Raw genomic sequence first — 115,343 nt, forward strand, 5'->3', positions numbered from 1 at the left:
ACGATGCCGCCGCCGGCACGCGCAATTTCTTCGTACGTCGCGCCCTCTAGACGCATTTCAAATTCCCGAGCGCGATTGCCGCCATAGACGATGTGGGTATGGCAATCGACGAGGCCAGGCGTCACCCAGCGCCCTTCGAGATCGGTAATTTGGGCTCGCTCGATAGCGGACACAGGCAGATCAGCCTCCGGGCCGACGAAACTTACGCGGCCGCCCTCCGTGACGATTGCGCCTTTCTCGATGACACCGAGACTGGGCTTTTGCGGATCGAGCGTCGCCAATCGCGCATTCCGCCACAGATGCGGGCGCAGGTCGCCGGATGCCTCATCGCTTGAAAATTTGTTCCCATTCATCAGCTTTGCGCCTTCCTTTATGTGGAAACATGTATATACATATTAAACAGGTGACAAGTGAAATTTTGTGCATCTCCATGGAAAAGAAATATGCAGCGGCGCCAAAGAGGAGAAAAAGCGTTATGGCTCAGACGGTAGCGACCAGACTTCATTCAAACGCAGCACTTCTTCCGTCCGGATGGGAGAAGGACGTGCGCCTGACGATCGCTGATGGCCGTATTGCTCGTGTTGAAACGGGCGTTGCAACCGAGCCGGGCGACGAGCATCACGACACGCTCGTTCCTGCGATGGGCAACCTCCACAGCCATGCTTTCCAGCGCGCAATGGCTGGCCTTGCGGAGGTGCGCGGACCACTAAACGACAGCTTCTGGAGTTGGCGCACCGTCATGTACAGGTTCGCTCTCTCGATGACGCCTGAGCATGTCGAGGCCGTAGCAGCCCAACTCTATATGGAAATGCTGGAAGCCGGTTTTTCCCGTGTCGGTGAATTCCACTACTTGCATCACGACAAGGACGGCACGCCCTATGCCAACATTGCCGAGCTCGCCGAGCGCATCGGGGCCGCAGCAGCCACCAGCGGAATAGGCTTGACGCTGCTTCCCGTATTCTATGCCCATTCGGGCTTCGGTGGTGCGGCACCGATTGACGGTCAGCGCCGCTTCATCAATTCACTCGATAGCTTTGCTGCATTGATGGACGGCTGCCGTAGGGTGATCGGTAGGCTTACGGGGGCCGAGCTCGGTCTAGCCCCGCACAGCCTGCGCGCTGCAACACCTGAGGAACTCAGAAGTGTGGTGCCGCTGGCTGGTAACGGACCGATCCATATTCACATCGCCGAGCAGGTCAAGGAAGTCGAAGATTGCATCGCCTGGTCGGGCGCGCGGCCAGTCGAGTGGCTACTTGCCAACGCACCGGTGGATGGACGCTGGTGCCTGATCCACGCCACACACATGACAGACGAGGAAACCCGCGGCATGGCGCGAAGCGCAGCCATTGCCGGCCTTTGCCCGATTACCGAAGCCAATCTCGGCGACGGTACGTTCCAGGCGCCACTCTTCATCGAAGAAGGCGGCCGTCTCGGCATCGGCTCCGATTCCAACGTGCTGATCTCGCTTCCTGGCGAGCTGCGCCAGCTCGAATATTCGGAGCGTCTGGCACTGAGGGCTCGCAATGTCATCGCTGCACCGGGTGGGTCGACCGCTCGCAGCCTGTTTGATCACGCAATTACCGGAGGCGGCGCGGCACTGAAGGCGCCCGGAGGTATAACGGTTGGTCACCATGCCGACCTCATTTCGCTCGACAAAACAGCCGTACCCTACCTTTCCGGCGATGCATTGCTCGATCACTGGGTCTTTGCCGGTGGCGTGGCCGTCGATTGCGTCTGGTCGCTCGGCCGCAAGCAGGTCGCGGCCGGTCGCCACGTCGCCCGCGACGCAATTAACCAAAGATTCCTGAAGGCGATGGGCGAGCTTCTTGCAGCATAGGGCTTTCCAGGTCGCGACATAAAGATTAGAGCGGGAGGCATTGACCGGAGCGTGACGATGAACAAAAGCAAGGAGACAACCTTGCACCAGCGGATCGTAAGCGACATCGAAGGCCACATCGTTTCTGGCGAGTGGCCGCCGGGTCATCGCATCCCGTTTGAAGTGGATCTAACCAAGGAATACAATTGTTCGCGCATGACCGTGAACAAGGCGCTAACCCAACTTGCTAAGGCCGGTCTTATCGAACGTCGCAAGAAATCGGGCAGCTTCGTCACGCAGCCGCAGGCCCAATCGGCTGTTCTCGAGATCCACGACATAAGTGCTGAAGTACAGTCGCTAAATCTTCAGTATTCCTTCGCCGTGTCGAAGCACGAGCAGCGCAGAGCGAAGGCCGACGATGTTCGCCGCCTCGACGTCACCCCGGGATCTTTCATTGTTGACGTGGCCTGCGTTCATCAGGCAGGCGGGCGACCGTTCTGTCTGGAGGAACGACTGATCAGCCTGTCGACCGTACCCGAGGCGGCCGACGCAAATTTTTCAGAGATGGCGCCTGGCGCCTGGCTGATCAATCAGATTCCCTGGAGTAGCGCCGAGCACCGCATTCACGCCGTTTCTGCCGGTTCAGACGAGGCCGCCGCCCTCGGTATCCCGCGCAACACAGCCTGCCTGGTCGTCGAGCGTCGCACCTGGAGCAATAACGGGCCGGTCACTCATGTGCGCTTCACTTATCCGGGCGACCGACACGCGCTGGTAGCACGTTTCACCCCCGCGTCGCAGTAGCAGATGACTTCGCTCGGGCAGCTTATTTCGTGGAGATCACGATGTCGTCGCGGATCAAGTCCGTAAGCTCATGCTCATCCGTGATACCAAGTTCGATCCATTGAAGTAGGCTCTTTGCCTTCTGCCTTGCTTCAACGCTACCCCTATGAAGCCCATTCTCATCGCACCAAGCCCTCAGGATACGATCGATCAGGTCTGTGATCTTGAATGCTAACACTGGTCGCTGCCACAAAATCCATTGCATCGGCCTGTCTCCCTTCGCATCCGGAGCCTATGTGGCGCCACGTCAGGGAGGCAACCTACAGCACATGAGAATGTGCTCATCTACACATATTAAAAGGCTAAGCGTTGCAGATTGGCCATAGCCACCGGATGAGAACGATTGGGCAGCAAAGCAAAAAGCTATTAATTCTATCGGCCAGCTACCCATTGTTCAGTCGACATCCCGACTGGAGTTCGATTGTGCTAAGGCGGTGAACCAGTTCAGGACCCGGCATCTTTTTGCCACGTGCCTTTCGTCCTCCAATCGGTTGTCGGTCCTTTTCCATATGGCGCAGTCCCGACACCTTGACGTCTTCCGAAACCCTTCTGGATGACCCCGGATCCCAGGCGCCGCGCCCGGACCTAATTCACCACCTCGATGATCTTGGCCCCGGCAAACCGCTTCTTCTCGATACTGGTGTATTCGAGCCTGACCAGCTTTCCCGCGAGAGCCTTTAATGGCATCGCTTTTCCGTCGGGCCCGACAGCGTCGGACAATATCAGGTGGTGGCCACGCAACACGACGTCGCTCGCATCGACGATCTTTATCCTGTTGCGATCGTCGCCCTCGAGCCGACCGATGACACAGCCGGCAACAGAGGGGCGACAACTTAACGGCGCGCCGCCCTTCTCGGTTTCCTTCGCTACCTCCGTTCGATTTGATGAAGCCGCCGGTTTGCTTCGCAGATCTGCCGTTGCCTTCGGTCCATCGCATGGCCCGGTCGCATCGAGTGTCTTGCTGATCGAACTGGTGCTGACGACCCTGTTGTTCTGAGAAATATTCTCACAGATCTTTCCCTGCGGCGCCCTTTGCGCCCGGATCAGCCCGACACCAACATTGCGAAACGTATTGCCGTAGACGTCGTTGTTGACGCCATCGCTCTCTTCGTCGCCACCAAGGCGCACGCCAGCGCCAACGACGTCATAGACAAGATTGTAGCGGAAGACATTGCTGTTGCCGCGCGAGTCAAAACCACCTGAATTGGGGTCTTTCTGCCCTGTGCAACTATTCTTCTCGACAATGTTACCGCTCGAGCCCTCCTTGATGTCGACGCATTCATTGCCACCAGTGGCGATGTCATTATCGTGGATACGGTTCCGATCGGAGCGATCGATCGCACCGTCTGGCGCGCCGCGTCCACCCAATTGCTCTGGCGCGGTTCCGATGTAGATGCCCTCGCCATTCTTCCCGCCATCGTCAAACAGGAAGTCGAAACGGCCGCATGAACTTATCCTGGAATAGGCGATTTCGTTCTGCCTCGCCTGGTAACGCAGGCGGACGCACTCGCCACCTGCGTTACGAATATCCATCCCGAGCACGCGCAGCCCGGTCAATTCCTTTCCAGGCGTGTTTCCGATCACGTAGAGCAGCTTGTCACGGTAGCTCTTCTTCGTGTTCGCTCTCTCAAACCGGCCGTCAACGGTGAAATTCCGCAGCTCGATATAGCTATGGTTGATCTCGATCACCCGCGGCTGGCCGCCACCTTTGACGACAGATGCAAGTGATCCCTCAATCGTGATCGGCTTGCCGAGTTGGCCATCGCGAACCGAGCGGAAATCCTGCATGTAGGTTCCTGGCGAAAGGACGATCGTATCGCCCGGTTGGGCGATCGCAAGCGCATCCTGGATCGTCGATCCTTCATCGCGGCCCGAGCTTTTTGGCGCGACGTTGATTGTCGCGCTCTCTGCAGGCCCGATGAAGCTGAAGGCCCCGGCAAGACCCAGCATGACCACAATCAGGCGAGGAGCCGCGCAAGCCTTCCACATATCTTTGGCCATGGATACCTCCGGTCGTGGACGCGATCTTGAATAAGAGCATACGCTAATAGTAACTCAATTGCTCCTTTGGAGTTCGCCAACGCGATTCTCATTTCAGGAGCCCAGTTTGAACGACCAACGTTGCAGCGCGCCTCGTCAGCCCTCATGATGTCTAAATCGGATATCGACACATATACGGCGACCAATGCGCATCTTTCTCGTCCGACACGGCGAATCCCTCGGCAACATCAATGAAAACGCCTACAGGCAGTTTGGCGATCACAATGTGCCGCTGACACAATGGGGCTATCAACAGGTTCTCCTAGCCGGAAGGGCGCTAGCGTCCTATCTGGCCGAGTTGCCAGAGCGCCCTAATCAAAGCTTGGATATTTGGTATTCGCCGTTTCTTCGAACGCGACAGAGTAAGGACGCCCTATTGGAAGTCCTGCCGCCGGGATGGGTGGGGGACGTTCGCGAGGACTATCTGTTGCGCGAGCAAGACTTTGGTCTTTTTACAGAAATCTACGACCATGCGGAGCGACGACAGAAGTTTCCAGATGAGTTCGAGAAATGGGCCCGGATGCGAAACAACAGCGGAAAATTCTATGCAAGACCACCCGATGGCGAGAGCAGGGCGGATGTGGCCCAGCGGCTTCGTCTGTTTCTGCAGACCGTAAATGACGATACGACCGATGAAGGCAACGACATCATCATCGTCGGCCATGGCGTCACGAACCGGGCGTTCGAGATGAATTTTCTCCATCATGCGGTCGACTGGTTCGAGCGTTCTGACAATCCGGGAAATTCCGACGTGACATTGATCGAAGGAACGCGTCGTCAGGGCTATCGATCAATCCTGTTGCACAAGGCAAGCGAGCGTAAGACTGGCAATGACGAGTTTCGGCATGCGCACGGATCAGAGCTGACGATCACGCCGAAAACGACGCCATAGCTTTTAGCCGTCGCCAATAAAGGCACATCAATCTACGGCGCGGGTCCTATTGCTGGGGTGGCGCCAGGCCGCATTGGGTGACCTCGGGCTCGTCCTTGATGCTTGCCTTGATGCGAAGCTCCCAGGCCGGCCCAAGTTGAAAACCGTGAGCCCGTAACATGTCGACGACCTTCGAACAGTCGGCGGGGCTGTCGTATTGCCCCGCCAGCGAAACCTCGATGAGCGTCTCCTTGGCATCGACGGCACAATTGCCATTCAAGCCGGTGTTTTCGAGAAACGAGCACACGGCCTCAGCGCGCTCGAGGCCCTTGCCGTCATCCGATGCAACAGGGGATCCGGCAGCGACAACGACCGCCTCGATCAGGGATATGAAAGATCTCATTGTACTCTCCATGGAGGGAGGTCTCGACACCGGTTGCCACGATGTTTTGGAGCCTCCCTCGTCCTTCCAAGAGATGAAGGATCAGAGGGACATAGGTCTTGAATCGGAGTGGGGAAGGGGCCAGAAGTCTGAGACAGAAGAATAAGCGCCAGCTGCAACGGCGGATAGTATTGTAACAAATTCAAGCGCCTAGAAAGTGCAGCCAGTCGGAGCTATTAAAAAACCGCAGGGTGTTGTCGATTTGCGTACTCCCCAAACGTTTCTTGTCTGAAGGGCGGACCACGTCAGGAAGGCTGGCGCATTGTCCTGTCCAAAACCGGAGGAGGTTCATGTGATGGATGCGAATAACCTTGCTTCCGCAAGCGAGCTGGCAAGAAGAAACGGACTGAGTTTTCCGAATGAAAGTCCCGAGTACCGGCAGGCTCGCGATGAACTGCTTGCTGAAGAAATCGAGTTGCGTCGACATATCGAAAGAGTGGCCAAGCAGCGTCGTGCGCTACCGCCAGGCGGTGAGGTGACTAAAGAGTACCGCTTCCAGGGCCCCGACGGCGAGGTTCCGTTGCTCGACCTCTTCACAGGCAAGTCCACGCTGGTCATATACAATTACATGTACGGTCCGCAACGCGAACGACCATGCCCGATGTGCACATCCATGCTATCGGCTCTTGACGGAGAGGTTCCCGACATTTGCCAGCAGATTGCCCTTGCCGTTGTCGCGCGCTCGCCAATAGAGCGGTTGCTGGCCTTCAAGAAGGAGCGCGGTTGGCATCACATGCCGCTCTACTCCGATATGAGTGACGAGTTCAGCCGCGACTATCACGCCATTGGTCCTGACGGCAGTGATGACGCCGCCTATAACGTCTTCACAATCAAGGATGGCGTGATCCGTCATTTCTGGAACCCGGAAATGGGCCCCGCAACCGCCGATCCCGGCCAGGACCCCCGTGGCGCGCCGGACCTCATGCCGCTTTGGACCGTGCTCGACACCACGCCTGAAGGGCGCCCGCCGACCTGGTATCCGAAACTCAATTACGACACTCCACGATAATGCCGACGTAAGGGCGCAGCCATCAGCCCTGCCTGCCGACGCTCGCATACATACCCGTCGTACGGAACTCCGTCGGATTGGTCCCATAGACACGCCTGAAGACCTTGGAGAAATAATTGGCGTCCTCGAAACCGGAGCGGATCGCCACCTCCTTGACGGGCATGTTCGCGGTCTTGGTAAGAAGTGTCACGGCCCGCTTCAATCGCTTCTCCAAGACGAATTCGGCCGGCGGCAGGCCCTCGTTGGCCGCAAACATTCGGGAGAAATGCGCCCGGCTTAGGCCTGCGACCCGGGCCAGATCCTCAACGGGCAGGGGACGTTCAAGATTGGCCATGATGTAGTCGATGACATGCTGCATCGTCCGGTACTCCTCGCTGAATACAGGGTGAGAACCGAAAACGTCGTCATATAGCGCCATGGCTGCTTCGTAGGCGATGGCGGACGCAAAGCCCGGGGTTTCTGCGCCAGTAATCAGTCGCAGGCTGCAATCCGCCAGATGCTCGATCGTCTGTGGTTGCAGCTTCAGAATCGGACCGGTCACGGCAAGGATCGAGCGGTGGATGCGCAGGGCCTCCTCTCCATTCATCGAGATCCAGAAGAACTCCCAGCGATCGCCATCCTCCAGCCAGTAGCGGTGATTGTGCGGCACGAGCACAAGCAGCGTCTCCCCCTCCTTCACACGAAGCTGGCGATTCTCGTAGCGCAGGTTTCCCGCGCCGCCGATCGTATGCTGCAAGACCGTAAAGGGCGTTTGCCCACGCTTGCGGCCATCCCAGTCGTAGGTCGCATTCTCGCGAATCTCGTAGCCCGTACTGGTCGGCATAGTGTGTAGACTCTGGCGGCCGCGTGGCAACGAGACCGTCCGCATCACGGGACCGTTGTCAATCAATTTCTGCAGCACAGAATTACCCATGAAAGCATAATCCTTCTCTGGCGGCCTCACCGAATATGCGCATAATCGGCTCCCAAGAGAGAGAGCACCGCCAGCATCGAGGAGCGGCGGGGAGGAGAATAAGCCGAGTTTCTGGCCCTTTTTGGCGTCGACTGCAAGCCCGCGTCCTATTCTTCTTCTCATTGTTCAGCGCCGGCAATTTGATCGCATTGAGGCAAGGATCATGAGTTTCAAAATCGCTATCATCGGCGCGGGCAGCGTCGGCTTCACAAAAAAGCTGTTTACCGACATCCTCTGCGTGACGGAATTCCAGGACGTTGAGTTCGCGCTTACCGACATGAGCGAGCACAATCTGCAGATGATCAAGCAGATCCTCGACAGGATCGTCGAGTCCAACAAACTGCCGACCAAGGTCACCGCGACCACCAACCGGCGTGAAGCTCTGAGTGGCGCGCGTTACATCATCAGCTGCGTGCGCGTCGGCGGCCTAGAGGCCTATGCCGACGACATCCGCATTCCGCTGAAATACGGCATCGACCAATGCGTGGGAGATACGATCTGCGCTGGCGGCATCCTCTATGGCCAACGCAATATTCCCGTCATCCTCGATTTTTGCAAAGACATCCGCGAGGTCGCCGAACCCGGTGCGAAGTTCCTGAACTACGCAAACCCGATGGCGATGAACACTTGGGCTGCGATCGAATACGGTAAGGTCGACACTGTCGGTCTTTGCCATGGCGTCCAGCATGGCGCCGAACAGATCGCCGAAGTGCTCGGCGCAAAATCGCTTTCCGAGCTCGACTATATCTGCTCGGGAATTAACCACCAAACCTGGTTTGTCGATCTCAAGCTCAATGGTCGCAAGATCGGCAGGGATGAGTTGATCGCAGCCTTCGAGGCGCATCCAGTCTTCTCGCAGCAGGAAAAGCTGCGCATCGATGTCCTGAAGCGCTTCGGCGTATACTCCACGGAAAGCAACGGGCATCTGTCGGAATATCTCCCGTGGTATCGCAAGCGCCCGGAAGAAATCATGAAGTGGATCGACATGTCCGACTGGATCCACGGCGAAACCGGGGGCTACCTCCGGTACTCCACCGAAACCCGCAACTGGTTCGAGACGGAATTCCCGCAATTCCTGCAGTCGGCTTCCAAACCCATCGATCCGGCCAAACGTTCGAACGAGCATGCAAGCCATATTCTCGAGGCTCTGGAAACGGGCCGCGTCTACCGCGGTCATTTCAACGTCAAGAACAATGGCGTCATCACCAACCTGCCGTCGGATGCGATCATCGAATCGCCCGGCTTTGTTGATCGATTTGGCATCAACATGGTCTCCGGCATCACGATTCCGGAGGCCTGCGCGGCTACCTGCATCGCGTCGATCAACGTTCAGCGGATGTCGGTGCATGCGGCGATCAGCGGTGATATCGACCTTCTGAAGCTTGCAGTGCTGCATGACCCCCTTGTCGGGGCTGTCGCTACCCCGGACGAGGTCTGGCAGATGGTGGACGAGATGATCGTCGCCCAGTCCCGCTGGCTACCGCAATATGCTCATGCCGTTCCAGCCGCCAAGGAGAGGCTGGCGAAATCTACGGTCAAGACCCGTGAATGGGACGGCGCGGCCCGCCGCAACGTCCGCTCGATCGAGGAGCTGCGTGCCGAAAAGGCGGCACTCAGGCAGGCCGTATAGAACTTCGGACAACGGTGGCGGTTGGCTCCGGGAGGGAACCCATCGCTGCATGGCCGTTGCCGGATCGTTGAGGAGAACAGGGCTCGCCTGAGGCGACGCCCTGGAACAAGAGGGAGAAACGATGAGTAATTTCCGCAACATTGGCATTATGGCCAGCCTGGCGCTTAGCGTCTCGGTTTCGGCCATGAGTGCCTACGCTTCCGAGCCGACTGTACCGCCCGTTCCGCCGCCGTTCCCGGCGGAAGGCAAGATCAAATACGTCTCGAGAGATACGATCGAAGAGTTCAAGGCTCTGCCTGAATACCATGAGCCGGATTGGGTAACGAAGAACTTCGTCGCTACCGGCAAGCTGCCACCGGTCAAGGATCGCCTTCCGAAGGAACCCCTCGTCTTCAAGACAGAGAACATGGTCGATGGTACCGGTGTCTACGGCGACACAATGCGCCATGTCATCGGCGGCCGGCCAGAAGGTTGGAATTACGGTGCCGGCCAGACTCAGGGCTGGGGCGGTATTGATATCGGCCTGTCGGAATGCCTGACGCGCACCGCACCTCTCTTCCAGGTCCAGGCGAAGGACACAGAGCCGCTTCCGAACCTTGCCAAGAGCTGGGAATGGTCAAAGGACGGCCATAAGTTGACCATGCACCTGGTCGAAGGAGCGAAGTGGTCCGATGGCGTGCCCTTCAATGCTGACGACATCATGTTCTACTGGGATGACGAAGTCATTGACCCGAACGTCTCGCCACTTGGCGGCGGCGCTTCACCGGAGGCGTTCGGCGAAGGAACGACACTGAAGAAGATCGATGATTACACGGTCGAGTGGACGTTCAAGGACGCTTTCCCGAAGCAGTATCTATATACGATGGCCTACCCGAGCTTCTGCCCTGGCCCCTCGCATATCCTGAAACCACAGCATCCGAAATACTCCAAGAATACCTATGACCAGTTCAAGAATGCCTTCCCTCCGGAATATATGAACATCCCGGTCATGGGGGCCTGGGTGCCGGTCGAATATCGTCCCGATGACATCATTGTGATGCGCCGCAACCCATATTACTGGAAGGTCGATGAGAAGGGCAATCAGCTCCCCTATCTGAACGAACTGCACTACAAGCTGTCGACCTGGGCCGACCGTGACGTGCAGGCCGTTGCCGGTTCCGGCGATTTTTCAAACCTGGAGCAGCCGGAAAACTTCGTGGCCTCACTGAAGCGTGCTGCGGAAAAGACGGCGCCAGCGCGCCTGGCCTTTGGCCCACGCCTGATCGGCTATAACCTGCGCATGAACCTTTCTGCCAACGGCTGGGGTGATCCGGATGGCCGTGGCCAGGCCATACGCGAGCTGAACCGCAATGAAGACTTCCGCAAGGCCATCACGATGGGCCTCGACCGGAAGGCGATCGGCGACTCACTGGTCAAGGGTCCTTTCACAGCGATCTACCCCGGTGGCATTTCATCGGGCACGAGCTTTTATGATCGCAACTCGGTCGTTTACTACCCGTTCGACCTGAAAGGGGCCAAGGCGCTGCTCGCCAAGGCGGGCCTCAAGGACACCGACGGTGACGGCTTCGTCAACTTCCCCGCTGGAACTGCTGACGGCAAGAATGTTGAGATCGTCCTTCTCGTCAACAACCAGTACGCGACCGACAAGAGCCTTGCCGAAGGCGTCATTGGACAGATGGAAAAGCTTGGTCTCAAAGTCGTCCTCAATGCTTTGGACGGTACAAAGCGTGACGATGCCCATTATGCAGGACGTTTCGATTGGCTGATCCAGCGCAGTTCACCGGAACTTGCAGCCGTCGTGCAGAACACCGAACAGCTTGCGCCAGTCGGTCCCCGCACGAGCTGGCAGCATCGCGCCGGCAAGGACGGCAAAGTTGACCTGCTGCCTTACGAGGAAAAGCTGGTGGACATCGTCACGAAGTTCCAGGCCAGCCAGGATAACGACCAGCGCGTCGAACTCATGAAGCAGTACCAGAAGGTAGCGACAGAGAATGTCGATACGGTCGGGCTTACGGAATATCCGGGCGCACTGATCATCAACAAGCGCTTCTCGAACGTCCCCGAAGGCACGCCGATCTTCATGTTCAACTGGGCCGAGGACTCCGTCATCCGCGAACGTCTGTGGGTGGCCGCCGACAAGCAGGGCAAATATGAGCTGTTCCCAGAACAGTTGCCCGGCAAGCCCGGTGAAAAGGGCCCGGTCAACTAAGAACTCCCTCCCAATCAAGAACTCCGGTCGCGCGTGAAGCGCGGCCGGGCAATATCAACAAGCCGGCCACACCGACAGGGGGACTGGCGGCAAGGAGAAGCGAAACGTCCGATGTTACGATTCCTGCTCGTGCGTATAGCTTCCGCGATACCCGTGCTCATTATCCTGAGCATCGTGACGTTCGCAATTATCCAGGCGCCGCCCGGTGATTATGCCGACTACATCCGTTCGCAGTTGATCAATCAGAGTGGAGCGTCCTTCGCACAGGCCGACGCGCAGGCTCAGGCTTACCGCATCGCCCATGGCCTCGACCAACCGATCGTCATCCAGTACTTTAACTGGATCAAGGGCATCGTGACCCGGGGCGATTTCGGCTACAGTATGTTCTATAACAAGCCGGTCGCCGATGTCGTCGCCGAGCGCCTGCCGCGCACGTTGGCATTGGCGCTGGTTTGCCACATCTTCGCATCCGTCCTTGGCATCGGCTTCGGGATCTGGGCAGCGACCCGCCAGTATACCTGGATCGACAGCCTTCTCTCTGGCATCTCCTTTCTTGGCATGACTGTGCCGCGCTTTTTGATGGCACTGATCATCGTCTACCTCCTCGTCTTCCAATTCAACGTCTCCGAGATTGGTAGCTTCTTCTCGCCGCAATTTGGCGGCGCGCCATGGTCCTGGGCGAAGTTCGTCGACCTTGTCAGCCATGTGTGGCCGGTTGTCGCCATCGCCACCTTCGGCGGTCTCGCCTACAACATGCGCGTCATGCGCGGCAATCTGCTCGATACGCTGAACGCGCAGTATGTCGAAACGGCTCGCGCCAAAGGACTATCGGGCCGGGCCGTCGTCATGCGCCATGCCGTACCGAACGCGCTGCACCCGCTCGTTATGTACCAGGGCGTTGTGCTTCCCTACATGCTGACGGGAGAAATCGAGACGGCAATCATCTTCGCGCTGCCCACCGTCGGGCCGGCGATCGTCGGTTCCATGGCGATCGGCGACGTCTACGTCACGGCAACCTTCATGATGGTGCTCTCGGCGACGCTGATCATCGGTAACATTGTCGCCGATATGCTGCTTGCCATGCTGGACCCGCGTGTCCGCCAGTACGGAGGAGCCTGATATGCTCGCCTTCGATTCCGCGCCACCTCCGCCCCACGAAGAATCTGTCAAGAATGCTCCATATGGCAATGAAAGCTATCTTTCGCTCGTCTGGCGAAGGTTAAGGCGTTCCTGGACCGGCATGATGGGCCTCATTCTCGTTGGCCTGCTGCTCCTCATGGCAGTCTTTGCGGATTTTTTCGCGCCGATGGACCCCAAAGCAACCGATGTCGGCTTTGCGCCGCCGCAAGTTGTGAGCTTTCGCGACAAAGACGGCAACTTCGCTTTTCCGCCGCGCGTCTATGCACTCGGCGAATCCGAAGAACTCGATCCCGTGACCTTCCAGCCGATCGTCGGCCCGGACTACAACCATCCGCGAATGCTCGGCTTCTTCGTGAGGGGGGCGCAATACAATCTGCTTGGCCTCTTTCCTGCCGACCGTCACTTCTTCGGTTCGGTCGATGGTCAGCCGGTCCATTTTCTCGGAACCGACAAGTTCGGTCGTGACATCCTTTCGCGTGCCATTGTCGGTTCTCGCATCTCGCTGATGATCGCACTGACTGTCGTCTTCATCGTCACCATCGTCGGAACAACTGTGGGCATGGTCTCCGGCTATTTCGGCGGAACGTTCGACGTCTGGGTGCAACGCTTCGTGGAGATCGTTCTGGCCTTCCCGCAATTGCCACTCTACCTGGCTCTGACATCGCTGATCCCGGTCACCGCGCCGACCAACGTGTTCCTGGCGTTCGTCATTGTCGTCATGTCCGCACTCGGTTGGGCGCAGATGTCGCGCGAGGTCCGTGGAAAGACATTGGCGCTCGCACGCATCGACTATGTCCGGGCTGCTACGGCAGTTGGCGCGACTGACCGGCGCATCATCTTTCAGCACATCTTTCCAAACGTGATGAGCCACGTGATCGTTGCGGTCACGCTCCAAATCCCGAACGTGGTGCTGCTGGAATCGTTCCTCGGCTTTCTGGGCTTTGCCGTAAAGCCGCCCCTGATATCCTGGGGCCTGATGCTCCAGGACACTGCAAATTATTCCGTTATCGGGACCTATCCCTGGATCCTGTCCCCCGTCGGTTTCGTTCTGGTCACCGTCTTCGCGTTCAATGCGCTTGGCGATGGTCTGCGTGACGCCGTCGATCCGTATTGAGGAGATGAAGATGGCTCTCTCCCTCGTCAATTCTTTCGCGCCGCCAGTCCGTCACGACCATGAGGCGCATTCCGAAAAGCCTGTCATTGATGCCCGCAATATCGGCGTCAAATTCAAGGTCGAGCACGGTGTCGTTGATGCGGTCAAGGATATCTCCTTTCAGCTTTACCGCGGTGAAACGATAGCCATCGTCGGCGAGTCCGGTTCGGGCAAATCCGTGACCGCCCGAACCGTCATGGGGCTCCTGTCGAAGCGTGCCACAATCTCTGACAAGTCGAGCGTCCAATATGACGGCACCAACATCCTGAGATTCTCGGAGCGTCAGCGTCGCAGACTGCGGGGAGATCGGATCTCGATGATCTTCCAGGAGCCGATGAGCTCGCTGAACCCTATCTATACGATCGGCAGCCAGATCGTCGAGGCGATCCGCGTCCACCGCAAGGTCAGCCGCAAGCAAGCCGAGGCCCGTGCCTTAGAGCTCTTGAAGCATGTTCAGATTCCCGATCCGGAAGCGCGCCTTAAGCAGTATCCGCATCAGCTGTCGGGCGGACAACGCCAGCGCGTGATGATTGCGATGGCGCTCTCCAACGATCCCGATGTGCTGATCGCCGATGAACCGACGACGGCGCTCGATGTCACCGTGCAGGCCCAGATCCTCAATCTCATTCGTAACCTACAGAAGGAACGGCGGATGGCGGTGATCCTGATCACCCACGACCTCACGGTGGTCCGCAAGTTCTCCGATTATGTCTACGTCATGCAGCATGGCGAAATGCGCGAGCACAACACGACGGAACGGCTCTTTGCCAGCCCGCAGCATGCCTACACCAAGCATTTGCTCGGCTCCGAGCCGCGCGGCCAGGCCAATCCGCTGCCAGAAGGTTCCGATGTCATCCTCAGCGCCCGCGACGTGCGCGTTTCGTTCATGATGCGTCATGGCAGCTTCTTTAAACCACAACTGAAGGAACTGGTCGCCGTCGACAGCCTGAACCTGACCCTTCGTCGACATGAGACGCTCGGCCTAGTTGGCGAGTCCGGCTCCGGCAAGACCACCTTCGGACAGTCTCTGCTTCGACTGAACGATCCTGACGGCGGCGAGATGTTCTTCGACAATCTGCCGATCCACGGGAAATCCAGAGCCCAGATGCGGCCGCTTCGTTCACGCATGCAGATCGTGTTTCAAGACCCGTTCTCCTCCCTCAATCCGCGCATGACGATCGGCCAGATCATCGAGGAGGGCTTGATCGTCAATCGACTGGGCGCGACCAGGGCGGAACGGCTCGACCGTGTCCGCGAGGCGCTGATTGCCGCAGGCATGCCTGGCAATATCCTGTCACGCTTTCCGCACGAGTTTTCCGGTGGCCAGCGCCAGCGCATCGCGATCGCACGCGCCATAGCACTTGAGCCGGAATTCATCCTGCTGGATGAGCCGACCTCGGCACTAGACCTGTCGATCCAGGCGCAGATCATCGAATTGTTGCGCAAGCTCCAAAACGAACGGGGCCTCAGTTACCTCTTCATCTCGCACGATCTCAAGGTCGTGCGCGCCCTCTGCCACCGCGTGATCGTCATGCAGCACGGCAAGATAATGGAGGAGGGACCCGTCAACGAAGTTCTCACCAATCCCAAGACCGCCTACACGGAACGGCTCGTGAAAGCCGCTTTCGAGGTAGCCTGATTGCGTATGCCGGAGGTTATAATGGCAAGAAATCCCAAGATCACGTTTATCGGAGCGGGCTCCACCGTCTTCATGAAGAATATCGTCGGCGACGTTCTGCAGCGCCCAGCGCTGTCGGGCGCGACCATCGCATTGATGGATATCAATTCGCAGCGGCTCGAAGAAAGCGCAATCGTCGTAAACAAGCTGATCTCGACGCTTGGGGTCAAGGCCAAGGCAGAGACCTATTCCGACCAGCGCAAGGCGTTGACAGGTGCTGATTTCGTCGTCGTCGCCTTCCAGATCGGTGGCTATGAGCCGTGCACGGTCACCGACTTCGAGATACCGAAAAAATACGGGCTGCGCCAGACGATCGCCGATACGCTGGGCGTCGGAGGCATCATGCGGGGTCTTCGCACCGTGCCGCATCTCTGGAAGATCTGCGAGGACATGCTCGCCGTCTGCCCCGAAGCAATCATGCTGCAATACGTCAACCCGATGGCGATCAACACCTGGGCGATCGCGGAAAAATACCCAATGATCAAACAGGTCGGCCTCTGCCATTCCGTGCAGGGTACAGCGATGGAGCTGGCGCACGATCTCGACATCCCGTACGAGGAGATCCGCTACCGCTCGGCCGGTATCAACCACATGGCCTTCTACCTAAAATTTGAGCATCGTCAGCCCGACGGTTCCTACAAGAACCTCTATCCGGATCTGGTGCGCGCTTACCGGGAAGGTCGTGCGCCGAAACCCGGCTGGAACCCACGCTGCCCGAACAAGGTTCGTTACGAGATGCTGACGCGGCTTGGCTACTTCGTCACCGAGAGCTCCGAGCATTTTGCCGAATACACACCATACTTCATCAAGGAGGGCCGCGAGGATCTGGTCGAGAAGTTCGGCATCCCGCTCGACGAATACCCGAAGCGCTGTATCGAGCAGATCGAGCGATGGAAGGGGCAGGCGGAAGCCTATCGCTCGGCCGACAAGATTGAGGTCAAGCAGTCGAAGGAATATGCGTCCTCGATCATCAACTCCGTGTGGACCGGTGAACCCTCGGTGATCTACGGCAACGTCCGCAACAATGGCTGCATCACCTCGCTGCCCGCCAACTGCGCCGCCGAAGTGCCATGTCTCGTTGACGCTTCGGGCATCCAGCCGACCTTCATCGGGGACCTGCCGCCGCAGTTGACGGCGCTGATCCGTACCAACATCAACGTGCAGGAACTGACGGTCCAGGCGCTCATGACGGAAAATCGGGAGCACATCTATCACGCCGCGATGATGGACCCGCACACGGCTGCAGAACTCGATCTGGACCAGATCTGGTCCATGGTGGACGACCTGCTCGCCGCCCACGGCGACTGGCTTCCTGCATGGGCGCGCGCCGGTCGCAAGGTTCAGGCTGCCTGACCATCTCTCTCCCGGTCACGGCCACAAGAGGTCCCGCGGTTAGCCGCGGGACTTTTTTGTGTCGTTCCAGCAGACACAGCGTTTTCCTGTCTGGGCTTTCGCTGACAGCATAGTGGCCTGGCGCCGGTCGACTGTCATCGTAGCGTTATATATTTCTGCGATCGCGCCCCTAGGAAGAGGGGCGTCTAGCCCCCAGCACCATAGAGAGGCGCCATCTCTTGATTTCGCCGCCCAAATCTGTTCCACCAAATCCGCATGCGCTGCAGCGATGAAAGGCCTTCATGGCTAGCTCGAGGCGGTTCAGCAGTTCTGTAACCCGCGTCGTAAAGGAGATGATGAGAAGACAGGGCGTCGATCCTAGTCGATGGATCACTTCCAAATTATCATCCGAACAAATGCATACGGCAGCTCGAGGCTTTGGCAAGCGCCGTTGTTGCTATTTAGGCCCTGGCAAGTTCAGGACATAACGCGTGTGCCGCATCTTGTCGTCCAGTTCATAGAACGAGACGGCGCTGACGAGAGTTGTCTTGGCCTTGTCCTCGATCAGCGATCGCGCCGTCAAGGAAAGCCGGTCGCTGCCGATCGTCCAGCAGTAAACCGCGTGACCATCGAGAAGCAGCTTCATGCCTTGCGCTTGGGACTGGCGGCCCACCCTGCCAGACGCCGACGTCCTCGTTCCAGTCGCCAGCGTCGATTGCTGCCTGTTCGGCATCGCTTTCGTCGAACAGGTCATCCGATCGGCCCCGCTGGCGCAACAGCCCGAACGGGCGTTTGCCCCCGTCAGCCGGCCCAATGCGAGCGTAGATCTCGTTCCCGCCCATGATGACGATTTCCTCGCCCTGATTGGCGCGTTCGAGCACTTCGGCAAGATTTTTCCGTGCCTCCCTGATCTTGGCTTCCGGAACAAGGGAGGGGAGTGGGGGCCACCAGGGTTCGTGTCGACCGTTACACCACAGTGGGAGAGATCGATTTTTGCGGTTCCGAGTCCGTCGCTGAGCCGCTCACGCCGGTGTCTCCCAGGGATTGATCACAGATGCGCCCGTGTCTTCAAAATCCTTGACGTTGCGCGTAACGAGGATCAGGTCATGGACGATTGCGGTCGCGGCGATCAATCCGTCAATATCGCCACGCGGCCGGATGGCGGCGATGCGGCCCCATTCGACGGCGATCTGGTCGGTCACCGGCAGGATGCGATCGCCATGGTCGTGGCGCAGCTTGCGCAGCCATTCGGTGAGGTGACCGGCGGCCTTCGGATCCGACTTCTGTTTCAGCGCAATGCCGCGCATGATTTCGCCGAGGGTCAGCGCGCTCAGATTGATGCTGAGTGGATCGACCGAGCGCAGCCAGGCAACCGCCTGCGGCGTGCCGCGTCGCGCCTCCGATACGATGTTGGTGTCAACCAGATACATCAGAAGGCCACATCGCGGCTTGGCGTCTTGGCGCGCGCCTCGACCGCATCGGCGAGCTCAGCGTCCCAATCGGGACCACCGAGCAGATCGTCGACCAGCGTCGGTCGGCCGGCGCGAAGAGCGTCATAGTCGTGGGCGGACAGCACCACTGCCGTGCGCTCGCCACGAAGCGTGACGATCTGCGGCCCCTCGTGTCGCGCCTTCTGCACGACTTTCGAGAAGTGGTTCTTGGCGTCCTGCAGCTGCCATTCCATTTTTTGCTCCATACTAGCTAGACTGTCTAGCCATATACACCTGCTTTCCGGCGGGTGAAAGCGCAAATTGCCACCGATCGAGGTGTATTTCGGCTTGATCCGGTTGACCGGGGCGTAACCATTCAGCGCGCCGCTCGAACCCCGTGGGCGCGGAACTTAATCCGACGCATTTCCGACGTGTTGCATGACATGCCGAAAGTCTCTACATCGCGACATCGCATCATTCGTGTTGAGCTTCGCCGGCCTGTGGATCGCCGGGTTTCCGGCCGTGGCCTCGGCACATCCCCATATATTCGTGGATGCGAAATTCGAAGCAGTCGCGGCTGCCGACGGAAGTCTCAGCGAGCTACGTAACACCTGGCGATTCGATGAGGTGTTTTCGTCGTCCGTGCTTCTCGATTTCGACAAGAACAACAATTCGACCCTTGACCCACCAGAGCTCGCCGCGGTCGCCAAGTACAACTACTATACGAGCGCGACGATCTACGGAAAGGCGGTGCCGCTTACGAAGCCGGATGTCATTCACACGACCTACGAGGGCGGATCTCTTATCCTGTCTTTCTCGCAAAGGCCAACCGAGAAGACCCCGCTCAGAGGGCTCATTGTGTTCGGCGTCTACGACCCGACCCTCTACACCGCGCTTGATTTTGCAAACGACACCGATCTAAAAACGTCGGGAGACGGATTCCGCCGCTGCAAAAGCATGGTCATAAGGCCGGAATCGAAAGAGATCCGCGCCGAAAATCAGGCGACACTCACCTCTCTGTTCTTCAACGACCCCATGGGCACGGGCTATTCCCAGCTGGTCGCGACTAGATTGGAAGTCCAATGTTAAGGCTTTTCTAACGCTATTGTCTGAGCGTGCAACTGCCCCCCTTTGGTCGCTGCATTCCATGCGGTGAGGCGGGATGCATGAGCGTCAAATGGGACGAGGAGAACTTTCCGTGTGTACCGCATTCAAGCGTTCCAAATTCGTCGGCCTCTTCATCGTCCTTGTCCTGGCATCGATGTCTGCGCGGGCATTCGCTTCGGAACAGCCGGCACGCATTCCTGACTGGCTGAAGGCCCATGTCGGCGAGGGTAACGGTCAGATTGCCGCAGCCGTCCTTCTAAGAGCCCGTGCGCTCTACCTGGAGAAAGTGGCCGAGGGCAACGTGACGAACCCCTGCTACTTTGCGATGGATGCCACCCGTCCGAACAAACTTAGCAATGGAAATACCGGAGCACGGTTCTACATGATCTGCGAGGCGGAGCAGTCGTTCCACGCGATCTCTGCCGGGCATGGCAGCGGCCGCAATCTCGGGGGTGCCGCAAATTTTTCTAATGGTCAGCAGTGCGCGAAGAATTTCGGCAATGCGCTTGACTCCAATCTGACGGCCGGCGGGGCGTATCTGACCAGCGAGATCAAGACATCCTTCAAGGGCTACTATCGCGCCTCCCCGAGCCAGCAGGCTATTTTGACGCGATCCTTCGTCCAGTTCGACGGTTTCGGAGAGACGGCGAACGCCAGGCAGCGCAAAATCGGAGGGCATGCAGCAGCGAAGGTCTCGGACATATGTCTCCAAAAGAAGCCAGAAAGCCCCTACGCCGACAATGATGGCTATGTGCCTTTCGGAAAACTCGTGACCTATGCCGGCGGCCGCAGCGACGGCTGCACCAGTTGGTCGCCGTCCGATGCCCCGCTGGTCCTTTCGATGGTGAAGGTCAATCCGACAACACTTTATATCTATCCCGAGTCACGCGACATCAACGCTGTCTCACAAGCGGTCGCCTCCGGTCGGTCGCTGGCGCGCAGCGGACTGTATTGGAACGCGTCTTGCCTAAAGGAGATCGGCGCTCCCAAATTCTGGCCGAAGGAAAAACTGGAGCCGATCATCGCTCAGTTCAAGAAGGATCATCCCGCACCGCCGCCTCGACCATTGCCAATCTGCAGCAATCAGTCCAACTGAACCGGGGCGTGAACCGGCGTGAAGGCTATCTCAGCCTTTTCCCGTCAGCCAGATGGACGCGCGATACCGACCTCTGCCGGCCCTTGCAGCCCGTCGAAGTCAGCGCCACTGTCCGAGGCCAAGCGGCTGAAGACACTGGAGGACGAGAATACGAAGCTAAAACGGCTCCTAGCGGATGCCATTCTCGATAATGCCGCTTCGAAGGACCTTTTAGGAAAAGAAGTTGTGATGCCGCTTTTGCTTCAGATGTATTGCTCAGGCGACCGCACTGCGCGCCGCGGCAAGGGTTTCGATCTCCAGGTTGACGTGGGCGCCAAGGTCGGCGCGGGCAAGTGCCATGTGGAGATTGGCACTCACGAAGCCTGCGGGCGCGCCGCAGTCAAACGTGCGGCCGCGGAACTCGAACGGTCTGATCATCTGCTTGCTCATCAGCGCGATCATCGCGTCTGTAAGCTGAATCTCTCCGCCGGCACCGGGAGACTGGTTTTCCAGCAGATCGAATATCTCAGGCTGAAGGATGTAACGCCCGGAGATGAAAAGGTTGCTCGGCGCCTCGCCCGGCGCCGGTTTTTTCCACGAGACCTTCCACAAGCGGATCGCCACCCGTCGACTGCAGAGACACGATGCCGAATTTGTGGGTCTCCTCCGGCGCGCACCTTTCCACGGCGACAACATTCCCCCCGTGGCGGGCATGGAGATCCATCATCGACTTGAGGCACGGTTCGTCTGCGACCATCAACATGTCGGGAAGTAGGACGGCAAATGGCTCGTCACCGACAATCTGTCGCGCCGTCCATACCGCATGCCCGAGGCCACGCGCTTGCTGCTGGCGAACGAAGGAAATGCTTCCAGCGGCAGGCGTGTACTGGGCCATCCGATCGGCCAGGCCATGTTTGCCAGCGTTGCGCAAGCTCACGTCGACTTCGAACGCGTGGTCAAAATAGTCTTCGATCGCTCCCTTCATACGTCCGGTGACGATGGCCACATGCTCTATCCCGGACGCAAACGCCTCCGCGACGATGTAGTCGAGGATTGGCCGATCGACAATGGGGAGCAGCTCCTTGGGAACGCTCTTGGTTGCCGGCAGCATCCTTGTTCCGAAACCGGCGGCAGGGATGATGGCCTTGCGGACTTTCTGGTGCATGGAGGGGCTCCGATTCGTATGGCCTTGAGAACTTTTCTCAAGCGGTTGGTTGATTGTTCATTCTTCGTTGAAGACGTTACGTTTTGTTCGTGACGTGCGTGTCAAAGGGAATGCGAGAGGAGCGCCGGGCTCGAGGCCATCGCTGCATCGAGTTTCCGCCGCAGCAGCGCGTGATAGAGTTTGACGTGTTCGCGCGCGCAGGCGATGTGGTCTGCGGGTTGTCGCATGGAAAGGCGCAGCCGATCCCAGATTTGGGTATCGCCCAACACCTCGACGATACGGTCCGCGAGATCCTGGCTGCTGCCTGTACGGAAGTGCAGGCCGTCCTTACAGTCCCGCACCTTCTCCGCCATCCCCCCGATGTCGGAGCAGATCATCGGCCTGCGATGGAGCAAGGCCTCCTGGATCACGACCGGCGAGTTTTCCCACCAGACGGACGGAAGAACCACCCAGTCGATCGAACGCATCAGGCGCGGCACGTCCGCGTTCTGATAGGCACCGTAGAAGCGGACGCGGTAGCCGGCATCTGCGATGAGCTTTTTCATCCGTTCCTGGAATTCGATCGGCTGTCGCTCGAGGTTGCCGCCGAAGATCATCAGGCACGAGTCTTCGCCCCATATCTCCTTCGGGATCCGCAAAACAGCCTCGATCAGCACGTCGACCCCCTTGAACGGCGTCATCTGTCCAAAATAGGCAAAGCGGTTGCGGCGCGGATTGGAACCTTGCAACTCTCGCGCGGGCGCAGGTGCTTCCACGACGATTCCGTTTTCGATCACGCAGAGCTTGTCCTTATCGATGCCCCATGTGACGTAGCGCTCCGCCAGAAACCGGCTGGGGGAGACAAACGCGTCGGCAAGGCCAACCATCCCGCGCACAAACAATTCCCGCTTCAAGAAGCGTGAGACGGGGATCTCGGGATAGCAGCCGTGACAGGCGATGGGGGATGCTGCTTCGCAGAGCTGACCTGAAGGCCGCTTTACCATCTGCCCGTGATTATGGCAGATCGACAGGTACTCGTGAAACGTGACGAGTATGGCCGCATGCGGAAATGCTTCTCTAAGGGCGTAAAGCGCTTCAAGGCCAAGGCCGAGAACATGATGGAAATGCACGACATGGGGTCTGAGATCGCGCGCGAAACGCAGAAGGTCCCGGCTAAGCGCCTGCGTATCGCCGTTGGACAAAAAGAAGTGGTCGTAGTCGTCAGTGTGAAACAGTAACTCGTCGTCGGCAAGGCGAAGGCTCATCAGTGCTGAAGCGGCATGTCGCGGCACTGGATGGCCGACCCGGGCCAGGTAAGCGGATTCCACGTTGGGCAATGCCTTCAGGCCGCAATGCAGATTGTGAGACGCAATTTCCGCCCCACCGAGCGACACGGCAGGGTGCGCATGCGATACGACGAGGACACGAAGCTGCTCGTTCATGCCGGCCTCCTTTCCAGGTGCTTTTCAACAGCGAGGACAGGTGCCCATTGGCTCTTGAATATTTTCCGATCGATCTCTTCCACCAGCGCCGCCAGTGCCGGGCTATCCCCGTTTCGTGCGTCGTCGCAACCCCACATCTGGACCGATGGAAGCAGATAGGAGTCCATACCGGAACGGCTGAGACGCAGGCCGAGATCCAGACCTTTTTCCTGGGCGCCAAGATAGCCACCTGAAAAGCCGCCTGCGCGTGACAGGGCATCGCGGGGCATGATGCAGCATTCGAGCGAGCCCGCTGCAATCTGGGTCAGCTTCATGTCGCTAACCGCTTTGAGCGGATAGCCGGCATACCGGCCCACGACGGGTTGGTGGGAGTCGTCGTCATCGATCCAGCTTCCTGCCCAGCGAACGGAATCGTCCTCGTAAACCAGGACGGGCGAGACGATGCTTCCTCTCAGGGTTGCAGTTGTCCCCACGAGTTTGCCGTACCAACCTGCCCCCCGCGGGATCAGGGAAGCCGAGAGCGAGACGACCGTTTCACAAGAGAGCGCTTGCGTGCCCGCTTCAAGCATGTCGTAGAAGTCGCCTGTTCCCTTCACCGATACCAGCCGCGCTGAAAGCCGATAGAACCGCGCGAGTTCGCGAAGCCGAGCGGTCTGCCGGCGAAAGCGGTCCGCAGGCATGGCGATCGCGATCGGCACGCTCCGGGTCTGCGGGTCCAGCGCGAGCAAGGCCAGCAGCGGGGCAATGTCTTCCTCGCTCTGCCCGACAGCGATGACAATAGGCGGGCTGTTTTCCTGATCGAAGGAACCGACATCCAGGATTGTGTCAATGGCCGGCGCTGATCTTCCGGATTCTCTAAGGAACGGGACAATTTGTCTATCGACGATCGCTGGCAGCGCACAATTCGAGGGATCGATGGAGCCGATCTGCCGCAATGCCGCCAAGCGCCCCGAGGCCCGCGTCGGTTTCACCGGCAAAAAAGCTCGGCGCGAATCGCGAAGCGTCAGCTCGAAGTAGAGGGGCGCACCAGGATCTTCATTCGGCAATTGAGCTTGGGCGATGAAACCATAGGAGAGATCTTCGCCTTGAAGGCTCGCAGCGAATTGCTGCTGGTCATCGAAACTGTCGGTGACATCGGGACGATCGAGGCGCGTCCAGTGTTCATCGAGGCGAACCGCGGCATCACCTCGACGCAGTCGTACCATTGCGACATGGCTGTCAGGGTCATAAAGCCAGCCGGATACAAGGAAATTTCCTCGATCCGCCTCAAACGTGTTGTCTATTCCCATCCTCACGGGATACGGCAGGCCGGAGACGGTTTCCTTGCCCTCAAAGCTGTTTGCAGCCGCTCGCAAGGACAAGAGTACGTCCGGCGCCCCATGTGTGCGCAACAGGATCGACCGGATGTGTTCGGGCGTTTCCAACGGGCCGGCAATACGCTTTCGGGGGTGGATCCCAACATACCTCCAACCGGCGCGCCCCTGAACAACGAGACCCTCGATCGCGCGTGCGCGGGGCGCGGCTTTGAGAAGGCCAACAAAACCAGAGGCGCCATCGGGAGCGTCCGGGCGGGGAAAGACGGCGATGCCACACTCCTCGAGCACCGGGATGGCGTTGCCGACAACGCTCACCCGGCAAGGTCCTGGCGCCATGCTGTGGCTCCAACCCTGTAGGAACGTCGCACCGTCATGGCTTTCACCAATCAGCTCCACGAAGCCATCGTTTGCGTGAGCTGCCTCCAAAAGGGCGGTGATGGCCCGAATTCTGCGGCGGTCGACATCGCCGACCATCAGAACGTCCACGAGACGATCGATGATGGTGGCAGATTGAGATCCCGCGGACTCCACCATGAGCGCGGCAGCTTCCTCCGCGGAGGCGAGCCGGGGCGCAAAGATGTAGTGTGAGCCCGTCTCCCCCTCTCCGAACCGTATCGAGGTAATCGCGAGGTCGATGCCCCCCGTAGGCACGAGCGCTGCGAAGCCGTGTTTGGCCCGAGAGGAGGGTGCGCTCAGTCGCCATTCACAGACAAACGAGCTTCGCGTGCCCACCTGGTCCCCATCGAAACCTACAAGCACTCCGCCAGCCGTGACACGGCCGAGACCGAGGACAAGTAGGTTTTCCCCGTCTATACGACAGCCGATGACCCTGCCGGAGCGAATTGCCCTGCTAGCCCCGTGCTTGCCTGCCGTTGGGCCTGTATTTGCCGAGGATTGCTCTGTAGCCAGCACGCCTTACCCCCTGTGTTAGATCCTGGCAATCAGTGCAAGCCCGGCGCCCGCGGCAAATCCCACGAGGACGAACAGCAGCAACAGCGAGGGCTTCAACTCGCCGTTCGCACGCTTGCGCAATATATCGAGGTTCTTCTCCATTCCTGCCACCACCCCGTCCAGCCGCATAAGATGGACATCGAGATCATTGAGCCGCTGGCTGATATCCACTCTGAGGCTTTCGACGGTGTCGCTGACCTCCCTCAGGTTGAGGTTCGCGATCTTGTCGGCATCGATGTCTGGTGTGCGCTGCAGTGAGCGCTGTGAGACCTGCAGCTGCCGCTGCGCCGCCATCAGTACATCGAGCTTGTCGAGCACTTTCGTCAGCGGCGCGGCAATCAGAGCTTCTGCCGCTTGCTCGTCTGGCTGGGGAACGCGCAAGGCCTGTTCAGAACCGCTTCCATTTCGCGCCATGACGACGATATCGTTCGCACGCGACTGGACAGGATCAGGCAGTGCGATCTCGAATGCGTGTTTGCCGTCGCCAATACCATTGCGCTTCAGGTCGGGACGATTGCGATCAGCGACCGCCTCGGCAATCACCTTGCCATCGAGCAGGACACGGATGGTCACCCGTTGGTCCGGCGCCATCGGATCGAATGCCCAACCGAAGATCCGACCCATGTCAATAGCATCCACCCGGCCGTTCATCGGCTTGGCGTTATCCTGCTCGGATGCGGCATCCGGTCGTTGGGCGGGATTGGTCATGGGGTCTCCTATGCCTGAACCTGTACCGTCTCCATCCGCTTAAGGTAGCGGCGGGCGGTCGTGTCGATGTCGTCGGGCCTGCGAGCGTTTTCAGAGTACTGACGCAGCAGGTTCGGCTGTTCCAATATTCTCCGCATCACCGCGGCGAGCGCTCGGGAATCGTTGGGTGGAACAGTCAGGCCGTTGACGCCATGCTCGATCATTTCAGCCATTCCCCCGATGTTGCTGGCTATCACCGGGCGGCCCTGAGCCTGGGCTTCCTGAATGACGAGCGGCGCGTTCTCCCACCAGACGGAAGGAACGATGGTGCAGTCGACCGCAGCCACGAGATCGCCGATATCCTCGCGCCGGTAGGGTCCTCGGGACTGAACGGACTCAGCGGTTTCGGAAAAACGCCGATTGATTTCGTCTAGGAAGGCCTCTTTCTGGAAGGGCGCGCCGCCATGGACGCGGAGTTCGAAATCAAGGCCATCCGCGAGAAGCTGGCGCGCAGCGTCGAGCAATACGGTGACCCCCTTCCAGGGATTGAGATTTCCGAAATATCCAAAGACCGGCCTCCCGTCCTGGAGCAGCTCTCTGCGCGCACCGGCATTTCGGTGGGGGATGCCGTTGGGAATGACGCTGATCCTGTCCTCGTCCAGTCCCCACCGCACAAAACGGTCCCGTAAGAAGGCACTTGGCGAGACGAAGTGGTCAACCGTGCTCAACAGGGCCTTCAGGTGGCGTTCGCGCAGGGCGAAGCGGTCGAGCGGGATGTCCTTGAAACAGGCATGGCAGCGATCAGGGCTGGCCTGGTGGCAAAGCTCCTTGCTGCCGGTGCGCACCATCAGGCCGTCATGATGGCAGATCGGGTAGTAGTCATGCAGCGTCATGACGATCCGGCAGTCGGGCAAGGTGCGGCGGACGATGTGAGGGAACTCGGCGCCGAGCAGCAGCAGGTGATGGAGGTGAACCACGTCCGGCCGGAACTCGCGCAGCAGTTCCGCTATATCAGGCACGACACCATAGAGATCGATCTGGCTCATGAAGAAGCGATCGAAGTGACCTGACCACAGCAGGATCTCATCTCCCGCCGAACCGATGCTCTGAAAGCTGGTGCCCGGTCTGGCCTCGCGATGGATCTGGTTCGTGGCCCCGAGAAACAGGGCTTCGTGACCCTCGCGCTGATAGGCACGGAACAAGTCGTGAGCGAATATCTCCGTTCCGCCCGGGTGAAGGGAGGGATGGTTGTGGGCGGCCACCAGAATACGCTTGCTCATCGGCCATTTCCCCGGCGCTTCGCCACAATAAAGTCCTGATGGTGACCCGCGCCGGTGCCGCGCCAGTGGCCGAGTGATTTCAGGGCGAGCGAGAGCCCGGCCCGCTCGAGCGCCTTGTACAGAAAGCCGTCCTCGAACCCGACGGCCGCAAGCGGCGGCTGGTTGGGCACGAACCAGCATGGGCTTTCGCCATAGCGGCGGAAGGCGAGGCGCGGATCGCGTCGTCCATGTTCGTTTGCTGCCGCGATCTGGTCCACGACGAAGGCGGTCATGAACAGGCGCCCGCCGGGCGCCAGGACCCTGCGGACCTCGGCGAGGTAGACAAGAACTTCCGCGGGCGGCAGATGCGTGACCACGGACGTCATGATGACAAAGTCGAAATGACGATCCGGAAAGGGAAGCCTCAAGGTCTTCCCGCTGATCTTGCCGTTCGGATTGTATAGTTCGTGCGCGATGTCCAGTCGCTGGAAGGAGAATTTGGGGTAGGCGGGCGTAATCGTCCGCTGGCACCAGCCGATACCGCCTTCGACCGGGTCGATACCATCGTAGCGGCTCGTTTGCGGATCGAGATATTGGGTGAGCGGCACGGCCATCCGGCCGATGCCGCATCCAATGTCGAGCACGCGGCTGTCTTCGCGCAGGCCGCCGAGGCGAATGAAGTAACCCAGAAACTCCGCCCCTATCGCGCGAAAATCACCGTCTCCCACGAAGGCGTCGGTGGAGTCCGGTTGCGGGAGAAAGCGATTGCCCCGAACGGATTCGATTAGCCAGCGAACACGATCTTCATCGATCAGCCGTGCCGGTGCGGGGGGCTGCAGGAGTGCGACTTGCGTCACGCTGCGTTCCTTTCCCGGATTTTCACTCCGGCGGCGGGTCGATCCGGGACTTTGCCGAATTGGTTCGCCATCAGTTCGGTGATGTCGTCTTCCCAGCGCTGCGTGTGCAGCCACGAATTGTATTGGCTTGCGACGCCGCGCATGTAATCCTGACTGCGGCGGATCGAGCGGCGCTCGAAATGATAGAGGCAGGCCGCGGGCTCGTAGGCGATCTGGAGCCCGAGGCGCCGGATCTTGAGGCAGAGGTCGCTGTCCTCGTAGTCGCCGATCACGTAATCCTCCGTGTATCCGCCGACCCGCTCGTAAGTCTCCCTGCGGGTCACGAGGCAAGCGCCGGTGACGCCCGGAACCTCGCGGGGATGTTGCGCAGGCGCATAGTCGCCAGGCATGCCCTTGTGGAAATGGTGGTTCAGCCAGATCCCGCGCTCGTTTCGGCCGAAATAAAGGCCTGCATGCTGCAAAGATCCGTCCTCGAAGATCAGTTTCGGACCCACGGCACCCAGCTTGCCGCTTTCCAGCAGCCCCCGCGACAGCACCTGAAGCCAGCCGGGCGCGCTCGACACGACGTCCGAGTTGAGCATGACAAGTATGTCGCCGCGTGCAAACCGTGCGCCGGCATTGCAGGCACGCGCATAACCGCCGTTACGATTCATGATCACCAGCTTCATCGGCAGCCCGTGCAGAAGGTGCAGGCCGCCGAGCAGGTGCTCCGTCTCATCCTGGATTTCGGGCGAGTCGAGAACATAGATGACCTCGGCATTCGCCGCGAGCCATGGATCCGTAGCCATCCCAGACATCTGGAAGCGCAGGAAATCGAGGACCTTGTAGAGGGGCACGACGATGGAAACGAGGGGTGCGCTCTTGGGCAGGCTGTAGTCCCTGGTGCTGGCGACCTCTATGGTCCTGCCCAGCCGTTGTTCTATCTCCTGCAAGGCTGGGGCGAGAATCGTGCGGAATGCACCATCGACCGCATGCTGCGGCGGCACGGCGCGCAAAACATGGTTTCGTTGTGCGGCGGGCTCGAAAGGTTGTGGGTTGGGTATCAGCGGTTTGACCGCTCCCGAGGCAAGGCGCATCTGAAATCGCGGCTGCAGGAGGGGCCCGGGGGATTCGGCCAGTGGGACCCAGGCCACGAAACCGGTCACATCCGTCTTGCCCTTGTCATCCTTGCCTTGCGCCCATGCCGGAAATTCGTAGCTGTTGGCGTCGAGCGGCACGGCTATGCCGTCCTCCTTGACGTAGTCAATACCGGCAAACGCGGACGACGGCGCATGAAACCAGCCACCCGCCAGCAGACCGCCATCGAGCGCCAGAGCGAGATCGACCTCTCCGGACGGATGCATTGACGACTTGGTAATCCGGCTTGTCGCCAGTGGTGCACGAACTTGAAGATCGATCGCCGTGGCGGCACCGCTTTCCGGCAACGCGGCGAGCCGACGGACAATCAATTCGCGCAGCTCTACGGCTTCACGGTTTTTGTTCCACCAAGCCGGAAGGCTTTGATAACGAGGCTTGCCGTCGGCAAGCTGGCGGATGGCGATGCCATTCTTGCTCAGCAGGACGATGAGAGACACAGGGAAAGCCGCGTCTGCGATGAAATGGCACGATTGCAAGCCGTGTTTCGCGTTGCGTCCGAGGACAGGCCTTATGGCCATGCGTGTGATCGAGGCTGCGCCGATCGCATAGATCGCTGTGATCTCGCCCAGATCCGGGCTGACAGCCGTTTCGATCAGATGGCGTCCTTGCGCAACCTGGCAGACGATGCTGGCTGCCTGCGGCTCCGGCACGAGCGCGTGAAGGGCGTCTTCGACCACCATGTTGAAAAGATGATCGCCGGCGATGCGGAAGGCGCTTCGCCACACAGTCAGCAGGTTGCTGACGAACTTGATGCGGGCATCTGGCGCGAGATCCGCGAACAGGGCCTCCACATCGAGAGGCACGAGCCTGCGCGCCGGCTGCATCACGGTGCTTTCGGCGGTGCTGCCGTCTTCCGTGCAAATGCCCACATTAACCGGCTGGTTGCCCGGTCTCAACGCCCAGAACATCCGTTGTCTTCCATTGCCAAGCGGAAGCATCATGCTGACGAGCGGTATCGGCGACTGGTCCATGGACAACAGACACCTTGTGGCCGCGGGAAGGGCTGGGGGAAGGTCCCAGATTAGGACGGCCAGCTCTGCGCCGAGCCGAAAGATTTTTGCGCTCCTGAAAACGCCAGTGGCGTCTATCGCTTCGTCGAACGTCACAGGCTATCCCTCTGATCGGAATAGCGCGCCCCACGGGAGGAGGCAGGGCGCGCAGAGCTTATGCTCAGTGAACGGTGAAGTAGTGGTCGGGATGGGCCTGGATGTCGTCGGCATCGACATTTACCAATGTCAGCGTATCGCCATGGCCGAGATCCACGACGACATTGCCGCCAACCTGTGTGACACGCGAGGCCAGGTCTTCGGGCGCAGACACATCGAGGCCATTGATGCCCTTCGAGATCTGCAACAGATCCTCGCCCGCGGTAAAGTCGAGAATGACGTCATTCCCGCCGCCGCCATCGAAGACGAAGACGTCATGGCCAGCACCGCCTGCCAGGACATCGTTGCCGGCGCCGCCATCGATGATGTCGGCACCATCGCCGCCATAAAGTATGTCGTTGCCCTTGCCGCCGGCCAAAAGGTCACTTCCCTGTCCGCCGAACAGGATGTCGTTGCCCTTATCACCGTAAAGAAGGTCATCACCCCAGCCGCCGACGAGATTGTCGTGACCGTCTCCACCATTTAGCAAGTCATTGCCTTCGTCGCCGAACAGGGAATCGTTTCCCTTTCCGCCGAACAGCAAGTCGTCACCGTCACCGCCGAACACCAGGTCGTGCCCGTTGCCGCTGCTCACGAAATCATCGCCCCCATGGGCGCGAATGAAGTCGTTGAAGCGGGAGCCGAACAGCGCGTCGTCGTATGCTCCGCCTTCCAATGTGGCCATCTGCCTCTCCTCTTCTGATTTATGTGCACGCGTCGTCGGCGCACGGGTGCGACGATTTCGCGCATGAAATGTGCACTGCAAAAAAACTAAGCGCAAGCGTGCGTGAAGGCATAAATGCCAGATTATGAGAAATAAATTTCTCGATATGAGTCATATTTGTACATTTATTCGACAATGTTGGCTTTTATGAAGTATTTTTTCTAAGGTTTACTTTTAAATTACTTCAAATTTTGCGGTACATTACATGGGCCGTGTGCGTGCCTCGCATTTCAAACGTCAGTCTTCCCTGAAGGCGCGATTGAAACTCTCTAGGACGGGGGAGGTGAGGTAGTCGATCGCACGGCGCGGCTCGTGGATAATCAGCACCTCCGCAGGCATTCCGGGATAGAGGTGGACGTCGGGGTTTGCCTTGAGCGATTTCGCATCCAGTTTTGCTCGCGCGACGAAAAACGCACTGTTTGACTTTTCATCCACCGACTGGTCTGCGGCGACATAAGTGATGGTGCCTTCCATTGGCAGCCGGGAACGCTGATTATAGGCTGTCATCCGGATTTGCGTCCGAGAGCCCACGGCAATGCTATCGATGTCGCGAGGATTGACGCTCATTTCGACCAGCAGCGGCTCGTTTTCCGGAACGATCTCGAGCAGCGGCTGGCCGGGCGTGACCGCGCTGCCAGGGGTGCGCAGCATGATGTTGCTGATGATACCATCCTGTGGAGAGCGGATCTCAAGACGCCGCAGCACGTCCTTCGAACCGGTGATCTGCTCTTCCACATCGGCGAGCTCGATGCGTGCCGATGTGATTTCCCCGGCAATCGTGGACTGAAAGTCGCTTTCGATTCCGGTCAGCCCAAGCTGTGCGCCTGCCTCGGCTTTTTCGGCCTGGGCCTTGTTGCCGACAAGCTCGCTCCGTTCCCTCGCAAGCTCGCTCAGCTTGGACTCGACCTCGATCAGTCGTGTGCGCGGTGCGGCGCCTTTGTCCACCAACATTGCCATCGTCGTCCGCTGCTCGTTGATGAGGCCGATCTGCTGGTCGGTTGCCTGTATCTGGATGCCGAATGATTTTGCTCGTTCGAGGTACTCCTCGATGGTCTTCTTCTGGACCTCGATGCGCCCGTCCGTGGCCTCGCGCCGCTTTTTGAAAAAAATCGTCTCCGCCTTGACGGCGTCCTCGACCATCACGTCCAAAGGATCGCCGAAATCGGGTGGAAAACTGATTTGCGGCATATGATCCTGCTCGGCTTTCAATCGAGCCAATTTCGCGATCAGGCCAATGCGTCGAGCTTGGAGTGACTGCAGGCTCGAACGGGCTCGCGTATCCTCCAGCTCGATCAACGGCTGTCCGGCAGAAACCTTGTCGCCCTCCTGAACGAGCAGTCGTCTAATCACGCCGCCTTCAAAATGGCTGATGGTCTTTCGTTTCGAATCGACGATGACCGTGCCGTTGGCGACGGTCGCGCTGCTGAGCTCGATCGAAAACGCCCAGGCAAAAAATCCACCGAAGGACACCAGGATCGTGGCGACCCCCGCAATGACAAGACGGCGGAGCGGTGAACGGGCATCCAACTGGTCGAGACCCAAGGCCGAGGGGCCGACATGCAGCGACACCGGCTGGTGCCGCTGGAGGCGACGTTCGGAAAGATCGGGGCGGACCGCAAGGTTAGTCTTTTCCGTCATATCGCGGCCACCTCCCGGTGCGGTTCGCCGGGCTTGGCGGCGGGAATGACATCCGTTCTCGGCCCGAACTGTGTGATGCGGCCGTTTTCGAGCACGAGCAGCTTATCGGCAACCTGCATGATGGCTGGTCGGTGTGCGATCAGGATGACGATGGCGCCGTCCTCGCGCGCGTGCTGGATCGCGCGGATGAGGGCTCGCTCGCCAATAGAGTCCAGGTTTGCGTTCGGCTCGTCGAGGACGATCAGGCGAGGGCGGTTGTAGAGGCAGCGCGCCAACGCGATACGCTGCCGCTGCCCTCCGGAGAGGGTCAGGTGTCCGTCGCCGACGGGTGTGTCGTAACCCAATGGCAGGCGTCCGATCATCTCATGGATGTCGGCCAGTCGCGCCGCCTCCAGCACCTTGTATGGATCGCTGTCGGCCATGCGCCCGATATTTTCCCGAATTGTGCCTTCCAGAAGCGAGACGGATTGCGGCAGATATCCGACCACATGACCGAACGAGCTGCGTTCCCAGAGATAGGTATTGTTGCCGTCGAGGAAGACGCCGCCAGATGTCGGTCGCACTATTCCGACCAACAGGCGCGCGAGGGTCGATTTGCCGGCCGCGGACGGACCGACCACGCCCAAAACCTCGCCGGGAGAGAGGGAGAAAGAAATGCCCTTGATGATCGGCACATCCAGCCCCGGGGCTGCGTAGACGAGCTTGTCGACCACGATGTCGCCCGACGAATGCGGCGTGGGCATCGTTTGGCGGACGGCAAGGTCCGTCTTGAGCGCGGCCTCGAGGCGACGCCAGCCCGCGATCGCCAGCACCCACTGCCGCCAATTGTTGATGACCGAATCGAAGGGTATCAGGAGGCGGCCGACAAGAATGCTCGACGCCATCATCGCGCCAGGCGTGATTTCATGCTGCAGCACCAGGAACGCACCCGCTGCCATGGTGACGATCTGGATGGTATAGCGCAGGCTGCGGGTGATGGACGACATCGCCTTGCTCCTAAGCCCGCTCGCTTCGAAGGCGTCGAGCGCCTGCAGTTGCAGGGCGCGCCAACGATGCGCTAGGGCTGGTAGCATGCCCATCGCCTCGATGGCTTCGGCATGTCGCAGCGATGCGCCAATCTTGGACACGGCCTCGACGTTTGTCTGGTTCGCTTCCTTGGTGAGTTGGTGCGTCAGAAGGTCCGTGACCAGGCCGCCGCAAAGGAGCAGCGCGGCGGACACGGTCCCGATAAGGCCAAAAAGCGGATGCAAAAAGTAAAGGGCGCCGAGGAAAATCGGTGACCAGATCGCGTCGAGGGGTGCGGTCACCGCTGACGAGGTCAGGAAGCTTCGCAATTCTGCTATGTCCCGAAGCGACTGGGTCGCGCGCGACAGTCCCTGATCGACGGAGGCCTGAACGGCGGCGGCCATGAGCGGCATGTTTAGCCGGCGCACGAGCGCGCCTCCGATGGCTTGGAAAGAGAGGGCACGGATGAATTCCAGAACGCCGAGCACCACAAGGGCGCCGATCCCTAGGATCATGAGCATGGCAAGTGTGTCCATGCTCTGACTGTTGAGCACCCTGTCATGAACCTGCAGCGTGAACATAGGCAACGTCAGCTGCAATAGGTTCAGGCACACGCTTAGCGCTGCCGCATAAAGCAACCCGCTCAAGAATACGCGCTTGGCTTGCGATATCAGCAACCCTGGATTTGTCTTATCGTGGCCGCCATCAATCTTTCCCTTGCTTTTTGTCTCATTTTGAACCGTATCACGCATGGCTGTTTGCCTTGAGTTAACATTATATCCATCTGTTGCAGGACAGATTTGGTCATAATCAGGACGAACCGTAGTATTGCTTCCCTCAATCTGGCACACAAGGGTGGGATGGTGCAAGCTCATGTTGATCGATGATGATTGGCAATATTTGAATATACTTCAAGTTTTGAAGTAATTTCTTAGATGGAGAGTATAATGAATGAAGATTACGTATTTAGTCTGTCGGAGGGGCTGAATGACGAAATTGGAACTCTGAAGGACCAGGCACTACGAGCAATCCCCGGACATCTGCAGGGTGCAGAGCTCGGTGACCTCGAGCAGATTACCTATTTCGAGCTCGCTCGCCTCATGGAGCGGGCAAGCCGCCGCTTTTCCGGGTTGATTCGCGCGGAGCTAACAAGGCTGCGTGTCGACGATATCGGGCCGGCACAGGCGATGATTCTGCTGGCGATCGGCGACTCGGAGCTCTCGGTCGCCGAGCTTCTGGATCGTGGGCATTATGTTGGCTCCAACGTTTCCTACTATCTGAAGCAGCTTGCCGACGGTGACTACATTGATCGCGTTGCCTCCCAGCGCGACAAGCGGTCCGCACGCCTCAAGCTGACGGAGAAGGGGCGGCAGCTGAGGGCGAATCTTCGCGACGCGGCGATGACTTATGAGCGCGCAGTGAAACGTAGCGACCAAGACCAGCGGATGCTCGAGACGGCCTTCGAGACGCTGCACCGGCTCGAACTGGCCTGGGGCAGCTTCACGGTACGGCGTCCAGGCGGTGAGTGATGCCGTGGCCATGGCGATAGCGGACTAGTCGCGATGCACGTGGCGTTTATTCATCGACGGGGCTTCGGTCAGTTCGCAGCCTTGGCCGCTCGCCTCGCGCGGGCGGGCAATGAGGTCAGCCTCATCACCGAGACCATAGACCAGAAGATCCCATCCGTTCTCGTCTTTCGGCATCGAGCAGAACCTGGCCCGCGCGCAGACCCGCACATGGCCCGGCACATGGGTATTCCTGATCACCATGCGCGAATTGGTCATCGCGTCGCCGAAACGCTCGACGCCATGGCGCGGCAGCGGCTGGTGCCCGACATTGTCGTCGGCCATATCGGCTGGGGCAGCATGATGTTCTTGAAGGACGTGCTGCCGCAGGTGCCCGCGTTGGGGTATTGCGAGTTCTTCTACCGATCTGAAGGGGCGGACGTCGGGTTCGTCCCCGACGATCAGCCCGATCTCGAGAAGCGCAAGAGGCTGCGGCTGCGCAACATCGCGCAGCTCCTGTCTCTTGAGGCCATTGAGGCTGGCATCAGTCCCACCGAGTGGCAGAGAAGTCTCTATCCCGTCGACGCCCGGGGGCGGATTTCGGTGTGTCACGAGGGTATCGATACGGCGCGGTTTCGACCGGAGCCGACAGCTTCGGTCAGGCTTGCGGACGGACGCATGCTCAGTGCCGGTGGCTCTCCCATTGTCACCTTTGTCGCGCGGGACCTTGAGCCGTATCGCGGATTTCCACAGGCTTTGGAGGCTGCCGCCAAGGTTGTGCGCCAGCGCCCCGATGCGCTGTTCGTCTTCGTCGGCGGAGATGGTGCCAGCTATGGCGTGCCGCCGCCCGGCGGTGGAGCGTGGAAGGATCATCTCCTGAAGTCGCTGGATATACCGCGGGAGAATGTCCTCTTTCCCGGTGTGGTGCCGCATTCGGTCTTGCGGCAGCTTTTCCAGATCTCGGCCGCGCATCTCTACCTGACCTATCCGTTCGTGTTGTCTTGGTCGATGTTGGAGGCGATGGCGTGCGGCGCCCTGATCATCGGATCGGATACCGCGCCTGTCCAGGAGGTCATATGCCCCGGCCAGAACGGCCTGTTGGTGCCGTTCTTCGACACGGATGCACTCGCTGAGGCCATTCTCGGCGCCTTGAAGAATCCGGAACGCTACATCGAAATGCGCACCGCAGCGCGCCGGACGGTCGAGACGCGTTTCCAGCTGACGGACTGCCTTGATCGCCAACAGGATATTCTTGAAAACATGATCGGAAAACCGCTGCGTCGCAGTGCGCTGGTGAATGAGTGAAGTATTACTTCAATTTTTAAAGTATATACGAAATATTTTTCTTGACTTTTGCTGATTTTTATTATTGTGCACTGCAATCTTAGTTGTTAGGTTCCTCGCAAATCACCGGGGTGATCTGGGAACTTATATGATTATCCAGCATCTTTTGTTTTGTTCGGACATATTTTCTTCAAGAGGCGGTGCGTGCAAGAGTTGACGTCTTCCGGCATTGAGAAGCGACTGGCGACAAGGAAGCTGATAGCGGCATCGGAGCGGGACCGGTCGTGCTTCGAGGGGAGTGATGTCGAGCATCTGGTTGTTTACCTCGACGTGAATGGCCGCCGCCCGGCGACTTTGCAGAATGCCTTTCCACTGATCGGCGTCGCCTTTTCCGACGCCGGCGAGGCGGATTTGCAAGAGGGCCTGGCGCTGCTCGGGTCGCTGGGGACGGTCCCCGCTGTTCCTGTCCAGCGGCTCGATCCCGTCTACAAATCGGACAGTTTCCTGCTTCTGCGGGCGCTGACCGAGGGCGGCGTCGGGCGGCTCGCCCGATACAGCGCCTCAATCACCTCGGAGCTTGCAATCCTGCGCCGCGAACGCGAAACGCTGCTGGAAAACTACCGGGCGCTCGAAGATGCATTCCAGGCGCGAAACTGGGAACCGGTTTCCGAGATTTTCTCCCACGATCCCTATGCCGACCCAAAGGACGAGGGAATTGGGCAGCTGCTTGCCACTGCCTTCGTCGAGCAACTGCTGCCGGTATCCAGCCTTGGCGTGGCCGGGTTTGCTCTTCACCTGCACTCGGTGCCCAGAACCAGCGGAGAGCTTGTCGTCGCATTGAGCTACCTCGAGAGCGGCGAAGGGGTGGCCGAGTGGACCGTGCCCTATGCGCAACTCGTGCCGAACTGGAATTTCTTCTCGCTGCCCCGGACCTGCGGAGGGGCTGCGCGGACGCTCCGGCTGCGGATCTCTGCGACCGGACCGGAGACCGTCGGTCTTTCGCTCGGCTATCCGATCGCCGGCGAGCGCTATTCGGCGCGCTCGGAACTTCCGCATCCGGATCTCGATCTGCGCCCGCTGGCGTTCAAGGTGTTTACAGGTCTGCCTGGGGTCAAGCCCGCCAGAGCGCCGAACATGATTGCGCCGAGCAACCTGCTCGAAGGCCAGTACATTGTCGACTATCGCCTGGCGGTCGGTGCGCTGAGCCAGATCGCGGATGTTTCGGTCACGCCAATCGTCCCGGAGTTCCAGACGGTGCGCTTCCTCGAGCATGAGCACGCCATCGTCTGTCATCCATTGCCAAGCGGCATATCGGCAGGGGCGATCAGTCGCGCTGTCGAGCCCGGCACGATATCCTTCTCAGCAAGCGCCGTTATCGATCATCCGGAAGGTCAGCCAGCGGCGGTCAGCTTCCTGCTCGCGCCGGCGAATTCGAATGCACGTTCCGAAGTGGCCGAGCTTGCGCGAAAGGGGGCGGCCAAACCGTCGGCATTCTTCAGTGGATGGCGCGAAGTCAGCTCCAGCCAGGTCGTCAACATCAACATCCAGCTGGACGAACCGGCGCGCGGTCCGATGGATCTGATGATCCTCAGCCGCGCAGTCACGAATTCGGTCGATTACTCCTGGCTCAAGGTGTCCGGCTTCAGGCTGGTCAAGCAATCGACGGAGGCCGCCGATGTCCGGTAACCGGGACTTAGCGGACCTGATCGCCGTGGCCATGCCCCTCTACGGTCACGCGGCGCTCGCCCTGGAGGCGATCGAGTCCGCACTTGCCTCGAATCTCGGCAACTGCCGGCTCGTCATTGTCGTCTCGGTCGACGGCGACCCGCGGCACGAGACGTTCGATCAGCTGTTGCTCTACGCCGCGGCCCATTCTTCCGTCAATGTGGTGTTCGGCCAGAATGCCGGGCCTGGCGGCGCACGCAATCGCGCCATCGACTACATTCTCGAGCGCTTTCCAGAGGCGAAGGCCGTCTATTTCCTCGACGCCGACAATCGCGTCCTTCCCGGCACCATCGAGACGCTTTATCGGCAGCTGCTCTCCAGTGACTGCGGGTGGGTCTACACGAATATCGACACATTTTCGGTAAGCTGGCGCGCGCATTACGGCAACCGCTATTCGCGGCTGGTCCACTGCATCACCGATAATATCTGCGATACGGGATCAATGATCTCTATCGATGTTTTTCAGGACGGCGTCCGCTTCAACGACGACAGGCAGAACGGCTTCGAGGATTGGGAGTTCTGGCTGTCCTGCATCGAGCACGGGTTCATCGGCACGCCCTGCCACGACACTGTCTTCGAATACAGGCTGAGGGCTGAGAGCCGCTTCAAGGAGGCCAACCGAGACCGCGCCACGTCGGTCAGCTTCCTGCGCAAACGCCACATGGCGCTGTTCCAGCGCCCGATGCTGGTGGATTTCGAGCATGAGGAGTGCCCGCGCTACCTTTTTGCGCGAACGGAAGATACGGCGATCTCCTTTTTCACCGATCCCACCAAGCCACCGACGATGCTTCGCCTCGACGACATCATCCCGGCGTTCTGGGCCAACATCGGCGAGCCCGACAATGAACATTTCCCACCTTTCCTGGTCGCCGGAAGCGGTGCGGCGCTCGACCTGCTCCGGCGTTCGCGGATGCTGCCGAACGTACTTGCCCATCTTGAGCGCCTGAGCGAGAACAGCAACGTCATATTCGTTCAACTGGCCAACGATCCCGCCCAGCGCAAGATCGAGGCAATCGTTCATGGGCCGGGCGCAGACAAAATCGGTCCTGCCGATCTCATTTTCCTTCCGACCCGGCTCGCCCAGGACATTGTCCAGAACAACGCGATGGACTGGTTCGGCTCTATTGGCAGCCAGCAGGTGTGGCCGACATCGACTGTCCTGAAAGTTCGCTTTCCTTTTCCAAGAAGCCTCCCGCGCCGGTCTCTCATCACGCCGCAGCAGGTGATGATCAATTGCCTCAACGCGATTGCCATGAGTCCCCTGCGCGAGACGGTCGGCAGGCGGTGGACCTGGCGCCCGGCCCGGCTCGTGCCCTACACCGATCTGCACAAGGCGCTGCGCAAGGAGCTCGGGGGATCACCGGTCCTGCCGCTCGGGCATAGCGAAGGCAAGCGGACCGTGGCGCTGCTGGTTCCGAACGCCTCGTTCGGCGGAGCCGAAAAGGTCATATATGCGGCCGCCCGGGAATTGAGGACGGCCGGTTTCGAGACCCATCTCTTTGTGCTTGGCGCGTCCCGGATGGACGTGATCGATGAATTCGATTCCAGCTTCGACTACATTCACTTCTGGGACGCGGGAATTCCGGCCTGGGGAGGGTCGGGTTCCTTCCTGGGCCAGGACTTTATCGCCGAGGGGCATTCGGTCGACTGGGAGGCGCTGAAGGGACAGCTTTCCGGCTTCGACCTCGTCATCAACAACCACGTAATGGCCGTCCATCCGCTCATCGCGCGCCTGCGATCCGAAGGCACGCGCACCGCCTGCTATCTTCACGTCGTGGACAACACGGCCTTCAAGAGGCCTGCTGGCCAGCCCTTCGCGGCGATTGCCCACGAGCATTGCTACGATGCCTTCCTGACCTGCTCTGAACAGCTCAAGATCTATCTGCACAGCTACGGCGTCCCGCATGAGAAAGTCTTCGCCGTTGCGAACGGAGCGAGCTTCTCAGTGCCGCCGAAGGCCCTGACGGAGGTGCTTGCCGTCAGGCGGATCGAGCGCAGAGACGACCGGCTGAGACTTCTTTACATGGGCCGCCTCGATCAGCAGAAGGGTATCGACCGGCTGGCGGCGGCGCTCGCGGAACTGCGGTCCTCCAACGTCGCCTTCGACGCCCGGGCCATCGGGGGGGAAATCCTCGCCGATTCCAGGGTTTCCTGGAGCGACCGGCTGAGGGATCTGGGCGTCGACGTGCGCCCGCCTGTCTTTGCCAGCAAGGATCTGATCAAGGCGTTGGGCTGGGCGGATGTTCTCGTCATGCCCTCGCGGTGGGAGGGCGCGCCGCTGATGATCGCCGAGGCCCAGCAGCTCGGTTGCGTGCCCATAGCAACCGCGGTGGGCGCCGTCGACGAACTTATCGCGGATGGCGAGGATGGCATACTCATCAATGCGGCTTCCGATCCCCAAGTGGTCAGCGAGATGGCGCGGATCATCGAAGAGGTCGCGCATGATCGCGGCAGGCTTGCTCCGCTCATGGAAGGCTGCATCAGGACCGCTGCACGACGCTCCTGGTCATCCTCCTTCTCGGAGTTCCTGTCGTGGTGCGATCGTTCCGTGAAGAATTCGTCGCTGTCGCGTGCCGCGGTCTTTCGCGAACAGTCGACGGCCAATCCCGAGGTAGCGGCGACGGGCTGAGTACCTCGCCGATCTTAAACAGAAAGGTCCAGCTTAATGCGTCCAAGAATTCTTGTGACGGGTATTCCTGGTCACTACACACGCCTTGCCAACGGCGCGCAGGGGTTGTCGGTTTCCTATGCGGAACGCCAGAAACAGCCCGAGACGAAAGATGAGTTCCTGCAGGAGCTGCGCAACATCAGCAACACCGGGAACTATCTCATCGGTGAGGGGGCTTTGCGTGGGCTTGCGCCCCACGCAAAGTCGATTCCGTTCTGGCACCTCTACAATTTGAGCAAGAACGCGAACGGGCTCGACGAGTTCAACGCCAATTTCGACATCTGCGTCTTCACCTGCGCGAACCTCCTGCGCAAAGGGCTCTCGGCAGACGCAGAAGCTGAGGTCCTCAGTCGGCTCAATATGCCGATCGTCATGCTCGGTATCGGCCTGCAGAACCGGAAGGATCTCGAAAACCAGTTGCCGGAGGGCACCAAGCGGCTGCTCTCTGTGCTGAAGGAGCGCGAGCACTACTTCCTGACGCGCGGCTACGAGTCGGCGGGGTTCCTGAAGGATCAGGGGTTCTCGTTCGTGCGTCCGACCGGCTGCCCCTCCGTCTACTTCATGCCGGATAACATGCGCCGGTCCATGAAGAGACTGTCGAGCGTCAAGGTCGGCAAGGCGAGGACGATCTTTTCCGGCTATCTTGGCGGCAATCAGGATGCGATCCTCGACGCGAATGCGCTGGCCCCGCAGGATACCGTGCCGCAGTACGTGGTGCAGGACGAGTTCCTCCACTTCGACATGAAAGTGGAGCCCAACGCCGAGGGGCGCGTCTTTGATTCCGCTTCTGGCCTGGTGATCGGCGAAGTGGCTTATCCCGGCGCGGAGCGAGAGAAGCAGAGATTCGAGGTTCGCACCTTCTTCGACACCAACCAGTGGCGCGCCTGGGCCTCGTCGATGGATTTCAATCTCGGCCGCCGTTTCCACGGGTCGATCATCGCCATGCAGGCGGCCGTTCCGAGCCTGATGGTGGCGGTGGATGACCGCATGCGCGAAATGCTTGGCTTCACCGGCCTTCCCGCTGTCGACGTCACCGAGATCGACAAGGCGGAAAACCGCGCCGAGTTCGTGGCGGATCATCTGGCAAAGCTCAACACAACCGAACTTGTCGACAGGTATTCAGACCGCGAGCGCGCCTTCCGCACCACGCTTCGCGAAATCGGCATCGGGCTCTAGCCACCCCAGGGTCATCTCTTTGCGGTTCGAGGATTGTTATGCGTATCTTACTTACGGGAATTCCATCCTATTTGCAGCGGACGATTGCGGACGTTTCCGGTACGACCGTCATCCATCGGCCCTATTTCGACGAGACGAGGACTAGAAAGGACTTGATCTCGCAGGTCAGGAAGATCGCCAATACTGGCAACTACCTGATCGGCGAAGGAGCGGCCGCGAGTTTGCGTGGTCATGATGTCACCTATCTGCCGTTCTGGCATCTCGCCAACAATCGGGACTCGAACGAACTTTACGAGCGAGTGAACCGCGAGTTTGATCTGTGCGTATTCGCCTCCGCCAATCTGCTGCGCCCCGGCTATTCCGCCGATCTGGAAGCGGAAATCTTCGCGAAGCTGAAGATGCCCGTCGTGGTCATGGGGATTGGCATCCAGCGCAAGGAGGGCCTCAAGGAGCAGTTGCCTGCCGGCACGCTCAAGTTTCTTGAGGTCTTGAGGAACAAGGAGAGCTTCTTTCTCACCCGCGGCTACTTCACCGCCGAGTTTCTCCGCGAGCAGGGGATGAAATTCGTCAAGCCGACCGGCTGCCCGTCGCTCTATTTCTCGCCGAACGACATGAAACGCTCGCTGACGGCGCTCGCCAATCCAGCGCTGGCGGAGGCCCAGAAGATCGCATTCGGCGGCTATCTCGGCAGCGTCGCCGACACCATCGTCGATGCCCATGCGTTGCTCAAGCCCGACAGCGTTGCAAGTTATGTCGTCCAGGACGAAGTAGTCGCCTACAATCTCTCCCTTACCGGCGACGACAGTGACATCGTCTACGACCAGTCGAGCGGCCGGATCACGGGCGGGACCGAATACAAGCATTCGGAAAAATGGCAGAGGAAATACGAGCTTCTGGTCTTTTTCGACACGAACCAGTGGCGCGGTGCGATGTCTTCGCGCGATCTCTGCTTCGGCCGTCGCTTCCACGGCTGCATTATCGGCATGCAGGCGGGCACGCCGGCCCTCATGGTCGCAGTAGACGACCGCATGAGGGAGATGCTGGAGTTCATCGGTTTCCCCTATATCGAGGCGGCAACCTGGAACCGGGAGGCCGACAAGCGCGCGTATCTGACGAATTTCCTCGCGCAGATCGATACGCAGGCCGTCATTGATCGGTATTCCGCTTGCGAGGCGAATTTCCGCAATGCTCTTGGGCAAATCGGTCTTTAGGCGCAAGTGCGGCAAGGCGAGCGCGCGCACGACACTGTCTTGTGCGCTCGTGATGCTTTGTGCTTTTGTCCAGGCGCCTGTCGCTGCAGATGAGGCAGCGGCGGGCCGCATAGGGGTCAACCGCGTAAACCTCGCCTGGCTTGCGCGTGACGACCAGAAGCGTGTGCTGGCGGAGATCGCGGCGAGCGGAGCGACCCATGTTCGGCTCTCGCTGTCGCAACCGGTGGACAAGAGCATTGAAGCTCTCGCCATCGCGGATAGCCTGGGCTTGCGGATCCTCCTCGAGATCCAGCTGGGGAATGAGGACTACTACCCGCCAGGAACCCGCCCTCGAACCGGCTTCGGCCGAATCTGGGACGTCCACAGGCTTTCGGACCTCGACCTCGGTCGCTATCGCGCGGATCTGCGCGCTGCGCTTCGGGCCATCGATGACAAGGGCATTCGTCTCGATGCGGTCGAACCTGGAAACGAAATCAACTACAGCGCCTACAACGGCGATCTTCTCGTGTTCCGCAAGCCGGGCAGGCGAACGCCGCGAAGCGTCGCCGAGATTGCAAATCGGGATGCGTTCGAGCGTGGGCTCGATACCTATGTCGAGATCGCCAGGATCACGCGCGAGGAGCTGTGGGCGACCGTGCATAGCCGTGGTGCGGCCGTCGTCTCCGCCGGGCTCTCCGACATGAGCTTCGGCGAGGCCGATCGACGCGGCATGGAACGGCTGGATCCCGGAGAGGTCATTTCGCTGCTGCGCGCTCGCGGGATTGACCGAGAGATCGATGGTTACGGCATCCACATCTATCCCGGCCGCAAGACCGACGCCTCCCTACGTCGAAGGGTGACGAACCTCCTTGATTTTTGCCGATCCGGGGATGTGGGCAAGCCGTGCTGGGTCACCGAATGGGGCATCGCCAACACGACACAGACCTGCCCGATCGATGATCGGGAACGGGAAAGTGTGGTCCGCGCCATGCGCGGCGCCTTCAGCCGGCTGATGGGTGCAAAGAGACTGGCGGCTGCGTTCTACTACGACTGGGATACGCAGCCAGCCTACAGCATCTGGCGCTGTGGCGAACTCAGCTCGGCCGGCGTGGCGGCAATCGATCCGAATAACGCAGGAGAGCCAACGAGATGATCGGCCGACAGGGGCCAGTGCAAGCTTGGCGCGCGCTCTCGCTGCGGCATTGCGTCGAATTTTGACCATGGCCAGCGGAGGCATTGCATGAGGGGCATCATTCTTGCAGGGGGTAGCGGAACACGCCTCTATCCAGTCACGATATCGGTTTCGAAGCAACTGCTTCCCGTCCACGACAAGCCGATGATCTATTATCCGCTCGGCACTCTTATGTTGGCAGGAATTCGTGACATCCTGGTGATCACGCTGCCGCGGGACAGGCCCCTTTTCGAAACTCTGCTCGGAGACGGCAGCGAGCTCGGTCTTTCGATCTCCTATGCGGAACAGCCACAGCCGAACGGATTGGCGGAAGCCTTCGTCATCGGCCGGCAGTTCGTCGGAAATAGTCCAGTTGCTCTCATCCTGGGCGACAACATCTTCTACGGTGCGGGCCTGGCCGAGCTCTGCCGAGAGGCGGTAGCCCGAAAGCAAGGCGCCACGATCTTCGCCTACCACGTGGATGATCCCCGGCGCTATGGCGTGGTCAGCTTCAACGCATCGACAGGCAAGGCGGAGGCGATAGAAGAAAAGCCGGCAGAGCCTAAATCGAGCTGGGCGGCCACGGGGCTCTATTTCTACGACAACGACGTCCTTGATATCGCCGCATCGGTCCGGCCTTCAAGGCGCGGGGAACTTGAAATCACCGACGTCAACCGAGCCTACCTCGAGCGCGGCGACCTTCATGTCTGCCGCCTCGGCCGCGGCTATGCCTGGCTCGATACCGGCACCCATGACAGCCTCCATGATGCCGCCTCCTTCGTGCGCGCCATCGAACACCGCCAGGGCGTTAAGGTCATGTGCCCGGAAGAGATCGCCTTCGAACTCGGATATGTACCGGCGGACCGGGTTCTGGCGCGTGCCGCCTTGCTTGGGAAAACCGACTATGCCGCCTATCTGCGGCGTCGCATCAGGGAGCTCGCCGATGCCTGAGATCCGCGCGCTCCGCCTCGACGGTGTGTTCGAATTGACACCTCGAAAATTCGACGATGATCGCGGCTTTTTCTCCGAAACCTACAATGCGGCGTTTTTGGCCGCGAACGGGATAAAGACGACCTTCGTGCAAGACAATCATTCCTATTCCGCCGACGTCGGAACCTTGCGCGGCCTGCACTATCAGCTGCCGCCGCGCGCGCAGGTCAAGCTCGTCAGGGTTGTCCGCGGCCGTGTGTTCGACGTTGTGGTCGACCTTCGAGAGCAATCGCCGACCTTTGCGAAATGGCTCGGCATCGAACTCTCGGCTGCGACAGGTAACCAGATATTGGTGCCAGTGGGCTTTGCCCACGGCTTTCTTACGCTGGAGCCGGATACGGAGGTCTTGTACAAAGTGGGCGACTTCTACTCGCCTGATCACGAGCGGGCCGTTCGCTTTGATGATCCCGAAATCGCCATAGATTGGCCCGCCGATGTCGGGCGCCTGCGGATTTCGACAAAGGATCAAAGGGCTCCGCTCTTGGCGAATGCAGCAGTTTTTGTGGGAGCCGCGTGATGGGGGAGAGGGACACGCGGATTCTTGTTACAGGCGGTGCAGGCTTCATCGGCTCCGCCGTCTGCAGGCATCTGGTGGCGGGCGGAGCGGCGCGCGTGGTCAATGTCGACAAGCTAACCTATGCCGGCAACCTCCACTCGCTACACATGATCGAGGGGCAGGCGAACTACGTGCATTATCGCGCAGACATCGGCGACGAACGGCGCATGCTCGATATCATGTGTCGTGAAAAGATCGACGCTGTGATGCACCTTGCGGCCGAGAGCCATGTCGACCGTTCGATCGAAGGCCCGGACGTCTTTATCGAGACGAACGTCGTCGGCACCGTTCGCCTGCTTAATGCAGCACTAGCCTATTGGAGCGGACTTGGACCCCAGGCACGCGAACGCTTCCGGTTTCATCACGTTTCGACGGATGAGGTGTTCGGAGACCTTCCCTTCGATGGGAGCGTGTTTACCGAAGAGATGGCCTACGCCCCGTCTTCACCCTACGCGGCCTCGAAGGCCGCCTCGGATCATCTGGTGCGCGCGTGGGGTCGCACTTACGGGCTGCCCATCTTGCTGTCCAACTGTTCAAACAACTTTGGTCCGTACCATTTTCCCGAGAAGTTGATCCCGCTCGTGACCATCAATGCGATCGAGGAGAAGCCGCTGCCGGTCTACGGCAGCGGGCAGAATGTGCGCGACTGGCTGCATGTGGAGGACCATGCGCGCGCGCTCGAACTGGTGGTTCTGCATGCGAGGCCCGGAGAAAGCTACAACATTGGCGCGCGCGCCGAACGCAGCAACCTAGCCGTTGTGCAGGGCATCTGCGACTGCCTGGATGCCCGGCGGCCACGCGGGCAGGGAAGAAGCTACAGGGATCTCATAACATTCGTCCCCGATCGGCCCGGTCATGACCGTCGCTATGCCATAGATCCTTCCAAGATCGAGCAAGAGCTCGGGTGGAAGCCGCGGTCGGGGTTCGACGAAGGGCTGTCCATGACCGTGGACTGGTACCTGGCCAACCGCTGGTGGTGGGAGCCGATCCGCCGCCGGAGTTCCTCGGGCACACGTCTCGGCGAACGTCAGCTGCGCCCGGCATGAGGATTGCGGTGATTGGCATAGGGGGACAGATCGCTCTAAGCCTGATTGAGCGGGCAGGGGCGCAGCCCCACGTCGAGGCGTTCCTGCTGGGGCGCCCCGATCTCGATATGGCTCGGCCCGAAACTATCTGGCCAGCACTGGCGTCCTCGCGCCCCGACCTTATTGTTTCGACCGCCGCCTTTACGGCCGTCGATGCGGCCGAACGTGAGCCGGAATTGGCCTACAGGGTGAATGCGACCGGGGCCGGGGCGGTCGCAGAGGCGGCGAACCGCCTCGGAGTGCCGATCATCCATTTCTCGACGGACTACGTCTTCGACGGTAAGAAGCAGGGCATCTACGATGAGACAGACACGCCGGCGCCGCTGAACGTCTATGGCGCTTCCAAGCTTGCGGGCGAAATCGCCGTGGCGGCTGCCGCACCTCGCCATCTCATCTTGCGAACCAGCTGGGTGTACAGCCCGTTCGGGACGAACTTCGTAAAAACTATGCTGCGGCTGGCGAGCGCGAATAAGGAAATCGCGATTGTCTCGGACCAGTGCGGCAATCCCTCGTCGGCGCTTGACGTTGCCGAGGCCGTCCTGCGCGCTGCCGCTGCGCTGGGTGAGGGTCTGCCGTACGGCACATTCCACCTTGCTGGAACCGGCGCTACCTCATGGGCAGATTTCGCGCGTCATGTGTTCGCTTCAAGCAGGGCTTATGGCGGGGAGTGGGCAAAGGTTCGCAACATAACGGCCGCCGAATTTGCCGCGCTTGCGCCGCGCCCATTGAACACGCAGCTATCCAGCACCAAGTTTGCCTCGACATTCGGCTGGACTATGCCAAATTGGCGGCAGTCGCTTGACCGCACCCTAGCACGGATCTTGCAGGAGGCCGGCCGGCACGTGCCCGCCCGGTCATGAAAACAGCTCACGGAACAGGAGGGGGCCAAACTCATCCTCTGCAAGAGCGGCGCGGTTGGCAGCCTCGCGTAACGCAAGGAAATCGTCCCGGTCTTTGACCCTGGTACCGCCAAGCCGTACCATCACCGATATGTGGTGCTCTCGCCCTCCTGCGAAAGTGGTCTCGCTAACCCGGGCGCGGATGCGCTCACAGATGTCTTTGGTATTTTCTGTTGTTGTGCCCGGCAGATAGATCCCGAGTTCGTCGGAGGCGAGCTGGGCGACGAGATCATCATAGCGCACGGAAGATCGAACGATCCGGATAAGCGATTGAAGCAGCGTATCTGCCCATTGCGGACCATAGCTGCGGCGGATCGAATCGAAATTGCCGACCCTGAGAACGAGTATGATGCCGTCCGGGCTTTCCGTCCCGTTGACGCGCCTGCGGTCTATCGCATGCCCGACCGAAGTTGCAAATGCGTTGGCGCTCAGAGTACCAGTAACTGGATCGTGGCAGCGTGCGTGCTGGAGTTGCTTGTCGATCTCACGAAGCGCCTCGTTGCTCAGACAAATGGCCAGTAGGAGCGAAAATGCAACAACTGCCGAGATGGATGCTGCGACAGTCAATTCCACCCAAAGCAACCGCTCCGGAAGGAGCAGGCTCAATATGCCAACAACTGAGATCACTCCAACTGCGCAGGCCAAAGCGCCAAGCGTCGCAATCTTTACATGCGGGAGGATTGCGGTTTGATGGGGACGAATATGGAAGTTCATCGGTTGACAGTGCTGTTGCAGTGGTCGCCATTTTGAGGGGGCCGATGAAAATATCAGTGAATAAATCTGATGAAATTTTAGCAATGGGCCACGCCGAAATTAATCGTCGCACCAACCGGATCATAAGCTAAATGTTGGCCACTTGCGGTCAGGTCGCTCTTGCCGCGTATCCGCGACAAGCCTGCATGTGATCCTCGATCAGGCGGATGATGATGGCCCGACAGAGAACCTTCCAAACCCCACGGGTAATGTTCAGGAGGAGTGCAGCACGGGGTTGATCTCGGCGGTCGCACAGCCAAACGGGATGGCCGCGATTGATGCGCATTGATGGAAAACGCTTTGGCCTCCAAGATCTCGATGTGAACTCGATCATCCATGCGTACTCCATTTCGCTATACAGCGCACTATCTTTCTGTAAAGGAGATAGGATATGCCCCTCGTCGAACGCAAAGATTTGCCGATCGCAATGCGCCTGCCGGCAACGGACGTTGCAATGATCGATCGTGCGGCCGACCTACGCGGCCGCTCCCGCACTGCCTTGTGCGCGACGCCGCCGTGCGCGCGGCCGAGGAAGTCATCATGGAGCAGGTGCTTGTCCGCGTGGTGCTTGTCCGCATGAGTCATGAGGGATTCGCCGATTTTATCGAAGCTCTCTCCCGTCCGGCAGCTCCGGTTCCCGAAATGACCGAGCTGGCCAAGCGGCCTGCGCCTTGGGAATCCGGCTATGTGGCGAAGCGGTAAGACGTGTCGCTATCGGCACCCGAACCGCTTACCGCCACCCATGATGTTTTGAGCTTCTCCTGCGGTAAACCCACGCTCGATTACTGGTTGAAGACGACCGCGCTCTCCGATCAGCAAAAAGGCTTTACCGCCGTTCTTGTAGTCCATGAGGCCGGGCGGGTGATCGGATACTACGGGGTTGCGCCAATGGCTGTGGTTGCCTTGACCTTGCCGCGCTCTATTCACACCGGCCAACCACCCGATCCGGTTCCCTGCCTGCTTCTCGGACAACTCGCTACCGATCCGGAATGGGCGTGGCGTAGTATTGGCACGATTCTGGACACTCCAACGTTGCATGCAGGCTTCAGCACTAATCGGTGCGCGAGCATTGATGGTCAATGCGGTCGACGAGGACGCCGCTAAATTCTGGAGACGGCGATGTTTCACGCCTTCGAAGGACGATCCGCTCATCCTTTTTCGCGCCATCGCCGACATTGCCGCATCGCTGGCGAATTTCCGGTAACCATCAATGGCGTCGTGCTGTGTCACTTGCCTCAGCCTTGCCGATGATTCGGAGCGCTACAAGATCCAGCCCGGGTTGAGGATTGGAAAAGTCTGTTAACAGAGCTACCCAACGCCCTCTCGGATGGACTTTCCCTGAATCGGTGGCCAATCGCCCGATGGATCCATGCCAATGGCCAATTGATAACATCACATTTTCTGATATAGAACATCGATCACGTTGCCATAGATCGGAGCCCCATGAGCCGCAATTTTCTTGTCGTCGACCCCGAAGAGGGCATGGCTATTCTCAAGGGGTTGGCATCGCCGGCTCGAGTCGCAGTGCTGAAGCTTCTGCACGAGAAAGGCGCCCTGAACGTCAATGAAATTGCTGCTATACTTGACCTGCCGCAATCCAGCGTTTCAACCAATGTCCAGATGCTGGAAGAAGCCGGGCTGATACAGACTGAAACCCAAAAGGCACGCAAGGGCAACCAGAAGCTCTGCCGCAGCGTTTTTGATGAGATTCTCGTCGTCTTCAAGAACGAAATCAAGGAAACAGAACCGGACGCGATCGAGGTGTCGATGCCGCTCGGGCTCTATACAGGCTTTGAAGTGACGGCGCCTTGCGGGCTTTGTTCAGCCGATGGCATCATAGGGCTGCTTGACGTTCCCAATACCTTCCTTGATCCCGATCGCATGAAGGCCGGCCTCATTTGGTTCACGCGCGGCTATGTCGAGTATCAATTTCCAAACAACGCCCGACTGACGAATACCAGTGTCCGGGAGATCGAATTCGTGATGGAACTCAGTTCCGAGGTTCCTGGCACCAGCGCCGACTGGCCATCCGACATTACACTCACTGTCAACGGTGCAGACGTCGGCACCTGGACGTCTCCGGGTGATTTTGGCGACAAACGTGGGGTTTTCACCCCCGACTGGTGGAAGCTGAAGGGCTCGCAGTACGGCAAATTGAAAAACTTCCGCATCAATGATGATGGTGCCTTCGTGGACGGATTGCGCATTTCCGATGTCACGCTCGCCGATCTGAAGCTGGACGAACACCACTCGGTCCGCCTGCGGATCGGCGTACGCGACGACGCCAAGCATCCTGGCGGCATCAACATCTTCGGTCGCGGCTTCGGAAATTACGACCAGGACATCCTCCTGCGCCTGAAGACGCGGTGAGTCCATCCAATATTCGTATTTTTACGCTTGACCACGTCACCTGGTTCCGCTTTATTGATCTCAAAATGTGATATAAATCACAAATTACGATACTGTGGAGGAAAGCATGAGGGCTGCGGTTACAGCGCACAGCAAATACACGATCTCAGACATTGATCCGCGCCTTTATGGCTCCTTCATCGAGCACCTCGGCCGTGCCGTCTATACGGGCATCTATGAGCCGGATCATGCGACCGCCGACGAGAACGGCATGCGCAAGGATGTCATCGAGCTCGTCAAAGAACTGAAGGTCCCGATCGTGCGCTATCCCGGCGGCAATTTCGTGTCGGCCTACAACTGGGAAGACGGAATCGGCCCCAAGGAAGATCGCCCGACTCGCCTCGATCTTGCCTGGCACACCTCAGAGAGCAATCAGGTCGGCATCCACGAATTTGCCGATTGGTGTACGTCGGCCAACACCGAGATGATGCTGGCAGTCAATCTCGGCTCGCGCGGCCTCGATGAGGCGCGCAATTTCCTCGAATATGTCAATCATCCCGGAGGCAGCGAGTGGAGCGACAAGCGCATCGCCAACGGCCGGAAAGAGCCTTGGGACATCAAGCTATGGTGCCTTGGCAACGAGATGGATGGACCCTGGCAGATCGGCCACAAGACGGCCGACGAGTATGGCAGGCTGGCGCATGAGACAGCCAAGGCAATGCGCGCCTTCGACAGCTCGCTCGAACTCGTCGTCTGCGGTTCGTCGAACGCCCACATGCCGACCTATCCAGAATGGGAAGCAACTGTGCTCGACCACACCTACAACGAGGTCGACTATATCTCGCTGCACATGTACTTCGAAAATCGTGCCAAGAACACGGCCAACTATCTGGCCCGTAGCATCGAGCTCGATAACTACATTGGCACGGTCGCCGGCGTGATCGACTACATCAAGGCGAAGAAGCGCTCCACCAAGAACGTCTATATATCGTTTGACGAGTGGAACGTCTGGTATCACTCCAAGGAGCGAGACAAAGCAACGCTTGCGGGCGCGAATGGCTGGCCGCATGCGCCGGCCCTTTTGGAGGACGACTACAATTTTGAGGATGTGCTGCAAGTTGGCTGCATTCTCAATACCTTCATCAACCGGGCGGATGTCGTGAAGATCGCCTGCCTGGCGCAGCTTATCAACGTGATCGCCCCGATCATGACGGTTCCGGGTGGTCAGGCATGGCGCCAGACGATCTTCTATCCCTACTATTTCGCCTCCGTCTATGGTCGCGGAACAGCTCTCAAGCTGATGGTCGATAGCCCGACCTACAAGGTCGACGATCTTGGCGACGTTCCCTACCTCGATGTCTCAGCGGTTCACGATCCGGATAGGAACACGGTGACCTTCTTCATCGTCAATCGCCACGGCACGGAGACGCTCGATCTCGATGCAAACCTGCTCGAATTCGGTGCCCTCCGGATCGTCGACGATCAAGTTATTGCCCACAGCGATCTCGGCATCACGAACACTGCCGACAAGCCCGACAACGTCGCGCCGAAGGCTGTGACCGGTACAAGCGTAACCGACGGCAGGCTCAACGCGAGGATTGCACCGCTCTCCTATCGGATGATCCGCCTGCAGGCATTTTAAATCCGGTTTTTTGATACATATCAAATGATATGTTGACAAAACAATTGTATGATTTAACGTCAGCGCACTGGTCTTGACGTGCCACTGGGAGGAAGAGATGGGAGCAAGTGCTTCTGTTTTGGCACTATCACTGACCAAGGGAGGTATGTCTGTAACGACGTACACTCTCTTGGAAGAGGCATGCCACAGGCGTGACCATATCGGCATTTTGGGTACCTATTGCAGTCCTGGAACAGCCGAATGACCGCCAATATAGAAATCCAGAATGTCACCAAGCGTTATGGTTCAATGACGGTGCTAGATGGCCTGTCATTGTCAATCAAGGCAAACGAGTTCATGGTCTTCCTTGGCCCTTCCGGCTGCGGCAAGTCCACGCTCCTTCGCATGATCGCGGGCCTTGAAAGCGTGGATGACGGTACAATCTCGATCAATGGCGAGCGCATCGACACATTGCCACCCGGCCAGCGCGACATCGCAATGGTCTTTCAGTCCTATGCGCTCTATCCGCATATGACGGTGGCCGACAACATGGCCTTCGGATTGCGTAACATCAACGTTTCGTCCGAGGTGATCTCCGCACGCATTGCTGAAGCGGCCCGCATGCTCGAAATCGGCCATCTATTGGAGCGCAAGCCGGGTCAGCTTTCTGGCGGTCAGCGCCAACGAGTCGCGATTGGCCGCGCAATCGTCAAGGAGCCAAAGGCGTTCCTCTTCGACGAGCCCTTATCCAACCTCGATGCCGCGTTACGCGTTCGCACCCGCGTCGAGCTCGCACAGCTGCGCCATCGGGTCAGATCGACAATGATCTTCGTCACGCACGACCAGATCGAGGCCATGACGCTGGCCGATCGCATCGTCGTCATGAACAATCGCAAAATCGAGCAGATCGGTACGCCGATGGAGATTTACTCGCGTCCGGCAAGTCGGTTTGTCGCAACCTTTGTCGGCTCGCCGACGATGAATTTCCTCAAGATCGGCGTGACTGAGGAAAACGGCTTTCTGCGAGCAAAGCTGCCAGACGGTAGCGAATTGCAGACGGCAATCCGGGCAGATGGAGTTAAGGCGGGCGAATATGACCTGGGCATTCGAGCCGAGGCGGTGAAGCGCGCCAACGGTATTGCTGCGACGACGACGGGAAAGGTTGATGTGCTGGAGCGTCTTGGCGACCGGACGCTTCTCTATACCCGTCTCAAGGACGGCAGTGTCATCGTAGCCGAGGATAGCGGCAACAGCCGCATTACGATCGGCGATGAAGTCGCCCTCAATCTTGACGGTACCCGCACTCACCTTTTCGACGACACCGGTCACGCCTGGCATAACGAGGAGGGGGGACATGGCTGAGGCGGCACTCAACGGCCAGCGCGTGGCGGCTCATGCCGCCGAACGGCGAAATGTCCAGAACATCAACGCGCCGCAGTGGCGCAATGCCCTCTTCGTGGCGCCCTATCTCCTCATTTTCGTCGCCCTTCTCGTTGTGCCCCTCTTCTGGGGTATCTGGCTGAGCCTGCACAAGGCCGATGCCTTCGGGGTCGGCAAGTTCGTCGGCCTCACCAACTACATACGCCTTTATAACGATCGCATCTTTCTGCAGGCGATCGGCAACACCTTCTATTTCGTCTTCCTGACAGTGCCGGCGCTTGCCATCATCGGCCTCCTCCTGGCGCTGGCGCTCAATCGGCGTACACGGACCGCGGCCATACTTCGCGCCTTCTATTTTTCGTCCTCCGTGCTGTCGGTGACGATCGTGACGCTTATCTGGCGCATCGTTTTCATCGGCAATTTCGGTCTGCTGGCGACGATCTATGGCTGGTTCGGGGCGACCGCACCCGCTTTCCTCTCCGACGCGCGACTGGCCATGATCGGCATTGCGATCGCGACCGTCTGGTGGTGTATCGGCCTGCCGATGATGCTCTTCCTCTCCGCGCTCCAGCAGGTGCCTGGCGAGATTTATGAGGCGGCCGCCCTCGACAATGCCAGCCGTTGGCGCACGCTTTGGCACATCACGCTGCCATCGATACGACGCACCTTCGTGCTTGTCGTCATCATCCAGATCGTCCTGCAATTCCAATTGTTTGGCCAAGCAAAGCTGATGACGCAAGGCGGCCCGAACAACGTATCCAAACCGGTAGTGCTCTACATCTACGAGGCAGCCTTCACCAAGTGGGACCTCGGGCTTGGTGCAGCGGCTTCCGAAGTCCTGTTCATGATGATCCTCATTGCCGCGATGGCGCAATACATTGCCTCGCGGCGCAAGGGAGAAGAAGGATGAGTGGATTTGTCTCGGGCAATATGGTCGGCCGGACCATGGGCGACCGCATCATTCTCGGCCTCGTAATCGGGCTGGCAGTTATCATGGTCGCACCAGTGGTCTGGGTAATTGCACTGTCGCTGAAGGACAACAAGGAACTGATGGAGGACATGAACTCGGTCTTCCGTGCGCCTTACTCGATCAAGAACTATATCGACGTCATCGGCACCTCCTCGGTATTTCGTTGGGTGCTGAACAGCACCATCGTTTCCGGCGGCTTGACACTCGCGACGCTGGTCCTTTCGTCGCTTGCCGGCTATGGCTTCGCGCGGCTGAATTTCCCGTTCCGCAACACGCTTTTCATCATCGTGCTGCTCGGCCTTGCAGTACCGGAACAGGCGGTGCTGATCGCTCGTCAGCAGATATTTGGCTGGCTGAAGCTGCACAACACCTATCCGGGGCTAATCCTGCCAGGGCTTTCGGCACCCTTCGGCGTCTTCCTGATGACGCAGTATTTTCGCGCTATCCCTAAGGAACTCGACGAAGCGGCCCTGCTCGACAACGCCAGCCGCTTCCAGATCTTCTGGAAGGTGCTGTTGCCGCTCACTATTCCCGCACAGGCGACGCTTGGCATCTTCACCTTCTTCGGCGCCTGGAACGACTATCTCTGGCCCCTGATTTCGGGCACCCGCAAGGAAATGTTCACGCTGACCGTTGGGATCGCGTCGACCCAGATGAATTTCGCGCAGTCTCAGGGGCTCGGCTTTCTGATGTCGCAGGCGGTCTTCGCCAGCGCGCCGATCCTCATCCTTTACCTGTTCTTCCAAAAATACATCGTCACGGCAGTGTCCGGCGCGGCAGTGCGCTGACACACGCCATCGGTAACACTGCACCCGCTCCCGGGGAGGGGGCTTGAAGCCAAGGGTCAAAGACCCGATGAGGAGGAGATGGAAATGACGCTTACGCTTAGAAAATACATGCTGGCGGCGGCCTCGGTGATCACGCTGGCCGGTGCAAACCCAGCCTTTGCAGCAACCGAGCTGACCGTACAGCGCTTCTTCGGCGCTTGCGACGCCGATTTCGGCACCAATACAGATGTCAGCAAGGCTGTAGGCGAGTGCGGCATCATCACCTCGCTGATCAACAAGTTCAATGCCGACAATCCGGATGTGCATGTCACGGTAACCACCGTTGAATGGCCGGGCTACGACCAGTTGACGGCGCAATTTGCCGCCGGCGACCCGCCAGATATCGTCACCATCCATCAGTCAGTTCTTGCCGACTATCAGTCTAAGGGCCTGCTGATGCCGTTGGACGACGTGTTGAAGTCTGTCGGTGTCGCATCTTCCGACTTCACCGATGCCAGCCTCAGCGGTGTGACCAAGGACGGCAAGATCTACGGGCTGCCGATCGACAACTGGACCATGCTGTACCACATCAACATGGATCTCTTCAAAAAGGCCGATCTGGTCAACGCGGATGGCACCCCGAAGCTTCCGACCAGCGTCGACGAGCTTCTCGCGCAGGCCAAGCAGTTCAAGGAGAAGACTGGCAAACCATACTTCGTCCAGAACCTCGCGAACGAAGTCGCTCTTTACACACGCAACCTCTACACCTACCTCTTCCAGCAGGATTCGAACTTCTTTGCCGATCCCAAGCAGGTCAAGATCAATACGCCCGAGGCCAAAAAGGTTCTCGAGATGTACAAGGCAATCTACGATAACGGCTATACGACCAAGGATCTCGACTATGCGGCCGGCATAAACGCCTTCCTTGCCGGCGAAGGCGGCGTTCATCTGAACGGTACGTGGGTCATCGGCGACTACACGGCATCGTCGGAAAAGGCCGGCACAGCGCTCAATGCTGGCGGCTATGCAGTCTATCCCTATCCTCAACTCTTCCCCGGCAAAAAGGCGCAGTATGCTGATGGCCATAGCTGGGCAGTGTCACAGAAAGACCGGTCCGAGGAGCAGACTGCCGCAATCGGCAAGTTCCTGAAGTTCTTCCATGACAACGACTTCGACTGGTCGCGCACTGGCCATTTGCCGGCCGTAAAAGCCGTACTTCAGTCCGACAAGTTTAAGGCTCTGCCGCATCGCGACACGATTTCCGCGGTCGCTACGCTCGGAACACCCCTGCCGTCAACCGTCCAACGCCAGTTTGCAATTCAGGACATCATTGGACAGGAAATGAGCGCCGCGGTCACTGGTCAGAAGGAAGTCGACGCAGCACTTGCCGACATGGAACAGCGCATCAACGAGTTGCTCGCCAACATCTGAGGCTCAACTCTCTCCCGAGCCCCAGGAGCAGATGCCCGCCGCCGGTCTCGCGGCGGGCATTTCCGTTAGGAAGGAGGCAGGAACAGCCTCAGCGCCGTTGTTTGGCTCGATCGAAAAAAAGCAGCAGTGCAAGGCCGATCAGGCCCGCCATGGCGCCGATGACGGCCGTCCCGGAATAGCCGCTGAGACCGGTGCCAATGGCAAAGAGAAGGGCGCTCAGCCCAGCGCTGACGAAAATATTGACGGATATCAACGCACTGCCGAGGCCCGGCCGGTCGGCGATCAGATCCTGTAGATAAGTGATCGGAATGCTGATGAGGGCCGCAGCTCCGATTCCGCTGATGATGGTCAATCCGTAGACATGCCAGGGAGCAGAGGCAAGGCCGAGCAAGATAAGGTAGACGACGTAGATGATCGTGCCCGCTGCCAGGGCAGTAACGTGACTCATGATCCGCTGGGCACGCCCCCAAACGAGGATAAACACGACCTCAAGGAAGGCAACGATGCCGACCAGGATCCCGACATCGCTGACGGTTCCATGTGCAGGCCCTGTAACAATCAGCGGCAGCACGGCGCCGTTCACGTGAAGCGTGCTGCTGATCAGCGACACCGCAATCACCCTGATTGCGACGCGCGGCGAGATGACTTCTGCTAGCGCGGACAGATAGGAAAGATGATGCGTTACAGCCTTGTCCGTTCGGCTCCGGTGCGGCAGGAATGCGGCAATCAGGCAGAGGCACGCCATGCAGGCGAGGCTTGCAAAGAGATAGGCTGGAAGCATGCTTGTCGACTGCGACAAGACAACGCCGACAAAGCCCGGCACCAGCACCCAGGAAAGCGAGATCATCGCCCGCACACCTGAGTTCACCGTCGCCACCTCGTCTCGCGCCATCCCGTTCGTGGAAGCACGTACATTGGCGAAAAGCAGTGAATTGAGTGCATTGTAGATCGGCAGCAGCAACAGCGCGCTGAAGACGAACGTCGCCTGCGCGGGGAAGAGGTAGACCGCGCCGTAACCGAAGATGCCGAAAACGACAACGGTCAGCATCAACGAGCGATACTCCCCAAGTTGGTCGGCAAGGTTGCCGAGCAGGATGCTGACGCTGACGTTGACGGCCGCAGCCGCAAAGATCAGCGCGGAATAGAGGCCGTTGCTCAGGCCAAGTTCGCGGATGCCGATGACGGATTGGTACGGCGAAGTCGCCGCCCCCGCAAAGCCAAAGGCGAAGATCGCGAGCATACTGACCCGGATCGTCGGGTCGCGAAATACATCGGGGAAGAGACGGGTCATAGTAGGAATCGAGGGAGGGATACCCGGTAGTGCGTGATGGAGGCGCCCTCGCAAGCTTGGCGCACCGCCGAAGCCTGCGAGGGCGAATGATCAGTCCGTCCAGCGCGCAGAAAGGCGCGCCCGTGGTGCATAGTCAAAGTCGCGATCGAACGGGAAGCAAGGCCTGGTCCTGCGCTTGCTCACAAGCCCCTCAATGTCCTGATTCACGACGCCCTGCGTCAAAGCCATCAGATTAGGGTTGGCGATTGGCGCAAGGTCCGGAGAAAGATAGCCTGACTTAACCACGAGCATGCGCACCGACTTTGGATCGAGCCCAAGGCGTTCGAAATCGGCGATATTGTGATAGGGCCGGCGGCGCGCAGCAAGCACGACCGTGATGCCTTCGATCCTCACCACCGCCTGTCGCTCGGCCGTGGGCCCAGGATCATCGAGGCAGACGACCTCGGCTTCGACGCGGACGGGCAGGCTCGAGGGATCCAGCGTCGCACCGATATCCAAATCGATCCGTGCGCTCTCGCCGGCAGCAAAGCATGCCTCGACTGCCGGTCGATCGGTTATGCCGGCAAGCAAGGCGCCGCAGAACTGACGGGCAAGCAATGCCTTTAGGACATCGGCACGATCACCAACGCCGCCCCCTGTCGGATTGTCGGCGGAATCGGCAAGGATTATGGGCGCCGTCGAGGCGTCCTCGGCAATATCGAGCATGGCGTCCAACGGGCCGGTCACCGGACCGAACACGAAGTCCTCGCGCGCGCTCCAATAGGACGTTGCGATCTCTTCTGCAGCGCGCACTGCCGCCTGCTTGTCGGTTGCCGTGACAACGGCACAGGCGGTCGCCCTCGGCTCATCCGCCCACACGTAGCCAATCATCAGATTGGTGTCGAGGATGCCTTCCCGTCGGTCCAAGTCAGGCAGCGCCATATAGAGGCTCTTGGCAGGCTCGTCCTCGGTCGAGGTTCGCTCCCCCGGCCACAGAACAGGTACGGGAGCCCAGGCTACACCCGGCCGTATACCTGACTTCAAGGCCTCGACGAGGATTGACCAGGCACGCACCATCGTTTCCCGCACGTCGATATGTGGTGCGGTCCGATAGCCCGCGAAAATATCGAGTTGATCGATAATCCTCTGGCTGACATTCCCGTGCAAATCGTAGCTCGCGGCGAGCACGCAATCCGGGCCGACGACGCGGCGAGCCGCGGCGATCCAATCTCCCTCTGCGTCATCCATTCCCTCGACATTCATAGCACCGTGCATTGCAAGGTAGAGGCCTTCGACTGGCAAGACAGCCTTCAACCGGTCAAGAAACTCGGCCTTGAACGTCTCATACGCCACCCTGGAAACCGGACCGCCAGGCACCGCGCGTGCATGCAAGAGCGGCAAGTGCTCTACCCCTGCCGCATCGAGGAAACTGAAATAGTCGGATGCCAGAAGCTCCTCAGCCCGTAGGACACGAAAATCCTCGACGGCCATCAGCACCGGCGAATAGGTGCTGCATTCGGTATGAATTCCACCAACGGCAATGCGCATAGCCGACCTCACAACTTCGGGCTCAAGGGTACGATGGCGGCGAAGCGATACCAGTCCTTCTTCGCTCGTGGCGTCCACGCAGCCTCCGCAACCGCCGGCAGGCGGGGGAAGACAAGCCGGTTGAAATAGCCGCGCGAGAGGAAGTGCTCCGACCAGATGCAGGCCTGGACGCCCTTCATTTTGCCCTTCAGGTCCTCGGGAAAGTCGCCCTCAGCTTCATAGGCATACGTATGCGCTGGTGACACGGTTCCAGCCCAGCTTGCACCCGGCTCCTGAAACGCCTCAGCTTGCACCATATCCAGATAATAGGCCTGCCCGGGCGTCATCACGACATCGTAACCTTCCCTGGCAAGATCAATGCCGACCTGCGGATTCTCCCAGGCCATCAGCAACGTGTCCTTGGCTGCAACGCCGCCACCATGCGCTACTTCGTTCCAACCGGCCAGTTTACGGCCGCGCGCCGTCAGCATGTGCTTCACGCGGGTGAGGAAATAGGATTGCAGTGCGAATGTCCCCGAAATCCCTTCCTTCTCCATCAATGCCTTGGCAAGTGGAGAGGCAAGCCAAGAGCCGTTCGCCACCTCATCGCCGCCGATGTGCAGGTATGAGGAGGGAAACAGCTCGACCATCTCGTCAAGCACCTTTTCGAGAAATTCGTAGGTCAGGGGGATCGCGGGATTGAGCGCATTGTTCGGATATCCCTGTACGGAATGATAGCTTTCCGGCGCCTCCTGACCATCGGTCAGATCCGGCAGTGCCGTCAACGTCGCCGTGCTATGACCGGGGATATCGATCTCGGGAATGATCTCAACATGTAATTCCGCCGCATGGGCGACAATATCGCGGACATCTTCCTGGGAATAGAAGCCTCCGACAGGTTCCGCACTGTTGCCAAGCTGTGGCAGGAGCGGCTCGTCCGGGCCACGAAGAACGCCAGTCGTCGTTAGTTCGGGATAGGCCTTGATCTCAAGCCGCCACGCCTCGTCGTCGGTCAGATGCCAATGGAAGATGTTGAGTTTTAACCAGGCGAGGATATCGATCAGGCGCTTGATATTAGCCGTCGGATAGAATTGACGCGAAACGTCGAGATGGCAGCCGCGCCAGCCGTATCGTGGCTCATCCGAAATCGTACCCGAAATTGGGAATCTGAACGTCTGTGGTTTGCTTCGGGCTCCGTGAAGCAACTGCGCAAGCGACGTCAGCCCATATTGACGCCCTGCAGCATCGGCAAAGGACAACGTAATCTGCGTTGCCGAGAAACTGATCCTATATCCCTCCGGGACTATCGTCGCATCGACCAGAAACTGTAAAGCTCGCCCCTGTGGCGAGGCAACGAGATTGAAGGGCGCGTGGTCGCTCTCGAAAAGCCGACGGCAAAGGGAAAGGATCACCGAGACAGCCCGCACGTCGTCGGCAGCCGATCCTTCCTTGGGATAAAGAACAACTGGAAAATCATCGCCTGGCTTGGCGTCGATGTCCGCCGGCCAAGGCTGCAGGGAAAATGGCAGCGGCAGCCTGCCTTCCGGGAGAAGCACCGGCGGGGGTTCGCTCACACGACCTTCGAGAAGCAGATCCGAAACGGCAATCGTCACATGCCTACCATCCGCCAGTGTGATGTATGCGGACTTGGCGCCGTCCGTACAGTGGCGAGCGGGCCTGTGAAGGCCGCTGACAGTAAACGTCCAGCTGCCGCCGGGCTGCAAGGAAAATCCTGTTGGCGGAGCGAATGCGTGGAAATTGGCGTTACGGCGCACGAAGGTAGCGTTCTCGCAGGCCTGTGCATCAACGACGCGCGTAAGCGAGGTATAGACAAGCGTGAAGCCAGAAAGCGCGACGTTGGAAAGATTGAAAAGGGAAAAGGTAAACCGGCCGTTCGGACCACCGTCCGGCTGCCACGAGCTTTCAAGGCGATAGGGCGCCACAGTCATCTCTGTTCCTCTCTGAGTATATCTTTCAATAGTGCTCGGATTGCGAAAATGTGCGGGCAAGTTCCGCCTGGCCGGCAGTCAAACCGCAGTCCACCGGCAGGCAAACGCCGGTGATTGCCGAAGCTTGCGGTCCGGCAAGAAACGCTACGGCGTTGGCAACATCCTTGGTATCGACGACGCGCTGGAGGGGATACCAGCGGCGAGCCTCTTCGAAGACGTTCGGGTTTGCCGCGGCGCGCGCTTCCCAAGCCTGCGTGCGTACAGTGCCGGGCGCAACCGCATTCGAGCGAATCCCGAGCTTGCCATACTCCACCGCGATCAATCTGGTCAGATGCAAAAGTCCCGCTTTCGCTGCACTATAGGCAGGATGGCCAAAAACGTACATGCCGTTGACGGATGCGATGTTGATGACCGAACCCTTCGAGGCTTCCAGCAGGCTCTCCACGGCGCGGAAGCACAGGAACGCGGCCTCAAGATTGAGAGCATTGTCCATGCGCCAAATTTCCGGGGTAGTATCGTGCAGGCTGACAGCGCGCGCAGCGCCGGCATTATTCACCAACGTCTTGACAGCACCAAGCGAGGCAGCCCGCCTCGCCATCTCGGCAACACTCGCCTCACTCGTTACATCGCAACCGTGCGCGATATAGCGATCGCCCGCGCCAAGCTCGCGCGCCACGTTTTCGGCCGCCGCAAGGTCGATGTCGACCAAAAGGACGGCGTCATGGTCCTCTGCGAGCCGTGCGGCAATGGCCCGGCCGATATCACCGGCGGCACCGGTTACGATCGCTACCGTCTTTTTCATTCTGCATCCCTTTTCGGCATGGAAATGTTAGTCCCCGAGCAATTGCCGGTCGTCTCCGTCGCGGTGGGCAACAAGCTGTTGCTTGATGCGGCGCAGGGACACAGCGGCCTTTGGCTGGATGGCGTAGGCGACGAGGCTGGCGAGAATATCGACGACCGCCAAATAGGCGATGCGCGTCGAGGTTGGCCGGAAGATATTGCTTCCTTCCTGCAGATCGACGGGCACGACGATCTCGGCCACCTTTGCGACCGGGCTATTGCTCTGAGTGAGCGCGATTGTCGTCACCCCGGACTCGCGCGCAAGCGTAAAAGCGCGGACAAGCTCGGCATTCCGTCCAGTGAAGGATGATCCAATCAATACATCTGTCGGCTTGGCGGCCGCTGCCATCATCAATTGCATGCCATGGTCGGAGCTTGCCGTCACATGCAGGCCGAAGCGAAACAGGCGGTTCTGCAATTCGCTGGCGATCATTGAGGAGTTGCCGCCGGAGCCGAAGGCATAAATCATGGCGGCACGCGAAAGGCGCTCGGCCGCCAGCTCGATTGCAGCCAGGTCGAGCGAACTATGAAGAAGAAAAAGCGCGTTCTGTGCCTTGGTGATGATGTCGCGCGCGACATCTGCCGGGTTGGTGCTTTTGGGCTCCGGCTTCAGGTAACGCATACCGACATAGGCTGTCCTCGCGAGTTGGACCTTGAAATCGGAAAAACTCTCGCAGCCGAGCCGCCTGCAGAAGCGTGTAACGGTCGGTGGCGAAACATCAGCCTTTTCCGCAAGCTCGATAATGGAGGCATTTACCGCAAATTCGAAGTCATTGAGGAGGATGTCCGCAATACGGTTTTCCGAGGGTGAAAGCCGGGTCTTCTCTTCCTGCAATGTCGAGAAAATGTCCATCGTGTCCCCCTCGGCTTCGCTACCGGTCCTTCGGCTTATACGCTACGCAATCGATTTCGACCTTGCAGTCAACCATCATCGACGATTGAACACAGGCCCTGGCCGGCGGGTGCTCACCGAAATATTGCTCGTAGATCGCATTGAAGGTCCAGAAATCGCGCGGATCATCGAGCCACACGCCACAGCGCACCACGTGCTCAACGCCGTATCCGGCCTCCTTGAGAATCGCCAACACGTTCTCGATCGTTTTATGCGTCTGTCCGACGATAGTTCCATCGATGATTTCGCCATTTTCCATGGCAACCTGACCCGAGATATAGAGCCAGCCGTCTGCTTCGACGGCACGTGCAAAGGGCAGAGGCTTGCCGCCGGCACCATTTTGAACCGTGCCATAGCGTTTGATGGACATCGATCGATCCTGCAAATTATTTTCGTATTAAGTTGACAAATGACCATATAAAGCGGAATTTGACCAGCGAAAAACACCGTTCATGAAAAGAATTTCAATCGGGGGAGATAATGCGCGATCCTTTCAAGAATCCATTTCCTGCGTCCGACATTGCCCGACACACGATTTGGGAAATGCTGGTTGCGCGCGACATCGACGCCTTTCTGGCCGCCGACTGGTCGATGGTCGAGCAGGACTTTGTTGAGGACGGATTCATTGGTATCGACGCGCGCAAGCAGGTGAGCCCCGACCAGTGGCATCTGGCATTTCCGACGCTGTCGGCCTACCGGGACGAGTGGCTGCGCCAAGCAAGGGACTTTGCAACGCAGTCCTTCTCAGAGGATACCCGCGCTGCGATCTTTACGACCACAACGCTTGAAGACATCGAAGTTGAAGCTGACGTGGCGCTCGTGCGCAAGAAGTTCGACGGGGGCCTTAGCAAGGCCGATGGTACGCGTGATGTGCTGCAGTGGCAGACACTTTATTATTGCCGTCTGCATGAAGGTCGCTGGAAGATATGCGGCTTTACCGGCTATCTGCCAAACCCGATGGGCTAATCAACAAAAGGCCGAACCATTGCGCATATTTACGGCGGCGCTCGCAACCGAAACCAACACCTTCTCCCCGATTTGCGTCGATCGGCGCGCCTTCGAGGCGTCTCTCTATGCTCCTCCCGGGCTACATCCGGAAACCCCGACTCTCTGCTCGGCACCCCTCACGGTCGGGCGCCGCATCTGCATAGAAAAGGGGTGGGATCTGATCGAGGGAACGGCCGCCTGGGCAGATCCGGCCGGCCTCGTGAACCGCTCTACCTATGAGGGACTGCGCGATGAGGTGCTGACACAGCTCAGGGCTGCAATGCCAGTCGACGCCGTTGTCCTCGGCCTCCACGGCGCCATGGTTGCCGCCGGTTACGAGGACACGGAGGGTGACATATTGGCACGCGTGCGCGAGATCGTCGGGCCGGACATTCTTGTCTGCGCCGAGCTTGATCCGCATAGTCATCTGACCGCCAAACGGCTCGCCGCCGCAGATTTCTTCGTCTACTTCAAGGAGTTCCCGCACACAGACTTTGTCGATCGAGCGGAGGACCTTTGGCGGATTGCCGTTGATACGCTGGAAGGCCGGCTGCGTCCCGTCATGTCCGTATTCGATTGCCGGATGATCGATGTCTTTCCGACCTCGCGCGATCCGATGCGATCCTTCGTCGACAAAATCATGCGCCTGGAGAAGGAAGTCGCTGACATCCTGTCAATCTCGGTTATCCATGGCTTCATGGCGGGGGACGTACCGGAAATGGGTACGAAGATGCTTGTTGTCACCAATGACAAGCGGGAAAAGGGCGAGGCTTTAGCGCGTGAACTCGGCCTCGAGCTGTTTTCCAAACGTGGCACCTTTATTATGCCGCAGATCGATGAGATCGAAGCGGTGGCGCGGGCCACCGCCGCAACCTCGTGGCCTGTGGTGATCGCTGATGTTTGGGACAATCCTGGCGGGGGCACCGCAGGCGACGCCACCGTGCTTCTGCGAGAGCTTCTGGATCAAGGCGTAAGAGGCGCCGCGGTCGGGACGATCTGGGATCCGATGGCAGTGCAGATATGCATGGCGGCTGGGGAGGGGGCGGAGATTCCGTTACGGTTCGGCGCAAAGTCTGCGCCTGGCACTGGCAACCCAATAGACGGCGTCGTTAAGGTGGTAAAGCTCGTCGTGAACGCAGAGATGCAGTTCGGCAAGAGCATTGCGCCGTTCGGCGATGCGGTACATGTGACACTCGACGGCATCGACATCATCCTGAATTCGACCCGCGCACAGAGCTTCGATCCGAGCCTTTTTTCGGTCATGGGTATCGATCCGATGTCCAAGAAAATCCTGGTCATCAAATCGACCAATCATTTCTACGCATCGTTCTCCAAAATTGCCGCGGAGATCATTTACTGCTCGGCCGGAACGCCTTATCCCAACAATCCAGCCAAGACACCATACCGTCGGGCGCCGAAGAACATCTGGCCTATGGTCGCCGACCCTCACGGCCAATAACGCAGAGAGCCGTCATATGCAGGAAAATCCGTTCGCCGTCGTTGCCAAGCCGGGTGACAGGGTTGCCGATCTTTCGACGCCGCGCCCGATCATCGACGAGGATCGGCTGGCGGCAAACATCGCCAGGGTTCAGGCTTATATGGATCAGCATGGCCTCAACTTCCGGCCGCATATCAAGACGCATAAGATCCCAGCACTCGCCGCCGAACAGATCACTGCCGGTGCAAAAGGTATCAACTGCCAGAAGATTAGCGAAGCGGAAGCCTTTGCTGCGGCTGGCTTCGAAGATATCCTGATCACCTTCAACATCCTCGGCCCGCAAAAACTCGAACGTCTCGGAGCGCTCAACGAGCGGATCTCGGATCTCAAGGTCGTTGCAGACAGCACGGCCACGGTCGATGGTCTGTCCTCCTACTTCGCGTCCCGGAAACCATTGACTGTTCTCGTGGAATGCGACACCGGCGGTGGGCGGTGTGGCGTCCAGACACCCGAAGAAGCAAGAAGCCTTGCAGAGCACATAAACAACACCCCAGGCCTTGCGTTTGGTGGCCTCCTCAATTACCCGAAGCCCGGCTCCGCCGCGGTGGTCCAAGCGTTCCTCAACGAGGCACTGCTCCTCTTGAGAGCCGACGGCATTGCCTGTCCAACTGTCAGCAACGGCGGTACGCCGAGCCTCTTTGAGGCGCATCTCGTCAGTGCCGCGACCGAGCATCGCGCAGGCACTTATATCTACAACGACCGCTCCATGGTCCGCGCCGGCCACTGCAGCGAGGCCGACTGCGCCATGCATGTCCTGGCAACGGTCGTGTCTCGCCCAACGGCAGATCGCGCCGTCATCGACGCCGGTTCAAAGGCGCTGACCTCCGATCTGCTTGGATTTGCCGACTACGGGACGGTGGTGGGTTACCCCGAGGCCGTGATCACCGGGCTGTCCGAGGAACATGGCGTCATTGATCTGTCGAAATGTGGCGATACGCGTCCGAAGATCGGTGATAAGATCCGGATCATCCCCAATCACACCTGCGTTGTCTCCAATCTCTTCGACACGATGGTCTTTCATCGTGACGGCGTGGTAACGCGCGTCGAGAATGTGGCGGCGCGTGGCCTGGTCTGGTAGTCTGGGTTTCTCGCTGAGACCTCCCTTCGACGTACCCCCCTTGACCTTACGCGATTGAAAAATATCTTCTTTCGCGCGGCGTTCGGTGCGTGGGAGGTCAGATCGATGAAAATCTCTGTTGCATTGGGAATAGCGGCCAGTCTGTTGGCGATATCGGCGGCCGAGCCGCCCTGGCAATGGCAGACCTTTCAGGGCGTACGTATGGACTCACATCCCCTGTTGCTGGCGCGGTTTGACAGAACGTATCGCTATTGCCTACCCGAAGCCAACTACCGCGGCTCACCCTATCCGACCCATCCCTGGCACGTTACAGCGCTGAGAAGCTGCATGTACCGATTCGGCATTGTCGACCGGGGCGCCTATTCCTATCCGGCAAACAGGCTTTTCTATCGTCTATATTGAGGTAACGACTGAGCACGGGTGCTGCCGATTACGCGGCCGCCGTCGGGTTGAGCAGGTTCATATCGATGTCCGTCAGTTCGACCTGGCGCTCGAACGCTATGCCCTTTTCATCGAATAGATGGCAATCTGCAACGTTAATTCCGGCCAGAAGGGCCTGGTCCGGGCGAACGCCGGCACTGCCTGGCAGGGTTGCGCAGAAATTCTCACCTTCGCCGTCGAGTGATGCGTACGCCACGGTCTGTGCGCCCAGACGCTCAATGACCGTTGGTGCAACCGTGAGCGTGATGTCGCCCGAACCAATCTGGATGTGCTCAGGACGCACCCCGAGCGTAAGCTCCTTGCCGGCCCCGCCCTGGCGAGGCGCTACGGGGATAGTCGCCTTCTGTCCCTTGTAGTCGATCTCAACGCCAGCTGTACTGGCGCCAATGCAGGTGACGGGCAGGAAGTTCATCTTAGGGTTGCCGATGAAGCTCGCGACAAAAATATTGGCGGGCTTGTGATAGAGTTCCAGCGGCGCGCCGGTCTGCGCAATCTCACCAGCGTTCAACACGACAATCCGGTCCGCCATGGTCATTGCCTCGACCTGGTCATGAGTGACATAGATCATCGTCGCCTTCAGTTGCCGGTGCAGCTTGGCAAGCTCGATGCGCATGTCGGCGCGCAGCGCCGCGTCGAGGTTGGAGAGCGGCTCATCGAACAGGAAGATTTTAGGCTCGCGCACGATCGCACGACCGATTGCAACGCGTTGGCGCTGGCCGCCGGAAAGCATTCCCGGCTTCTGCTGTAAGCGTTGATCCAGATGAAGAATGCGCGCGGCATGCTCGACCTTGGCTTTCAGCTTTTCCTCTTCCATGTTTTCCACACGCAGCGGAAAGGCGATGTTTTCGAAGACGCTCATGTGCGGGTAGAGCGCGTACGACTGAAACACCATTGCGATCCCGCGCTTGACCGGAGGCAGGTCGTTGACCCTGACACCGTCGATCACGATGTCACCAGCAGAGGTCGCATCCAACCCGGCAATCATGCGAAGCAACGTGGATTTTCCGCAGCCGGAGGGGCCGACAAATACAACGAATTCGCCGTTCTTCACCTCTAGCTGAACGCCTTTCAGAACCTCGAAGTCGCCGAAAAACTTCTGAACCCTGTTGAGAAAAAGTTGTCCCAAAACCTGTCTCCGGTCGCCGCCCGCGCGAGCGTTTGCACTCAAAAGTTAAAGGGATCGCGGGTGTTGTGTACCCGCGATCCAAGTAATTCGCTTATTTGAACGCGTCGATTTCGCCGGCAGCCTTCTTGAGTGCATCGGCTGGTTCCGCCTTGCCTGTCACGACGGACTGAACCATCTCGATCATCGAGTTCTGGAAGCCTTTGTAGTCGGTGAAGAGCGGCTCTGGGCCGCCAAAGGCGATGCCGTCGATAAATGGCTGCCACGATGGGTCGGCCTTGACGAACTCATCAACCTTCGGCGACGGGCGCAGCGGGGTCAGGCCTGCACCACCCTGAAGCTCATACTCACCCTGCGGACCGGGCGACGTGATGAACTTGGCAAATTCGATCGCCTTGTCCTCAACACCCGTGCCCTTAAAGACCGCCAGACTGTCGGTGATCAGCAGCGTGCCTTTGCCCTTGGCGGAAGGGCCGAGCGGCAGCGGTGCAACGCCCCAGTTGATCTTCGTGTCCTTGAGGCGGGCGGCAGCACCCGAACCTGCCTGGATCATACCGACCTTGCCATCGAGAAAGATGGCGCGAATTTCGTTCTGTTCGTAGGCCGTTGCGCCTTCAACGGAATAGGGCGTGATATCCTTGTAAGCCTGCAGCGCTGCTAAGACTTCCGGACTATCCATAACGATCTTGTCGCCATCGATGACCTTGCCGTTGTTGGTGTAAACCCAATGCATGAACTGGTGCATCGTGTTATCGAAGGTCTTGGCTGGCAGGCCGTATCCGGCAATGCCAGTCTTTTCCTTGATGGCTTTCGCATCGGCGATTTCTTCAGCCCAGGTCTTTGGCGGGCTTTCCGGATCGAGGCCGGCCTGCTTGAAGAGATCCTTGTTCCAGTAGAGGGCCTTCGTCGAGAAGGCAACCGGCACACCCCACTGGGTGCCGTTAAAGGTGACGGTATCGACGATGTTCGGATAGTAGCTCTTTTTCTCATCGTCGGTCATCGGCACCGGAACGATCAAGTCGTTCTGGGCAAATTCCTTAAGCGTACGCGAGCCGACATAGGCCATGCCCACAGGTGTGCCGGCGGCAGCGAGCGTCGTGGCCTTATCCTGGCACTGCTCCCAGCCGACCACCTCGGGGGTCACCTTCCACCCGGGGTTCTTTCCTTCCCACTCCTTGATGTATTTCTCATGGATAGGATCGATCTTGTCGCCGCAATAAATCCAGCTGATCTCTTGGCCTGCGGCATGAGCGGTCATGGTACCGAGCGCGGTGGAGCCGAGCAGGGCGAGGGCCATCAGCCCGGTCTTGAATTGGATCGTCACTTTTATTAGCTCCCGTTTTTCTCTGGTGGTTGGCTTACTGTTTCACCGCGCCAGCGGTTAGCCCGCTGACGAGATACCGTTGAAGGAAGAAAATCACGATCATTGCCGGCGCAATACCGACGAAGCTTGCGGCCATCAACTCGTTCCAGACGACCTCCTGACGGCCAAAATAGGCAAAAAGCCCAACCGGCAACGGCGCGAATTCCGTCTTCGAATTGAAGGTGAGTGCATAGATGAATTGCTGGGCGTAGGACCCGATGAATGTTGTGATCGCCACCACGGTGATCCCGGGCATGGCGATCGGCAGAATGACGCGCCGAAGCGTATAGAAATGGCTGGCGCCGTCGACGAATGCTGCCTCGTCCAATTCGCGGGGAATGCGCATCATGTAGGTTCTGAGCAGCCAGATCGCCGACGGGATCAGGAACGCAATACCCGGAACCATGATCGCGAAATAGGTATTGAGCAGGCCGAACGAACGCATCAGGCGGAAGAGCGGAATGAGCAGTACGGCGCCCGAAAACATATTGACCGCGAGGAAAGCACCGAGCAGCACCCCGGCGCCCTTGAACTCGAAGCGCGCGAACGCATACGCGGCCGGGATGACCAAGACCAAGACGACACTCGTCACAACAGTCGAGATAAAGAAAGAATTGAAAATGTAGCGCGCAAAGCCGGGCACGCTCACCCACATTGTCCGATAGGCCTCGAAGGAGCCGTTCTCGGGAATGAAACGGTAGGGGGAGGAAAAGAGTTGGCTGAGCGGCTTCAACGAAACGAGAAAGCCTTCGACGAACGGTGCAAGCACGAAGGTAAGAAATACCAAAATGCCGGCGTAAATGCCGATGATCTCATACCACTTGTACCGATTGATAAGCAGGTGGGGCTGTTTCATCGCTTGTCTCCAGAGGCAAGGCGGCTGGTCACGCGGAAGTAGCAGAGGCAGAAGATCGACAGGAATATGCAGATCAGCACTGCGCGCGCAGCACCTTCGCCATATTTGTTCGAACCGATCGCGGTACGGTAGGTGTCGATAATCATCGTCGTCGTTTCACCACTTGGTCCACCGCGCGTCAGGATCCAGATGATGTCGAAGGAATTGAAGGTGGCAATCAGCGACAGCATCGACATGGTGATCATCGAAGGGACGATCAGTGGCAGGGTGATGCGGCGGAAGCGGTAGAAACGGCCCGCCCCGTCGGTCCACGCGGCCTCGTAGAGATCCTGCGGGATCGCTTGCATGGCTGCGAGCATATAGAGAGTAACCAGGGGAACGCCGATCCAGACGTCGGTAATGATCGTCGCCCAGAAGGCGGTCGAACCTTCCGCGAGGAAAGCCACCGGCCCGGAGGCAAGCCCTAAGCGTTGCAGCATTCCAGAGATCATCCCGAACTGGCCGTTATACATCCAGCCCCACATGAAAATGCCGATCGCCATAGGAACGACCCAGGGCGGCATGGTCAGCACGCGAAACAGCGCCCGCCCTGGCACGGCCGAATTCAGCATCGTGGCGCCGAAGACGCCGATGATCATCTTTATAGAAACGGAAAAGAACGTCCAAACGAAGGTTCTGAAGATCACCTCGGCAAAAGTCGAATTGAAGATCTTGCCGTAGTTGACCCAGCCGACCCAGTTGGTCGTCTTCTTCAACGACGCATCAGTGAAGGAGAGGATAAACGTATCGACCAGCGGGTAGGCGACGATCACCGTGACGTAGAGGACAGCTGGAAAGAGAAGTATCCAGGCGAAGATGACTGCGTTGCGTTGGACGCTCATCTTGCCGCCCTCCTCAAGCCGCTCTTGCGTGCAGGGCTTCGTCGAACCTGTCCCACACGGGGCGCAGGTCAATGACTGCCTTTTTCATGCGGGCTTCGTCCATGGACAGTGCGAGAATGCCAGCTTCGAGGGCGTTGAGCGTCGAGACGGGAAGCTCGCTGCCGGTGCGCACGCTATCAAGGAGGTCGGCGGCCATCTGCTCATCGGCACCATAGTGCTGCGACAACTCGGTCGCCACATACTTGTTCTCGACCACTTTCTTGCCGGTCAACTGCTCATGAACATCGAGATAGCCGCGGACGAAATCGCCCTCCGCCATTCCGCGCGATCCCATGATGGCAAAGCGGCGGAACTGATCGGGGACATTTAGATTGGTATGGAAGTTCATACCAACGCCGTTGGCATATTCGACAATTGCGACCTGGTAGTCGATGATGTCTGCGTCGCTGTCGAACACCTTGTCGGAACCCATCCAGCCGCTTGGCTTGCGATGGAAGAGCTCCAGGTCATTAATTCCCTCCCGCGCGGGATCGTTAGCCGGTACGAAGCTCTTGCGGCCGCCGAAGCTTGCAACGTGCTCGGGTCGTGCGCCAGCGACACCGTTGTAGAGGTCGAGATCATGGCAACATTTTTCCAGCATGAAGCTACCGGAATAGCGCTCGTAGCGGCGCCAGTCTCGCATGAAGAATGCGCCGTGATAAGGCTCGATGTGCTCGGCGGCTTCGATCGAAACGATCTGGCCAAGTTTGCCGGATGCCTGGATGGCACGCAGATCCTTATAGAGCGGAGAGTAACGCAGCACGAGGCCGACCATCAGGCGCTCATGGCCGAACTTCGCCATCAGCCGTGCCAGCTCGATACTCTCGGCGATCGACGTGACGATAGGCTTTTCGCAGAAGACCTTCAGACCGCTTTCGAGACCGAGGCGTATGTGATTGAGATGCATATGGTTCGGGGAGCCGATCATCAGAAGATCGAGCTTTTCGCTGGCGATAAGCTCCTCTGGAGAAGCATAGGCAGTACCAGCGGAAATGCCCTTGTCGACGAGCCCCGGAAGTCCCGCCGGGTCGGGGTCGACGTAACCCACGATCTCGAAGCTTTCATCCACGGACTTGAAGACGTAGCCAAGGTAGCCGAGCCGGAAACCCAGCCCGATGATTCCCACTTTCATGCTGCTCTCGTTCCCACTTACGTAATTTATTTTCGTCAAGTTGGGACAAAAATTCGAACTCGTCAACACGAATCCGGCGAAAAGTTGAAACTGTGAAATTTATTTTCATAGCTTGGCCTTTTCGAGATTCTTCAGTTCTCAACTGAGAACATGGACTCATTTTCACCGCGTACAATGAGCACACGTTGGCCTCTATTGACGAAAAGAGGGGCCGGCGACGGCGAAAAGCGCATCGCGGACCTTGCTCACAGCACGTAAAATCTAGCGGTTTCGCCGCTTGCCCTCGAGAAGGTCGAGAACCGAATTTGCCGCATCCAAGACGTTCGTACCGGGGCCAAATACGGCTGCGACCCCATGGTTCATCAGAAACTCGTAATCTTGCCGCGGAATGACGCCACCGACCACTACGATAACATCATCGGCGCCCTGCGACTTGAGCTCGTTGACCAGTTGCGGTGCTAGTGTTTTGTGACCGGCAGCCAGAGACGACATTCCAATCACGTGGACCTTAGTCGTGACGGCGAGTTCGGCCGCCTCCCTCGGTGTCTGGAAGAGCGGGCCGGCCAACACGTCAAAGCCGATGTCACCGAAGGCCGAAGCAATCACCTTCGCGCCGCGGTCGTGGCCGTCCTGACCAAGCTTGGCAATCATGATCTTCGGCTTGTGACCAAGCGTCTTACTGATATCGGCCATGCGGTCTTTTAGGACCGCCAATTCTGGCTCGTCGCGATAGGCTTTGCCGTAAACGTCCTTGATCACCTCGGGCGTGGCGGCGTGATCGCCGAAAGCACGACGCATGGCGTCGGAAATCTCGCCGACGGTCGCCCGTGCGCGCGCCGCTTCGACTGCCGCGGCAAGCAGGTTACCCTGGCCGCTGCGGGCGACTTCGACGATAGCCTCAAGGGTTGCGCTTACTGCGACGCTGTCTCGGCGACGCTTCGTCTCCTCGATGCGCTTGATCTGGGCGGCTCGCACCGCAGCATTGTCGATTGCGAGAATCTCGATCTCTTCCTCTGACTCGAGCCGGTACTTGTTGACGCCGACGATAACCTCGTCCCCTTTGTCGACCGCCGCCTGGCGTCGCGTCGCCGCTTCTTCGATGAGCCGCTTCGGCAGCCCCTCGTTGACCGCCTTTGTCATGCCGCCCAGTCGCTCGACCTCCTCGATCAGGGCCCAGGCCTTGGCAGCGAGTTCCTTCGTAAGGCTCTCGACGTAGTAGGAGCCGGCAAGAGGGTCGACGACCTTTGTCACACCAGTCTCATGCTGAAGGATCAGCTGGGTGTTGCGGGCAATACGTGCCGAAAACTCCGTCGGCAAGGCGATCGCTTCATCGAACGAGTTCGTATGGAGTGATTGCGTACCGCCGAGCACTGCCGACATCGCCTCAAAGGCGGTTCGGATAATATTGTTGTAGGGGTCCTGCTCCTGCAGCGACACGCCAGACGTCTGACAATGCGTGCGCAGCATCAGGGACGATGCCTTTTTGGGCTCGAACTCCTCCATGATGCGCGTCCACAAGAGACGTGCAGCACGCAGCTTTGCCGCCTCCATGAAAAAGTTCATGCCGATGGCGAAGAAGAAAGAGAGACGGCCCGCGAAATCGTCGACGTCCAAGCCCTTGGCGATCGCAGCACGCACATACTCGCGCCCGTCCGCGAGCGTAAACGCAAGCTCCTGCACCAGCGTCGCGCCTGCCTCCTGCATGTGGTAGCCGGAGATTGAGATCGAATTGAACTTCGGCATCTCGCTAGCGGTGTATTCGATGATGTCGGCGACGATCCGCATCGATGGTTCGGGCGGATAAATATAGGTGTTGCGGACCATGAACTCCTTGAGGATATCGTTCTGGATGGTCCCTGAAAGCTCGGAATGGGATACCCCTTGTTCCTCGCCTGCAACGATGAAGCTCGCCAGTATCGGAATGACCGCGCCGTTCATCGTCATTGAAACCGATACTTTCTCCAGCGGAATGCCGTCGAACAGGATTTTCATGTCTTCGACGCTGTCGATCGCAACGCCTGCCTTGCCGACGTCGCCGACAACCCGCGGGTGATCGCTGTCATAGCCACGGTGTGTGGCGAGATCGAAAGCGACGGAAATGCCTTGCTGGCCAGCGCCGAGCGCCTTGCGGTAGAAGGCGTTGGAGGCCTCCGCGGTGGAGAAGCCAGCGTATTGGCGGATTGTCCAAGGGCGACCGGCATACATCGTGGCGCGCGGCCCGCGGGTAAACGGCGCGAAGCCCGGAAGCGATCCCAGGTGCTCGGCGCCTTCGACGTCGGCCTCGGTATAAAGCGGCTTGACGTCTATCCCTTCTGGCGTGTTCCAGACGAGCGTATCGGGCGAGGCCCTCAGCTCTCGTTCGGCCAGGACCCGCCAATCGCCAAGCGTCTTCTTCGTCATGTCATCCTCCGGCATTCTTGTTTGCCGCAGGCTAGCACTTTAACCGCCCACGGCGCGATAGAGCCATTGGACATTTTATCCAGGATTTCTTCGCGGTAATGGCGTCATTGAGCTGTGTGGTCTGATGGCCAATCATACTTCGTTGGATCCATATACATGAGACTGCCCAGCTCGCCTGCCATCAGGCCACAGAAGTTTGACTCCATTCAACTGCGAGCCAAGCGTCGAATGACCAGGTCTCAGGTTCTGCTCCCATCTAGCCCAAGGCAGTCTCGGATTTGAGTGGGAGATAGCAGGCTTAGTCAGCTTTCGGCGGCGGACAGCGTTCGCGTTTCTGCTAAACGCTCAAGTCTCGTGTTCCATGGGATTTTCTCCCAGCGCCACAAAAGACGCCTTGATCCAGCCGGCGAAAGCGCGCACCGCAACGGACGGCAGCGTGGTCTTCGGTAGAAGCAGGTGAAATGCGTGACGGACGATTGGCTGCGCGTCAACTGGCTGGACGAGGCTACCGTTGGACAGAAACTTCTCGATCAACGGTGGACCGATCAGAGCGAATCCCTGGCCGTCGAGTGCTGCCTGGACGAGACTTGTGTACGAATTGAGTGTAATGCCTGCGCGAGCCTTCGCCATGTCGAGACCTTGCGCGCGAAACCAGGATGACCAGCGTGTCTGTTCATCGTATGGACCCTCCAAATGCAGGAGGGGCTGTTTCAGGAGATCCGTCGGCTGAAACCGTGAGCCTTCGGGTAAAAATGTGCTTGCGCAGGTAGGAGCAATCGTCTGCCTCGCAAGAAAGGTTGCGTCCGCTCCATCGAAGGGCGGGACGCCATAGCGAATGGCCACATCGATATTGTCTTCGAAGCCAAGATTTCCATCGGAGACGATGAAACGAAGGTCGATGTCGGGATGTAAGGTTCGAAACTCGCCAAGTCGCGGCGACAGCCAGTAGGTCATAAAGCCGGGCGTCGTTCCGACATTGACAACATTGCTTTCCGCACGTTTGCTGATTTCGGTGGTTGCCCGCAGGGCACGTTCCAGAGCGTCGGAAATTGCAAGATGATAGCGTTCGCCCTCTCGCGTTAGCTTCACCGACCGCTGCAGGCGCAGAAACAGGATCGTGCCGAGGAACTTCTCAAGCGCTTGCATTTGCTGACTGACGGCGACGCGCGAGACGTTGAGTTCGCTTGCTGCCCTGGTAAAGCTGAGATGACGTCCAGCAGCCTCGAAAGTAATCAATAGGTTCGGTGGTGGCAACTTGTAGCGAAGTCTTTGCATAAAGCTGAGGTTACGCGTGGCGTAGGAATTAAGCAACTTGTTATCTCCCGGGCGCCCCGTAATCTTTCCCTTGGTAAGCAAGAGCACAGACAAATCGCCGGCTCGCGTACGTACCCGAGTACCTAACGCGGACGGTCATCGGAAAAAGCTAATTGGGGAACGAAAAATGAAGTCAATTCTTGCAGTTCTAGGTATCGTGGGCGCTGGCCTTTTCGCGAGCACCTCTTCCGCTAGCGCCGCCTGTGGGACGGTAACGATCACAGAAATGAACTGGTCATCCGCCGCAGTCGTCACCGCGGTATCGAGCTTCCTGATGGAACAGGGCTACGGCTGCACGGTGAAGAAGGTTCCGACGTCGACGGTGCCTGCACTCACCTCGCTTGCCGAGACGGGCCAACCGGACATTTTGACCGAAGTCTGGCCAGGTGTCGCCGACGTATATTACAAGCTGGAAAAGGAAGGTAAGATCGTAAAGGTCGCCAATGTCCTGTCCGATGGCGGTGTCGATGCATGGTGGATCCCGGACTATCTCGCGGAACAGCATCCGGAACTCAAGACGATCGACGGCATTCTCGCGAACCCGAAGCTGGTCGGCGGTCGCTTCAACAATTGCCCTGTCGGTACTGGCTGTCGCACCTCGAGCGACAATCTTGCTAAGGCCTTCGAGCGCGAAAAACACGGCATCGAGATTTTCAACCATGGATCACTTGAGACGCTCGCCGCGTCGATCGCATCGGCGTACGAAGCCAAGGCACCTTGGTTCGGCTATTACTGGGCGCCGACCAGCGTGCTCGGAAAATACAAGATGGTCGCCGTCGACATGGGGCCGGTCGACGCCGAGAAGGCCAAGTGCAACGCCACGGCCGATTGCGCTACGCCGAGCAAGACCGGTTGGCCGAAGGCGACCGTACTGACCACGATGGCCAAGCCTTTCTACGACAAGAACCCGGAACTGGTCGCGCTGATGAGCAAGGTCACGTTTAGCAATGAGGTTATGAACGCACTTCTCTCCTGGCAAGAAGAGAACAAGGCTTCGGCCGACGAGACGGCCGTGCACTTCCTCACGACCTACAAGGACGTCTGGCCAAACTGGCTGTCCGACGACGCGAAGACCAAAATCGCCGCCATTATCAATTAAGACGCGTCATGGACTCGCCGACACCCAGGTGCTCGGCGGGCTCCTTGTCGCATCGGGCCGGCCTATAGCCTCGCCGGCTCCGGATTATGCTCCTCACGGAGGTGGATCATGGCGTTCTACAATGGACTTTTCGATGGTCTGGGGCTTCGCGACTGGTGCAATGCCGGCGCGAGCCACGGTCCCATGAGCATGGCGGAACTGCTCAAACGAGCCAAGGAGGCCAACGACACGTCAGGCCCATCGCTGGTGGACGCACCGTTCCCGTCGCTAGATGCCCTGCATGATGCCTGTCAGGCCATACCGCGCACGCGTGACCTGACATCAGGTATCGAGAGCACTTTTCTGTATCTGCGTGTCGGTCTAAAAAGGGTGCTAGATCCCGTGACACAGCCGCTGTCGTGGCTTTTGGATTTCTCGCTGCGCGTCGTGGACGTCGTTCCCTGGTGGGTGCTGGTTATCGCCCTCCTGGTGATTGTCTATCTCGCTTCGCGCTCGTGGCCCATACTTGGTCTCGTGACGGTTAGTCTCCTGGCGTTGGGCTTCGTGGACCACCTGCATTACGCTTTGCAGACGATGGTGATTGTGTTCGCCTGTACGCTAATCTGCATTGTCATCGGCATTCCAGTGGGCGTGGTGATGTCGAAGAGCAAGCACATGGAGCGGTTTACGCTGCCAATCCTTGACATGCTCCAGACGCTTCCATCTTTCGTCTACTTGATCCCGCTGATCTTCCTGTTCTCGGTCACCGAGTCGAAGCTTTACGGAATCGCGATCATTCTTTACGCCGTCGTGCCGGTGATCCGGCTGACCAACCTCGGCGTTCGAATGGTCGACGGCAATGTCGGCGAGGCGGCTGACGCATTCGGTCTCGATCCATGGCAGAAGCTGATCAAGGTCGAACTGCCGCTCGCGCTTCCAAGCATCATGGCCGGCGTCAACCAAACGATCATGATGTCGCTGTCCATGGTTGTGATCGCGTCACTCGTGTCCGCGCCTGGTCTCGGCGTTCTCGTGCTGCGCGGCATCAACAATCTCGAACTCGGCGTCGGCCTCGTCGCGGGTTTCGGTATCGTCCTCCTGGCCATCAACTTCGATCGCGTCAGCAAGGCTTCCATGTCGCGCGTAAACTCCACTCTCCAACATCGGGGGGGAGGCCATTGACCGACCAACCGAAGATATCGATCCGTAACCTTTACAAAATTTTCGGAACCAAGCCACATGAGATGGTGCCGCATGTGCGGGCCGGAATGAGCAAGGCGGAGCTGCTTGACAAGCACGGCCATGTTATCGGCCTTCAGGACATCAATGTCGACATGAAACGGGGGGAGATCACCGTCATCATGGGCTTGTCCGGGTCGGGAAAGTCAACGCTGATCCGCCACATCAACGGCCTGATCAGGCCTACCGCTGGCGAGGTCCTGCTCGACGGCACCAATGTCGCGGGGCTGACCGGGGCGCCGTTACGCGATCTTCGTCGTTTCCGTATGTCCATGGTTTTCCAGAACTTCGGCCTGATGCCGCACATGCAAGTGCAGCAGAATGTGGAAATGCCGCAGCGCGCGCGCGGTGATAGCGAAGGTGACGCGCGCAAAAACGCCCTGAAGTGGCTGGAGCGGCTGGGCCTCAAGGGCTTCGAGAATTACTATCCGCAACAACTGTCCGGCGGCATGCAACAGCGTGTCGGCATCGCCCGCGCGCTTGCTTCGAATCCGGACGTCATGCTGATGGACGAAGCCTTCTCGGCACTCGATCCGCTGATTAGAACGGACATGCAGAACCTTCTGCTTGAACTGCAGGAGGAACTCGACAAGACGATCGTCTTCATCACGCACGATCTCGACGAATCCCTGAAGATCGCCGATCATCTGGTGATCCTGAAGGACGGCGTCGTCGTGCAACAGGGAGAGCCGCAGAAGATTATCCTCAATCCGGCGGATGCCTACATCGAGAAATTCGTCAATGACATCAATCTGGCCCGCGTACTACGCGCCGAATCGATCATGACGGCCGGGCTCGTGACGAACACCCATGTGGACGGACAGGTCGATGCCGACGACAATCTCGAACACCTGATTGCCCTATCGCAAGGCGATGTCGCCAGATCCTTCGTGGTCTTGAAGGATGGCGTCCCGGCGGGTGTGGTCAAGATGGCCGCTGCCTTCAAGGCGCTGGTGCCGCGCGGTTCGCGCAAGGCGCAATCCGGCAAGCCCCCTCGCGATGACAAGCAACAGCAGGAGCAGGCTCTTTGAAATATCTCGATCACTTCTACATCAACGGTCGCTTCGTCACGACGGACGGCCGGGCGCGACGCGACGTCATCAACCCTGCGACGGAAGGAATTGCGGGAACGATTGCGATGGGGACTGCGGAAGACGTCGATCTGGCGGTGAAGGCGGCACGCCGTGCCTTTGTAACCTATAGCCAGTCCTCCCGTGAGGAACGGCTGACGCTGCTTCGCCGGGTGCTGTCAATCTTCGACGAACGCGCCGAGCAACTGGCGCAGCTGACGACGCTCGAGATGGGCGCGCCGATCACCTTTGCGCGGGAGGCGCAAATCGCCGGCGCGCGCGCGCATATAGCTGATGCGATCCGTATCCTCGAATATTACGAATTCGAGCGCATGGCTGGACCGACCTTGCTGTCGCTCGAGCCTGTCGGTGTCTGTGCGCTGATCACGCCGTGGAATTTCCCGGTATTGCAGATCGTCACCAAAGTCATGCCGGCTCTCGCGACCGGCTGCACGGTGGTGCTGAAGCCGAGCGAATATGCGCCGATCAGTCCGATGCTGTTTGCGGAAATCCTGCATGATGCCGGTTTTCCGGCAGGTGTCTTCAACCTGGTCAACGGCGACGGACCGACGGTCGGCGCGGCCATGTCGAGCCATCCCGGCGTCGATATGGTTTCCTTCACGGGCTCGACACGGGCTGGCGTCCAGGTAGCCAAGAGTGCTGCCGACACGGTCAAGCGCGTTCATCAGGAACTCGGCGGCAACTCTGCGAACATTCTTGTCGACGACGTCGATCTGGAGAGCGCCGTGACAAAGGGCGTCCTGGCCGCCTATCGCAATGCCGGCCAGTCCTGCACGGCGCCCACGCGTATGCTGGTGCCGCGTCACCTGCAGGAGAGGGCGATTGAGTATGCCCAACAGGCTGCGCGGTCCGTCGTGCTAGGCGACGTCACCGACGATCGTGTCATGCTCGGCCCGGTCATGAACGAGCTCCAATACGAGCGGGTGAAGTCGCTGATCAACAAGACGATCGCGGAAGGTGCGACCGTCGTTGCCGGAGGCAGCGAGCGGCCGCAGTCATTGAGCCGGGGTTATTTCGTGCAGCCGACCGTATTTGCGGATGTCATACCGCATATGACAGCGGCGCGCGAAGAGATCTTCGGACCCGTCGTCAGCCTCATTCCCTATGACAGCGTCGAAGAGGCAATCACAATCACCAACGACACTCCGTATGGGTTGGCGGCCTATCTCCAGTGCGCGGACCTGTCCAAGGCGATGGCGATTGCCAGGCGGTTGCGCGCCGGCCAGGTGACGATCAACTATCCTGCCTGGGACGCCTCCGCGCCCTTTGGCGGCTTCAAGCAGTCCGGAAATGGTCGTGAGTGCGGTGAAGCTGGATTCGAAGCATTCGTGGAGTTGAAGGCAATCGGCGGTCTTCAGCCATGAATTGAAAACCCGACTGTACCCGGTGCAGTCGGGGGCACGGTGTCACCCGCATAGCCGTAATTTTGGTCATGGAGCCAAGCGGCGATCAGGCTGCAGGTCCACCTTGTTGCCTCAAAACCTCAGGGCGCATCGGCAAGGCTTTGCAGTTGCGCGCTGCGGGGTCCCTTCAGCCTCATCTTATTCGGAGACACGCCATAGTGCTCGCGATAGCATTTCGTGAAATGCGAGCTCGAGACAAAGCCGCATGCAACCGCTACATCGATGATGGCCATGCCAGATTGCAGGATCATCAGGCGAGCTCGATCGAGGCGCAGCTCCAGGTAAAATCGGGATGGTGATGTCGCCAGTTCTTTGGCGAACATACGTTCCATCTGGCGGCGAGACAGTTTGATGTGGCGGGCAACGGCTTCGATGCTCGCGTGTTCGGCCATTGCGTCCTCCATGAATTCGACGGCTGCGAGCAGAAGCGGATTGAGATTGCCGAGCGTCCGCACGAGACTGCGTTGCCGCTCGGACGGTGGACGGATTCGGTCGAAGATCGCCTGCTCGCAAACCGCCAGCGACGTCCGCCTCCCGAACTCGTGCTCTATGAAATGCAGCATAAGATCAAACGACGCGGCTCCCCCGGCGCATGTATAGATGTTGGAATCACATTCGATCAGATTTGTTCCGGCAATCGCGGCTGGAAACTTTTCCTTGAAAACAGGCAGGTTCTCCCAATGAATCGTACAGCGCTTGCCGGCGAGCAGTCCAGCGTCGGCAAGCAGGTAGGCACCGGTGCAAATGCCTGCGATCGTGGTGCCGGCGTTACGTGTCCACCTGAGCCAAGCTGCGGCCGATCTGTCCACCGCTCGTTCGACATGCCACCCGGCGCACACCACGACCATGTGGGCCCTGTCGGCATTTGGCTTTGCCTTCTCCGCGGCGATGGAGCCGTCCGGAGTAATGGTGAGGCCGCAGCTCGCCTTCACGGGCAGCCCATCGCCGGACACGACCCGCCATCGGTAGGCCTGCGCCCCCTGAACGGCATTCGCCAGGCGCAACGCTTCCATAGCGGATGTGAAAGCCAGCATCGTGAAGTCAGGCACGATATAGAAAACGACGGTCTTCGTGAACGGACTGCTCATTCGTATCTCAACTTCGTTTTCTGATCCTTCAAGCAGCGGCGCGCGCAGCCCGATCCTGCAAGATGAGGTCGGCACCCTTTTCGCCGATCGCCATGCTGATCGCGTTCAGATTGCAGCTCGGTATCTGCGGAATGATCGAGGAATCCACGATGCGCAGCCCTTCGACGCCGATAACCTTCAGATCGGGACTGACGACTGCCGCGGGGTCTATCCCCATCTTGCAGGTGCCGCACGGATGGTAGCTGCCACTTGCGTTCTCGCGCATATAGGCGATCCACTCGTCATCCGTTTGGACATCCTTGCCGGGTTTCATCTCGCCGGTAACGTAAGGGGCGAACGCCTTGGATTGCAACGCCGCGCGCGCAATCCGGCCACCGGCCATCAGGGTTTCGATGTCGTAGGGATCACTCAGGAGGTTCAACTGGATCTTCGGCTGCTCGTTCGGGTCGGCCGAGCGCAGCTCCAGATAGCCACGGCTGCGCGAATTGTTGACATTCGGCTGTAGGTTGATCGCCGCCTCCTTCTGCATCTCGATCCCCTCGTCGGTGTAGTTCGCGGAGAACGCACCGAAGTGATACTGGATGTCGGGGTATTCGAGCTCGGGACGGGTGCGGATCAGCCCCATGCCGGTATAGGTGTAGGTGGCGTAGCCCGAGCGGTCGAACAGGAACTGCGCGCCGTACTTCAGGATACCGAGGAGGTTGAATTCCTGGTTCGGCGTCTTGACGTTCACATAGGCTTTCACCTGCGTGCTCGCATGTTCCTGGAGGTTGCGTCCGACGCCGGGGCTATCCTGCAAGACCGGGATGCCATGTGCTCTGAGTTGCTCGGCCGGGCCGATGCCGGAGAGCATGAGCAGCTTCGGGGAATTGATGGCGCTTGCAGCGACGATGACTTCGCCGCGGCAGTGCTCGATACGCTGCCTGCTGTCGACCTGGAACTCCACGCCGGATGCCCGCCGCCCCTCGAACATGACTTTTCGCACCACTGCGCCGGTGATGATCATCAGGTTCGGTCGGGACTTGACCGGGTCGAGGTATCCTCGGGCGGCGCTGAACCGGATCCCCATGTGTTGGGTCACGTGACTGACGGCAACGCCTTCGGTCGGTTCCGCATTGTAGGCCGGATTGTGGGGATAGCCGAGTTCCTTCATCGCCTCGATGAAGACATGCGCGAGCTTCGGCGGCTTACGCACGGCGCTGACGACGATCGGGCCGTTCTTGCCGTAGATATCGGTCACGCCGTCGCGATTGCCCTCCACCTTTTTGAAGTAAGGGAGAACGTCGTCGTAAGACCAGCCGCGGTTGCCGAGTTGGGCCCAATGGTCGTAGTCGCCGCGATTGCCGCGCACATAGAACATGGCATTGATCGAACTGGACCCGCCAAGAACCTTGCCGCGCGGCACCATGTCCCGGCGGTTGTTGCGCGTCGGGTCCGGTTCGGCCATGAACTTCCAGTTGGTGCGCTTGTCGGCCATAGCCTTGAACGCCAGCGATGGCATCATGATGTTGAACTTCTTGTCGCTGCCGCCAGCTTCGAGAACCAGCACCTTGACCGAGGGATCGGCGCTCAGCCGATTGGCAAGAACGCAACCTGCCGATCCGGCGCCGATGACGATACAGTCCCAGTTCATGACTGACCCCGATTATAGCATCGTCTTGTTTTGAGCGATCAACTTCGACAGTGCCCGGATCGTGCTCTTGAGATCACGCTCAGGAATACCGGCAATCTGCGCCTGCTGGAAGTCCTGCCAGCGCCTCTTGATCGCCTCCCGGACCTTTCTTCCCGCGGGCGTCAGGGACAGGTGTCCCTGGTTGCTCACCAGCAGCGAGCGCCTAACCAGCTCGGTTATCGCGTCCTCGGTATCCCTTTGGCCAAGATAGGTGGCAGCGGCCAGTTGATCGGACTTCAGGCCATCCGAGTCGTAAAGGCAGGCCAGAACGCGAGCGACAGAGATATCCACGCCTTCGGCACGGCGGTGCTCGTCGAACACGGAAGAAAGTAGGTTGTGAGCCTCGAATATCTGCGAGACGATCGTGCCTTCGGACGTCGTGTCCGTAACGGCGCCGCTTGCCGCCGGGGTTGGGGACGTGTCGGGATGGGATTCCGGCACGCTATACTGCCCCTGGGAGAAGATGAGCGGCATTCCTTCGAATCGGCGTGCCCGCTTGACGAGGCCGATGATGATGACGTGGTCGCCACCTTCAACTAGTGTGTTTGTCTCGCATTCGAGATGCGCCAGGCATCCGTCGACCAGTGGCAAGCCGTACGCTCCCGGTGTCCACGCACTGTCGGCAAACTTGTCTTCGAGATTGCTGGAAAAGTGGCGAGAGACATCCATCTGTCGCGACGACAAGATGTTGACCGCAAAGCGCCCACCTCCAGTGAAGATCGAAAAGCTACGGGAGGTTCGGGCAATCGACCACAGGATAAGCGGTGGATCGAGCGAGACCGATGAAAACGAGTTGACCGTGACGGCGGCGCGGCGGCCCTCGGTCTCGGTGGTTATGATGGCGATGCCGGTTCCGTATTGGCCAAGGCATCTCCGGAACATGCGATTGTCCGCCGCCGGATCGCCCTCTTCAACGGGCTGATTGAGATCAGGAAGTGCGGCGTCTGCTGTGGTTGTCGCGTGCATGTCACAGATCCCCTGGATGTTAGCTTGCCATCAGCTTGTTGCCGGTCGAGGCCTGCTGGTAGCGACTTACCGGCACGGGAAGACCTAGGTTTTCGCGCAAGGTCTGGCCTTCGTACTCCTCGCGGAAGAGACCGCGCTTTCGTAGCTCCGGCAGCACCAATTCGACGAAATCGTCGATGCCCTGCGGCAGGTGCGTCGGAGTGATGTTGAAGCCATCGGCGGCACCAGCTTCGAACCAGCTCTGCATTTCGTCGGCAACGTCCTCGGCCGTGCCGACGACCGTCTTGTGTTCCTGCGCCATGCCGAGCTTCTTGTAGAGCTGGCGGATCGTCAGGTTCTGCTTCTGGGCTAGATCGTAGTACATCTGCGCGCTACTCTTGAGGCCGACATTTTCGAGATCGGGCTTCGGCACCGGGCCGTCGAGCGGCAAATGCGAGAGATCGCCGAAGGAACGATACAGCAGTTGCAGGCCGACGATCGGATCGATCAGCGATTCTAGCTCCTCGTACTTCTCCTGCGCTTCTTGCCGCGTGCGACCAACGATCGGAGTGAGGCCGAGCATCATCAGAAGGTCGCCGCGCTGGCGCCCGTATCCCTCGAGACGATCCTTAACGGACGCATAATAGTCTTGGGCTGATTTCAAGTCATTCTTGGCCATGAAGACCATGTCGCAATGCTGAGCGGCGATCTGTTGACCCGGTTCGGAGACGCCGGCCTGGACCAGGATCGGCCGACCCTGCGGCGAACGGCGGACACTGAGCGGACCGCGTACGGAGAAGTGCTTTCCCACGTGATCGAGCACATGCATTTTCGTGTCGTCGAAAAAGACGCCGGTTTCCTTGTCGATGATGAACGCGTCCTCGTCCCAGCTATCCCAGAGACCTGTAACGACATCGACGAATTCCGCGGCGCGCTCGTAGCGCGTATCGTAATCGAGCTGCTTGCTCATCGAGAAGTTCCACGCTTCCTTGTCCGACCAAGAGGTCACAACGTTCCAGGCCGCACGTCCACCGCTTATCTGGTCCAACGATCCGTACTTACGGGCGATATGGAAAGGCTCATTGTAGGTGGTCGAGGCCGTGGCGACGAGGCCGATGTTTTGCGTAAGCGCAGCCAACGCTGAAAGCAGCGTCAGAGGCTCCAGCTCGACATTATGATGGGAGCGGCAAAGCGAGCCTTTCGGCTTGTCGTCCAGTCGCACACCGATGCCATCCGCCAGGAAAAGCATGTCAAATTTCGCGCGCTCGGCCGTTTGGGCGACGCCAAGAAACGACCTGAGCATTGAGTTCCCGCCCTTGACGGTATCCCGGTGCCTCCAAGCTCCAACATGGTAGCCCATGTACCGCATTGAGAGCCCCAATTTCATCTGTTTCTTGGTCATGCCGAAACCCTTTATCGATGCAAACCTTTACTGTGCACGAGGCAATATGAGCGCTGACGGCACAAAGAATGGCTTCTATGTGCGCAGCCTCCAATTTTACAAAACCATTGTAAATGTCGAAAAATCTGCCGCGAACGATAAGCTATGCTTACGGCAAAGTCGAAGTTATAGAGCGCCTTGCGCAACCGAAGGTGTCTGCTCTAGGCTCACGGGGGCAGGAACAAAAGCAGTGCGAAATCGTACGTTAAGGTCGAACGGATCGAGAACTTATGAGACTCGCTGCAGCCGAGCTGGCAGGCGGAGAGATCGGCGTTCGGCACCTGATGTTTCGCATCTCAGGTGTAGATGTCGGTAAGGTTGATGGCGGAAGTCCGCAGCGAGGCGCTGCATCAAGCCATGAGCAACCGGAAGCTGGCGCCCTGCAGTTCTTAAGCGACGGATTCACAGATAAACTAACCGATGCGGGCTCAAGGCACCAGGAGGTGGTACCATATCTCTCATGAAACACTGACGGGTTTGGAACGCAGGCGGCTTGCGGTTGCCGGATCGGCTCTCCGGCAAAGCTGCGGCGGCAGACCTTTCATAATAAGCTCAGCGTCGGCAACTGCCATCGAGCCGAGCGCATAGAAGGCGTCGCGGGTGCCGCCGGTGCGATGCGCTGACAGCAATAGCCCGTCCGCCTTGCGGACAGGATCGTCGAGTGCGACCGGTTCGTCCGGAAAGACGTCAGTCGCGGCTCGGATATGGCCCGATCCCACAGCCTCGAGCAGAGCCGGAAAGTCGACGACGGCAGCCCGGCTCATCAGCAGGAAGGCCGAGCCCGGCTGCATCATTGAGAATTCACGCCGACCGATGAAGCCTTCGTTCTCACTCGTCACGCTGGCAAAGACGAAGACGACGCGGCTTTCCTTCAGTACTTCCTCCAGTGATGCTGGTATGCAGTCAAGCCGCTCGATGATCTCGGCCGGCAGCCAGGGATCAAAGACGCGTACGGTATTGCGGAAGGGTCGAATAAGATCTCGCAGCTGTCGCCCCAGATCGCCGAAGCCGATCAGGCCGACAGGGGCGCCGGCAAAGCGAAATGTCTCGTCATTTCCGGCGAGACCGTAGCTTTCGACGCCCGCCCTGAACTGCCGATCAGCCTTGGTGATGCCACGCGCAAGATCAATCGCCATGCCAAGCGCGGCTTCGGCGACCGGTGATGCGAAGGCAGATGCAGGCGTTATCACCCAGATGCCGCGCTCGACACAAGCCTGGTAATCTATATTCGGCAGGAAGTTCGTCTCCACGTTGATAATGGCCCTTAGCCTTGGCGCGCGGTCCAGCCGCTCTTTCGGCATATCGGTCTGGCCAAAGATCAACACCGTGTCCGGCAGCAGGGCTTCAACTTGCTCAGCCGGCATCTGGCGATCTTCGCTGATGACGAGTTCTCCCAACTGCTCCAACCGGGAGCGAACCTCCGGCGTCATGATAAGATCAAGCGTCCGCGGCAGTGGGTCCACTAGGATGATGTTGCGGCTCATGGTTCCTCCCGTTTTCCCGAAGGATGAAAACGCCGGCAGACTTTCGCAAGCGCTTTTTTCCGTCCGCTGTCATGCTGCCTGCCGAAGAGGCTCGGCCAGGCCGCCAGGATGGCCACAGTGGCGAAATCACTCGATGCAGATTGCCGTCTCGCTCCAGCCATGGGGCAGGGGTTCCGGGCGCTGGATATCGACCTCCTCTATGGTAAGATTTTCGATCTTATGCGCGAAAAGCGCCGGCACGCCTCCTGGATAGTCCACCAGGCCGATAATCTTTCCATCTGCTCCCCGCAGCCAGGCATTGCCGCGACCTTCCACATTCTTGGGAGGCGACAGATCGACGTTTGTGGGGCGTAGATCATATTGCTTTGCCGTCCCCAACGGACCTTGCTGCAATGTCAATTGCACATTGCACAAAGCCACACCCGCAACTCCGCCACTTCGCTCTGCGAAAAGATTGATGGGGCCGTGGCAGCAGCCGGTAACATTCTCAATACGAACATCCCGAACGACACCCGCAGGCAGTTCCGGGCGACGATTAAGTTGCGTAATTGTCAGGGGTTCGCCCGAGCCCCAGAAGCCATCGGGCGTTTCGTGGCAGTCAACATTGATGTCGGCGAATACGACGGTCTCGATCACTCCACCATCACGCGAGAAAATACCTAGTGCGCGGTTTGAGTGCTCGACCCTGGAACGCAAGAAGCGAACATCGCGTATGTCGCCAAAGCTCTCGGTGCCGATCTTCAAAGCGCAACTCTTACTCTCAACGACGCAGTCTGAAACCTCGATCTTCTCGCAGCATCCGATGCCCATTTCGCTTCGACTTGTCTTCAGGCAGATGCCGTCATCAGCCGTGCGAATGACGACATCTCTCACCGTAACGTTGCTGCAACTGTCGATGACAATCCCATCCGTGTTCGGGAGCTGACGATTGTTGAATACCGCCATGTCCGCGACGATTACATCACGACAGCGAACGAGGTGAACCGTCCACATGGGTGAATCCTCGATGACAAAGCCTTCGAGCCTGACATCGCTGCAGTCCTCAAACACAAGCACCCTAGGGCGCCTCTCGTTTGGCGTATACGTGCCGACAGTTTCATCGAAACCGGTACTGAAGGCATGGCCAGAGGCAACGATCTTTCCCGTTCCGACGATCGCGACTCCGTCGGAGCGATTTGCGACGATATAGGCACGGTCGGACCCCTCGGCGATCACGCTGACCGAATTTCCGCGGTAAAGCTCGTAGTCAGGCATAAATTCGAGCGTGGCACCCTCTTGAATAACGAGCGTCACTCTGCTGGCGAGCCGTATTGGCCCCGAGATGTGCCGCCCCGCCTTCAGCGCGAGTGTGCCGCCGCCGGCAGCCGCCAAGCTGTCGATCAACTCCTGGAGATCGGTGCCATTTGCTTCGACGGAAATATCCATTGGGTGTCCTCTCGCTTTTCCAATTACTAAGTCGGCCGAATTTATTCGTCAACACGACGAACTAATTAAGTCGACGTCCGGTTTGTGTTGACACCACCAAAAACTCGTATTTAATTCGTCATGTTTACGAACAAACGATCAGCTTGCAGGGAGTGAACAACAGGCGGATCGTCGATAGAGTTCGGAAATGAGGAGCCAAAAGGGGAACCCTATGAAACCGCTCAAGACATTAGTAATGGCTGCAACCGCCATGGCGATGACGATTTCGTTTGCGGCAGCATCCGAGTTGAAGATCGTCTGGTACGTCGACAACGACCAAGAAGAGGCGAACACACGCGCCCTGCTTGAGCAGTATACGAAGCTGCACCCCGACACGACGTTCAATCTAGAAATCACCCCTTACGATGGGATGATCCAGAAATTCCAGCAGTACGCAGCATCCGGCATCATGCCTGACTTGTCGCTGACCTCTTCCATGGAGCCGGTCATCCGTCCCTTCCTCGTCGATCTCAGTAAGGAGATCGGGCCTGAATGGATCAATGACTTCGTCAAGGGCTGGGGCGATGGTGCCAAGCTCGACGGCAAGGTCATCGCCGCACCGCTTCGAGTAACGTCGACTGGCGTCTTTCTTAATGTCGACGCATTCAAGAAGGCCGGTGTCGCGATCCCGGATCAGGCGACCGGCTGGACCTGGGATGAGTTCATTCCGAAGATCAAGGAAGTCGCCGAAAAGTCCGGCACGCGCTATCCGTTGGTCTGGGACGTTTCGGCCAGCCGCTGGATCGTCCACGAGTACCAGTATGGCAACCACATCTACACAGAGAAGGAACCTGTGAAGGTCGTCATGGACGAGGCGGCTTGGACGAGCACGCTCGACAAGTTCATTGACATCACCAAGGCGGCCATGCCGCCCGGCCTCTGGACCGGAGCGAGCTCGGACAACCCGAAGGAAATCTTCACCGCCGGTCAGGCTGTGGCCTATATGTCTGGAAGCTGGCAAATTGCCGGATTGGCCGATAACGCCCATTTCGCTTGGCAGGCCGGCCCGACACCGCGCGGCACGGTCGCTTCATCGATCTACGGCGGTGACTACATCGTGGCATTCAATACCAGCCAGCATCTTCCGGAGGCCGTGGAGTTCATCAAGTGGATTACCTCGCCAGAGATTCAGGCTCAATACGCCAAAACCTTTGGCATCATCCCGGCAAATCTGAAGGCCCCGCCTGTCAAGTATGACAATCCGGCGGCGACCAATGCGATCAAAGCCATGCAGAACGAACTGAACGCGAGCCCTGTTTACGCGGCGACCGACCAAGCCTGGCCGCAGATGCAAGCTGTCTGGGGCACCGTAAAGACGGCTGTCACCCAAGCCGTTGCCGGCCAGATCTCCTCCGCCGAAGCCATTTCACAGATCAAGAAGGCGGCTGACGCCTCGCTTGAGGCTAGCAAGTGACGGCCGTAGTTATAGAAAAGGGGAGTTCGGCACTGGGTCCTCACCCGGTGCCGAAAGGCAACAAAAAGAGCTTGGCGAGCCTCGGCTGGCCATACCTCCTCATGTTGCCGACGGTGGCGCTCCTCGTCACCTTTACGCTCTATCCGCTCGTCCAGGGTCTTCTGATGGCCTTTTTCAAGCGGGGCGTTGTGGTCGTCCCACAGGTGCCGAGTACCCTGCCGCAATATGTCGGACTTGAGAATTTCATCGGGCTCTTGAGCAATACCGATTTCCAGAATTCCCTGCTCAAGACCATCCTTTTTGTCGTTATCGCCGTTCCGCTCAACATCGTCGTTTCGTTGGCGCTGGCGCTTCTCCTCTCACCGCAAACCAAACTCTTTGCGCTCGTGCGTACGATTGTCTTCTTCCCCTCCATGATCAGCCTCCTGATCATCGGCGTCGCTTGGCGGTGGCTCTTTGGCCTCAACAACGGCCTCGTCAACTACCTGCTTTCGCTGGTCGGAATTGCCCCGGTTCCATGGCTGGAACAGGACACGATGGCACAGATCGCCATGGTGATCGCCTGGGTCTGGGCACAGGCCGGTTTCAACATGATGATCTTCATCGCCGGCCTCACAGCAATTTCCGCCGACTATTACGAGGCCGCCTCAATCGACGGCACCAGCAAATGGCGCCAGTTCACCCATATCACGCTGCCACTGCTCAAGCCTACGATGGCGGTCGTTTTGGTGCTGTCATCGATCGAGGCATTCAAAGTCTACGAACTGGTTGTGTCGCTGACCGGAGGTGGCCCAGGCAAGGCGACGGTCTATCTGATCCAAACGATTTACGACACGGCTTTCCAGAAACCGATGCAGGCGGGTGTCGCCGCAGCCCAATCAGCTGTGCTGTTCATCATTCTGATGCTTCTCACCGTGTTTCAGTTGCGCGTATCGAGAGGTGACAAATGACACGGATTTACTCCCCTTGGCGTCTGATCTTCGTGGCGTTCACCCTATTCGTCTTCCTGATGCCACCGGTCTGGCTGTTTCTGTCGTCGCTGAAGTCTCAGCAGGAGATCTTCCAGTGGCCGCCAACCATTTTTCCGGCGCAACTAACGCTGCAGAACTTCATTGATACGGTGTCGCGCGCGAAATTCCTGATTTTCTTCCGTAATTCTGCCGTGGTATCCGTCCTCTCGGCTTTACTTTCCGTAACCATCAGCGTTATGGCCGGATATGCCCTGGCGAAGTTCCGGTTCCGAGGAGATACGCTTTTCTTCCTCCTCATCATGTCATCATTGATGGTGCCATTGCAGATCATCATGATCCCCGTCTTCCTGGTGCTTCGGGATCTCAACCTTCTCGATACGCTCGCAGGCATCATCATCGCGCCGGCAGCGACGCCGACCGGCGTCTTCCTGATGCGCCAGTACATTACCAATATTCCCGACAGCCTCCTCGAGGCGGCCCGCCTCGATGGCACGCCTGAGTGGCGTATCCTATGGCGAATCATCGTGCCGCTTGCCATACCGGCGATCGGCACGCTGCTCGCCTTCAATCTCGTGTGGCGCTGGAATGATTATCTCTGGCCATTTCTGATTATCAGTGATCAGGACAAATGGACCGTTCAGGTTGCGCTCGCAAATACTGTCGGGCGTTTCGGCATAAATTGGCCCAGGCTACTGTCCATGTCGGTGCTTTCGGTGCTGCCGGTTCTTGTGATGTTTACCGCGCTACAGCGCATGCTGATGAGCGGTTTGATGGCGGGCGCGACAAAGGAATAGCGCAACACCCTGCAAAACACCAAAAGAGCCGCCTCTTGAGGGCGTTGCCTCTTGAGGGCGGCTCGTGTCTTGGAGTTCTGAATGCATGCGGAAAAGCGAAGCCCGCAAGCGGTGGCTCGGTAGTGTCAGCCGACGCTTGCCGCTAGCTTGTCCCTGTAGGCAAGGGCTGCCGCTGCCGGCATGCTGCTCCAGCCCTGGAGCAGCGAACCGCGCCCCCATGGTGGCGAGAAATATTCAACCGCCCCCATCCAGCCTTCCTCCAGGCAGGTCTTCCACCAGCGCAAAAGCGGATAGTCCGCGCCGTCCAGCCCGTAGGCAAGGCGCTGCTCCGCATAGAGCCCCGAAAGGTAGGGCCAGTCCGAACCATTGTGGTAGCGGTAGGCGAAATAGGATTTCTCGCGCGTGTCCTTGGGACGCTTGAATGGCGGGAAGGCGCAAAGCACGCCCCAATCGCCGTAGGGTTGCTCACCGTTGTTGCGGCTTTCCAATAGCTCCTGCACTCTGGCGAGCACGATTTTTGCTCTCTCCGGCGAAACCGCCTTGAAGCGAAGCAACGTAAGGCTGTCCAACGTTACGTGGTCCTCAACGAAGTCATTCTTTGTTCCGTAGTCCGCGTAGGTACCGCTTGGCTGCAGGAGCACCTCATCCAGCGAAGCCCGCGCCTTTTGCGCGACTGCAGCCGCCTTGGACGCGACCGACTGGTCGAGCAAGCCGCCATGCTGCGCGATAACATCGAGGGCACCAACCCACAGGCCGAGGTCATAAGCAACGTAACCATGGCGGTAGACGTTGTCGGCCCAATCACGATCGTGGCGTGGCTTCACCGGCAACCCGTTTCCGGCCTCGTCGTACCCGCAATAGCGGTTGAATATCGTCACCACCTTATCCCAATGCAGAGAAAGAGGGGAGCTGTCGCCGGTTGCACGGATATAGTCGCCAATCGTCAGGATAAAGAAGAGCGGACTGTCGAAGTGGTCGCTCCACCAGTCCCCGGGCCGAAGGTGCTCCTCCTTGATCCGCGGATGCGACTGCCTCACCTTTTCCCATTCCTCGGCCTGCGCCGGACCTGTCAGGATGACGCCGCTCGGCGCCTCGCCGTTCGGCTGGATACCACGCGCGAGAAGATCGATCTGCGACCGCACGATGTGTGGCTCACGGTCAAGCAGTGCCTGGAGCGTCCAATAGCCGTCACGATAGTAGGTTCGTGCAGGCGCGCTATAGGCCTGACCTGCCGCAAGACCTGCAAAAGCGCCATGCTCATCCTGCCTTATACTGGAAAGCGCCGCATGCAGGCTCTGCGAGATCATACCGCGCATCAGCGGCGCAGCTTCTGGCATCGCGTCGCAGCGCGCCACATAGCCATTCGCCTCCGCGATCACCCGTGCCTCGTCCAGGTCAAAAGCCGCCTGCGCTTCGTTCATCGTCGCCCCACAGGTCACGAAGATGCCGTCTGATCGCTGCTCGGCGATCACGACGCCCCACCCGGTGCGGGCAATCCGTCGCTCCCCCTGCCGCTCGATCGATTGGCGCTTTGCAGCACTACCCCACCACGCACAACGCCGGGCAGGGGTGAGCGTTCGCAGTCTTGCCCCTTTGAGGAAAAGTGCGGGTGCCGATTGCGCCACATAAAGCCCTCCATCAACCGCTTCCACACGGTTCGGCCCAAAGGTGAACGGGGCACTCCAGCCAGTGAAGGTGAGATTTGCCAGTTTGCCTGAGCCCCAAAGAGAGAGCTCGATCTTGCCATCAGGCCGGCAATCCCCCTGCAGGCGCGGAGCCATGAAAGGTACGAGAACGGGCTTCATGGAACGAAGTTGCCCGTCGCCGAGTGGTATCAGGACCTGTGGTCTTGCTTGTGGCCCCGTCATCGGGCGACCTCCTGTGCAGTACTCTCGATAATCGCCAAATCGCTGAGGCTCAGCATCAGTGCCCCTAGCATACCGGCTTGCGGGCCAATGCCGGTGGCCTCTATCTGCGCTGCGAATGGCAGCAGTGCGTCCATATGCCGTGCGACAGCCTCGACAAACTCCCGGCGCGAACCAATACCGCCGCCCAGCACGATGAGGGCAGGATCGAAAAGAACTTGGACCGAGGCTATGCCAACCGAGGCTGACTTTGCGAGCGTGTCGATGACATCGGCGGCCTCGCCATCTCCCCTCGCTGCACGTGCAAAGATCTCGCTGACCGGGACGGTACCATCGCCATACAGGCTCCGTACCGCAGGTGAATCGACCTGGTCCTCAAAGAGACCGGCGCGGACCTTTCGTGCAGTCTGATGCGGATCTGCCCCTAGCGGTAGCAAACCAAGCTCGCCGGCCCGCCCGTGATGACCGCGAAAAAGCGTCCCTCCCACAACCAACCCCATGCCAACACCGGTTCCGAAGGCAATGAATGCCAGAGAATCTCGATCGCGTCCCTTGCCAAGAGTGGCCTCAGCAAAGGCAGCGAGGTTCACGTCGTTTTCGACCACGACAGGGCAGGGCAGGCTCTGTGCGAGAAGCGACGCGAGTGGCCGATCGGCCGGAACAGCCAGATGCGGAGAAAGCGACGCAAGCCCGGTCAACGGCGAAACCGCGCTTGGCACGCCAACAACGACCTTGCGCAATGGACCTCGATCGCGATGTCGCTCCAGCAGAGACAAAACCATGCGCGGGATTTGTTTGAGTACCGGAGCTTCGGCACCGTGTTCAGTTGGCTCTTCGGCTGTTGCCAGGATTCTCCCCTGGAGGTCGGCAAGACCGGCAAGGACCTTGGTGCCGCCGAGGTCAACGCCGACAACGACGCCAGGAACCGCGTTTGCCCCGTCGGCCCGGTGGTTGCGATTTGCCTGTCGCAAGCCTGACGCAATGGTTGAAATGTTTGACAAACGCAGTCCTTTGCGGTATTTGTTCGGCAGGTTGACGAATTTATTATTGCTGCGTCCGTGAACTGTCAACAAGCAGTTTGAAATCGGCGGACTTTCATGGAAGAAGCAAACCATTCACTGCAACGACGAAGACAGATCCGGCGGGATGGCTCAAACATGGCATTAACCGACAACGCGCCTCCCGTATTGCGGCAAATCTCCGTCCGTGCCGTCATGGACGTCCTGCTTCACGCTGGTCCCACGTCGCGCGCAGAGCTTTCCAAGATCACCGGCCTTTCCAAGCAGACGATGTCGGAGGTTATCCGGACATTGGAGGAGGGTGGCTGGGTACGAGAAAAGGGCGTAACCAGCGGGCGTATCGGCCGCACTGCGATAACCTATGAAGTCAATGGCGACGCCGGCTATGCCGTCGGAATCGACATGGGCGCGACGACAACACGCATCGTCCTTGGCAATATTGTCGGAAGCGTTGTCGGCGAAATAGACTATCCTTCCGACCGCCGCGGCGGCTATCATCTGATCGATCAGACCGAAGCCATGCTTGCGAAGATGCTCGCCGATCTGGGCATTGCCCGGGAGCTTGTGCTTGCGACCGCAATAGCGACGCCGGGTGTCGTCGATCCAGCCACCGGGGCGCTCTCAATGGCGCCGAATCTGGTTGACATCGCAGGCATCGATATCGGCAGGACGCTGAGTGAAAGGCTTGGCTACCCCGTTGTACTGGAAAACGATGTCAACGCGGCCGTCATTGGCGAATCCTGGCTGGGATGTGCGATCGCAATCGATACCGTGGCGTTCATATCCCTTGGGACAGGTATCGGACTGGGTGTGCTTCAGGACGGTAAGCTGATGCGCGGCGCAAGCGGAGCCGCCGGCGAAATTTCATACATGCCGTTCGGCGCGGACCCCTACGCCGAGGACAGCCTTGAACGCGGCGCTCTCGAATGCGCGATCGCGGCTCAAGGGATCAGTGACCTCTATGCTCATTCTGGCGGTCCGACGAATACCTCCGTACGTGACATTCTGTCCCTTGCTGAAAAGAATGACCCGCTCGCAATCGAGGTTGTCGGCAAGGTATCCGACATCGCGGCACTCCTCGTTGTTTCCGTCAATGCGATCGTTGATCCGAAGACCGTCGTTCTGGGCGGCAGCATCGGTCGCCATCCGCTGATCGTCGAGCGTGTTCGGCAAGGAATTGGAAAGGCAAGCCGTCGCGCAATCGATGTAAAGGCCAGTGTTCTTGGGGGCCGAGCGACGCTGCTCGGTGCATTGGCCATCGGCCTTAATCATGTTCACAATCTGCTTTTTTCTCCGCAGACCTTGCCGGAGCAACGGCGCCTTCCTCCGCTGCCGCTCTGACTTGGCATGCGAAGGACGGTTTCGGCGATTTCCAGCGGCGAGGGGAGGGATCGAGGCGGCGCCTAAAGCACCTGACGTAAATGCTGTGGAATCCGTTGCATCAACAATAGGTACGAGCCTGCCAGGCAGGGTCAATGTGCGATGTTCCTGCATGCGCCCGCGCGAAAGCCTCTGGTCGACGCTGGAGAAAATTACGTTCGTCATCTTGACGAACTAATTGCTTCCACGCAAACTGCGGCTGCTAAAAGAGTGGCATCCGACAGATCAACGTGCCTCTGGTTGCCTCAAGATGTCTGCGTCGAAGGAATAGGTTCATGGCCGGTCTCAAGTTGAACGACATCAGGAAGAGCTTCGGCCATCATACAATCCTTCATGGCATCGATCTCGATGTACGCGAGGGCGAGTTCGTCGTGCTCGTAGGTCCTTCCGGATGCGGCAAGTCTACATTGCTCCGCCTTGTCGCCGGCCTCGAAGACGCAAGCTCCGGTCAGATCATCATTGGCGAGGACGATGTCACGACGGCGCCTCCCGGCGATCGAGGGATTGCGATGGTGTTCCAGTCCTACGCGCTCTACCCCCATATGACAGTTGCGAAAAATCTCTCCTTCGGCCTGGAGAACCTCAAGATGAGCCGCGCCGAGATCGATCAGCGCGTGATGGAAGCGGCAAGAATGCTGGCGATCGAGCCCCTCCTCGACCGACGCCCGAAGCAGCTTTCGGGCGGCCAGAGGCAGCGGGTGGCAATCGGTCGCGCGATCGTCAGGAACCCCAAGCTGTTCTTGTTCGATGAACCGTTGTCCAATCTAGATGCGGCATTGCGCGTGCAGACCCGCGGCGAGATCAGTCGCCTGCACAAGCGGTTGGGTGCGACGATGATCTATGTGACCCATGATCAGATTGAGGCCATGACAATGGCCGACCGCATCGTTGTTCTCAATGCAGGGCGCGTCGAACAGATCGGCACCCCACTCGAACTGTTCGAGGCGCCGGCCAACAAGTTCGTAGCGGGCTTCATCGGCTCGCCTCAGATGAACTTTTTCGAGGGTAAGCTGCTTTCCGCCGGACCGGGTGGCGTCGCGTTGGAGGTACAGGGCTTCGGACCAATCAATCTACCAATCGAAACCGCAAATGCGGTCGCTGGACAAGCCGTTATCCTCGGCGTCCGGCCGAGCCATTTTGAACTTGCCAAGGATGGCGGGCCAAGCGGGATTACAGTCCGTTTCAACGTCGACTACGCAGAGAGTATTGGCACGGACACCTATATCTACGGCAAGCTCGAAGGAAGCGAAACCGCGACGATCGCTCATTTGCCAGATCACATCGCAATTACAGATCATTCGTCCCTCGCGCTCGTTGTCCGGCCGCAGCGTCTGCACCTCTTCGATGCGGAAAGCGGCGAGAACTTAACCGGCACAACCCGGAACATGAATTCCGAGGAGCCGTCTTCCCGCCGCATGTCAAATTTTGCGTCCGGGTGATCCCGACCGGATCAGAATGGAGCCCAAGTCCTTCGCGACTGCATGCCTGGCCCAAAGGCCCGCTTTTTCCTTTCCCCGGACAAGTGCCTGACCGCCTCGTACCCCAGCGAGTAGGCGGGACGCCACTCAAGAGACCAACGAGGATGCCATCAACGGATCTTCCCTTACGGCCTCGACAAGGAAATCAAGGGTTGCCCTGACACGTAACGGCATGTTCCTGCGCGATGGATAGACGACGTTGATCGGTAGGCGCGCGGGGGGGAAATCAGGCATCACGTTTACCAGCCTGCCAGCCTCGATATCGGGGGCGACGAGAATATGTGAGAGCACAGCAAGACCGCTCCCCATCAATACCGCCCGATGAACTGCCACGGCATTATTGGCGATCAGACGCGGTGCGATGCGCACGGCAACCTCGTCCGATCCATCTGAAAATGACCATGAGCGCCCGTCTCCGGCACGGCTATAACAGACGCATTCATGAGCGCTGATGTCCTGCGGCGTTTTGGGCATACTCCGCTCTTCCAGGTAACGGGGCGCCGCGACGAGAAACGCGGTCGTCCAGCCAATCCGTCGACACATCAGGCTACAGTCCGACACAGGGCCAAGCCGGACTTCAAGATCGATTCCCTCTCCGATCAGATCCGACGGCTCCTCGCGAAAAACCAGCTCGACCGACAGCCCGGGATTGCGCTCGAGCAGCCCTGCGAGACGGTCGCTCACATAAAGACCAAGCGGGGCGGGCAAACTAAGCCGCACCCGGCCGGACGCCATGGCTGACTCGAAGCAGGAGGCTTCGTTGAGAGCGTCCACCGCTTCAACCACCCGCATCGCCATCGTGATCATTTGTTCGCCTTCGACGGTCAGGGCAAGCGCGTTTGTGCTACGATGCAAAAGGCGCGTGTTGAGATGTCCTTCAAGTGCGGAAACCTGCCTGGATACCGCTGGCTGTGTGAGACCGAGGTCGATTGCCGCTGCAGAAAACGAGCCTGTCTCTGCCACGCGCAGAAAGGCTCTCAGCGCAGATACGATGTCCATCTGTCCCCCCATACATTTCGACATAAGCCTTATGCGGCAGTTTAGGCCGGAAGAGCTTTACTGTCCAGATATTACGGATATCTTATGTCCATAAGGACAGTTGATATCCTTAATAGGAGAAGAAAGACATGACACAGCGGCTCAACTACGCACAGCACTCACCTGAGTTCTTTAAGAGGCTCTCAGACCTGAGCATGGGGCTGAAGGACAGCGTAATCGAACAGCAAATCCGTGACCTCGTGAACATCCGGGCTTCACAGATCAACGGTTGCGCCTTCTGCCTCGACATGCATGTCAAGGAGGCCAAGATCCACGGCGAGAGCGAACTGCGCCTCTATCATGTTGCGATCTGGCGTGAATCGAACCTCTTCATTCCACGCGAACGGGCGGCACTTGCCTGGACGGAAGCAGTCACGAACCTTCCCGAAGGCGGGATCCCTGATGAACTCTACGAACGCGTCCGCGGCCAGCTCTCAGAGAAGGAAGTTTCCGACCTGACCTTTTCGATCATGGTGATCAACGCCTGGAACCGCGCGAGCATCGCCTTCAAGGCCGTCCCCGGTTCCGCAGATAAGGCCTATGGCCTCGATAGGGCCGGCCTCAACTAAGCCTGCGACCTCAGAACCATAAGCACAGCGGCCGATGGCCGCCCTGAAGGGAGAAGTCCAATGAAAATCGTCATCATCGGCGGAACCGGCCTTATCGGCTCGAAAACAGTCGAGCGCCTGCGCAACAAGGGCCATGAGGTGGTTGCCGCCTCTCCAAATACCGGCGTCAACACGATCACCGGAGAGGGGCTGGCCGAAGCGCTCGTCGGCGCAGAGGTTGTGGTCGACCTCGCCAATTCGCCCTCTTTCGAGGACAAGGCAGTGCTTGAATTCTTCGAGACCTCTGGCCGCAATCTGTTTGCGGCAGAAAAGGCCGCCGGTGTCAAACACCATATCGCGCTTTCCGTCGTCGGGACCGAGCGGTTGCTGGAGGCCGGCTACTTCCGCGGCAAACTCGCCCAGGAAAAGCTGATCAAGGCCTCTAGCATTCCCTACACGATCGTGCATTCGACGCAGTTCATGGAGTTCTTGAGCGGCATTGCGCAATCCGGCACCGTCGGCGACATAGTTCATCTATCACCAGCCTATGTGCAGCCGATCGCTTCTGATGATGTCGCCGATGCGATGGCAGACGTGACACTTGCTGCCCCCATCAACGGAACGATCGAAATTGCTGGCCCAGAGCGCTTCCGGCTGAACGAACTTGTTGCCCGCTATCTCGAGGCAATGGGCGATGCCCGCAAGGTCGAAGCTGATCCAAACGCGCACTATTTCGGCGCTCGGCTGGAAGACGGCTCGCTCGTCTCCGACAACAACCCACGCCTGGGGCGGATTACCTTCGAGCAATGGTTCGCAACTTCCCCCCGGAAATGACAGAGCCTGCTGCATCATAACTCTTCAAATCAGCTCAACCCACGAAAGGAATCTCCAAATGATGAAGTCGATCTTTGTCGCAGTTGCCCTTACGGCGGCCTATTTCAACCCGGTCCTCGCCGATGAGGCCGGCGGCAAGGCTGCCAAGGTCACGCTCGTCTATGACCACGAGCTACCGAACGTCCCAGGCAAGAGCATCAAGGGCGTCCTCGTCGAATATGGCCCAGGCGGTCTTTCCGAGGGCCACACCCATCCAGATTCCGCCTTCATCTATGCAACGGTTCTGGAAGGCTCTATCCGCAGCCAGGTGAATGGCGGGCCAGAGAAAATCTACAAGGCCGGGGAAAGTTTTTCGGAGATGCCCGGCGACCGCCACAGTGTCAGCGCAAACGGCAGCAAGACAAAGCCTGCAAAGCTGCTTGCGGTCTTCGTGGTTAACACCGACCAGAAGGACCTGACCTATCCCTTGAAGAAGTAAGTCAGGGGCGGGCCGGGTGTTGATCAGGCACGCGGCCCGCTGCACCGGGCCTCCGGTTTCGTGCGGATCCATATTGTTCTGGAGCGCAGGCCGCTGGGATGGGCGGTTGCTGCAGGACCCTATCATTGCTGTCGTCTACCTCGGCCTGGCATTGTCCATCGGGCTTCGTCTTCAAAGCCCTATCGGCACCTGGTGGCAACCTCGGGCGCTGTCGCCATCATCTTCGGCCTTGCGCTGCAAAATACGCTCGGCGACGTCTTCTCGGGCATCACGTTTACGCAGGGGCGACCCTTTGTGATCGGTGATTGGATCATGCTCAGCGACCGTACAGAGGGACGTGTGACCGCGAACAACTGGCACTCCACGTTTCTGCTCACGTTTCGGACGCGCTGAAGTGATCGATCTCGTCCACAGTCATTGCCGGGAAAGCGATTTTTCCTCGCGCCGCCGCTCCAGAGCGCTCTTTATTCATTGCCTGAGGCAAGCGATGTCAAACTGCGTTCATCCGGCGCGGTCCAGGACCCAGTCGAAGCTGCTCCTCCAAAGTTCCGCCGGGATGTCCTTAGACAGCGTCTCTATCAGATCGGAAAGTCTGACGCTGTCCAGTTTCTGGCGCCAAGCGTCGTCGGCTTCCCACATGATGCGCGCCACAGCACATGGGCCGCTTTCACAGTAGCCAAGCGGCCGACAGGGATTGTTGGCCCTGATATTGTTGCAGACAAAGGTCCGCGCGTTGCCTTCAACCGCCTCTATGATATTAAGAAACGTCAGCTCTGACGGCGCCTTTGCCAAGCGATAGCCCCCCGACGGGCCGAGAGTGGTATCGACGAGACCCGCCTGTGAAAGGCTTTGCAACGCCTTTGAAAGATACTCCTTGGGAAGTCCATGGAACTCGGCAAGCGCCTTGGTGGAAAGATAACGGCCTGCGGGCAGACCGGCCAGTATGGCACAACAATGGAGCGCCCATTCGACTTGGCTTTTGAGGATCATCAATTCAGTCCGGGTCAATGCCGAATGGCATCTATTAAGGATAGAAAGTATCCCTATTTCCCGAGAATGTAAACGGACGGGTAAGGAAGCAATGAGCCTCAGGCAAGTCGCCGGCAATTCCACCGGTGACCAGCAGTAAAGCTTGGCACAGTTTCAGCAGAGATGCAAAACGGTACCAGCCTCATTAGATCATCTCTCGCAATCTACGACCCGTTTCCTGCAGCAGCTTAAATGCCGCATATCGCCGGTCATGTTTCTCGCGCAGAGCCACCGAGGGTCGATAGACCTTTGCAATGCGCGACATGACAGCCATCGCGCTGGAAAGATCGGGGTAGTAGCCGCCGGCAATAGCCCCGAGTATTGCAGCGCCAAGCAGCACCGGCTCAGGGCTTGTCACGCTCGCCACCTCCGTCGCCGTGGAGTCTGCAATCATTTGCAGGACGAGCGGACTGTTTGCCGCTCCACCACTGGCCATGATCAAGTCAATATCGATCGCCTTATCGGCCAATGCGTCAAGCAGTTGCCGCAGCCCGCAGCCGAGACCTGCAAGGCCCGCCACGTAAAGTGCGACAAGCGAATCCTCGCTTTCGTCGAGCGTCAATCCGGCAATCAGGGCACGCGCATCAGGGTCGGCAAACGGCGCCCGGTTGCCGAGAAATTCCGGCACCACGATAACACCGTCGGCGAGGCCGGCGACGCCGTCCCCCGCGCGAGCGGCTGCTCGCTCCAGATAGCCGACGAGCGACAGCCCCTCGGCCTTGGCACGCTCCTCGATTACGCCGGAGGCCGGGTGCATGCGCACCAGATAGTCGATTGCGGCACCTGCCGCAGACTGTCCGCCCTCGTTCAGCCAGAGACCCGGAACCATCGCTGAAAAATACGGGCCCCAGACCCCGTCGACGAAGGTCGGTTCTTCTGTTGTCGCCATCGAGCAAGCCGACGTACCAAAAATATAGGCCAGACGGCGGCCGATGTCGGCACGTCGCTCCGTTCCACCCTCAACCGCGCCCAATGTCCCAATGCCTCCGGCATGTGCATCGATGAGCGCGGCACCGACGGGCGTGCCGACCGGCAGGCCGAGGTCGGCGGCCGCCTGGACGGAAAGCCCGGTACCGAGTGCGGCTCCCGGCGCGACAATATCCGTCCCGATCCGACTGAAGTCATCGGCGGCCAGGTCCTCAAGGCCAATCGCGCGAAAATAGTCGGCGTCCCAGCGTCCCTCGTGGGCGAGGTAGGTCCATTTGCAGGTCACCGTGCAGACAGATCGCGCCAGGCTTCCCGTGGCACGCCATGTCAGATAGTCGGAAAGGTCGAAAAAGTGGGTCGCCGCCCGGTATTGCTCCGGGAGGTGCCTCTTCAGCCACAGGAGCTTCGGTGTTTCCATCTCGGGCGACATGCGGCCACCAACATAACGCAGCACCGCATGGCCGCCGGCGTTGATTTCGTCGGCTTCGGCGATCGCCCGGTGGTCCATCCAGACGATGATGTTTCTATTGGCATCGCCGGAACGGCTGACGCTGATCGGGACTCCATCCCTGCCGAGAGCAACCAGCGAACAAGTGGCGTCGAAGCCGATGCCGGCGATGGAGGCCGGGTCGATGCCCGCATCCGCGACGGCCTGACGAACCGTGCCGGACACCGCCCACCAGATATCCTCGCTGGACTGCTCGACCACGCCGCCAGCCCCGTGCCAGATGGCAATCGGCTGCTTTGCCGACGACAGCAGATCGCCGCTCTCGTTGAATACTCCCGTGCGCGCGCTGCCGGTGCCGACATCTATCCCCAGAAAGTGGCGTGCCATGTCTAGAGATCCGTGCTGTGAGGCAGAATGACGAGGTCGCGGATCGTCACGTTGCGCGGCCGCGTCAGCATGAACATGACAGCGTCAGCTACTTCGCTCGCTTCCATCAGGCCGCCTGCCGCAATGGTTTCTTCGAGCTTCGCTTTCGGCCAATCGCTGATCAGGGCAGTGACAACGGGGCCCGGCGCCACCGCGCCGACGCGGATGCCATGCTTCATCACCTGTCGCCGCACCGTGTGAACAAACGCCTGCACGGCAAACTTGGATGCAGTATAGATCGGCTCCCATACTACGGGGACCAAGCCTGCGATGGAGCTCGTCATGATGATGTCGCCGGTCTGCCGTTCAACCATATGCGGCAAGACAGCCTGTACTGAGCGGAAGGCGGCATTGACGTTCAAATTGAGCATGCGATCCCAGGCATCAGGATCCCCCTCCACTACGTCGCCGCCTATATAAGCGCCGGCATTGGCGTGGAAGATGTCGAGTTTGCCAGACTTTTCCAGAATCTGCGGCATCATCGTTGCGACGCTGTCCGGGCTTGTAAGATCGATGACCAGCGGAAATGCCTGTGGTCCAAGTTCTGAGCAGATCTGCCTCAGGGAATCCTCTGCCCGGTCGATCAGGGCGACCCTGACGCCCTCGTTGAGCAGCGCTTTCGCGCATTCAAGGCCGATCCCCGAGGCCGCGCCGGTGACCGCTGCGACCTTGCCCGAAAGTTCCTGTCTCATTAGCATTCCTTACCTTTTTATCTTGGGTCTAGGCGCGTCCGTGCGACACCCTCGAACGGCGTGCGAGCGAGTCGACGATGACGGCAATGGCAAGAACGGCGCCTGTAATCATGTAGCGAAGCGACGATGACAGATCGAGCAGCGTCAAGCCGTTAGCGATTGACTGGATGACGATGATGCCGAGCAGGGCCGAATAGGCACTGCCGCGACCGCCAAAGAGGCTGGTTCCGCCGATAACGGCGGCGGCGATGGCATTGAGGTTGACGTCGCCCGTCCCCGCCTGCTGGCTTGCCGATGCAAGACGAGCAGCAGATAGCACGCCACCCAGGGCAGCCAGCATCGAGCAGAGCATGAAGGCGCTCGTATAGATTAGGCGGACATTGATGCCGGCGCGACGCGCAGCCTCGCGATTGCCGCCGACCGCAGTCATTGAACGTCCCCACTTGGTGCGGGTCAGCGCGTAGCTCATGGCGACGACCAATCCCACGAACAGGCCGAACATCCATGGAATGCCGCGGTCCTGGTTAAGATAGAAGACGATAAGCTCCAGGACCACGGTGATGAGTATTGCGCGCAAGACGAGGCTGCCGAGCGACCGCGAGGACAGGCTCGCCTCACGTCGGCGAACGACGGTCCGGTACCCGGTCACGAACAACACGATCCCAGGGATGGCGGCGAGCACATAGGAAACCGCATCGGGCATGACGAGCAACTGTCCGAAGTTCACGACCGCCGAACCATAGGGCAGGTTGATCGAACCCGTCGCGCCGAGAAGGTAGAGTTGCATGCCAAGAACAGCGAGCAACCCGGCCAACGTCGAAACGAAGCTCGGCATGCCCAGGCGATTGAACAGCAACGCATACAGAGCGCCAATGACACCGCCCGCGACGAGAGCTGCAAGGATCGCCAGAGCAACCGGCCAGCCTTCGTTGACCCACAGCATACCAACGAGTGCCGAAGCGAAGCCACTTATCGAGCCGACGGAAAGGTCGATCTCGCCGACCATCAGAATGCAGACGATGCCGAGCGAAATGACGCCAACCGTTGATGCATCGAAGAGCAGGTTGACGAGATTGTTGGCCGAAAGGAAGATCGGATTGAGCGAGGCAAACACCGTCCAGATGAGAATTAGCCCGACGACAACAGGCAACGATCCGAGATCGCCCGATCGCACGCGATCGGCGAAAGCCCGGACGGCGCCGCTGACGCCGGTTTCATGCTTGACGCGAACGTCGCTTCTATCCAGCAACGGCGCGGAAGGCGCGTTCTGATTGGCGTTGCTGCTCATGGCGAATCTCCATCACTGATCTCCCGCGGCAGCTGGCGTCGGCTTGCCCTGCGGGAGACGGAATTGTCGGCAGCTCCGGTGATGGCGCTGACGAGTTCCTGGTTGGTTGCGTCGGGATAGAATATTCCATTGTTGCGGCCGAGGCGCAGGACCACGATGCGGTCCGCCACGGCCCGAACGTCTTCCATATTGTGACTGATCATGATGACGCCGAGGCCACGGTCGCGAACCCGCTCGATGAGGTTCAGGACCTCTGCCGTCTGTGCCACGCCAAGTGCGGCCGTCGGCTCATCGAGCATGATGAGCTTCGGCTCCAGGAGCAGCGATCTGGCGATCGCGACCGTCTGGCGCTGACCGCCCGAAAGCGAGGCAATGGGAATGCGAACGCTCGGGATGCGAGCGGAGAGTTCATTCAGTAGCTTCCAGGAACGCACCTCCATCGACACTTCGTCGAGCTGCAGCGGGTTGGTCTCCCGGCCCAGGAAGATGTTGGCGACAACATCGAGATTTTCGCAAAGGGCGAGATCCTGAAACACCGTCGCAATGCCTAGATCGAGCGCGGTACTGGGGTCGGAAAGCGTCACCGGCTTTCCCGCAAAGGTGATCGTGCCCGATGTCGGCTGGTGCACGCCGGCAAGAATTTTGACGAGCGTCGACTTTCCCGCGCCATTGTCGCCGACGAGAGCCACGACCTCACCCGCATGCACGTCGAGATCGATATCCGTCAGTGCCGACACCGCGCCAAAATTCTTGGAGACGCCACGCAGGCTGAGCACCAGCTCGCCGGTCGGGGGCGCGTCGTGTTGAGGGTTCGTCATCGGGGCAAGCCTTTCCGTATGAGTCTTAATACCTGCAATGAGCCCCCCGACTACGAGCGTCGGAGGGCCCTCGGGAGGAGCTCTTAGCTGCCGATGCCAAGCTTCTTGCAACCCTCCGCATAGCGGTCGCCGCAGAGCTGCTCAGGTGTCTGGATCGGCTTGCCGTTGACCGTCTTGTCGATGATCTCGGCCTTGAGGTTCTCGGCCGTCACGAGCGCCGGCGTGAATAACTGCGTCGGCGTGTCGAACAGCTTCGTATCGGCCTTCGGTGTTTCGCCAGCGAGCAACTGCATCGCGACGTTGGCGGCAGCGGCGGCAACGATCTCGCTCGGCTTGGAGATGGTGTTGTACTGGTCACCGGCGATGATCAGCTGCAAGCCGGCAATCGTCGCGTCGTTGCCAGTCACCGGCGGAACAGGATCAACGCCAGCCGCCTTGAAGGCAGCAACAGCTCCGCCGCCGGTACCGTCATTTGCGGCCACGACGCCGATGATCTTCTTGCCGAAGCGAGTGATCTGGCCGCTTGCCCACTGTTGAGCCTTCGGAGGCGCCCATTCCGGCGTGTCGTATTCGGCCAGAACTTGGTATCCGCCTTCCGCGATGCCGGCGTGGATGCCCTTCTTGATGAGGCCGGCGGCCGCATCAGTCGGCGAGCCGTTGATCTCGAGCAGACCACCGTCTTCCGGCTTGACGTTGTTCTTCTTCAAATGCTCGACGAGCGATACGGCAATCATGTTGCCGATCTCTTCGTTGTTGAAGGAGACGTAGTAGTCGGCTGCGGCGGACGGGATCGGGCGGTCATAGGCGATGACCTTGACGCCCTGGCTCTGTGCCATCTTCACCAGCGACGCAGCAGCGGTGGAATCGACCGGGTCGAGGACGATGGCCTTGGCACCCTGCGAAATTGCTGAGTTAAATTGCTGCTGCTGGCGCGATGCGTCGCCGTTGGCATTCTGGTAGATCACCTTGCAGCCTGCGCAGAGCTTGGCCATTTCGGCCTGGAAGCCCGGAAAATCATGCTCTTCGTAACGCGTCGAGCTTTGGTCGGGCATCAGGAAGGCGACGGTCGCATCCGTGACCTTGGCCGATTGTGCAAAGACGGATGTCCCGCTGAGAAGGCCCAACGAAAGAACAGCAGCGCCTGCGAGTTTCATCGAAAGTTGAGTCATTTTCGGTTTCTCCATTGAAGAGATCGATTGTTGCGGTTGCTGACTCAGACCTGTGGCTGGCCTGAGTTCAAAAGCGCACAGAGCCTCCGTCCGAAGCTGGCGGTCAGAGACCGCGATCGGCCGCACGTCTGAGCTGCACCTGTTCCAAATTTGAGGACAAGCATCCTCTTGCGGAGGCCGCCACGGTCTCCGTTCGCACTTGCCGTCAATGTGTCCTGTCTCCTCCCTGTCCTCCTTGAGTTAGGCGGCCTCCACCGCTTTTTCGTTTTGTGCCCTCAGTGCTCGGAACCTGGAGGGCGGCATCCCTTTCCGCGCTAGAAAGTGCCTGTTGAAATTCGATAGGTTGTTGAAGCCCGATGCGTAGCAGATATCGATCACCGCCATCTCCTCGCTGCTCATCAGCAACTGACAGGCGAGATTGATGCGCAGGCGGTTGACATACTGAACCACCGAGAAGCCGGTATGTTTCCGAAACGACCTGGAGAATGCGCTCGGCGTCTGACCGGCAATCGCCGCCAGATCAGTCTCGGAAAACGGTTCCGTCAGGCGCTCGCGGATGAAGGCGAGCGCCTTATTGGTGCCGATCGACATATAACCGGAGGGATCCGGCTGATAGTCGGACGTCGTCAGGGCGACATGCTCGTTGGCACCAGTCAAGAGCTCGACGAGCTGCATGAAAAGCGCGATGCGACGGGCACCCACAGCCTCCAGCATCTCTTGCATGATCGGCTTTGCAAGGGCAGCCGTCTCGACCGGAAAGAGCACGCCCCGACGGCTATCGGCAAGCACTGAGCGGAACCCCTTGAGCTCGGGAAGAATGGAAAGCAGGCCATCGATGAAGGCCTCGGAGAATTGCAGAACCAGGCATCGCTGCTCGATGCGCCTGTTGTCGACGACGTCGCTCACCCAGTTGTGGGGCAGGTTTGGGCCAGTCATGACAAAATTACCCGGCTGGAAGTCACCAATGAAGTCGCCGACGAAATAGCAGCCGGACGTTTCAGTGATGAGGTGGATCTCGTACTCGGGGTGAAAGTGCCACCGCACCGTATGATAGGGATAACCGTGCGACCACATCTTGAAGGACTCGCCGGATCGTATCTGGACGACTTCCAGATCGGGCTCTGATACATCCCGCATACGACTACCCCTCCCTAGGGTACACTCCGCTACTGGGCCATGAACGGAGGAACTCTCCCGGCTCCATCCCGCGACCATGGAAGAAGTTTAGCCGGATGCGACAGGGTGCTCCACCACATTTGACCCCACTGGCCGATACTTTTTTGTCATCCGATTCAACGTTACCTAGATGCCGCTTGGCATATTTCCAGGTGAATCGGCTCTTGCGGGTGAGGATCCCGGGCCTGTGATGGCAGGAACCGCGCAGGAATGGGAAACACGTTCCCGTCACGCTTTTTCCTTGGGCGAAGGGGGCCATTGTCACCGATCTATCGCCTCCCGCTGCTAGAGGGCTCGCGATCCCTTGACGCACAGGAACGTCAAACCGGCCCCGAACGTTAGGCTCGAGCCTGCTCCGGGGCTGGGGACGCGTTGATTGCCTCGCCCTCAAGCAGCCGCTCCACGATCATCCGGCCAATGGGGATGGCGGAGGTTGCCGCGGGCGAGGGTGCATTGCAGACATGCAGCATCCGTTCGGTCTGCTTGAAGAGAAAGTCATGGACCAGGCTTCCGTCGTCCATCACCGCCTGCGCGCGAATGCCAGCCCGTGGGCTCTGTAGGTCATCAATTGTCAAGGACGGGCAATATTTCTGGCACTCCGTGAGGTAGCGGCCGCGTGATGCGGAATTGGCGAATTCCGAGATTGCGGAACGCCAGTTCGCCCGCGCCATTTTCCAGAAGCCGGAAAAGGCAGCCATGCTGGCGACGTCCGCGATCGCGAAACTGCCCTTGGCATAACCTTCGCGCGCGAACCCAAGCACCGCATTGGGTCCAACGGTCATGCCGCCCTCAATCGTTCGTGTCAGATGGATTCCGAGAAACGGCAAGTCTGGGTCAGGGATCGGGTAGATCAGGCGCTGCGTGACGGTCGCCTTCGATGCCGGCAATGCATAGTACTCTCCTCGAAACGGGACGATCCGATGATTGATCTTCAGGCCGGCCATTCGTGCGATGCGGTCCGATTGGAGCCCGGCGCAGGCAATCAACCTCTTCGCTTCAACAGAACCGGATCCGCTTTCGATGCGAACGCTTTTTTCCTGCTCGTGAATTGCTCTGACTGCGACCCCGCGCCTGATTTCGCCACCTCCTGCCTCGATCTTTTGTGCCATGGCGCGGCAAACGATCGAGTAGTCGACAATCCCTGTGGAGCGGACAAGAAGAGCACCGAGACCGGCAATATAGGGCTCGTCGGCTCTAAGTTGCCCCTTCGTCAGCCTGGTATAGTCGATGCCGTTTTGCTGCGCCCTTTCCTCAAGCGCCTCCATACGTAGCGTCTCCGCATCATTGGTCGCAACCAACAGCTTTCCGCAGTTTTCAAACGGGATGCGATTTTCAGCACAGAAGAGCTTTGTCGCCTCGGCTCCGTCGCGACAAAGTTTTGCCTTCAGCGACCCCGGGGCATAGTAGATCCCAGCATGGATGACACCACTGTTGTGACCAGTCTGGTGCCACCCAAGTTCGGACTCTTTTTCCAAGACGATGATGCTGGCGCCAGGCGTTTTTTCCTGCAACGCCATGGCAACGGCCAAGCCGACGATGCCACCTCCAATGATGCAATGGTCGTACATGCTGTATCCAGTCCGAGTGGTTCGCTGCACGCTACCATTCACGCGGCTCGTCGTCTTGCGATCCTTATGGCGTAAGTCGCTACTTCAGGTCCGCGTTTCTATTTCTGGCGCGCCGACAGCACGTTGCGGATCGAAAAACTTGAATTTATCCGCAGTACGCCCGGCAGGACGGAGAGGATCTCCTTGTGGATCCTTTCGAAAGCACCGGCACTTTCGACATCGATACGCAGGAGATAGTCCGATCCGCCTGTCATCAGGAAACATTCGCGAATTTCGGGATATTTGCGGACAGCTGCTTCAAAGCGGTTGAGATACTCTTCCGTCTGACGCTCCAGCGTGATCTGGATGATCACGGCGATTGCTTCCTCACCAAGCACATCGATAAGCGCCGTATAACCCTTGATAATTCCTGCTTTTTCCATCAGCGCAATTCGGCGCAAGCAGGCCGACGCGGACAGGCCGACCTCCTTACCGAGATCGACGTTGGATATACGGGAGTTCAGGCGCAACTGCCGGATGATTTTCCGGTCGAGGGCATCGATCTCATACATTGTCGCCTCATCTATTGGCGCCGCAGGTCGCCGCGTTCCTCAGCACCGATTGCATCGGCCATCCATCGCATAGGATGTTCCCCTCGAATAGAAGAGAATCGCTTCGTCTGGCAACGGCAAGAGAAACCTGAGACCATGGCCTCCCGTTCGCCTTGCAATTGCCCGGTCCAGGAAAGTTCGAACGTGCGCCTGCTAAGGGCGTGGTGGCGTTCCTGATGACCGAACAGGCCGGCCATACCGCAGCATCCGGTTGCAGCAATTTCGACCGGGGCGCCAAGTGCGGCAAAGACCTTTTTCCACGCGGTCGCTCCAGGCCCGCCGCTTTCGCTGCAATGAAGAAAGAGTTTGCGCGGCAGCCGTGCCGTGGCAAGCTTTGGCAGAGCGCGCCCGCTGGCAATTTCCGCGCTCAGGAATTCCTGGACCAACAACACGTGCTGCCCCGTCAGGCCCGCCTTTACGAATTCCTGGCGGATCATCATGACGAAGGCCGGATCGACCCCGACCATCGGCCGACCGGATGAAGCCACCGTGTCGATCGCCGATCTAAGCTTACGGGCCTGCTTGATAAAGCGCGCTCTGTCGCCGAGCACGTGAGCGGCTTTTCCACCCGGCTGCATGGTGACGAAGACGGGGCGATAGCCGAAGCCACGAAGGCCATCTGCAAGTGCCAGGGCGGCCTTGATGTCGAAAAGGGCGGTAAACGGATCTTGCCAGATGAAGATCGTATCCACATGCCATTGACGTTGGGCGATCACGTTGGCCGAAAACGTCTGATATCCGCCTATGCCCACATCATGAAAGGCGAGGCGCGGAAGATCGCTTAGCCCCGAGAGTTTCTCCACCATGGCGTTGAATATCCCTGAAAAAACAGCTGCAGGCTTCCTGCATCGGACCAAAACCGGTGAATACTCCTCCAGCAACAGGGCCGCTTTGTCGGCGAACTCACGCCGACGCTTCCGATAAAGCCGGTCGAGGAAGTGCGATCTCATCTCCGGTATGTCGACCTGTACCGGACAGCTCGTGGCGCAGGCCTTGCAGCCAAGGCATCCGTCGAGTGCTGACAAGACATCGTTCTCAAGCTCTTCGGTGGCACCACCCTGCCGATGCGCCTGGTGCCAATGCCTTAGAGCGTCGGCGCGACCCTTCGGAGAGTGGCGAAGGTCTCGCGTCGCCTTGAACGAGGGGCACATGACACTGCTGCGTTGATAGCTCAAGCACTGAGCATTACCATTGCACTTGAAAGCAAGGCTGAGTGGATCATTCTCCTCCGTATTGACACTGCGAAACGGGGTTGTCTCGATCCCCATTAGAGACCCGGGCTCACCGACTAGCTTTCCCGGATTGAAACGATGCTTCGGATCAAACGCACGTTTGATCCGGCGAAACGCATCATAAGCGACCGCGCCTGCGAACTCCGCAAGATAGGCGCCACGCACACCCTTGCCGTGCTCTCCCCAGAAAATGCCGCCATGCCGGCGCGTCAGTTCGAAGACGCCATCCGAGATAGCTTTCATGATCACCCGGTCCTCGTCGCGGTCGATATCGAGCGCAGGACGGATATGCAGACAGCCGACGTCGACGTGGCCGTACATGCCGTAGTTCAAGCCGTTGCTGTTCAGCAGCGCCGTGAAGTCCTTTACAAAGGCTGCAAGGTTCTCGACGGGCACAACGCAGTCTTCGACGAAGGCAATCGGTCGGCGAGTGCCGCTGACCTTGCCAAGCAGACCAACACTTGCCGCCCTGACCTGCCAGAGGGCTGCCATTTCGATATCGTCAACGGCGACATGGCTCGCAATCGCGCCGGCAAGCATCGTCGCGCTCTTTCGTAGCGTTTCGACCCGCGCCATCAGATCTGCCTCGTCGTCTCCCACGAACTCGATGAAATTGTAGGCGATCGGCTGACCATCGTAAGCCCGCAGGCTGGCCGGCAACGCTTGCAGTATTCCGGCCTTGTCCGCCAGACCCTGCACCCATTCGTCCATGACTTCGATTGCCAGCGGATCATGCGCGAGAAGCGCACTGCCGGCGTCGAGCGCCGCAGCGAACGTCTCGAAGCCGATGACAATCAATCGCTTGAATTTCGTCTTACGCAGCAGGCGCAGGCGCACCCGTGTGACGAGCCCGAGCGTGCCCTCCGCACCAATCGGAAGACGCCACCATTCGAGATCGCCTTCAGGTGGCTTTGCCCGCTCAAGGTCATATCCCGTAAACCGGCGCGAAAGCGTCGGGACCTGGTTAAGCAGGGCATCGCGACCCGACTCACATGCCGCCTCGATTTCCGAAAGTATTGCCTTGGCCCAATCGGGCGTCGGTGCGGCACTGTCCAGTGTTCGCCCCCCATCAAGGACGATTTCCATTCCAAGCACGTTGTCGCTGGTCTTGCCATAGCGCCTCGATCCTTTTCCAGATGCATCCGTGCTCACCATGCCCCCGATCGTGCAGCGGCTTGCCGTCGAGGTCGTCGGAGCGAAGAACAGGCCGCTTGCTGCCAGTTGTGCGTTCAACTCGTCGAGAACGATGCCCGGTTCAACATCCACCCATTGCTCGTCGATGTTCACATTGAGCAAACGGTTCATGTATTTTTGGAAATCGACGATGATGCCGGTGTTCAGGCTCTGGCCATTCGTCCCGGTGCCGCCGCCGCGGGCTGTCACGGGAATACCAGACAGATCCTCGATCTCGAGGACGCGCATCAGCCGTCGAACGTCCTCGCTGTCGCGCGGAGCAACGACGACGTCCGGCATCATGGTATAAATGCTGTTGTCAGTGGACATGGCTGCAAGCAGCGCAGCATCGGCTGTGATGTCGCCCTCAAATCCTGCATCCTTAAGCAAGGAGGGAAGCCGTTGAAGAGCAATATCATAGGATGTTTTATTGACAGTCTGGTGCAGCATTGCCGGAGATCCGCGTGAAATCGACAGAACCGGCATTGAACCACAAATGGGAACTTCGTATAATTAGAAATAAATGAAGATCTTTTCGGAAAATACGAACATCGGTTTGCGCCATCTTCGCGCCGCTCTCACAGTCATGGAAGAAGGTTCTTTCAGCCGGGCAGCGCAGCGGCTTGGTGTGGTTCCATCGGCGCTGACCGAGACGATCCGGTTGCTGGAGGCGGAGTGCGGAACGGCAATCTTCGATCGCAAGACGCGTCCTGTGAGAGCAACAGATGCCGGCGAAGCGTTCCTTGAGGGCGCGCAGGATCTTCTCGATCGTTTCGAGCTTTCACTGACGAACCTCAGACAGGTCGGCGGCCTCAAGCGTGGCCGTGTCGCAATTGGTGCTGCCCCATCAGCCGTCTTGACCCCTCTATCGGGTGCAATCACGAGATTCCGCGCTGACCATCCGGGAATTGACATTATCATCCATGATGACGTGGCCGAGCGCT

96 protein-coding genes and 5 pseudogenes (2 of these 101 running past the window's edge) are annotated in these 115,343 nt (G+C 59.0%); 50 read left to right on the forward strand and 51 right to left on the reverse strand.

Features of this window, described 5'->3' with window-relative positions; all coding sequences use genetic code 11:
• Positions 1-353, reverse strand: the 5' portion of a protein-coding gene (gene hutI / locus BN77_RS26455; RefSeq protein WP_007537963.1) for an imidazolonepropionase. Its footprint begins 910 nt before the window's first position; only the first 353 of its 1,263 coding nucleotides appear in the window; the start codon lies at positions 351-353; the stop codon falls past the left edge of the window.
• Between the two features lie 122 nt (positions 354-475).
• Between hutI and BN77_RS26460 the strand changes: the two genes are divergently transcribed.
• Both BN77_RS26460 and hutC read left to right on the forward strand, forming a co-directional pair.
• Entirely contained in the window at positions 476-1,837 is a 1,362-nt protein-coding gene (locus BN77_RS26460; RefSeq protein WP_007537966.1) for a formimidoylglutamate deiminase, read from the forward strand.
• A 57-nt stretch (positions 1,838-1,894) separates the two neighbouring features.
• Positions 1,895-2,617, forward strand: a complete 723-nt coding sequence (gene hutC, locus BN77_RS26465) for a histidine utilization repressor (RefSeq protein ID WP_007537968.1) — start codon at positions 1,895-1,897, stop codon at positions 2,615-2,617.
• 624 nt (positions 2,618-3,241) lie between these two features.
• On the opposite strand, the gene BN77_RS26475 is transcribed toward hutC, so the two are convergent.
• Positions 3,242-4,657: a right-handed parallel beta-helix repeat-containing protein gene (locus BN77_RS26475; RefSeq protein ID WP_007537971.1), complete on the reverse strand. Its 1,416-nt coding sequence runs from the start codon at positions 4,655-4,657 to the stop codon at positions 3,242-3,244.
• Between the two features lie 184 nt (positions 4,658-4,841).
• Here BN77_RS26475 and BN77_RS26480 point away from each other — a divergent pair, with 184 nt between their 5' ends.
• Positions 4,842-5,588 (forward strand): histidine phosphatase family protein, encoded by a 747-nt coding sequence (locus BN77_RS26480; protein WP_007537974.1) that lies wholly within the window; start codon positions 4,842-4,844, stop codon positions 5,586-5,588.
• 46 nt (positions 5,589-5,634) lie between these two features.
• Here BN77_RS26480 and BN77_RS26485 read toward each other — a convergent pair whose 3' ends face one another.
• Positions 5,635-5,970 (reverse strand): hypothetical protein, encoded by a 336-nt coding sequence (locus BN77_RS26485; protein WP_040678499.1) that lies wholly within the window; start codon positions 5,968-5,970, stop codon positions 5,635-5,637.
• 334 nt (positions 5,971-6,304) lie between these two features.
• Here BN77_RS26485 and BN77_RS26490 point away from each other — a divergent pair, with 334 nt between their 5' ends.
• Complete coding sequence (locus BN77_RS26490; protein WP_040678501.1) at positions 6,305-7,018, forward strand: DUF899 family protein; 714 nt, start codon at positions 6,305-6,307, stop codon at positions 7,016-7,018.
• 22 nt (positions 7,019-7,040) lie between these two features.
• On the opposite strand, the gene BN77_RS26495 is transcribed toward BN77_RS26490, so the two are convergent.
• Positions 7,041-7,931, reverse strand: coding sequence for an AraC family transcriptional regulator (locus BN77_RS26495; protein WP_007537981.1), 891 nt, complete (start codon positions 7,929-7,931; stop codon positions 7,041-7,043).
• Between the two features lie 202 nt (positions 7,932-8,133).
• Between BN77_RS26495 and melA (BN77_RS26500) the strand changes: the two genes are divergently transcribed.
• The 6 genes from melA (BN77_RS26500) to melA (BN77_RS26525) all read left to right on the forward strand — a co-directional run bounded on the left by melA (BN77_RS26500) (position 8,134) and on the right by melA (BN77_RS26525) (position 17,133).
• On the forward strand, positions 8,134-9,600 hold the full coding sequence (melA, locus tag BN77_RS26500) for an alpha-glucosidase/alpha-galactosidase (protein WP_007537984.1): 1,467 nt from the start codon (positions 8,134-8,136) through the stop codon (positions 9,598-9,600).
• Positions 9,601-9,721: 121 nt separating this feature from the next.
• Positions 9,722-11,809 carry an ABC transporter substrate-binding protein gene (locus BN77_RS26505; protein ID WP_007537986.1) on the forward strand — a complete coding sequence of 696 codons (2,088 nt, stop codon included), beginning with the start codon at positions 9,722-9,724 and terminating at the stop codon, positions 11,807-11,809.
• Between the two features lie 111 nt (positions 11,810-11,920).
• The gene (locus BN77_RS26510; RefSeq protein WP_007537988.1) at positions 11,921-12,928 is read left to right on the forward strand and encodes an ABC transporter permease; all 1,008 of its coding nucleotides are present in this window, start codon (positions 11,921-11,923) and stop codon (positions 12,926-12,928) included.
• Between the two features lies 1 nt (position 12,929).
• Positions 12,930-14,063, forward strand: a complete 1,134-nt coding sequence (locus BN77_RS26515) for an ABC transporter permease (protein ID WP_040678504.1) — start codon at positions 12,930-12,932, stop codon at positions 14,061-14,063.
• Between the two features lie 10 nt (positions 14,064-14,073).
• Positions 14,074-15,741, forward strand: a complete 1,668-nt coding sequence (locus tag BN77_RS26520; RefSeq protein ID WP_040678818.1) for an ABC transporter ATP-binding protein — start codon at positions 14,074-14,076, stop codon at positions 15,739-15,741.
• A gap of 21 nt (positions 15,742-15,762) precedes the next feature.
• Positions 15,763-17,133 (forward strand): alpha-glucosidase/alpha-galactosidase, encoded by a 1,371-nt coding sequence (gene melA, locus BN77_RS26525; protein WP_007537995.1) that lies wholly within the window; start codon positions 15,763-15,765, stop codon positions 17,131-17,133.
• 475 nt (positions 17,134-17,608) lie between these two features.
• Here melA (BN77_RS26525) and BN77_RS32565 read toward each other — a convergent pair.
• The 4 genes and pseudogenes from BN77_RS32565 to BN77_RS26540 all read right to left on the reverse strand — a co-directional run.
• Positions 17,609-17,758, reverse strand: a pseudogene (locus tag BN77_RS32565) (type II toxin-antitoxin system VapC family toxin); the annotation flags it as partial.
• Between the two features lie 19 nt (positions 17,759-17,777).
• Positions 17,778-18,023: pseudogene (locus BN77_RS35115) on the reverse strand (type II toxin-antitoxin system Phd/YefM family antitoxin); the annotation flags it as partial.
• A 111-nt stretch (positions 18,024-18,134) separates the two neighbouring features.
• The gene (locus BN77_RS26535) at positions 18,135-18,542 is read right to left on the reverse strand and encodes a type II toxin-antitoxin system VapC family toxin (protein WP_007538001.1); all 408 of its coding nucleotides are present in this window, start codon (positions 18,540-18,542) and stop codon (positions 18,135-18,137) included.
• Positions 18,542-18,796, reverse strand: coding sequence for a type II toxin-antitoxin system Phd/YefM family antitoxin (locus BN77_RS26540; RefSeq protein WP_007538003.1), 255 nt, complete (start codon positions 18,794-18,796; stop codon positions 18,542-18,544). The genes BN77_RS26535 and BN77_RS26540 overlap by 1 nt, the downstream gene beginning before the upstream one ends.
• A 184-nt stretch (positions 18,797-18,980) precedes the next feature.
• Between BN77_RS26540 and BN77_RS26545 the strand changes: the two genes are divergently transcribed.
• The 3 genes and pseudogenes from BN77_RS26545 to BN77_RS33750 all read left to right on the forward strand — a co-directional run.
• Positions 18,981-19,631: a DUF1007 family protein gene (locus BN77_RS26545; protein WP_007538005.1), complete on the forward strand. Its 651-nt coding sequence runs from the start codon at positions 18,981-18,983 to the stop codon at positions 19,629-19,631.
• Between the two features lie 109 nt (positions 19,632-19,740).
• Positions 19,741-20,745: a hypothetical protein gene (locus BN77_RS26550; protein WP_007538007.1), complete on the forward strand. Its 1,005-nt coding sequence runs from the start codon at positions 19,741-19,743 to the stop codon at positions 20,743-20,745.
• A 108-nt stretch (positions 20,746-20,853) separates the two neighbouring features.
• A pseudogene (locus tag BN77_RS33750) lies at positions 20,854-20,979 on the forward strand (IS3 family transposase); the annotation flags it as partial.
• Between the two features lie 21 nt (positions 20,980-21,000).
• Here BN77_RS33750 and BN77_RS26555 read toward each other — a convergent pair.
• The 10 genes and pseudogenes from BN77_RS26555 to BN77_RS26600 all read right to left on the reverse strand — a co-directional run bounded on the left by BN77_RS26555 (position 21,001) and on the right by BN77_RS26600 (position 34,781).
• Positions 21,001-21,889, reverse strand: a pseudogene (locus BN77_RS26555) (UTP--glucose-1-phosphate uridylyltransferase).
• A gap of 101 nt (positions 21,890-21,990) precedes the next feature.
• Positions 21,991-23,310: a glycosyltransferase family 4 protein gene (locus BN77_RS26560; protein ID WP_007538009.1), complete on the reverse strand. Its 1,320-nt coding sequence runs from the start codon at positions 23,308-23,310 to the stop codon at positions 21,991-21,993.
• Positions 23,307-25,538, reverse strand: a complete 2,232-nt coding sequence (locus tag BN77_RS26565; protein WP_007538011.1) for a glycosyltransferase family 2 protein — start codon at positions 25,536-25,538, stop codon at positions 23,307-23,309. Before BN77_RS26565 ends, BN77_RS26560 begins: the two co-directional genes overlap by 4 nt.
• 15 nt (positions 25,539-25,553) lie before the next feature.
• Complete coding sequence (locus tag BN77_RS26570; RefSeq protein ID WP_007538013.1) at positions 25,554-26,285, reverse strand: hypothetical protein; 732 nt, start codon at positions 26,283-26,285, stop codon at positions 25,554-25,556.
• An 8-nt stretch (positions 26,286-26,293) separates the two neighbouring features.
• A complete protein-coding gene (locus tag BN77_RS26575) occupies positions 26,294-27,544 on the reverse strand; it encodes a glycosyltransferase family 4 protein (protein ID WP_007538015.1) in 1,251 nt (416 codons plus the stop codon).
• Complete coding sequence (locus tag BN77_RS26580; RefSeq protein ID WP_007538017.1) at positions 27,541-28,380, reverse strand: class I SAM-dependent methyltransferase; 840 nt, start codon at positions 28,378-28,380, stop codon at positions 27,541-27,543. The genes BN77_RS26575 and BN77_RS26580 overlap by 4 nt, the downstream gene beginning before the upstream one ends.
• Positions 28,377-30,623 (reverse strand): glycosyltransferase family 2 protein, encoded by a 2,247-nt coding sequence (locus tag BN77_RS26585; RefSeq protein ID WP_007538019.1) that lies wholly within the window; start codon positions 30,621-30,623, stop codon positions 28,377-28,379. The genes BN77_RS26580 and BN77_RS26585 overlap by 4 nt, the downstream gene beginning before the upstream one ends.
• 64 nt (positions 30,624-30,687) lie before the next feature.
• Entirely contained in the window at positions 30,688-31,347 is a 660-nt protein-coding gene (locus BN77_RS26590; protein WP_007538021.1) for a calcium-binding protein, read from the reverse strand.
• 276 nt (positions 31,348-31,623) lie between these two features.
• Positions 31,624-33,024, reverse strand: a complete 1,401-nt coding sequence (locus BN77_RS26595; protein ID WP_007538022.1) for an HlyD family type I secretion periplasmic adaptor subunit — start codon at positions 33,022-33,024, stop codon at positions 31,624-31,626.
• Positions 33,021-34,781 carry a type I secretion system permease/ATPase gene (locus tag BN77_RS26600; RefSeq protein WP_007538024.1) on the reverse strand — a complete coding sequence of 587 codons (1,761 nt, stop codon included), beginning with the start codon at positions 34,779-34,781 and terminating at the stop codon, positions 33,021-33,023. Before BN77_RS26600 ends, BN77_RS26595 begins: the two co-directional genes overlap by 4 nt.
• 195 nt (positions 34,782-34,976) lie before the next feature.
• Between BN77_RS26600 and BN77_RS26605 the strand changes: the two are divergent.
• From BN77_RS26605 to rfbD, 11 genes and pseudogenes are all read left to right on the forward strand, one after another.
• A pseudogene (locus BN77_RS26605) lies at positions 34,977-35,586 on the forward strand (MarR family transcriptional regulator).
• 5 nt (positions 35,587-35,591) lie between these two features.
• The gene (locus tag BN77_RS26610; RefSeq protein ID WP_007538028.1) at positions 35,592-36,839 is read left to right on the forward strand and encodes a glycosyltransferase family 4 protein; all 1,248 of its coding nucleotides are present in this window, start codon (positions 35,592-35,594) and stop codon (positions 36,837-36,839) included.
• 183 nt (positions 36,840-37,022) lie between these two features.
• Positions 37,023-38,504 carry a DUF6212 domain-containing protein gene (locus tag BN77_RS26615; RefSeq protein WP_007538030.1) on the forward strand — a complete coding sequence of 494 codons (1,482 nt, stop codon included), beginning with the start codon at positions 37,023-37,025 and terminating at the stop codon, positions 38,502-38,504.
• On the forward strand, positions 38,494-41,172 hold the full coding sequence (locus BN77_RS26620) for a glycosyltransferase (RefSeq protein WP_007538031.1): 2,679 nt from the start codon (positions 38,494-38,496) through the stop codon (positions 41,170-41,172). Before BN77_RS26615 ends, BN77_RS26620 begins: the two co-directional genes overlap by 11 nt.
• Positions 41,173-41,208: 36 nt before the next feature.
• Complete coding sequence (locus tag BN77_RS26625; protein ID WP_007538033.1) at positions 41,209-42,387, forward strand: polysaccharide pyruvyl transferase family protein; 1,179 nt, start codon at positions 41,209-41,211, stop codon at positions 42,385-42,387.
• Positions 42,388-42,425: 38 nt separating this feature from the next.
• The gene (locus BN77_RS26630) at positions 42,426-43,598 is read left to right on the forward strand and encodes a polysaccharide pyruvyl transferase family protein (protein ID WP_007538035.1); all 1,173 of its coding nucleotides are present in this window, start codon (positions 42,426-42,428) and stop codon (positions 43,596-43,598) included.
• Positions 43,573-44,730, forward strand: coding sequence for a hypothetical protein (locus BN77_RS26635; RefSeq protein WP_007538037.1), 1,158 nt, complete (start codon positions 43,573-43,575; stop codon positions 44,728-44,730). Before BN77_RS26630 ends, BN77_RS26635 begins: the two co-directional genes overlap by 26 nt.
• An 87-nt stretch (positions 44,731-44,817) precedes the next feature.
• Entirely contained in the window at positions 44,818-45,699 is an 882-nt protein-coding gene (gene rfbA / locus BN77_RS26640; protein WP_007538039.1) for a glucose-1-phosphate thymidylyltransferase RfbA, read from the forward strand.
• Positions 45,692-46,255, forward strand: coding sequence for a dTDP-4-dehydrorhamnose 3,5-epimerase (gene rfbC / locus BN77_RS26645; protein WP_007538040.1), 564 nt, complete (start codon positions 45,692-45,694; stop codon positions 46,253-46,255). Before rfbA ends, rfbC begins: the two co-directional genes overlap by 8 nt.
• Positions 46,255-47,340, forward strand: a complete 1,086-nt coding sequence (rfbB, locus tag BN77_RS26650) for a dTDP-glucose 4,6-dehydratase (RefSeq protein ID WP_007538043.1) — start codon at positions 46,255-46,257, stop codon at positions 47,338-47,340. The genes rfbC and rfbB overlap by 1 nt, the downstream gene beginning before the upstream one ends.
• Entirely contained in the window at positions 47,337-48,239 is a 903-nt protein-coding gene (gene rfbD, locus BN77_RS26655; RefSeq protein ID WP_007538045.1) for a dTDP-4-dehydrorhamnose reductase, read from the forward strand. Before rfbB ends, rfbD begins: the two co-directional genes overlap by 4 nt.
• On the opposite strand, the gene BN77_RS26660 is transcribed toward rfbD, so the two are convergent.
• Positions 48,234-48,992 (reverse strand): GGDEF domain-containing protein, encoded by a 759-nt coding sequence (locus BN77_RS26660; RefSeq protein ID WP_007538047.1) that lies wholly within the window; start codon positions 48,990-48,992, stop codon positions 48,234-48,236. The genes rfbD and BN77_RS26660 overlap by 6 nt on opposite strands.
• Before the next feature lie 579 nt (positions 48,993-49,571).
• Here BN77_RS26660 and BN77_RS35980 point away from each other — a divergent pair.
• The 8 genes from BN77_RS35980 (at position 49,572) to BN77_RS26700 (ending at position 57,549) form a co-directional block, all read left to right on the forward strand.
• On the forward strand, positions 49,572-49,733 hold the full coding sequence (locus BN77_RS35980; RefSeq protein ID WP_007538049.1) for a type II toxin-antitoxin system TacA family antitoxin: 162 nt from the start codon (positions 49,572-49,574) through the stop codon (positions 49,731-49,733).
• A 334-nt stretch (positions 49,734-50,067) separates the two neighbouring features.
• Positions 50,068-50,235, forward strand: coding sequence for a GCN5 family acetyltransferase (locus BN77_RS35120; RefSeq protein ID WP_244426240.1), 168 nt, complete (start codon positions 50,068-50,070; stop codon positions 50,233-50,235).
• Positions 50,236-50,474: 239 nt separating this feature from the next.
• Positions 50,475-51,401: an ArsR/SmtB family transcription factor gene (locus tag BN77_RS26675; RefSeq protein WP_007538051.1), complete on the forward strand. Its 927-nt coding sequence runs from the start codon at positions 50,475-50,477 to the stop codon at positions 51,399-51,401.
• 106 nt (positions 51,402-51,507) lie between these two features.
• Complete coding sequence (gene arfA / locus BN77_RS26680; RefSeq protein ID WP_007538053.1) at positions 51,508-53,022, forward strand: arabinosylfuranosidase ArfA; 1,515 nt, start codon at positions 51,508-51,510, stop codon at positions 53,020-53,022.
• A gap of 240 nt (positions 53,023-53,262) precedes the next feature.
• Complete coding sequence (locus tag BN77_RS26685; protein WP_007538057.1) at positions 53,263-54,363, forward strand: ABC transporter ATP-binding protein; 1,101 nt, start codon at positions 53,263-53,265, stop codon at positions 54,361-54,363.
• Positions 54,356-55,291 (forward strand): carbohydrate ABC transporter permease, encoded by a 936-nt coding sequence (locus BN77_RS26690; protein ID WP_007538059.1) that lies wholly within the window; start codon positions 54,356-54,358, stop codon positions 55,289-55,291. The genes BN77_RS26685 and BN77_RS26690 overlap by 8 nt, the downstream gene beginning before the upstream one ends.
• Positions 55,288-56,139: a carbohydrate ABC transporter permease gene (locus BN77_RS26695; RefSeq protein WP_007538061.1), complete on the forward strand. Its 852-nt coding sequence runs from the start codon at positions 55,288-55,290 to the stop codon at positions 56,137-56,139. Before BN77_RS26690 ends, BN77_RS26695 begins: the two co-directional genes overlap by 4 nt.
• 84 nt (positions 56,140-56,223) lie before the next feature.
• Positions 56,224-57,549 (forward strand): ABC transporter substrate-binding protein, encoded by a 1,326-nt coding sequence (locus tag BN77_RS26700; protein ID WP_007538064.1) that lies wholly within the window; start codon positions 56,224-56,226, stop codon positions 57,547-57,549.
• Between the two features lie 88 nt (positions 57,550-57,637).
• Here BN77_RS26700 and BN77_RS26705 read toward each other — a convergent pair whose 3' ends face one another.
• The 6 genes from BN77_RS26705 to BN77_RS26730 all read right to left on the reverse strand — a co-directional run bounded on the left by BN77_RS26705 (position 57,638) and on the right by BN77_RS26730 (position 64,397).
• Complete coding sequence (locus BN77_RS26705) at positions 57,638-58,840, reverse strand: MFS transporter (RefSeq protein ID WP_007538066.1); 1,203 nt, start codon at positions 58,838-58,840, stop codon at positions 57,638-57,640.
• 90 nt (positions 58,841-58,930) lie between these two features.
• On the reverse strand, positions 58,931-60,367 hold the full coding sequence (locus BN77_RS26710) for a M81 family metallopeptidase (protein ID WP_007538068.1): 1,437 nt from the start codon (positions 60,365-60,367) through the stop codon (positions 58,931-58,933).
• Positions 60,368-60,375: 8 nt separating this feature from the next.
• The gene (locus tag BN77_RS26715) at positions 60,376-62,295 is read right to left on the reverse strand and encodes a beta-N-acetylhexosaminidase (RefSeq protein ID WP_007538070.1); all 1,920 of its coding nucleotides are present in this window, start codon (positions 62,293-62,295) and stop codon (positions 60,376-60,378) included.
• Between the two features lie 25 nt (positions 62,296-62,320).
• Positions 62,321-63,097: an SDR family oxidoreductase gene (locus BN77_RS26720; RefSeq protein ID WP_007538072.1), complete on the reverse strand. Its 777-nt coding sequence runs from the start codon at positions 63,095-63,097 to the stop codon at positions 62,321-62,323.
• A 27-nt stretch (positions 63,098-63,124) separates the two neighbouring features.
• Positions 63,125-63,988: a MurR/RpiR family transcriptional regulator gene (locus BN77_RS26725; RefSeq protein WP_007538075.1), complete on the reverse strand. Its 864-nt coding sequence runs from the start codon at positions 63,986-63,988 to the stop codon at positions 63,125-63,127.
• 19 nt (positions 63,989-64,007) lie between these two features.
• The gene (locus tag BN77_RS26730) at positions 64,008-64,397 is read right to left on the reverse strand and encodes a RidA family protein (RefSeq protein ID WP_007538077.1); all 390 of its coding nucleotides are present in this window, start codon (positions 64,395-64,397) and stop codon (positions 64,008-64,010) included.
• A gap of 110 nt (positions 64,398-64,507) precedes the next feature.
• On the opposite strand from BN77_RS26730, the gene BN77_RS26735 reads away from it, so the two are divergent.
• From BN77_RS26735 to BN77_RS32575, 4 genes are all read left to right on the forward strand, one after another.
• Positions 64,508-64,993 carry a hypothetical protein gene (locus tag BN77_RS26735; protein WP_007538078.1) on the forward strand — a complete coding sequence of 162 codons (486 nt, stop codon included), beginning with the start codon at positions 64,508-64,510 and terminating at the stop codon, positions 64,991-64,993.
• Positions 64,994-65,012: 19 nt separating this feature from the next.
• Positions 65,013-66,473, forward strand: coding sequence for a M81 family metallopeptidase (locus tag BN77_RS26740; RefSeq protein ID WP_007538080.1), 1,461 nt, complete (start codon positions 65,013-65,015; stop codon positions 66,471-66,473).
• A 16-nt stretch (positions 66,474-66,489) separates the two neighbouring features.
• On the forward strand, positions 66,490-67,590 hold the full coding sequence (locus BN77_RS26745) for a D-TA family PLP-dependent enzyme (RefSeq protein WP_007538082.1): 1,101 nt from the start codon (positions 66,490-66,492) through the stop codon (positions 67,588-67,590).
• A 105-nt stretch (positions 67,591-67,695) separates the two neighbouring features.
• Positions 67,696-67,992, forward strand: a complete 297-nt coding sequence (locus BN77_RS32575; protein WP_007538084.1) for a hypothetical protein — start codon at positions 67,696-67,698, stop codon at positions 67,990-67,992.
• Positions 67,993-68,020: 28 nt separating this feature from the next.
• Here the strand turns inward: BN77_RS32575 and BN77_RS26750 are convergent, their stop codons facing one another.
• The 7 genes from BN77_RS26750 to BN77_RS26780 form a co-directional block, all read right to left on the reverse strand.
• Positions 68,021-69,157, reverse strand: a complete 1,137-nt coding sequence (locus BN77_RS26750; protein ID WP_007538086.1) for an ABC transporter ATP-binding protein — start codon at positions 69,155-69,157, stop codon at positions 68,021-68,023.
• Between the two features lie 91 nt (positions 69,158-69,248).
• Positions 69,249-70,451, reverse strand: a complete 1,203-nt coding sequence (locus tag BN77_RS26755; RefSeq protein ID WP_425280260.1) for an ABC transporter substrate-binding protein — start codon at positions 70,449-70,451, stop codon at positions 69,249-69,251.
• Between the two features lie 61 nt (positions 70,452-70,512).
• On the reverse strand, positions 70,513-71,373 hold the full coding sequence (locus tag BN77_RS26760; RefSeq protein ID WP_007538091.1) for a carbohydrate ABC transporter permease: 861 nt from the start codon (positions 71,371-71,373) through the stop codon (positions 70,513-70,515).
• Positions 71,370-72,254: a carbohydrate ABC transporter permease gene (locus BN77_RS26765; RefSeq protein WP_007538093.1), complete on the reverse strand. Its 885-nt coding sequence runs from the start codon at positions 72,252-72,254 to the stop codon at positions 71,370-71,372. Before BN77_RS26765 ends, BN77_RS26760 begins: the two co-directional genes overlap by 4 nt.
• A gap of 13 nt (positions 72,255-72,267) precedes the next feature.
• Complete coding sequence (locus BN77_RS26770) at positions 72,268-73,425, reverse strand: Gfo/Idh/MocA family protein (protein WP_007538095.1); 1,158 nt, start codon at positions 73,423-73,425, stop codon at positions 72,268-72,270.
• 261 nt (positions 73,426-73,686) lie between these two features.
• On the reverse strand, positions 73,687-75,825 hold the full coding sequence (gene scpA / locus BN77_RS26775) for a methylmalonyl-CoA mutase (protein ID WP_007538097.1): 2,139 nt from the start codon (positions 75,823-75,825) through the stop codon (positions 73,687-73,689).
• Between the two features lie 345 nt (positions 75,826-76,170).
• A complete protein-coding gene (locus BN77_RS26780; RefSeq protein WP_007538099.1) occupies positions 76,171-77,136 on the reverse strand; it encodes a LysR substrate-binding domain-containing protein in 966 nt (321 codons plus the stop codon).
• Positions 77,137-77,266: 130 nt separating this feature from the next.
• Here BN77_RS26780 and BN77_RS26785 point away from each other — a divergent pair, with 130 nt between their 5' ends.
• The 4 genes from BN77_RS26785 (at position 77,267) to BN77_RS26800 (ending at position 81,911) form a co-directional block, all read left to right on the forward strand.
• Positions 77,267-78,238: an ABC transporter substrate-binding protein gene (locus BN77_RS26785; protein ID WP_007538101.1), complete on the forward strand. Its 972-nt coding sequence runs from the start codon at positions 77,267-77,269 to the stop codon at positions 78,236-78,238.
• Between the two features lie 108 nt (positions 78,239-78,346).
• Positions 78,347-79,399 (forward strand): ABC transporter permease, encoded by a 1,053-nt coding sequence (locus BN77_RS26790; protein WP_007538103.1) that lies wholly within the window; start codon positions 78,347-78,349, stop codon positions 79,397-79,399.
• Positions 79,396-80,487 carry a betaine/proline/choline family ABC transporter ATP-binding protein gene (locus tag BN77_RS26795; RefSeq protein WP_007538105.1) on the forward strand — a complete coding sequence of 364 codons (1,092 nt, stop codon included), beginning with the start codon at positions 79,396-79,398 and terminating at the stop codon, positions 80,485-80,487. Before BN77_RS26790 ends, BN77_RS26795 begins: the two co-directional genes overlap by 4 nt.
• On the forward strand, positions 80,484-81,911 hold the full coding sequence (locus BN77_RS26800) for an aldehyde dehydrogenase family protein (RefSeq protein WP_007538107.1): 1,428 nt from the start codon (positions 80,484-80,486) through the stop codon (positions 81,909-81,911). Before BN77_RS26795 ends, BN77_RS26800 begins: the two co-directional genes overlap by 4 nt.
• 119 nt (positions 81,912-82,030) lie before the next feature.
• Here BN77_RS26800 and BN77_RS26805 read toward each other — a convergent pair whose 3' ends face one another.
• The 6 genes from BN77_RS26805 to pglB all read right to left on the reverse strand — a co-directional run bounded on the left by BN77_RS26805 (position 82,031) and on the right by pglB (position 90,005).
• The gene (locus BN77_RS26805; RefSeq protein WP_007538109.1) at positions 82,031-83,038 is read right to left on the reverse strand and encodes a GlxA family transcriptional regulator; all 1,008 of its coding nucleotides are present in this window, start codon (positions 83,036-83,038) and stop codon (positions 82,031-82,033) included.
• Between the two features lie 28 nt (positions 83,039-83,066).
• Positions 83,067-84,671, reverse strand: coding sequence for a GMC family oxidoreductase (locus tag BN77_RS26810; RefSeq protein WP_007538111.1), 1,605 nt, complete (start codon positions 84,669-84,671; stop codon positions 83,067-83,069).
• A gap of 12 nt (positions 84,672-84,683) precedes the next feature.
• On the reverse strand, positions 84,684-85,676 hold the full coding sequence (locus tag BN77_RS31580) for a flavin reductase (protein ID WP_007538113.1): 993 nt from the start codon (positions 85,674-85,676) through the stop codon (positions 84,684-84,686).
• A gap of 19 nt (positions 85,677-85,695) precedes the next feature.
• Positions 85,696-87,057 carry an LLM class flavin-dependent oxidoreductase gene (locus BN77_RS26820; protein ID WP_051177262.1) on the reverse strand — a complete coding sequence of 454 codons (1,362 nt, stop codon included), beginning with the start codon at positions 87,055-87,057 and terminating at the stop codon, positions 85,696-85,698.
• 497 nt (positions 87,058-87,554) lie between these two features.
• A complete protein-coding gene (locus BN77_RS26830) occupies positions 87,555-88,580 on the reverse strand; it encodes a hydroxyacid dehydrogenase (RefSeq protein ID WP_007538118.1) in 1,026 nt (341 codons plus the stop codon).
• 126 nt (positions 88,581-88,706) lie between these two features.
• The gene (pglB, locus tag BN77_RS26835; RefSeq protein ID WP_007538120.1) at positions 88,707-90,005 is read right to left on the reverse strand and encodes a polygalacturonase PglB; all 1,299 of its coding nucleotides are present in this window, start codon (positions 90,003-90,005) and stop codon (positions 88,707-88,709) included.
• A gap of 211 nt (positions 90,006-90,216) precedes the next feature.
• On the opposite strand from pglB, the gene BN77_RS26840 reads away from it, so the two are divergent.
• From BN77_RS26840 to BN77_RS26850, 3 genes are read left to right on the forward strand one after another with little or no spacing between them, the layout of a single operon-like run.
• Complete coding sequence (locus BN77_RS26840; RefSeq protein ID WP_007538122.1) at positions 90,217-91,458, forward strand: ABC transporter substrate-binding protein; 1,242 nt, start codon at positions 90,217-90,219, stop codon at positions 91,456-91,458.
• On the forward strand, positions 91,455-92,408 hold the full coding sequence (locus tag BN77_RS26845; protein WP_007538124.1) for a carbohydrate ABC transporter permease: 954 nt from the start codon (positions 91,455-91,457) through the stop codon (positions 92,406-92,408). Before BN77_RS26840 ends, BN77_RS26845 begins: the two co-directional genes overlap by 4 nt.
• Positions 92,405-93,223: a carbohydrate ABC transporter permease gene (locus BN77_RS26850; protein WP_007538126.1), complete on the forward strand. Its 819-nt coding sequence runs from the start codon at positions 92,405-92,407 to the stop codon at positions 93,221-93,223. The genes BN77_RS26845 and BN77_RS26850 overlap by 4 nt, the downstream gene beginning before the upstream one ends.
• A gap of 125 nt (positions 93,224-93,348) precedes the next feature.
• On the opposite strand, the gene BN77_RS26855 is transcribed toward BN77_RS26850, so the two are convergent.
• Positions 93,349-95,091 carry a GH116 family glycosyl hydrolase gene (locus tag BN77_RS26855; RefSeq protein ID WP_007538128.1) on the reverse strand — a complete coding sequence of 581 codons (1,743 nt, stop codon included), beginning with the start codon at positions 95,089-95,091 and terminating at the stop codon, positions 93,349-93,351.
• Complete coding sequence (locus BN77_RS26860; RefSeq protein WP_007538130.1) at positions 95,088-96,089, reverse strand: ROK family protein; 1,002 nt, start codon at positions 96,087-96,089, stop codon at positions 95,088-95,090. The genes BN77_RS26855 and BN77_RS26860 overlap by 4 nt, the downstream gene beginning before the upstream one ends.
• A 156-nt stretch (positions 96,090-96,245) precedes the next feature.
• Between BN77_RS26860 and BN77_RS26865 the strand changes: the two genes are divergently transcribed.
• Positions 96,246-97,448: an ROK family transcriptional regulator gene (locus tag BN77_RS26865; protein ID WP_007538132.1), complete on the forward strand. Its 1,203-nt coding sequence runs from the start codon at positions 96,246-96,248 to the stop codon at positions 97,446-97,448.
• A gap of 314 nt (positions 97,449-97,762) precedes the next feature.
• Positions 97,763-98,926: an ABC transporter ATP-binding protein gene (locus tag BN77_RS26870; protein ID WP_007538134.1), complete on the forward strand. Its 1,164-nt coding sequence runs from the start codon at positions 97,763-97,765 to the stop codon at positions 98,924-98,926.
• 126 nt (positions 98,927-99,052) lie between these two features.
• Here the strand turns inward: BN77_RS26870 and BN77_RS26875 are convergent, their stop codons facing one another.
• Positions 99,053-99,964: a LysR family transcriptional regulator gene (locus tag BN77_RS26875; RefSeq protein WP_007538136.1), complete on the reverse strand. Its 912-nt coding sequence runs from the start codon at positions 99,962-99,964 to the stop codon at positions 99,053-99,055.
• A 128-nt stretch (positions 99,965-100,092) separates the two neighbouring features.
• Here BN77_RS26875 and BN77_RS26880 point away from each other — a divergent pair, with 128 nt between their 5' ends.
• From BN77_RS26880 to BN77_RS35125, 4 genes are all read left to right on the forward strand, one after another.
• The gene (locus BN77_RS26880; protein ID WP_007538138.1) at positions 100,093-100,572 is read left to right on the forward strand and encodes a carboxymuconolactone decarboxylase family protein; all 480 of its coding nucleotides are present in this window, start codon (positions 100,093-100,095) and stop codon (positions 100,570-100,572) included.
• Positions 100,573-100,632: 60 nt separating this feature from the next.
• The gene (locus tag BN77_RS26885) at positions 100,633-101,385 is read left to right on the forward strand and encodes an SDR family oxidoreductase (protein ID WP_007538141.1); all 753 of its coding nucleotides are present in this window, start codon (positions 100,633-100,635) and stop codon (positions 101,383-101,385) included.
• 58 nt (positions 101,386-101,443) lie between these two features.
• Complete coding sequence (locus BN77_RS26890; protein WP_007538142.1) at positions 101,444-101,863, forward strand: cupin domain-containing protein; 420 nt, start codon at positions 101,444-101,446, stop codon at positions 101,861-101,863.
• A 192-nt stretch (positions 101,864-102,055) separates the two neighbouring features.
• Complete coding sequence (locus BN77_RS35125) at positions 102,056-102,256, forward strand: mechanosensitive ion channel family protein (RefSeq protein ID WP_007538144.1); 201 nt, start codon at positions 102,056-102,058, stop codon at positions 102,254-102,256.
• Positions 102,257-102,364: 108 nt separating this feature from the next.
• On the opposite strand, the gene BN77_RS26900 is transcribed toward BN77_RS35125, so the two are convergent.
• The 10 genes from BN77_RS26900 to BN77_RS26945 form a co-directional block, all read right to left on the reverse strand.
• Positions 102,365-102,853: an RrF2 family transcriptional regulator gene (locus BN77_RS26900; protein WP_007538146.1), complete on the reverse strand. Its 489-nt coding sequence runs from the start codon at positions 102,851-102,853 to the stop codon at positions 102,365-102,367.
• A gap of 184 nt (positions 102,854-103,037) precedes the next feature.
• Entirely contained in the window at positions 103,038-104,654 is a 1,617-nt protein-coding gene (locus BN77_RS26905; protein ID WP_007538148.1) for an FGGY-family carbohydrate kinase, read from the reverse strand.
• A 2-nt stretch (positions 104,655-104,656) separates the two neighbouring features.
• Positions 104,657-105,385 (reverse strand): SDR family oxidoreductase, encoded by a 729-nt coding sequence (locus BN77_RS26910; RefSeq protein ID WP_007538149.1) that lies wholly within the window; start codon positions 105,383-105,385, stop codon positions 104,657-104,659.
• Between the two features lie 28 nt (positions 105,386-105,413).
• Positions 105,414-106,673, reverse strand: a complete 1,260-nt coding sequence (locus tag BN77_RS26915; RefSeq protein WP_007538151.1) for a sugar ABC transporter permease — start codon at positions 106,671-106,673, stop codon at positions 105,414-105,416.
• Positions 106,670-107,491 (reverse strand): ATP-binding cassette domain-containing protein, encoded by an 822-nt coding sequence (locus BN77_RS26920; RefSeq protein WP_007538154.1) that lies wholly within the window; start codon positions 107,489-107,491, stop codon positions 106,670-106,672. Before BN77_RS26920 ends, BN77_RS26915 begins: the two co-directional genes overlap by 4 nt.
• Positions 107,492-107,574: 83 nt before the next feature.
• Positions 107,575-108,660 (reverse strand): ABC transporter substrate-binding protein, encoded by a 1,086-nt coding sequence (locus BN77_RS26925; RefSeq protein WP_007538156.1) that lies wholly within the window; start codon positions 108,658-108,660, stop codon positions 107,575-107,577.
• Positions 108,661-108,900: 240 nt separating this feature from the next.
• Positions 108,901-109,797, reverse strand: a complete 897-nt coding sequence (locus BN77_RS26930; protein WP_007538159.1) for a helix-turn-helix domain-containing protein — start codon at positions 109,795-109,797, stop codon at positions 108,901-108,903.
• A 377-nt stretch (positions 109,798-110,174) separates the two neighbouring features.
• Entirely contained in the window at positions 110,175-111,404 is a 1,230-nt protein-coding gene (lhgO, locus tag BN77_RS26935; RefSeq protein WP_007538160.1) for an L-2-hydroxyglutarate oxidase, read from the reverse strand.
• A gap of 98 nt (positions 111,405-111,502) precedes the next feature.
• Positions 111,503-111,955 (reverse strand): Lrp/AsnC family transcriptional regulator, encoded by a 453-nt coding sequence (locus BN77_RS26940; RefSeq protein WP_007538163.1) that lies wholly within the window; start codon positions 111,953-111,955, stop codon positions 111,503-111,505.
• 11 nt (positions 111,956-111,966) lie between these two features.
• Positions 111,967-114,849 (reverse strand): FAD-binding and (Fe-S)-binding domain-containing protein, encoded by a 2,883-nt coding sequence (locus tag BN77_RS26945; RefSeq protein ID WP_007538165.1) that lies wholly within the window; start codon positions 114,847-114,849, stop codon positions 111,967-111,969.
• Between the two features lie 73 nt (positions 114,850-114,922).
• On the opposite strand from BN77_RS26945, the gene BN77_RS26950 reads away from it, so the two are divergent.
• Positions 114,923-115,343, forward strand: partial view of a LysR family transcriptional regulator gene (locus BN77_RS26950; RefSeq protein WP_007538167.1) — the 5' end (the start) only. Its footprint extends 479 nt past the window's final position; only the first 421 of its 900 coding nucleotides appear in the window; the start codon lies at positions 114,923-114,925; its stop codon lies off the right edge, out of view.

The sequence above is a fragment of the Rhizobium mesoamericanum STM3625 genome (genome assembly GCF_000312665.1).
Lineage (GTDB): Bacteria > Pseudomonadota > Alphaproteobacteria > Rhizobiales > Rhizobiaceae > Rhizobium > Rhizobium mesoamericanum.

Coding starts and splice junctions, on each gene's coding strand:
- BN77_RS26715 (WP_007538070.1), bottom strand. CDS start 62,295: ATGACTGTGGCGCCCTATCGCCTTGAAAGCTCGTGGCAGCCGGACGGT.
- BN77_RS26820 (WP_051177262.1), bottom strand. CDS start 87,057: ATGACCAAGAAACAGATGAAATTGGGGCTCTCAATGCGGTACATGGGC.
- rfbD (WP_007538045.1), top strand. CDS start 47,337: ATGAGGATTGCGGTGATTGGCATAGGGGGACAGATCGCTCTAAGCCTG.
- BN77_RS26675 (WP_007538051.1), top strand. CDS start 50,475: ATGAGCCGCAATTTTCTTGTCGTCGACCCCGAAGAGGGCATGGCTATT.
- melA (WP_007537995.1), top strand. CDS start 15,763: ATGGCAAGAAATCCCAAGATCACGTTTATCGGAGCGGGCTCCACCGTC.
- BN77_RS26660 (WP_007538047.1), bottom strand. CDS start 48,992: ATGAACTTCCATATTCGTCCCCATCAAACCGCAATCCTCCCGCATGTA.
- BN77_RS26475 (WP_007537971.1), bottom strand. CDS start 4,657: ATGGCCAAAGATATGTGGAAGGCTTGCGCGGCTCCTCGCCTGATTGTG.
- BN77_RS26490 (WP_040678501.1), top strand. CDS start 6,305: ATGGATGCGAATAACCTTGCTTCCGCAAGCGAGCTGGCAAGAAGAAAC.
- BN77_RS26570 (WP_007538013.1), bottom strand. CDS start 26,285: ATGACCAATCCCGCCCAACGACCGGATGCCGCATCCGAGCAGGATAAC.
- BN77_RS26625 (WP_007538033.1), top strand. CDS start 41,209: ATGCGTCCAAGAATTCTTGTGACGGGTATTCCTGGTCACTACACACGC.
- BN77_RS26560 (WP_007538009.1), bottom strand. CDS start 23,310: ATGAACGAGCAGCTTCGTGTCCTCGTCGTATCGCATGCGCACCCTGCC.
- BN77_RS32575 (WP_007538084.1), top strand. CDS start 67,696: ATGAAAATCTCTGTTGCATTGGGAATAGCGGCCAGTCTGTTGGCGATA.
- rfbB (WP_007538043.1), top strand. CDS start 46,255: ATGGGGGAGAGGGACACGCGGATTCTTGTTACAGGCGGTGCAGGCTTC.
- BN77_RS26830 (WP_007538118.1), bottom strand. CDS start 88,580: ATGAGCCGCAACATCATCCTAGTGGACCCACTGCCGCGGACGCTTGAT.
- BN77_RS26600 (WP_007538024.1), bottom strand. CDS start 34,781: ATGCGTGATACGGTTCAAAATGAGACAAAAAGCAAGGGAAAGATTGAT.
- BN77_RS26700 (WP_007538064.1), top strand. CDS start 56,224: ATGACGCTTACGCTTAGAAAATACATGCTGGCGGCGGCCTCGGTGATC.
- BN77_RS26745 (WP_007538082.1), top strand. CDS start 66,490: ATGCAGGAAAATCCGTTCGCCGTCGTTGCCAAGCCGGGTGACAGGGTT.
- BN77_RS26610 (WP_007538028.1), top strand. CDS start 35,592: ATGCACGTGGCGTTTATTCATCGACGGGGCTTCGGTCAGTTCGCAGCC.
- BN77_RS26940 (WP_007538163.1), bottom strand. CDS start 111,955: ATGTATGAGATCGATGCCCTCGACCGGAAAATCATCCGGCAGTTGCGC.
- rfbC (WP_007538040.1), top strand. CDS start 45,692: ATGCCTGAGATCCGCGCGCTCCGCCTCGACGGTGTGTTCGAATTGACA.
- BN77_RS26840 (WP_007538122.1), top strand. CDS start 90,217: ATGAAACCGCTCAAGACATTAGTAATGGCTGCAACCGCCATGGCGATG.
- BN77_RS26755 (WP_425280260.1), bottom strand. CDS start 70,451: ATGGCCCTCGCCCTGCTCGGCTCCACCGCGCTCGGTACCATGACCGCT.
- BN77_RS26905 (WP_007538148.1), bottom strand. CDS start 104,654: ATGGCACGCCACTTTCTGGGGATAGATGTCGGCACCGGCAGCGCGCGC.
- BN77_RS26900 (WP_007538146.1), bottom strand. CDS start 102,853: ATGATCCTCAAAAGCCAAGTCGAATGGGCGCTCCATTGTTGTGCCATA.
- BN77_RS26735 (WP_007538078.1), top strand. CDS start 64,508: ATGCGCGATCCTTTCAAGAATCCATTTCCTGCGTCCGACATTGCCCGA.
- BN77_RS26510 (WP_007537988.1), top strand. CDS start 11,921: ATGTTACGATTCCTGCTCGTGCGTATAGCTTCCGCGATACCCGTGCTC.
- BN77_RS26810 (WP_007538111.1), bottom strand. CDS start 84,671: ATGAACTGGGACTGTATCGTCATCGGCGCCGGATCGGCAGGTTGCGTT.
- BN77_RS26920 (WP_007538154.1), bottom strand. CDS start 107,491: ATGACGAACCCTCAACACGACGCGCCCCCGACCGGCGAGCTGGTGCTC.
- BN77_RS26545 (WP_007538005.1), top strand. CDS start 18,981: ATGACATGCCGAAAGTCTCTACATCGCGACATCGCATCATTCGTGTTG.
- BN77_RS26930 (WP_007538159.1), bottom strand. CDS start 109,797: ATGCGGGATGTATCAGAGCCCGATCTGGAAGTCGTCCAGATACGATCC.
- BN77_RS26595 (WP_007538022.1), bottom strand. CDS start 33,024: ATGACGGAAAAGACTAACCTTGCGGTCCGCCCCGATCTTTCCGAACGT.
- BN77_RS26720 (WP_007538072.1), bottom strand. CDS start 63,097: ATGAAAAAGACGGTAGCGATCGTAACCGGTGCCGCCGGTGATATCGGC.
- rfbA (WP_007538039.1), top strand. CDS start 44,818: ATGAGGGGCATCATTCTTGCAGGGGGTAGCGGAACACGCCTCTATCCA.
- BN77_RS26785 (WP_007538101.1), top strand. CDS start 77,267: ATGAAGTCAATTCTTGCAGTTCTAGGTATCGTGGGCGCTGGCCTTTTC.
- melA (WP_007537984.1), top strand. CDS start 8,134: ATGAGTTTCAAAATCGCTATCATCGGCGCGGGCAGCGTCGGCTTCACA.
- BN77_RS26505 (WP_007537986.1), top strand. CDS start 9,722: ATGAGTAATTTCCGCAACATTGGCATTATGGCCAGCCTGGCGCTTAGC.
- scpA (WP_007538097.1), bottom strand. CDS start 75,825: ATGACGAAGAAGACGCTTGGCGATTGGCGGGTCCTGGCCGAACGAGAG.
- pglB (WP_007538120.1), bottom strand. CDS start 90,005: ATGGATATTTCCGTCGAAGCAAATGGCACCGATCTCCAGGAGTTGATC.
- BN77_RS26690 (WP_007538059.1), top strand. CDS start 54,356: ATGGCTGAGGCGGCACTCAACGGCCAGCGCGTGGCGGCTCATGCCGCC.
- BN77_RS26765 (WP_007538093.1), bottom strand. CDS start 72,254: ATGAGCGTCCAACGCAACGCAGTCATCTTCGCCTGGATACTTCTCTTT.
- BN77_RS26460 (WP_007537966.1), top strand. CDS start 476: ATGGCTCAGACGGTAGCGACCAGACTTCATTCAAACGCAGCACTTCTT.
- lhgO (WP_007538160.1), bottom strand. CDS start 111,404: ATGTACGACCATTGCATCATTGGAGGTGGCATCGTCGGCTTGGCCGTT.
- BN77_RS26945 (WP_007538165.1), bottom strand. CDS start 114,849: ATGCTGCACCAGACTGTCAATAAAACATCCTATGATATTGCTCTTCAA.
- BN77_RS26910 (WP_007538149.1), bottom strand. CDS start 105,385: ATGAGACAGGAACTTTCGGGCAAGGTCGCAGCGGTCACCGGCGCGGCC.
- BN77_RS26635 (WP_007538037.1), top strand. CDS start 43,573: ATGCTCTTGGGCAAATCGGTCTTTAGGCGCAAGTGCGGCAAGGCGAGC.
- BN77_RS26695 (WP_007538061.1), top strand. CDS start 55,288: ATGAGTGGATTTGTCTCGGGCAATATGGTCGGCCGGACCATGGGCGAC.
- BN77_RS26485 (WP_040678499.1), bottom strand. CDS start 5,970: ATGAGATCTTTCATATCCCTGATCGAGGCGGTCGTTGTCGCTGCCGGA.
- BN77_RS26870 (WP_007538134.1), top strand. CDS start 97,763: ATGGCCGGTCTCAAGTTGAACGACATCAGGAAGAGCTTCGGCCATCAT.
- BN77_RS26705 (WP_007538066.1), bottom strand. CDS start 58,840: ATGACCCGTCTCTTCCCCGATGTATTTCGCGACCCGACGATCCGGGTC.
- BN77_RS26730 (WP_007538077.1), bottom strand. CDS start 64,397: ATGTCCATCAAACGCTATGGCACGGTTCAAAATGGTGCCGGCGGCAAG.
- BN77_RS26890 (WP_007538142.1), top strand. CDS start 101,444: ATGATGAAGTCGATCTTTGTCGCAGTTGCCCTTACGGCGGCCTATTTC.
- BN77_RS26875 (WP_007538136.1), bottom strand. CDS start 99,964: ATGGACATCGTATCTGCGCTGAGAGCCTTTCTGCGCGTGGCAGAGACA.
- BN77_RS26620 (WP_007538031.1), top strand. CDS start 38,494: ATGTCCGGTAACCGGGACTTAGCGGACCTGATCGCCGTGGCCATGCCC.
- BN77_RS26575 (WP_007538015.1), bottom strand. CDS start 27,544: ATGAGCAAGCGTATTCTGGTGGCCGCCCACAACCATCCCTCCCTTCAC.
- BN77_RS26725 (WP_007538075.1), bottom strand. CDS start 63,988: ATGGACATTTTCTCGACATTGCAGGAAGAGAAGACCCGGCTTTCACCC.
- BN77_RS26865 (WP_007538132.1), top strand. CDS start 96,246: ATGGCATTAACCGACAACGCGCCTCCCGTATTGCGGCAAATCTCCGTC.
- BN77_RS26760 (WP_007538091.1), bottom strand. CDS start 71,373: ATGAAACAGCCCCACCTGCTTATCAATCGGTACAAGTGGTATGAGATC.
- BN77_RS31580 (WP_007538113.1), bottom strand. CDS start 85,676: ATGCACGCGACAACCACAGCAGACGCCGCACTTCCTGATCTCAATCAG.
- BN77_RS26710 (WP_007538068.1), bottom strand. CDS start 60,367: ATGCGCATTGCCGTTGGTGGAATTCATACCGAATGCAGCACCTATTCG.
- BN77_RS26915 (WP_007538151.1), bottom strand. CDS start 106,673: ATGAGCAGCAACGCCAATCAGAACGCGCCTTCCGCGCCGTTGCTGGAT.
- BN77_RS26925 (WP_007538156.1), bottom strand. CDS start 108,660: ATGACTCAACTTTCGATGAAACTCGCAGGCGCTGCTGTTCTTTCGTTG.
- BN77_RS26535 (WP_007538001.1), bottom strand. CDS start 18,542: ATGTATCTGGTTGACACCAACATCGTATCGGAGGCGCGACGCGGCACG.
- BN77_RS26685 (WP_007538057.1), top strand. CDS start 53,263: ATGACCGCCAATATAGAAATCCAGAATGTCACCAAGCGTTATGGTTCA.
- BN77_RS26805 (WP_007538109.1), bottom strand. CDS start 83,038: ATGAGCAGTCCGTTCACGAAGACCGTCGTTTTCTATATCGTGCCTGAC.
- BN77_RS26480 (WP_007537974.1), top strand. CDS start 4,842: ATGCGCATCTTTCTCGTCCGACACGGCGAATCCCTCGGCAACATCAAT.
- BN77_RS26880 (WP_007538138.1), top strand. CDS start 100,093: ATGACACAGCGGCTCAACTACGCACAGCACTCACCTGAGTTCTTTAAG.
- BN77_RS26770 (WP_007538095.1), bottom strand. CDS start 73,425: ATGAAAGTGGGAATCATCGGGCTGGGTTTCCGGCTCGGCTACCTTGGC.
- arfA (WP_007538053.1), top strand. CDS start 51,508: ATGAGGGCTGCGGTTACAGCGCACAGCAAATACACGATCTCAGACATT.
- BN77_RS26590 (WP_007538021.1), bottom strand. CDS start 31,347: ATGGCCACATTGGAAGGCGGAGCATACGACGACGCGCTGTTCGGCTCC.
- BN77_RS26790 (WP_007538103.1), top strand. CDS start 78,347: ATGGCGTTCTACAATGGACTTTTCGATGGTCTGGGGCTTCGCGACTGG.
- BN77_RS26630 (WP_007538035.1), top strand. CDS start 42,426: ATGCGTATCTTACTTACGGGAATTCCATCCTATTTGCAGCGGACGATT.
- BN77_RS26855 (WP_007538128.1), bottom strand. CDS start 95,091: ATGACGGGGCCACAAGCAAGACCACAGGTCCTGATACCACTCGGCGAC.
- BN77_RS26540 (WP_007538003.1), bottom strand. CDS start 18,796: ATGGAATGGCAGCTGCAGGACGCCAAGAACCACTTCTCGAAAGTCGTG.
- BN77_RS26885 (WP_007538141.1), top strand. CDS start 100,633: ATGAAAATCGTCATCATCGGCGGAACCGGCCTTATCGGCTCGAAAACA.
- BN77_RS26515 (WP_040678504.1), top strand. CDS start 12,930: ATGCTCGCCTTCGATTCCGCGCCACCTCCGCCCCACGAAGAATCTGTC.
- BN77_RS26520 (WP_040678818.1), top strand. CDS start 14,074: ATGGCTCTCTCCCTCGTCAATTCTTTCGCGCCGCCAGTCCGTCACGAC.
- BN77_RS35980 (WP_007538049.1), top strand. CDS start 49,572: ATGGAGCAGGTGCTTGTCCGCGTGGTGCTTGTCCGCATGAGTCATGAG.
- hutC (WP_007537968.1), top strand. CDS start 1,895: ATGAACAAAAGCAAGGAGACAACCTTGCACCAGCGGATCGTAAGCGAC.
- BN77_RS26850 (WP_007538126.1), top strand. CDS start 92,405: ATGACACGGATTTACTCCCCTTGGCGTCTGATCTTCGTGGCGTTCACC.
- BN77_RS35120 (WP_244426240.1), top strand. CDS start 50,068: ATGCAGGCTTCAGCACTAATCGGTGCGCGAGCATTGATGGTCAATGCG.
- BN77_RS26495 (WP_007537981.1), bottom strand. CDS start 7,931: ATGGGTAATTCTGTGCTGCAGAAATTGATTGACAACGGTCCCGTGATG.